General features: G+C 65.0%; 123 protein-coding genes, 2 tRNA genes, 3 pseudogenes and 1 riboswitch (2 of these 129 only partly in view). Of the genes and pseudogenes, 39 read left to right on the top strand and 89 right to left on the bottom strand.

Features of this window, described 5'->3' with window-relative positions; genetic code table 11:
- From coaBC to pyrR, 11 genes are all read right to left on the bottom strand, one after another.
- On the bottom strand, positions 1-609 hold the start of the coding sequence (gene coaBC / locus ABIB45_RS02750) for a bifunctional phosphopantothenoylcysteine decarboxylase/phosphopantothenate--cysteine ligase CoaBC (RefSeq protein WP_354214358.1). It extends 639 nt beyond the left edge of the window; 609 of the gene's 1248 nt are visible here — the first part of the coding sequence; its start codon is at positions 607-609; its stop codon lies beyond the left edge, outside the window.
- A 51-nt stretch (positions 610-660) separates the two neighbouring features.
- Positions 661-921 carry a DNA-directed RNA polymerase subunit omega gene (gene rpoZ / locus ABIB45_RS02745; RefSeq protein ID WP_003800778.1) on the bottom strand — a complete coding sequence of 87 codons (261 nt, stop codon included), beginning with the start codon at positions 919-921 and terminating at the stop codon, positions 661-663.
- Between the two features lie 36 nt (positions 922-957).
- Positions 958-1527 carry a guanylate kinase gene (gene gmk, locus ABIB45_RS02740; protein ID WP_354214357.1) on the bottom strand — a complete coding sequence of 190 codons (570 nt, stop codon included), beginning with the start codon at positions 1525-1527 and terminating at the stop codon, positions 958-960.
- Positions 1528-1572: 45 nt separating this feature from the next.
- A complete protein-coding gene (gene mihF, locus ABIB45_RS02735) occupies positions 1573-1890 on the bottom strand; it encodes an integration host factor, actinobacterial type (protein WP_354214356.1) in 318 nt (105 codons plus the stop codon).
- 143 nt (positions 1891-2033) lie between these two features.
- Positions 2034-2903, bottom strand: a complete 870-nt coding sequence (gene pyrF / locus ABIB45_RS02730; RefSeq protein ID WP_354214355.1) for an orotidine-5'-phosphate decarboxylase — start codon at positions 2901-2903, stop codon at positions 2034-2036.
- Positions 2896-6234, bottom strand: a complete 3339-nt coding sequence (gene carB / locus ABIB45_RS02725; protein ID WP_354214354.1) for a carbamoyl-phosphate synthase large subunit — start codon at positions 6232-6234, stop codon at positions 2896-2898. Before carB ends, pyrF begins: the two co-directional genes overlap by 8 nt.
- Positions 6234-7445, bottom strand: a complete 1212-nt coding sequence (gene carA / locus ABIB45_RS02720; RefSeq protein ID WP_354214432.1) for a glutamine-hydrolyzing carbamoyl-phosphate synthase small subunit — start codon at positions 7443-7445, stop codon at positions 6234-6236. Before carA ends, carB begins: the two co-directional genes overlap by 1 nt.
- A 52-nt stretch (positions 7446-7497) precedes the next feature.
- Positions 7498-8019 (bottom strand): PH-like domain-containing protein, encoded by a 522-nt coding sequence (locus ABIB45_RS02715; RefSeq protein WP_354214353.1) that lies wholly within the window; start codon positions 8017-8019, stop codon positions 7498-7500.
- A complete protein-coding gene (locus tag ABIB45_RS02710) occupies positions 8019-9371 on the bottom strand; it encodes a dihydroorotase (RefSeq protein ID WP_354214352.1) in 1353 nt (450 codons plus the stop codon). Before ABIB45_RS02710 ends, ABIB45_RS02715 begins: the two co-directional genes overlap by 1 nt.
- Positions 9371-10414, bottom strand: coding sequence for an aspartate carbamoyltransferase catalytic subunit (locus ABIB45_RS02705; RefSeq protein WP_354214351.1), 1044 nt, complete (start codon positions 10412-10414; stop codon positions 9371-9373). The genes ABIB45_RS02710 and ABIB45_RS02705 overlap by 1 nt, the downstream gene beginning before the upstream one ends.
- A complete protein-coding gene (gene pyrR / locus ABIB45_RS02700; protein WP_354214350.1) occupies positions 10411-10998 on the bottom strand; it encodes a bifunctional pyr operon transcriptional regulator/uracil phosphoribosyltransferase PyrR in 588 nt (195 codons plus the stop codon). Before pyrR ends, ABIB45_RS02705 begins: the two co-directional genes overlap by 4 nt.
- 99 nt (positions 10999-11097) lie before the next feature.
- Here pyrR and ABIB45_RS02695 point away from each other — a divergent pair, with 99 nt between their 5' ends.
- The gene (locus ABIB45_RS02695) at positions 11098-12375 is read left to right on the top strand and encodes a PrsW family intramembrane metalloprotease (RefSeq protein ID WP_354214349.1); all 1278 of its coding nucleotides are present in this window, start codon (positions 11098-11100) and stop codon (positions 12373-12375) included.
- Positions 12376-12473: 98 nt separating this feature from the next.
- On the opposite strand, the gene nusB is transcribed toward ABIB45_RS02695, so the two are convergent.
- The 14 genes from nusB to ABIB45_RS02625 all read right to left on the bottom strand — a co-directional run bounded on the left by nusB (position 12474) and on the right by ABIB45_RS02625 (position 25940).
- On the bottom strand, positions 12474-12884 hold the full coding sequence (gene nusB, locus ABIB45_RS02690; protein WP_164199586.1) for a transcription antitermination factor NusB: 411 nt from the start codon (positions 12882-12884) through the stop codon (positions 12474-12476).
- Positions 12884-13447, bottom strand: coding sequence for an elongation factor P (gene efp / locus ABIB45_RS02685; RefSeq protein WP_354214348.1), 564 nt, complete (start codon positions 13445-13447; stop codon positions 12884-12886). Before efp ends, nusB begins: the two co-directional genes overlap by 1 nt.
- 153 nt (positions 13448-13600) lie before the next feature.
- Entirely contained in the window at positions 13601-14119 is a 519-nt protein-coding gene (locus ABIB45_RS02680) for a tetratricopeptide repeat protein (RefSeq protein WP_354214347.1), read from the bottom strand.
- Positions 14119-15210 carry a 3-dehydroquinate synthase gene (aroB, locus tag ABIB45_RS02675; RefSeq protein ID WP_354214346.1) on the bottom strand — a complete coding sequence of 364 codons (1092 nt, stop codon included), beginning with the start codon at positions 15208-15210 and terminating at the stop codon, positions 14119-14121. Before aroB ends, ABIB45_RS02680 begins: the two co-directional genes overlap by 1 nt.
- Positions 15207-15716: a shikimate kinase gene (locus ABIB45_RS02670; RefSeq protein ID WP_354214431.1), complete on the bottom strand. Its 510-nt coding sequence runs from the start codon at positions 15714-15716 to the stop codon at positions 15207-15209. The genes aroB and ABIB45_RS02670 overlap by 4 nt, the downstream gene beginning before the upstream one ends.
- 59 nt (positions 15717-15775) lie before the next feature.
- Positions 15776-16975 carry a chorismate synthase gene (aroC, locus tag ABIB45_RS02665; protein ID WP_354214345.1) on the bottom strand — a complete coding sequence of 400 codons (1200 nt, stop codon included), beginning with the start codon at positions 16973-16975 and terminating at the stop codon, positions 15776-15778.
- A 26-nt stretch (positions 16976-17001) separates the two neighbouring features.
- Positions 17002-17862 (bottom strand): shikimate dehydrogenase, encoded by an 861-nt coding sequence (locus tag ABIB45_RS02660; protein WP_354214344.1) that lies wholly within the window; start codon positions 17860-17862, stop codon positions 17002-17004.
- Entirely contained in the window at positions 17859-19526 is a 1668-nt protein-coding gene (gene mltG, locus ABIB45_RS02655) for an endolytic transglycosylase MltG (RefSeq protein ID WP_354214343.1), read from the bottom strand. The genes ABIB45_RS02660 and mltG overlap by 4 nt, the downstream gene beginning before the upstream one ends.
- A complete protein-coding gene (gene ruvX, locus ABIB45_RS02650) occupies positions 19510-20121 on the bottom strand; it encodes a Holliday junction resolvase RuvX (protein ID WP_354214342.1) in 612 nt (203 codons plus the stop codon). The genes mltG and ruvX overlap by 17 nt, the downstream gene beginning before the upstream one ends.
- Before the next feature lie 6 nt (positions 20122-20127).
- Positions 20128-22806: an alanine--tRNA ligase gene (gene alaS / locus ABIB45_RS02645; protein WP_354214341.1), complete on the bottom strand. Its 2679-nt coding sequence runs from the start codon at positions 22804-22806 to the stop codon at positions 20128-20130.
- 119 nt (positions 22807-22925) lie between these two features.
- Positions 22926-23156, bottom strand: coding sequence for a DUF6167 family protein (locus tag ABIB45_RS02640; protein WP_354214340.1), 231 nt, complete (start codon positions 23154-23156; stop codon positions 22926-22928).
- A 19-nt stretch (positions 23157-23175) separates the two neighbouring features.
- Positions 23176-23550, bottom strand: coding sequence for a DUF948 domain-containing protein (locus tag ABIB45_RS02635; protein WP_164199570.1), 375 nt, complete (start codon positions 23548-23550; stop codon positions 23176-23178).
- A gap of 145 nt (positions 23551-23695) precedes the next feature.
- Positions 23696-24322: a 30S ribosomal protein S4 gene (rpsD, locus tag ABIB45_RS02630; RefSeq protein WP_190988295.1), complete on the bottom strand. Its 627-nt coding sequence runs from the start codon at positions 24320-24322 to the stop codon at positions 23696-23698.
- Positions 24323-24524: 202 nt separating this feature from the next.
- Positions 24525-25940: a replication-associated recombination protein A gene (locus tag ABIB45_RS02625; protein ID WP_354214339.1), complete on the bottom strand. Its 1416-nt coding sequence runs from the start codon at positions 25938-25940 to the stop codon at positions 24525-24527.
- A 57-nt stretch (positions 25941-25997) separates the two neighbouring features.
- Here ABIB45_RS02625 and ABIB45_RS02620 point away from each other — a divergent pair, with 57 nt between their 5' ends.
- Entirely contained in the window at positions 25998-26672 is a 675-nt protein-coding gene (locus tag ABIB45_RS02620) for an acVLRF1 family peptidyl-tRNA hydrolase (RefSeq protein WP_354214338.1), read from the top strand.
- 1 nt (position 26673) lies between these two features.
- Here the strand turns inward: ABIB45_RS02620 and ABIB45_RS02615 are convergent, their stop codons facing one another.
- From ABIB45_RS02615 to aspS, 3 genes are all read right to left on the bottom strand, one after another.
- Complete coding sequence (locus ABIB45_RS02615; protein ID WP_354214337.1) at positions 26674-27471, bottom strand: dioxygenase family protein; 798 nt, start codon at positions 27469-27471, stop codon at positions 26674-26676.
- A 54-nt stretch (positions 27472-27525) separates the two neighbouring features.
- The gene (locus tag ABIB45_RS02610) at positions 27526-28320 is read right to left on the bottom strand and encodes a GNAT family N-acetyltransferase (RefSeq protein ID WP_502909096.1); all 795 of its coding nucleotides are present in this window, start codon (positions 28318-28320) and stop codon (positions 27526-27528) included.
- A 77-nt stretch (positions 28321-28397) separates the two neighbouring features.
- On the bottom strand, positions 28398-30197 hold the full coding sequence (gene aspS, locus ABIB45_RS02605; RefSeq protein WP_354214336.1) for an aspartate--tRNA ligase: 1800 nt from the start codon (positions 30195-30197) through the stop codon (positions 28398-28400).
- 112 nt (positions 30198-30309) lie between these two features.
- On the opposite strand from aspS, the gene ABIB45_RS02600 reads away from it, so the two are divergent.
- Positions 30310-31584: an APC family permease gene (locus ABIB45_RS02600; RefSeq protein WP_354214335.1), complete on the top strand. Its 1275-nt coding sequence runs from the start codon at positions 30310-30312 to the stop codon at positions 31582-31584.
- A 117-nt stretch (positions 31585-31701) separates the two neighbouring features.
- Here the strand turns inward: ABIB45_RS02600 and hisS are convergent, their stop codons facing one another.
- Positions 31702-33072 carry a histidine--tRNA ligase gene (hisS, locus tag ABIB45_RS02595; protein WP_354214334.1) on the bottom strand — a complete coding sequence of 457 codons (1371 nt, stop codon included), beginning with the start codon at positions 33070-33072 and terminating at the stop codon, positions 31702-31704.
- A 232-nt stretch (positions 33073-33304) separates the two neighbouring features.
- Here hisS and ABIB45_RS02590 point away from each other — a divergent pair, with 232 nt between their 5' ends.
- From ABIB45_RS02590 to ABIB45_RS02580, 3 genes are all read left to right on the top strand, one after another.
- The gene (locus ABIB45_RS02590) at positions 33305-34111 is read left to right on the top strand and encodes a peptidylprolyl isomerase (RefSeq protein WP_354214333.1); all 807 of its coding nucleotides are present in this window, start codon (positions 33305-33307) and stop codon (positions 34109-34111) included.
- Between the two features lie 66 nt (positions 34112-34177).
- Entirely contained in the window at positions 34178-35809 is a 1632-nt protein-coding gene (locus tag ABIB45_RS02585) for a DUF349 domain-containing protein (RefSeq protein WP_354214332.1), read from the top strand.
- A 97-nt stretch (positions 35810-35906) separates the two neighbouring features.
- Positions 35907-36593: a type IV toxin-antitoxin system AbiEi family antitoxin gene (locus ABIB45_RS02580; protein WP_354214331.1), complete on the top strand. Its 687-nt coding sequence runs from the start codon at positions 35907-35909 to the stop codon at positions 36591-36593.
- Here the strand turns inward: ABIB45_RS02580 and ABIB45_RS02575 are convergent.
- From ABIB45_RS02575 to pdxT, 9 genes are all read right to left on the bottom strand, one after another.
- Positions 36474-38867 carry a RelA/SpoT family protein gene (locus ABIB45_RS02575; RefSeq protein WP_354214330.1) on the bottom strand — a complete coding sequence of 798 codons (2394 nt, stop codon included), beginning with the start codon at positions 38865-38867 and terminating at the stop codon, positions 36474-36476. The genes ABIB45_RS02580 and ABIB45_RS02575 overlap by 120 nt on opposite strands.
- Before the next feature lie 137 nt (positions 38868-39004).
- Positions 39005-40024: a protein translocase subunit SecF gene (gene secF / locus ABIB45_RS02570; RefSeq protein ID WP_354214329.1), complete on the bottom strand. Its 1020-nt coding sequence runs from the start codon at positions 40022-40024 to the stop codon at positions 39005-39007.
- Positions 40024-41781, bottom strand: coding sequence for a protein translocase subunit SecD (gene secD / locus ABIB45_RS02565; protein WP_354214328.1), 1758 nt, complete (start codon positions 41779-41781; stop codon positions 40024-40026). Before secD ends, secF begins: the two co-directional genes overlap by 1 nt.
- Before the next feature lie 115 nt (positions 41782-41896).
- A complete protein-coding gene (gene yajC, locus ABIB45_RS02560) occupies positions 41897-42292 on the bottom strand; it encodes a preprotein translocase subunit YajC (RefSeq protein WP_354214327.1) in 396 nt (131 codons plus the stop codon).
- Positions 42293-42474: 182 nt separating this feature from the next.
- On the bottom strand, positions 42475-43563 hold the full coding sequence (ruvB, locus tag ABIB45_RS02555; RefSeq protein WP_354214326.1) for a Holliday junction branch migration DNA helicase RuvB: 1089 nt from the start codon (positions 43561-43563) through the stop codon (positions 42475-42477).
- Positions 43556-44200: a Holliday junction branch migration protein RuvA gene (ruvA, locus tag ABIB45_RS02550; protein WP_354214325.1), complete on the bottom strand. Its 645-nt coding sequence runs from the start codon at positions 44198-44200 to the stop codon at positions 43556-43558. The genes ruvB and ruvA overlap by 8 nt, the downstream gene beginning before the upstream one ends.
- Before the next feature lie 91 nt (positions 44201-44291).
- A complete protein-coding gene (ruvC, locus tag ABIB45_RS02545) occupies positions 44292-44870 on the bottom strand; it encodes a crossover junction endodeoxyribonuclease RuvC (protein ID WP_354214324.1) in 579 nt (192 codons plus the stop codon).
- Between the two features lie 35 nt (positions 44871-44905).
- Positions 44906-45661: a YebC/PmpR family DNA-binding transcriptional regulator gene (locus tag ABIB45_RS02540; protein ID WP_354214323.1), complete on the bottom strand. Its 756-nt coding sequence runs from the start codon at positions 45659-45661 to the stop codon at positions 44906-44908.
- Between the two features lie 3 nt (positions 45662-45664).
- Positions 45665-46375, bottom strand: coding sequence for a pyridoxal 5'-phosphate synthase glutaminase subunit PdxT (gene pdxT / locus ABIB45_RS02535; protein ID WP_354214322.1), 711 nt, complete (start codon positions 46373-46375; stop codon positions 45665-45667).
- A gap of 92 nt (positions 46376-46467) precedes the next feature.
- Between pdxT and ABIB45_RS02530 the strand changes: the two genes are divergently transcribed.
- Both ABIB45_RS02530 and ABIB45_RS02525 read left to right on the top strand, forming a co-directional pair.
- Positions 46468-47760, top strand: a complete 1293-nt coding sequence (locus tag ABIB45_RS02530) for a Mur ligase family protein (RefSeq protein ID WP_354214321.1) — start codon at positions 46468-46470, stop codon at positions 47758-47760.
- A complete protein-coding gene (locus ABIB45_RS02525) occupies positions 47757-48512 on the top strand; it encodes a type 1 glutamine amidotransferase (protein WP_354214320.1) in 756 nt (251 codons plus the stop codon). Before ABIB45_RS02530 ends, ABIB45_RS02525 begins: the two co-directional genes overlap by 4 nt.
- Positions 48513-48584: 72 nt before the next feature.
- Here the strand turns inward: ABIB45_RS02525 and ABIB45_RS02520 are convergent, their stop codons facing one another.
- The 8 genes from ABIB45_RS02520 to ABIB45_RS02485 form a co-directional block, all read right to left on the bottom strand.
- Complete coding sequence (locus tag ABIB45_RS02520) at positions 48585-49046, bottom strand: CapA family protein (protein ID WP_354214319.1); 462 nt, start codon at positions 49044-49046, stop codon at positions 48585-48587.
- Positions 49047-49062: 16 nt separating this feature from the next.
- Positions 49063-49377, bottom strand: a complete 315-nt coding sequence (locus tag ABIB45_RS02515) for a CapA family protein (RefSeq protein WP_354214318.1) — start codon at positions 49375-49377, stop codon at positions 49063-49065.
- 301 nt (positions 49378-49678) lie between these two features.
- Positions 49679-50605 (bottom strand): pyridoxal 5'-phosphate synthase lyase subunit PdxS, encoded by a 927-nt coding sequence (gene pdxS / locus ABIB45_RS02510; RefSeq protein ID WP_354214317.1) that lies wholly within the window; start codon positions 50603-50605, stop codon positions 49679-49681.
- Positions 50606-50747: 142 nt separating this feature from the next.
- The gene (gene pgsA / locus ABIB45_RS02505) at positions 50748-51371 is read right to left on the bottom strand and encodes a phosphatidylinositol phosphate synthase (RefSeq protein WP_354214316.1); all 624 of its coding nucleotides are present in this window, start codon (positions 51369-51371) and stop codon (positions 50748-50750) included.
- Positions 51361-51948 (bottom strand): HIT family protein, encoded by a 588-nt coding sequence (locus ABIB45_RS02500; RefSeq protein WP_354214315.1) that lies wholly within the window; start codon positions 51946-51948, stop codon positions 51361-51363. Before ABIB45_RS02500 ends, pgsA begins: the two co-directional genes overlap by 11 nt.
- Before the next feature lie 20 nt (positions 51949-51968).
- Positions 51969-53978, bottom strand: coding sequence for a threonine--tRNA ligase (gene thrS / locus ABIB45_RS02495; protein ID WP_354214314.1), 2010 nt, complete (start codon positions 53976-53978; stop codon positions 51969-51971).
- Between the two features lie 157 nt (positions 53979-54135).
- On the bottom strand, positions 54136-57624 hold the full coding sequence (locus ABIB45_RS02490) for a DNA polymerase III subunit alpha (protein ID WP_354214313.1): 3489 nt from the start codon (positions 57622-57624) through the stop codon (positions 54136-54138).
- Positions 57621-57953: a DUF6504 family protein gene (locus ABIB45_RS02485; protein WP_354214312.1), complete on the bottom strand. Its 333-nt coding sequence runs from the start codon at positions 57951-57953 to the stop codon at positions 57621-57623. The genes ABIB45_RS02490 and ABIB45_RS02485 overlap by 4 nt, the downstream gene beginning before the upstream one ends.
- 164 nt (positions 57954-58117) lie before the next feature.
- Here ABIB45_RS02485 and ABIB45_RS02480 point away from each other — a divergent pair, with 164 nt between their 5' ends.
- Positions 58118-58507 carry a hypothetical protein gene (locus ABIB45_RS02480; RefSeq protein ID WP_354214311.1) on the top strand — a complete coding sequence of 130 codons (390 nt, stop codon included), beginning with the start codon at positions 58118-58120 and terminating at the stop codon, positions 58505-58507.
- A 2-nt stretch (positions 58508-58509) separates the two neighbouring features.
- Here ABIB45_RS02480 and ABIB45_RS02475 read toward each other — a convergent pair whose 3' ends face one another.
- Entirely contained in the window at positions 58510-58830 is a 321-nt protein-coding gene (locus ABIB45_RS02475; protein WP_354214310.1) for a chorismate mutase, read from the bottom strand.
- Positions 58831-58849: 19 nt separating this feature from the next.
- Here ABIB45_RS02475 and ABIB45_RS02470 point away from each other — a divergent pair, with 19 nt between their 5' ends.
- Positions 58850-59272 carry a VOC family protein gene (locus ABIB45_RS02470; RefSeq protein WP_354214309.1) on the top strand — a complete coding sequence of 141 codons (423 nt, stop codon included), beginning with the start codon at positions 58850-58852 and terminating at the stop codon, positions 59270-59272.
- A 28-nt stretch (positions 59273-59300) separates the two neighbouring features.
- On the opposite strand, the gene ABIB45_RS02465 is transcribed toward ABIB45_RS02470, so the two are convergent.
- Positions 59301-60050 carry an SOS response-associated peptidase gene (locus ABIB45_RS02465; protein ID WP_354214308.1) on the bottom strand — a complete coding sequence of 250 codons (750 nt, stop codon included), beginning with the start codon at positions 60048-60050 and terminating at the stop codon, positions 59301-59303.
- A 120-nt stretch (positions 60051-60170) separates the two neighbouring features.
- Here ABIB45_RS02465 and ABIB45_RS02460 point away from each other — a divergent pair, with 120 nt between their 5' ends.
- The 3 genes from ABIB45_RS02460 to ABIB45_RS02450 all read left to right on the top strand — a co-directional run bounded on the left by ABIB45_RS02460 (position 60171) and on the right by ABIB45_RS02450 (position 62278).
- Positions 60171-60428 (top strand): mycoredoxin, encoded by a 258-nt coding sequence (locus ABIB45_RS02460; protein ID WP_310163639.1) that lies wholly within the window; start codon positions 60171-60173, stop codon positions 60426-60428.
- Between the two features lie 84 nt (positions 60429-60512).
- Complete coding sequence (locus ABIB45_RS02455; RefSeq protein ID WP_354214307.1) at positions 60513-61598, top strand: S-(hydroxymethyl)mycothiol dehydrogenase; 1086 nt, start codon at positions 60513-60515, stop codon at positions 61596-61598.
- On the top strand, positions 61595-62278 hold the full coding sequence (locus tag ABIB45_RS02450; protein WP_354214306.1) for an MBL fold metallo-hydrolase: 684 nt from the start codon (positions 61595-61597) through the stop codon (positions 62276-62278). Before ABIB45_RS02455 ends, ABIB45_RS02450 begins: the two co-directional genes overlap by 4 nt.
- A gap of 20 nt (positions 62279-62298) precedes the next feature.
- Here the strand turns inward: ABIB45_RS02450 and ABIB45_RS02445 are convergent, their stop codons facing one another.
- A complete protein-coding gene (locus ABIB45_RS02445; RefSeq protein ID WP_354214429.1) occupies positions 62299-63057 on the bottom strand; it encodes a lipoate--protein ligase family protein in 759 nt (252 codons plus the stop codon).
- 16 nt (positions 63058-63073) lie between these two features.
- Here ABIB45_RS02445 and ABIB45_RS02440 point away from each other — a divergent pair, with 16 nt between their 5' ends.
- From ABIB45_RS02440 to ABIB45_RS02430, 3 genes are all read left to right on the top strand, one after another.
- Positions 63074-63463 carry a DUF2177 family protein gene (locus ABIB45_RS02440; protein WP_354214305.1) on the top strand — a complete coding sequence of 130 codons (390 nt, stop codon included), beginning with the start codon at positions 63074-63076 and terminating at the stop codon, positions 63461-63463.
- 119 nt (positions 63464-63582) lie between these two features.
- Positions 63583-64287 (top strand): endonuclease/exonuclease/phosphatase family protein, encoded by a 705-nt coding sequence (locus ABIB45_RS02435; RefSeq protein WP_354214428.1) that lies wholly within the window; start codon positions 63583-63585, stop codon positions 64285-64287.
- A 3-nt stretch (positions 64288-64290) separates the two neighbouring features.
- Positions 64291-64449, top strand: a complete 159-nt coding sequence (locus ABIB45_RS02430) for an STAS domain-containing protein (protein ID WP_354214304.1) — start codon at positions 64291-64293, stop codon at positions 64447-64449.
- 28 nt (positions 64450-64477) lie between these two features.
- Here the strand turns inward: ABIB45_RS02430 and ABIB45_RS02425 are convergent, their stop codons facing one another.
- Positions 64478-65281 carry a thioesterase family protein gene (locus ABIB45_RS02425; RefSeq protein ID WP_354214303.1) on the bottom strand — a complete coding sequence of 268 codons (804 nt, stop codon included), beginning with the start codon at positions 65279-65281 and terminating at the stop codon, positions 64478-64480.
- Positions 65282-65404: 123 nt separating this feature from the next.
- Here ABIB45_RS02425 and ABIB45_RS02420 point away from each other — a divergent pair.
- Positions 65405-65644 (top strand): annotated as a pseudogene (locus tag ABIB45_RS02420) (hypothetical protein); the annotation flags it as partial.
- 60 nt (positions 65645-65704) lie between these two features.
- Here the strand turns inward: ABIB45_RS02420 and ABIB45_RS02415 are convergent.
- The 6 genes from ABIB45_RS02415 to ABIB45_RS22545 form a co-directional block, all read right to left on the bottom strand.
- Positions 65705-66241, bottom strand: coding sequence for an NUDIX domain-containing protein (locus tag ABIB45_RS02415; RefSeq protein ID WP_354214302.1), 537 nt, complete (start codon positions 66239-66241; stop codon positions 65705-65707).
- Positions 66242-66295: 54 nt separating this feature from the next.
- Entirely contained in the window at positions 66296-66496 is a 201-nt protein-coding gene (locus ABIB45_RS02410; protein ID WP_354214301.1) for a DUF1918 domain-containing protein, read from the bottom strand.
- Between the two features lie 5 nt (positions 66497-66501).
- Positions 66502-66885 (bottom strand): DUF1810 family protein, encoded by a 384-nt coding sequence (locus ABIB45_RS02405; RefSeq protein WP_502909094.1) that lies wholly within the window; start codon positions 66883-66885, stop codon positions 66502-66504.
- Positions 66882-67424 (bottom strand): DNA alkylation repair protein, encoded by a 543-nt coding sequence (locus ABIB45_RS02400; protein ID WP_354214300.1) that lies wholly within the window; start codon positions 67422-67424, stop codon positions 66882-66884. Before ABIB45_RS02400 ends, ABIB45_RS02405 begins: the two co-directional genes overlap by 4 nt.
- On the bottom strand, positions 67425-67787 hold the full coding sequence (locus ABIB45_RS02395) for a TraR/DksA family transcriptional regulator (protein WP_354214299.1): 363 nt from the start codon (positions 67785-67787) through the stop codon (positions 67425-67427).
- A gap of 133 nt (positions 67788-67920) precedes the next feature.
- On the bottom strand, positions 67921-68154 hold the full coding sequence (locus tag ABIB45_RS22545; protein WP_502914515.1) for an aggregation-promoting factor C-terminal-like domain-containing protein: 234 nt from the start codon (positions 68152-68154) through the stop codon (positions 67921-67923).
- A 5-nt stretch (positions 68155-68159) separates the two neighbouring features.
- Between ABIB45_RS22545 and ABIB45_RS22540 the strand changes: the two genes are divergently transcribed.
- Positions 68160-68483: a hypothetical protein gene (locus tag ABIB45_RS22540; RefSeq protein WP_502914514.1), complete on the top strand. Its 324-nt coding sequence runs from the start codon at positions 68160-68162 to the stop codon at positions 68481-68483.
- 657 nt (positions 68484-69140) lie between these two features.
- A riboswitch (cyclic di-AMP (ydaO/yuaA leader) is annotated at positions 69141-69310 on the top strand.
- Positions 69311-69313: 3 nt separating this feature from the next.
- Positions 69314-70135: a C40 family peptidase gene (locus ABIB45_RS02385; protein ID WP_354214297.1), complete on the top strand. Its 822-nt coding sequence runs from the start codon at positions 69314-69316 to the stop codon at positions 70133-70135.
- Between the two features lie 66 nt (positions 70136-70201).
- Here the strand turns inward: ABIB45_RS02385 and ABIB45_RS02380 are convergent, their stop codons facing one another.
- Positions 70202-70303 carry a hypothetical protein gene (locus ABIB45_RS02380; RefSeq protein ID WP_354214296.1) on the bottom strand — a complete coding sequence of 34 codons (102 nt, stop codon included), beginning with the start codon at positions 70301-70303 and terminating at the stop codon, positions 70202-70204.
- A 16-nt stretch (positions 70304-70319) separates the two neighbouring features.
- On the opposite strand from ABIB45_RS02380, the gene ABIB45_RS02375 reads away from it, so the two are divergent.
- Entirely contained in the window at positions 70320-70490 is a 171-nt protein-coding gene (locus ABIB45_RS02375; protein WP_354214295.1) for a hypothetical protein, read from the top strand.
- Positions 70491-70727: 237 nt separating this feature from the next.
- On the opposite strand, the gene ABIB45_RS02370 is transcribed toward ABIB45_RS02375, so the two are convergent.
- Positions 70728-71057, bottom strand: a complete 330-nt coding sequence (locus ABIB45_RS02370) for a hypothetical protein (RefSeq protein ID WP_354214294.1) — start codon at positions 71055-71057, stop codon at positions 70728-70730.
- Here ABIB45_RS02370 and ABIB45_RS02365 point away from each other — a divergent pair.
- From ABIB45_RS02365 to ABIB45_RS02315, 11 genes are all read left to right on the top strand, one after another.
- Complete coding sequence (locus tag ABIB45_RS02365; RefSeq protein ID WP_354214293.1) at positions 71050-71238, top strand: polysaccharide deacetylase family protein; 189 nt, start codon at positions 71050-71052, stop codon at positions 71236-71238. The genes ABIB45_RS02370 and ABIB45_RS02365 overlap by 8 nt on opposite strands.
- 436 nt (positions 71239-71674) lie before the next feature.
- Complete coding sequence (locus ABIB45_RS02360) at positions 71675-72070, top strand: cupredoxin domain-containing protein (protein ID WP_354214292.1); 396 nt, start codon at positions 71675-71677, stop codon at positions 72068-72070.
- Positions 72067-72540 carry a hypothetical protein gene (locus ABIB45_RS02355; protein WP_354214291.1) on the top strand — a complete coding sequence of 158 codons (474 nt, stop codon included), beginning with the start codon at positions 72067-72069 and terminating at the stop codon, positions 72538-72540. Before ABIB45_RS02360 ends, ABIB45_RS02355 begins: the two co-directional genes overlap by 4 nt.
- Positions 72541-72737: 197 nt before the next feature.
- Positions 72738-73508 carry a hypothetical protein gene (locus ABIB45_RS02350; RefSeq protein WP_354214290.1) on the top strand — a complete coding sequence of 257 codons (771 nt, stop codon included), beginning with the start codon at positions 72738-72740 and terminating at the stop codon, positions 73506-73508.
- Positions 73509-73541: 33 nt separating this feature from the next.
- Entirely contained in the window at positions 73542-74258 is a 717-nt protein-coding gene (locus ABIB45_RS02345) for a sortase domain-containing protein (RefSeq protein WP_354214289.1), read from the top strand.
- A 68-nt stretch (positions 74259-74326) separates the two neighbouring features.
- Positions 74327-74974: a hypothetical protein gene (locus tag ABIB45_RS02340; protein WP_354214288.1), complete on the top strand. Its 648-nt coding sequence runs from the start codon at positions 74327-74329 to the stop codon at positions 74972-74974.
- A gap of 29 nt (positions 74975-75003) precedes the next feature.
- Entirely contained in the window at positions 75004-75489 is a 486-nt protein-coding gene (locus ABIB45_RS02335) for a cupredoxin domain-containing protein (protein WP_354214287.1), read from the top strand.
- Positions 75490-75675: 186 nt separating this feature from the next.
- Positions 75676-75885, top strand: a complete 210-nt coding sequence (locus ABIB45_RS02330; RefSeq protein WP_354214286.1) for an alpha/beta fold hydrolase — start codon at positions 75676-75678, stop codon at positions 75883-75885.
- Complete coding sequence (locus tag ABIB45_RS02325; RefSeq protein WP_354214427.1) at positions 75840-75977, top strand: hypothetical protein; 138 nt, start codon at positions 75840-75842, stop codon at positions 75975-75977. The genes ABIB45_RS02330 and ABIB45_RS02325 overlap by 46 nt, the downstream gene beginning before the upstream one ends.
- A 191-nt stretch (positions 75978-76168) precedes the next feature.
- Positions 76169-76357 carry an alpha/beta fold hydrolase gene (locus tag ABIB45_RS02320; RefSeq protein WP_354214285.1) on the top strand — a complete coding sequence of 63 codons (189 nt, stop codon included), beginning with the start codon at positions 76169-76171 and terminating at the stop codon, positions 76355-76357.
- A gap of 447 nt (positions 76358-76804) precedes the next feature.
- A complete protein-coding gene (locus tag ABIB45_RS02315; protein WP_354214284.1) occupies positions 76805-77089 on the top strand; it encodes a PDDEXK nuclease domain-containing protein in 285 nt (94 codons plus the stop codon).
- Positions 77090-77155: 66 nt separating this feature from the next.
- Here ABIB45_RS02315 and ABIB45_RS02310 read toward each other — a convergent pair whose 3' ends face one another.
- The gene (locus tag ABIB45_RS02310) at positions 77156-77566 is read right to left on the bottom strand and encodes a hypothetical protein (protein WP_354214283.1); all 411 of its coding nucleotides are present in this window, start codon (positions 77564-77566) and stop codon (positions 77156-77158) included.
- A 454-nt stretch (positions 77567-78020) separates the two neighbouring features.
- Between ABIB45_RS02310 and ABIB45_RS02305 the strand changes: the two are divergent.
- Both ABIB45_RS02305 and ABIB45_RS02300 read left to right on the top strand, forming a co-directional pair.
- Positions 78021-78398, top strand: a pseudogene (locus ABIB45_RS02305) (DNA/RNA non-specific endonuclease); the annotation flags it as partial.
- Positions 78399-78459: 61 nt separating this feature from the next.
- On the top strand, positions 78460-78918 hold the full coding sequence (locus ABIB45_RS02300) for a DNA/RNA non-specific endonuclease (protein WP_354214282.1): 459 nt from the start codon (positions 78460-78462) through the stop codon (positions 78916-78918).
- A 45-nt stretch (positions 78919-78963) separates the two neighbouring features.
- On the opposite strand, the gene ABIB45_RS02295 is transcribed toward ABIB45_RS02300, so the two are convergent.
- The gene (locus tag ABIB45_RS02295) at positions 78964-79401 is read right to left on the bottom strand and encodes a hypothetical protein (protein WP_354214281.1); all 438 of its coding nucleotides are present in this window, start codon (positions 79399-79401) and stop codon (positions 78964-78966) included.
- 466 nt (positions 79402-79867) lie between these two features.
- Between ABIB45_RS02295 and ABIB45_RS02290 the strand changes: the two genes are divergently transcribed.
- Positions 79868-81007: an alkaline phosphatase PhoX gene (locus tag ABIB45_RS02290; protein ID WP_354214280.1), complete on the top strand. Its 1140-nt coding sequence runs from the start codon at positions 79868-79870 to the stop codon at positions 81005-81007.
- Positions 81008-81108: 101 nt separating this feature from the next.
- The gene (locus ABIB45_RS02285) at positions 81109-82494 is read left to right on the top strand and encodes an HNH endonuclease (RefSeq protein WP_502909091.1); all 1386 of its coding nucleotides are present in this window, start codon (positions 81109-81111) and stop codon (positions 82492-82494) included.
- Between the two features lie 510 nt (positions 82495-83004).
- Here ABIB45_RS02285 and ABIB45_RS02280 read toward each other — a convergent pair.
- The 9 genes from ABIB45_RS02280 to ABIB45_RS02240 form a co-directional block, all read right to left on the bottom strand.
- A complete protein-coding gene (locus ABIB45_RS02280) occupies positions 83005-83244 on the bottom strand; it encodes a type II toxin-antitoxin system RelE family toxin (protein WP_354214425.1) in 240 nt (79 codons plus the stop codon).
- A complete protein-coding gene (locus ABIB45_RS02275) occupies positions 83172-83390 on the bottom strand; it encodes a hypothetical protein (RefSeq protein ID WP_354214438.1) in 219 nt (72 codons plus the stop codon). The genes ABIB45_RS02280 and ABIB45_RS02275 overlap by 73 nt, the downstream gene beginning before the upstream one ends.
- 220 nt (positions 83391-83610) lie before the next feature.
- A complete protein-coding gene (nrdF, locus tag ABIB45_RS02270; RefSeq protein WP_354214279.1) occupies positions 83611-84585 on the bottom strand; it encodes a class 1b ribonucleoside-diphosphate reductase subunit beta in 975 nt (324 codons plus the stop codon).
- Between the two features lie 91 nt (positions 84586-84676).
- Complete coding sequence (nrdE, locus tag ABIB45_RS02265; protein ID WP_354214424.1) at positions 84677-86797, bottom strand: class 1b ribonucleoside-diphosphate reductase subunit alpha; 2121 nt, start codon at positions 86795-86797, stop codon at positions 84677-84679.
- A gap of 65 nt (positions 86798-86862) precedes the next feature.
- Positions 86863-87336, bottom strand: coding sequence for a class Ib ribonucleoside-diphosphate reductase assembly flavoprotein NrdI (gene nrdI, locus ABIB45_RS02260; RefSeq protein ID WP_354214278.1), 474 nt, complete (start codon positions 87334-87336; stop codon positions 86863-86865).
- Positions 87337-87391: 55 nt separating this feature from the next.
- Positions 87392-87637 (bottom strand): glutaredoxin-like protein NrdH, encoded by a 246-nt coding sequence (gene nrdH / locus ABIB45_RS02255; protein ID WP_354214277.1) that lies wholly within the window; start codon positions 87635-87637, stop codon positions 87392-87394.
- A gap of 355 nt (positions 87638-87992) precedes the next feature.
- Positions 87993-89360, bottom strand: a complete 1368-nt coding sequence (locus ABIB45_RS02250; protein ID WP_354214276.1) for a class I SAM-dependent methyltransferase — start codon at positions 89358-89360, stop codon at positions 87993-87995.
- The gene (locus ABIB45_RS02245; RefSeq protein ID WP_354214275.1) at positions 89357-90088 is read right to left on the bottom strand and encodes a DUF1365 domain-containing protein; all 732 of its coding nucleotides are present in this window, start codon (positions 90086-90088) and stop codon (positions 89357-89359) included. Before ABIB45_RS02245 ends, ABIB45_RS02250 begins: the two co-directional genes overlap by 4 nt.
- Positions 90085-91464, bottom strand: coding sequence for an NAD(P)/FAD-dependent oxidoreductase (locus ABIB45_RS02240; protein ID WP_354214274.1), 1380 nt, complete (start codon positions 91462-91464; stop codon positions 90085-90087). Before ABIB45_RS02240 ends, ABIB45_RS02245 begins: the two co-directional genes overlap by 4 nt.
- A 180-nt stretch (positions 91465-91644) precedes the next feature.
- On the opposite strand from ABIB45_RS02240, the gene ABIB45_RS02235 reads away from it, so the two are divergent.
- Entirely contained in the window at positions 91645-92562 is a 918-nt protein-coding gene (locus ABIB45_RS02235) for a LysR family transcriptional regulator (protein WP_354214273.1), read from the top strand.
- Positions 92563-92607: 45 nt separating this feature from the next.
- Complete coding sequence (locus ABIB45_RS02230; protein WP_354214272.1) at positions 92608-93114, top strand: DUF2004 domain-containing protein; 507 nt, start codon at positions 92608-92610, stop codon at positions 93112-93114.
- A gap of 105 nt (positions 93115-93219) precedes the next feature.
- Here ABIB45_RS02230 and metE read toward each other — a convergent pair whose 3' ends face one another.
- From metE to ABIB45_RS02195, 7 genes are all read right to left on the bottom strand, one after another.
- The gene (metE, locus tag ABIB45_RS02225; RefSeq protein ID WP_354214271.1) at positions 93220-95559 is read right to left on the bottom strand and encodes a 5-methyltetrahydropteroyltriglutamate--homocysteine S-methyltransferase; all 2340 of its coding nucleotides are present in this window, start codon (positions 95557-95559) and stop codon (positions 93220-93222) included.
- Positions 95560-95614: 55 nt separating this feature from the next.
- On the bottom strand, positions 95615-96613 hold the full coding sequence (locus tag ABIB45_RS02220; RefSeq protein WP_354214270.1) for a methylenetetrahydrofolate reductase: 999 nt from the start codon (positions 96611-96613) through the stop codon (positions 95615-95617).
- A 371-nt stretch (positions 96614-96984) separates the two neighbouring features.
- On the bottom strand, positions 96985-97359 hold the full coding sequence (locus ABIB45_RS02215; protein WP_354214269.1) for a hypothetical protein: 375 nt from the start codon (positions 97357-97359) through the stop codon (positions 96985-96987).
- Positions 97356-98258: a VWA domain-containing protein gene (locus ABIB45_RS02210; protein ID WP_354214268.1), complete on the bottom strand. Its 903-nt coding sequence runs from the start codon at positions 98256-98258 to the stop codon at positions 97356-97358. Before ABIB45_RS02210 ends, ABIB45_RS02215 begins: the two co-directional genes overlap by 4 nt.
- Before the next feature lie 121 nt (positions 98259-98379).
- Positions 98380-98727: a vWA domain-containing protein gene (locus ABIB45_RS02205; protein WP_354214267.1), complete on the bottom strand. Its 348-nt coding sequence runs from the start codon at positions 98725-98727 to the stop codon at positions 98380-98382.
- Positions 98728-98877: 150 nt separating this feature from the next.
- Positions 98878-99237, bottom strand: a complete 360-nt coding sequence (locus tag ABIB45_RS02200) for a VWA domain-containing protein (RefSeq protein ID WP_354214266.1) — start codon at positions 99235-99237, stop codon at positions 98878-98880.
- An 84-nt stretch (positions 99238-99321) separates the two neighbouring features.
- Positions 99322-99465: a hypothetical protein gene (locus ABIB45_RS02195; RefSeq protein ID WP_354214265.1), complete on the bottom strand. Its 144-nt coding sequence runs from the start codon at positions 99463-99465 to the stop codon at positions 99322-99324.
- A gap of 154 nt (positions 99466-99619) precedes the next feature.
- Between ABIB45_RS02195 and ABIB45_RS02190 the strand changes: the two genes are divergently transcribed.
- Positions 99620-99817, top strand: a complete 198-nt coding sequence (locus ABIB45_RS02190) for a hypothetical protein (protein ID WP_354214264.1) — start codon at positions 99620-99622, stop codon at positions 99815-99817.
- Positions 99818-99826: 9 nt separating this feature from the next.
- Here ABIB45_RS02190 and ABIB45_RS02185 read toward each other — a convergent pair whose 3' ends face one another.
- From ABIB45_RS02185 to ABIB45_RS02160, 6 genes and pseudogenes are all read right to left on the bottom strand, one after another.
- Complete coding sequence (locus ABIB45_RS02185) at positions 99827-100711, bottom strand: carbohydrate ABC transporter permease (protein WP_354214263.1); 885 nt, start codon at positions 100709-100711, stop codon at positions 99827-99829.
- On the bottom strand, positions 100708-101625 hold the full coding sequence (locus ABIB45_RS02180; RefSeq protein WP_502909090.1) for a carbohydrate ABC transporter permease: 918 nt from the start codon (positions 101623-101625) through the stop codon (positions 100708-100710). The genes ABIB45_RS02185 and ABIB45_RS02180 overlap by 4 nt, the downstream gene beginning before the upstream one ends.
- Positions 101626-101628: 3 nt before the next feature.
- A complete protein-coding gene (locus tag ABIB45_RS02175; protein ID WP_354214262.1) occupies positions 101629-102981 on the bottom strand; it encodes an extracellular solute-binding protein in 1353 nt (450 codons plus the stop codon).
- 108 nt (positions 102982-103089) lie between these two features.
- Positions 103090-104292 (bottom strand): ROK family transcriptional regulator, encoded by a 1203-nt coding sequence (locus tag ABIB45_RS02170; protein ID WP_354214422.1) that lies wholly within the window; start codon positions 104290-104292, stop codon positions 103090-103092.
- 159 nt (positions 104293-104451) lie between these two features.
- Positions 104452-105735 (bottom strand): class I SAM-dependent methyltransferase, encoded by a 1284-nt coding sequence (locus ABIB45_RS02165; protein ID WP_354214261.1) that lies wholly within the window; start codon positions 105733-105735, stop codon positions 104452-104454.
- 41 nt (positions 105736-105776) lie between these two features.
- Positions 105777-106253: pseudogene (locus ABIB45_RS02160) on the bottom strand (pyridine nucleotide-disulfide oxidoreductase); the annotation flags it as partial.
- 152 nt (positions 106254-106405) lie between these two features.
- Here ABIB45_RS02160 and ABIB45_RS02155 point away from each other — a divergent pair.
- Positions 106406-107713: a class I SAM-dependent methyltransferase gene (locus ABIB45_RS02155; protein WP_354214260.1), complete on the top strand. Its 1308-nt coding sequence runs from the start codon at positions 106406-106408 to the stop codon at positions 107711-107713.
- An 86-nt stretch (positions 107714-107799) separates the two neighbouring features.
- Here the strand turns inward: ABIB45_RS02155 and ABIB45_RS02150 are convergent.
- From ABIB45_RS02150 to ABIB45_RS02120, 7 genes are all read right to left on the bottom strand, one after another.
- Positions 107800-107875, bottom strand: a tRNA-Ala gene (locus ABIB45_RS02150).
- Positions 107876-108072: 197 nt separating this feature from the next.
- Positions 108073-108145, bottom strand: a tRNA-Ala gene (locus ABIB45_RS02145).
- Between the two features lie 101 nt (positions 108146-108246).
- On the bottom strand, positions 108247-108648 hold the full coding sequence (gene rsfS / locus ABIB45_RS02140) for a ribosome silencing factor (RefSeq protein ID WP_354214259.1): 402 nt from the start codon (positions 108646-108648) through the stop codon (positions 108247-108249).
- Between the two features lie 48 nt (positions 108649-108696).
- A complete protein-coding gene (locus ABIB45_RS02135; protein ID WP_354214258.1) occupies positions 108697-110043 on the bottom strand; it encodes a hypothetical protein in 1347 nt (448 codons plus the stop codon).
- A 7-nt stretch (positions 110044-110050) separates the two neighbouring features.
- The gene (nadD, locus tag ABIB45_RS02130) at positions 110051-110725 is read right to left on the bottom strand and encodes a nicotinate-nucleotide adenylyltransferase (protein ID WP_502909102.1); all 675 of its coding nucleotides are present in this window, start codon (positions 110723-110725) and stop codon (positions 110051-110053) included.
- Position 110726: 1 nt separating this feature from the next.
- Positions 110727-110960, bottom strand: coding sequence for a hypothetical protein (locus ABIB45_RS02125; RefSeq protein ID WP_354214257.1), 234 nt, complete (start codon positions 110958-110960; stop codon positions 110727-110729).
- 79 nt (positions 110961-111039) lie between these two features.
- A protein-coding gene (locus tag ABIB45_RS02120; RefSeq protein ID WP_354214256.1) for a glutamate-5-semialdehyde dehydrogenase crosses the window boundary here: on the bottom strand, positions 111040-111709 show its final stretch. Its footprint extends 707 nt past the window's final position; only the last 670 of its 1377 coding nucleotides appear in the window; the start codon falls outside the window, past its right edge; its stop codon occupies positions 111040-111042.

The raw sequence follows: 111709 nt of genomic DNA, 5'->3' as shown, positions 1-111709 counted from the left end.
GCGCACGGGATCCAGGGGTTCCCTGGTGCCGCCGGCACTGATGGTAACGGTGCGGGCGGCCAGCGGAAGCTGGTAATCGGACTGGCCCTGGGCAAGGGCCATGGCGGCGTCGAAGATGGCTTCCGGCTCGGGCAGGCGGCCCGGGCCGGAGTCGGTGCCGGTGAGCCGGCCGCTGGCCGGCTCAAGTACGGCCACACCCCTGCTCCGCAGGGTCTCAACGTTGGCACGGGTAGCGGCATGCTGCCACATTTCGGTGTGCATGGCCGGTGCGAAAAGTACCGGTCCCCTGGCCATCAGCAGCGTGTTGGTGAGGAGGTCACTGGCCTGCCCGGTGGCAGCGCGGGCCAGCAGGTCCGCTGTCGCCGGTGCCACCACGATCAGGTCCGCCTCATGGCCGAGCCTGACGTGGTTGACCTGGTGGACGTCGTCGAAGACGCTGCTGCTCACCGGGTTGCCGGACAGTGCCTCCCACGTTGCGACACCAACAAAGCGGGTGGCCGCCTCGGTGGGAATCACCGTGACGTTGTGGCCGGCTTCAGTAAAAAGCCGGAGGAGCGATGCGACCTTGTAGGCCGCAATCCCTCCCCCGACTCCGAGGACTATGCGCACGTGACCTCCGTCAACAGGCAGTCTGTCTGGCAATATGCCCGGACGGCTGCGTTACTCTGCAGCTTCGATCGGCGTGGAAACGAGCTTGCCTTCGTTGATTTCGCGCAGGGCGATGGACAGCGACTTCTCGTTCAGCTTTGTGTCGACCAGGGGGCCGACGTATTCGAACAGGCCCTCATGCAACTGGGCGTAGTAAGCGTTGATCTGACGTGCACGCTTGGCACCGAAGATCACCAGGCCGTACTTGGAATCAGCTGCCTCAAGCAGCGAGTCGATCGGCGGGTTGATGATGCCTTCAAGGTTCGTGGACACGAATTCTCCAAATTCTAACGGGCCGACTGGTACCCGCTACTGGTGCGGGGTCAGCCCCATGAGTGAAACAAGCTCGTCCGCTGCCCGGCGAATGTCATCATTAATGACGGTATGGTCAAACTCCGGTTCAGCGGCAAGTTCCAGTTTAGCGGTTTCCAGGCGGCGCTGCTGCTCCTCGGCACTTTCCGTGCCGCGGCCCACCAGCCGGCGCACCATTTCATCCCAGCTGGGTGGTGCCAGGAAGACGAACTGGGCGTCCGGAACGGCCAGCTTGACTTGGCGGGCACCCTGCAGGTCAATCTCCAACAGCACGGACCTGCCATCCGTGATGGCCTGGTTCACGGTGCTCTTAAGCGTGCCGTACGTGTTCTGGCCGTGGACGACGGCCCACTCCAGGAGCTCGCCGGCCGCCACGAGTGATTCGAACTCGTCCTTGGACTTGAAAAAATAGTGGACCCCGTCCTGCTCACCGGGGCGCGGGGCGCGCGTGGTGGCCGATACGGAAAGCCAGACTTCGGGGTAGTTATCCCGGATGTAAGTGGACACGGTGCCTTTGCCAACAGCCGTCGGACCAGCGAGGACTGTCAGTCCCGGTTTCTTGCTCACGTATTCCTTTGCGGCGGGGTATGAATCGGCGAAGAGTTGTTCGCCCTACTTCTCGTCTATAAAATCTACCAGCGCCTGGCGCTGGTGAACGCCCAGACCCCGGACCCGCCGGGACGCCGCGATCCCCAACTGTTCCATGATGGCCGCGGCCCTGACTTTGCCGATGCCGGGCAGGGCCTCCAACAGCTCGGCCACCCGCATCCGCGCCAGGGCGTCGTCCCCGGCGGCCGAGCTGATAATATCTGCGGCCGAAGTCTCGCCTTTCTTCAGCCGTTCCTTCGCCGCGGCCCGGGCTGCCCGGGCGGCGGCAGCCTTGTGCAGGGCATCAGCGCGTTCCGACGCGGATAAGGGTCGCAGGCTCATGGAGGACACCCCCGGAGTTTTCAGATGCGTCCATGGCGGCCACCATTGGACTTGTCCTGAAACCTACCCTCTGGTGCGCTTTGAATCAATGGATGACGGCATTAACCGGCCGGGGACAAAGCGTGGGGCCGCCCAACCGCCGCCTATGCTTCGCGGAGCCCGTCCAGGGTCCGCTGGGCCGCGGCCTGGAGCGCCTGAATACCGGGACCGGCAGCCAGGATGTCCCGGCTCGATGTCCCCAGCACCTGCGGATAAGCTGCGCCGAACGTCCGGCGAAGGTCGGCCGGCGTCGCGCCCTGCGCGCCCAGCCCCGGAGCAAGGATGGGGCCACGAACGGACTCGAGGTCCAACTGCAGGTCAGTCAATGCTGAGCCCACCGTTGCTCCGATCACCAGTCCGACCGAGCCTAGCGGGCCCTCATACCGGCGGTTCTCAGCAGCGGCCGCTTCGGTGATCCGCCGCGCTACGGAGTCGCCGCCGCCGATGTGCTGGACAGAGGCTCCCTCCGGGTTTGAGGTCAGGGCGAGGACAAAAACACCACGTCCGTACTCCGCCGCCAAATCCAGGGCCGGGCGGAGAGACTCAAAGCCGAGGTAGGGGCTCAGGGTTACCGAATCGGCAGCCAGCGCTGAGCCGTCCCGAAGCCAGGCGTCCGCGTAAGCGGCCATAGTGGAGCCGATGTCGCCCCGCTTCGCATCCGCGATGGTGAGCACCTGGCCTTGGGCGGCCGCCAGCACTTCCTCCAGCACTGCCAGCCCGGCCGAGCCGTGGCGCTCGTAGAGCGCCACCTGGGGCTTCACCGCGGCAGCGAGCGAACCCACTGCCTCCAGGACGGTCAGCGAAAACCGCCTCAGCCCCGCGGCGTCGTCGTCAAGTCCCCAGCTCTTCAGCAGCGCGGGGTGCGGATCAATGCCCACACACAGCGGACCGCGGCCAGCCATGGCCGCCCCCAGCCGGGAGCCGAAGGACTCCCGGGCTGTGGGGCTTGACGGTGTGGGACCGGACTCAGGCATTCCGCGGTGCTTCACTCTGCGAGGCTGCTGCCTCCGCGGCCTGGGACGCCATCAGCGCAGCGGCGTGCTCCTGCAGGCTGGTCACTGACCATTCGTACGTGCGCATGGCTTCGATGGCCTGCACCGCGGCGTTGAACTCGGCCACCGTGGTGATGCAGGGGATGCCGATAGACGTGGCGGCGGCACGCAGGGCGTAGCCGTCACTGCGTGCTTCGCCGCCCGAGGGGGTGTTGAAGACCATGTCGATCTCGCCGGCAATGACGAGGTCCGCGATAGTTCCTTCACCTTCAGCACTGCTGCCTTCGGCGACCTTACGGACCGTGCTGGCCTGGATGCCGTTGCGGCGCAGGACATCGGCGGTGCCACCGGTGGAGACGATCTCAAAGCCGAGGTCGGACAGGCGCTTGACGGCCATGATGACCGCACGCTTATCCCGGTTGGCTACGGAGACGAAGATCTTGCCTTCAGTGGGCAGGGCGTTGTTGGCGGCTGCCTGGCTCTTGGCGAAGGCGGTGTCGAAGTGCTTGTCGATGCCCATGACTTCGCCCGTGGAACGCATCTCCGGGCCGAGCAGCGAGTCCACCACCTTGCCCTCCGGGGTACGGAAGCGGCTGAACGGCAGCACGGCTTCCTTGACCGAGACCGGGGCGTCGAGCGGCAGGGAGGAGCCGTCGCCGGTTTCCGGCAGCATCTTGTAGGCAGTGCGCAGCTGGTTGATGGTGACACCCGTGCCGATCAGGGCCGCGGCCTTGGCCATCTGCACGCCGGTGGCCTTGGAGACGAACGGAACGGTGCGGGAGGCACGCGGGTTCGCTTCCAGGACGTAGAGCACGTCCGAGGCCAGCGCGAACTGGATGTTGATCAAGCCGCGGACGCCCACACCCTCGGCGATGGCGCGGGTGGCCGTGCGGACCCGTTCAATCACGTTGTTGCCCAGGGTGATGGGAGGCAGGACACAGGCCGAGTCGCCGGAGTGGATTCCGGCCTCCTCGATGTGCTCCATGATGCCGCCGAGGTACATGTCCGTGCCGTCGAAGAGCGCGTCGACGTCAATTTCGACGGCGTCCTCCAGGAACCGGTCGATCAGCACGGGGTGGTCCGGCGTGATTTCGGTGGCGTTGGCAATATAGCGGGAGAGGTTGGGCTCGTCGTAGACGATTTCCATGCCGCGGCCGCCGAGCACGTAGGACGGGCGGACCAGGACGGGGTAGCCGATTTCGTCGGCGATCTTCTTGGCGTCCTCGAAGGACACCGCGGTGCCGTTCTTCGGGGCGATCAGCCCGGCGTTGTCCAGGACGCGGGAGAATTCGCCGCGGTGCTCGGCGAGGTCGATCGCTTCCGGGGATGTGCCCAGGATGGGCACGCCGGCGTCTGCCAGCTGCTGGGCCAGCTTGAGCGGGGTCTGGCCGCCGAGCTGGACAAACACGCCCATAACACCGCCGGTCCGCTCTTCAGCGGCGATCACCTCCAGGACGTCTTCGAGCGTCAGCGGCTCAAAGTACAACCGGGTGGAGACGTCGTAGTCGGTGGAGACGGTTTCCGGATTGCAGTTGACCATCACTGTCTCGTAGCCGGCCTTGCGCAGCGCCATGGAGGCGTGGACGCAGGAGTAGTCGAACTCGATGCCCTGCCCGATGCGGTTGGGGCCCGAGCCGAGGATCAGGATGGACGGCTTGGAGTGCAGGGCAACCTCGTCCTCCTCGTCATAGGACGAGTAGTGGTACGGGGTGTAGGCAGCGAACTCGGCAGCGCAGGTATCCACTGTCTTGTAGACCGGGCGGATCCCAAGGGCCTGGCGGACGCCGCGGACCACGGCTTCGGAGTTGTGCGTCAGGGCACCGATCTGCTCGTCGGAGAAGCCGTGGCGCTTGGCGCGCTGGAGCATCTCCACGGTCAGGGATCCGGCCTTGCGGATCTCGCGGGAGATTTCGTTAAGCAGTTGAAGCTGGTCCAGGTACCAGGGGTCGATCTTGGTGGCTTCGAAGAGCTGTTCCACGGTGGCGCCGCCGAGCAGGGCACGCTGTACCTGGTGGAGGCGCTCGGTGGTGGGCCGCTTGGACTTTTCGATGAGCTCCGGCACTTCCCATTCGGGAACGGAGCTGAAGTCCAGCTGCGAGCCCTTCTGCTCCAGGGACCGGAGTGCCTTCTGCAGGGCTTCGGTGAAGTTGCGGCCCATAGCCATCGCTTCGCCCACCGACTTCATGGTGGTGGTCAGTGTGTCGTCCGCTGCCGGGAACTTCTCAAAAGCGAAGCGCGGAACCTTGACCACCACGTAGTCCAGGGTGGGCTCGAAGGACGCAGGGGTCTTCTGCGTGATGTCGTTCGGGATCTCGTCCAGGGTGTAGCCCAGGGAAAGCTTCGTGGCGATCTTGGCGATGGCGAACCCGGTGGCCTTCGAGGCCAGCGCAGAGGAGCGGGAGACACGGGGGTTCATCTCGATGACCACAACACGGCCGGTGTCGGGCTCGATGGCGAACTGGATGTTGCAGCCGCCGGTGTCCACGCCCACTTCACGGATGACGGCGATGGAGATGTCACGCAGCCGCTGGTATTCGCGGTCGGTGAGGGTCAGCGCGGGAGCCACGGTGATGGAGTCGCCGGTGTGGACGCCTACGGGATCGAAGTTCTCGATGGAACAGACAACCACCACGTTGTCGTTCTTGTCCCGCATCATCTCAAGCTCGTACTCCTTCCAGCCGAGGATGCTCTCTTCGAGGAGCACCTCAGACGTGGGGCTGTACTGCAGGCCCTGGCCCACGATGCGGCGCAGGTCATTCTCGTTGTAGGCCAGGCCGGAGCCGAGGCCGCCCATGGTGAACGACGGGCGGACCACCATCGGGTAGCCCAGGTCCTCGGCGGCCGTGAGTGCCTCGTCCAGGGTGTGGATGATGTGGCTGCGGGCCGATTCGGCGCCGCAGCGTTCCACCACGCCCTTGAACTTTTCGCGGTCTTCGCCGAGCTCGATGGCTGCGATGTTGGCGCCGATGAGCTCCACGTTGTACTTTGCCAGCACGCCGTTCTTGTCCAGCGCGATGGCGGTGTTCAGCGCGGTCTGGCCACCGAGGGTGGGCAGGATGGCGTCCGGCCGCTCTTTGGCGATGATCTTCTCCACCACCTCGGGGGTGATGGGCTCGATGTAGGTGGCATCGGCGAACTCGGGGTCCGTCATGATGGTGGCGGGGTTGGAGTTCACCAGGATGACCCGCAGGCCTTCCTCCTTGAGGACGCGCAGTGCCTGGGTGCCGGAGTAGTCGAACTCAGCGGCCTGGCCGATGACGATCGGGCCGGAACCGATGACCAGGACGCTCTTAAGGTCAGTTCTCTTGGGCATTACTTCTTGTCCTCAGTCTTGGAATCGGTGGTGTTCTTTGCGCCATTTTTGGTGGCCGCCATCAGGTCGATGAAACGGTCGAACAGGTAGGCGGCATCGTGCGGGCCGGCGGCCGCTTCCGGGTGGTACTGGACCGAGAAGGCAGGGATGTCCAGGCACGCAAGGCCCTCCACTACGTCGTCGTTCAGGCTGATGTGGCTGACCTCAACGCGGCCGTAGCGCTCTTCGGGAGCCTGGGTGGCGCCGTCCAGCGGTGCGTCCACAGCGAAGCCGTGGTTCTGCGAGGTGATCTCCACCTTGCCGGTGCTTCGGTCCAGGACGGGCTGGTTGATGCCGCGGTGGCCGTAGCGGAGCTTGTAGGTGCCGAAGCCGAGCGCACGGCCCAGGATCTGGTTGCCGAAGCAGATACCGAAGTACGGCAATTTCTCATCCAGGACCGAGCGAAGCAGCTTGACCTGGGCGTCAGCGGTGGCAGGGTCGCCCGGGCCGTTGGACATAAAGAAGCCGTCCGGGTTGACGACCTTGACGTCCTCGAGGGTGGAGGTTGCCGGCAGGACATGGACGCGGACGCCGCGCTCGGCGAACCGGACCGGGGTCATGGCCTTGATGCCGAGGTCGATCGCGGCAATGCTGAACGCCGGCTCGCCGTCCCAGCCGTGGTCCTTGGGCTCCACGACGTATGCCTCGTCAACGCTCACTTCCTCAGCCAGGCGGGCGCCTTCCATCGGGGCGCTGGCCAGGACGGCGTCCACGAGTTCCTTATCCGAGGCCTTGGCGGCGTCACCGGAGAAGATCCCGGCGCGCATGGTCTTGTGTTCGCGCAGGTGCCGGGTGATGGCGCGGGTGTCCACGCCCTGGATCCCCACAATCCCCTGCTCGATGAGCTCCTCGTCCAGCGAGCGTTCGGAGCGCCAGTTGGAGGGGCGCCGGGCGGCGTCGCGGACAATGTAGCCGGCCACCCAGATGCGGCGGGACTCGGCGTCGTCGCTGTTCACGCCGGTGTTGCCGATGTGCGGCGCGGTCTGCACCACCAGCTGCCGCGCATACGACGGGTCGGTGATGGTTTCCTGGTAGCCCGTCATTCCGGTGGCGAACACTGCTTCGCCCAGGGCGGTGCCCTGCGCGCCGTAGCTGGTGCCGCGGAACATGCGGCCGTCCTCCAGGACTAGCACCGCCCCTGTGGGAGCCGCGGTGGAAACCTGGGTGGAAATGGCTGCTGGTGCCGCAGAGGCTGCTTGTGGTGTCGCTGTTTCTGTCACTGTCTTACTTTCCACTTTGGGGATCAGCCTGGCGGGCTGCGGCGATCAATTGCTGAAGGGAGTCATAGAGGGCTTCTTTATCGGCGGCCCTGCGGGTCCGGAAGCCGGTGTCCAGGGTGTGCTTCCCAAGGTCCCAGGTGATGACCAGGATGCCGTCCTTTTCCACAAATTTGCCGGCCATTCCGCTTTCCTGCCGTACGGTGGTCAGGCTTGCGGCCGGGATGTAAACGGGCGGGGCGCCGGAGCGGTCCAGGAGGACGCCATGGGAGTACACGCTGAGCACGGCGTTCGTCCGGATGCCGAGGCTGTGCACGGCGATCCGGTCAAGCCAGTCCCCGGCGGTGGTGGAGACAACGTACTGGCCCTCCGCGGTGGCGGCCGGCACACCCGGTTCCGCGGGCACGTCAGGCAAGGGCTCGACGTCGGACTGCCGCCTGAGGCGGTTCCGCCAGCCGGTCCCGATCATCACGAGCACGACGGCGATGATCGCCAGGGTGCTGACAAGTGCGATGGTCTGTGTATCCATCAGGGGGCCCCTGCCGCAGCCGCCGCCGATTCCCGGTACGGCGTGTTGAGCTTGCCGTCCAGGACGGTGGGGTGGCCCTTGTAGAAGGTGGCCACCACCTTGCCCGGAAGCTCCAGCCCGGCAAACGGTGAGTTGCGGCCCATGGTGGCCATCGTCGAGGGATCCACGGTCCAGCGGGCGGCCGGGTCCACCAGGATGATGTTGGCGGGCTCGCCGGCGTCCAGGGGGCGGCCCTGGTCGGACAGCCGGCCGATCTGTGCCGCGGCGGTGGACGTGACGCGGGCGAAGTCGGCCCACGTCATGAGCCCGGTCTCGATCATGGCGTGCTGGACTACGGACAGGGCGGTTTCCAGTCCGGTCATGCCCATCGCTGCCTGCGCCCACTCGCATTCCTTGTGTTCGCTGGGGTGCGGGGCGTGGTCGGTGCCCACCACGTCGATGGTGCCGTCGGCCAGTCCGGCCCGCAGTGCCTGCACATCGGCGTCGGTGCGCAGCGGCGGGTTCACTTTGTACACGGGGTTGTAGCTGCGGACCAGGTCATCGGTCAGCAGGAGGTGGTGCGGAGTGACCTCGGCAGTAACGTTGACGCCGCGTTGTTTGGCCCAGCGAATGATCTCGACGGAGCCCGCGGTGGAGACGTGGCAGACGTGCAGGCGGGAGTCAACGTGCTGCGCCAGGAGCACATCGCGGGCAATAATGCTCTCTTCGGCAACGGCCGGCCAGCCGGTGAGTCCCAGGACAGCGGAGACTGTGCCCTCGTTCATCTGTGCCCCGGCGGTGAGGCGGGGTTCCTGCGCGTGCTGGGCCACCACGCCGTCGAACGCCTTGACGTACTCCAGGGCGCGGCGCATCAGCACGGGGTCGTGGACGCAGTTGCCGTCGTCGGAGAATATCCGCACCTGGGCCCGGGAATCGGCCATGGCGCCGAGTTCGGCGAGCTGCTCCCCCGCGATGCCCACGGTGACGGCGCCGACAGGGCGGACGTCCACCCAGCCGGCGGCGCGGCCCAGGCTGTGGACCTGCTCCACCACTCCGGCTGTGTCCGCAACGGGGTTGCTGTTGGCCATCGCGTGGACGGCAGTGAAGCCGCCCAAGGCTGCGGCGCGCGTCCCCGTCTCAACGGTTTCAGCGTCTTCGCGGCCGGGTTCACGCAGGTGGGTGTGCACGTCCACCATGCCGGGCAGCGCCACCAGACCGGCGGCCTCGATGACGGCAGCTCCCGCAGCGTCGGCGTGGGTTAACGCACCGGTCCCCCGGGCGGCGATGATGCCGTCACGGATGAGCAGGTCCTCCGCTTCGCGGCCCAGGATGGCCGCACCGCGGATCAGGTACGTTCCGTTGTTGTCTGCCATCAGTTGCTCTCCTCAGTGGAACGGGCTGCCTTGGTGCGGGCTGCATTTGTGCTGGCTGTGCCAGCGGTGGCGGCTGTTTCGCGGGTGTCCCCGGAGAGCAGCAGATACAGGGCGGCCATGCGGACCGAAACACCGTTGCGCACCTGCGCGAGTACGGTGGAGCGGGGCGAATCGGCGGCGGCTGCAGAAATTTCCAGGCCCCGGTTCATGGGGCCGGGGTGCATGATAATGGTGTCCTTCAGCCCCAGGCTGTCCAGTGCCCTAAGCCGGTTGTCATCGAAGCCCCAGCGGCGGGAGTACTCGCGGGTGGACGGGAAGAACGAGGCATTCATCCGCTCACCCTGCACACGCAGCATCATCACGGCGTCCACCCCTTGCTGAAGGGTTTCGTCCATGTTGTAGCTGACCTTGCACGGCCACTGCCCGACGCCGATGGGCAGCAGGGTGGGCGGCGCCACGAGGGTAACCTCCGCGCCCAGAGTGCGGAGCAACCACACGTTGGAACGGGCAACGCGGGAATGCAGGACGTCCCCGGCGATCGCTACGCGCATGCCCTTGAGATCCGCACCGATGGACCCGTTGCCGGACAGCTTCGACCAGTGGCGGCGCATGGTGAAGGCGTCAAGGAGCGCCTGCGTGGGGTGTTCGTGGGTGCCGTCGCCGGCGTTGATCACGGCGGCGTCGATCCAGTCCGTCGCAGCGAGCCGGTGCGGTGCGCCGGAGGCCCAGTGCCGGATCACGACGGCGTCTGCTCCCATCGCTGACAGCGTCTGGGCGGTGTCCTTGAGCGATTCGCCCTTGGAGACGGAGGATCCCTTAGCGGCGAAGTTGATGACGTCGGCGGACAGCCGTTTGGCGGCCGCTTCGAAGGAGATCCGCGTCCGGGTGGAGTCCTCGAAAAAAAGGTTTACCACGGTGCGTCCGCGCAGGGCCGGGAGCTTCTTGACCTCGCGGTCCCCCACAGCCGCCATTTCTTCGGCGGTGTCGAGAATGCGGATGGCGTTGCTGAGGCTGAGGTCTTCAGTTGAGAGGAGGTGTTTCACGCGCCGCCCTCGATAACCACTTCGTTGACCGTGACGCCGTCGGCAGCGGTGTCGGTTTCCTCGAGCCGGACCCGGACCTTCTCGGCGGACGAGGTGGGAAGGTTCTTCCCCACGTGGTCGGCCCGGATGGGAAGTTCACGGTGGCCGCGGTCGATCAGCACGGCAAGCCTGACGACCCGGGGCCGGCCCAGGTCGATAATGGCGTCCAGGGCGGCCCGGATGGTGCGGCCGGAATACAGGACGTCATCGATGAGCACCACAACCTTGTTGTCGATTCCCGTGCGCGGGAGCTGGGTGGGGTACGGCGGCCTGGTGGGCTGGTGCGAAAGGTCGTCGCGGAACATGGTGACGTCCAGTTGACCGACTATCGCGGTCGCATCCACAGTGGGGTCCGCTGCTGCGATCTTGCGTGCCAAGCGAACTGCCAGCGGATAACCGCGGCGCGGGATGCCCAACAGGACCAGGTCCTTGGAGCCTTTGTTGGCCTCGAGGATCTCATGGGCGATACGAGTAAGGGCGCGGTCAATATCCGCCTGGTTGAGGACAACCCTGGCTGGAACCGGTGCGCTTGTGACGGTAGTCAACGCTCGTCTCCCCTTTCCCCGCCTCACAGGACGGAATTAAAAAAGGATCATGTGCGGTTCAAAATTACCACATCGGCACCTGGCATTAGGCTTTCCCCTATGTCCACCAACCCTTATCAGCAGGGCCCCGGCCAGCCCGGGGGGCCTGCCGGATCCCGGGATCCCTTCCCGGGCCAGGCCAACCCCAGCTGGATGGGCCGGATCGAGCCGGAGTACTACCGGCCCGCGCCCGGCACCTATGCGGCTCCGCTGCCCGCGTTGGGACCACCGCAGCCAACCATCCCGGGCCGGGACGGCGCAAGCGTGCGGTCCGCGGGCTTGCTGGCCCTGACGATAGGCGGCGCCACCCTCGCGTTCCTGAGCTTGCTGCTGGTGGTGCCGTTCCTGGTGGCAAGCACCGGAGTGGGCGGGTTCGCCGTGGGTTTTGTGGTCTCACTGATACCGCTCTCGGCTGTGCTGCTGACCGTCCACGCCATCGACCGGTGGGAGCCGGAACCAAGACGGCTCCTCTTCTTTGCCTTTACCTGGGGTGCGGCAGTCTCGGTGGCCGTCACGCTCCTGGTCCAACCGTTCTTCGCCCTGACCTTCCAGTTCAGTGACGTGGCTGACCTGCAGACCTACATGGCCACGGTCCAGGCACCGGTGGTGGAGGAGTTCGCCAAAGCGTTGGGCCTGCTGCTTCTCCTGCTGCTGGCGCGGAATCACTTTGACGGCCCGGTGGACGGTGTGGTGTTCGCGTTCACCATCGCGGGCGGCTTCGCTTTCACCGAAAACATCCTCTACTTTGGCCGGGCAATCGCCGGATCCGGGAGTCCGGCAACGGACTTGGCGCAAATCTTCCTGCTCCGCGGTGTGATGTCTCCGTTCGCGCACGCCATCTTCACGGGAACCACCGGCCTCATCATGGGTTTCGCAGCCCGGCGCTGGCACTCCGGGGCCTCGGTTCTGGCCTTTTTCATTGGCCTGATTCCGGCGATGCTACTGCATAACCGGTGGAACAGCATGGGCGCCGGCTTCCTGGCAGAGTACGTCCTGATCCAGGTGCCCATCTTTGTGCTGGCCGTCGTGGGAATCATTCTGCTCCGGGTGGCCGAGAACCGGCTGACCCGCCAACGGCTGTTGGAGTACTCGGCGGTCGGCTGGTTCAGCCCCGTCGAGGTGGAACTGCTGGCCACCCCGCGCGGCAGGCGGACTGCCTTGCGCTGGGCGGCCGGCTATCACCGGCGGCCGCAGATGAAAGCGTTCCTGAACGCCGCTACCCAGCTGGCCTTCATCAGGCAGCGGATCCTCAGCGGCCGGGACATCCGGCTCCACCAGACCGAGGAACAGCAGCAGCTGCAGCGGATCCTGGCGCTCCGGGCCGCCGTCGCGGGCTGACCTGCGGGAAACCCCACATGCAGAAAGGGACCAGCGTCCACCCTGGTGTGGTCACTGGTCCCTTCTGTTATGGACGGCCGCTCCTGCGGAAGCAGGTGTCAGGCGAGCAGCGAGGGCTTCAGCTGCTGCAGGCGTCCCAAAAGGCCGTTGATGAACGACGGCGACTCATCAGTTGAGAGCGTCTTGGCGAGTGCCACTGCCTCGCTCACGGCGACGCCATCGGGAACGTCGTCGTTGTAGAGCAGTTCCCACGTGCCGATCCGCAGGATGATCCGGTCCACCGAAGGCATGCGCTCCAGGGTCCAGCCCTGGGAATAGGTCTCCAGGAATTCGTCGATGGCGGTCTGCTGTGAAACGACGCCTTCCACGATTTCAAGGGTGTACGGGTTTATGATCTGATCGGTTTTTTCCCGCCGTGCCCTGAGCACATCAAAAGCCGAAACCGAGCGTTGCTCCGCTTCGAAAAGTACATCCAGCGCCCGGTTCCGGGCCTTGCCGCGTGCGCTCACTACTCGCTGACCCGGCCGAGGTAGCTGCCGTCGCGGGTGTCAACCTTGACCTTGGTGTTGTTCTCCACGAACAGCGGAACCTGGATTTCGTAGCCGGTTTCCAGGGTTGCCGGCTTGGTGCCGGCCGAGGAGCGGTCGCCCTGCAGGCCAGGTTCGGTGTAGGTGATCTCCAGGACAACGCTGGGCGGGAGTTCGATGTACAGCGGGTTGCCTTCGTGGATGGCGATGTTAACCATCTGGTTCTCAAGCATGAAGTTGGTGGCGTCGCCGACCGTTGCACCGGGGACGGTGATCTGGTCGTAGTCGGCGGTGTCCATAAACACGAAGTCCGCGCCGTCCTGGTACAAGTACTGGTAATCGCGGCGGTCAACCGTGGCGGTCTCGATTTTGAGGCCGGCGTTGAACGTCTTGTCCACAACCTTGCCGGACATCACGTTCCGCATTTTGGTCCGGACAAAGGCGCCACCCTTGCCGGGCTTGACGTGCTGGAATTCGATGATGTTCCAGAGCTGCCCTTCAAGCTTCAGGACCGTGCCGTTCTTGATGTCGTTAGTGGTTGCCACTGGTTTCCTCTGGTTTCTTAGTCTGGTCAGTTGTCAGACGTTCTATGCCGGCCAGGCATGCCGAACGGCCTGCCAGCGCGTATTTGTCAAAAATCCAAGAACTATTCTACCGGTAAAAACGGGACTGCTTGCGTTCGGTGGCGGATGAGCGCCTCAGCAGGCGAGGTCCAGGACGTCGCGGGCCCGCTGCAGAGCCACTGTGGACGAGTAAATCAGGGCGGCGTCGGCAGATCGGGCCACGCGCAGATCCAAGGCCCGGGCGAAGGCCTCCACCGCCGCGGAAATGTGGCCGGACGTGTACTGCACCTTCCCCATGTATTGCAGGACCAGGGCTTCACGGTCAGTTCCGTGGAATTCCGCGAGCAACTGCCTGAACAGCTCCAGTGCGCGGTCAGGACGGTGCGATACACGAAGCACCTCGGCCTCAAAAGCCCTCAGCCAGAAGGATTCGGGATCCTTGAACCGTGCTTCCGCGAGCAACTCGGCGGCCTCGGCGGCACGCCCTTCGACGATCAGCACAAAGATGGCGTCCGCGGGGTCGGTGGAATTTGCCAGCGCAGCCCGGCACGCGTCCTCATTGATAATCTCCGGCAGCAGGGAGACCGGATTGATCCGGATCCCGGGGAAGCCGCCCTCGGGCCAGTCGCTGGTGCCTGCCAGGTCACCCTGCATCAGGAGGCGATTTCCTGGTAAGCGGCAAAGAGCAGTGACGTGTCCGGAACATCGAGGATGCCCGGCTTGGCAATGCCGTCCAGGACCACAAACCGGAGCAGGTCCCCGCGGGACTTCTTGTCTCGACGCATGCCGTCCAGCAGCCCCTGCCAACGGTCCTTACGGTAGGTGACCGGGAGCCCCAGGGTCTCGAGGATGCTGCGGTGGCGGTCTGCGTCAGCGTCGCTGAGGCGGCCCACGCTGCGGGCAAGCTCAGCTGCGAACATCATGCCTACAGAAACGGCTGCACCGTGCCGCCAGGAGTAACGCTCCACCAGTTCAATGGCGTGGCCCAGGGTGTGGCCGTAGTTCAGGATCTCGCGCAGCCCGGATTCCTTGAGGTCTTCCGAGACCACCTTCGCTTTGACGGCGATGGCACGCTCAATGAGCTCCCGCAGGGCGTCGGAGCCGGGATCAGTGGCCGCTGCGGCATCCTTTTCCACGAGTTCCAGGATGGTTGGGTCAGCGATGAAGCCGCATTTGATGACTTCGGCCATGCCGGAAATGATCTCGTTGCGGGGCAAAGTGTTCAGGGTGTCCAGGTCCACCAGCACTCCGGCCGGCGGATGGAAGGATCCCACCAGGTTCTTGCCTTCTGCCGTGTTGATGCCGGTCTTTCCGCCCACGGAAGCGTCCACCATGCCCAGCAGGCTCGTGGGCATGTGAATGACCTTCACGCCGCGAAGCCACGTGGCCGCCACAAATCCAGCGAGGTCTGTGACGGCACCGCCGCCCACTGCCACGATGGCGTCAGAGCGGGTGAAGTCGTTTTGGCCCAGTACCTGCCAGCAGAATGCGGCGACCTGGATGTGTTTGCCCTCTTCGGCATCCGGGATTTCTGCAGTCAACGAAGTAAAACCGGCGGCGGCGAGCTCGTCACGGACGGTGTCGCCGGTGAGGCGCAGCGCACGGGGGTGGATGACCAGCACCCGCCGGACCCGCTCGCCCAGCAGGGCGGGAAGGTCACCCAACAGGCCGCGGCCAACGACGACGTCGTAATTCTGCCCCGCGGACGCACCGGTGACCTTGATGACTGTTGAATCGACGCTCAATTTTCAACTTCCTGTTTGGCGGCTGCGTATTCACGCAGCGCAACTTCAAGCCGGTGTCCCAGCTCGGTGATCGAGCCGTGGCGGACGTCAATGACCAGGTCGGCCAGCCGTTCGTAGACGGGTTTTCTGGTGGCAAAGAGGGTGGACCAACGGGCCATTGCATCGCCGGCCAGCAATGGCCTGCCCGAGTTCCGGGCGATGCGCGATGCGACGGTGTGCTCATCGCATTCGAGGTAGACCACGGTGCAGCGGCCCAGGATCTGCTGCGTTCCGGAGTCCAGCACGGCTCCCCCGCCAAGGGAGATGACCGTGGCAGAGTCTTTGGCGTGCTCTACAGCGCTGGCAACGGTCCGGGCCTCGATCTCCCGGAATGCATGCTCACCGCGGCCGGCAAAGATTGACGGGATGCTGCCGTGGGCCTCCACGATCAGTACGTCCGTGTCAAGGAACGGCACGTCCAGTAACTTCGCGAGTTCATGGCCGATGGCGGACTTTCCCACCGCCATTGGCCCGATCAGGGCGATGGGCCGGTTGCCCGGCACACCCCTCTTGTTGCCCCGGGGCACTAGTGGCCAATCGAGTCCAGGGATGCCGGAATATTGTCCAGGTAGCCCTTGATGTTGCGGGCGGTCTCCGCCACGGAGTCGCCGCCAAACTTTTCGGTGACGGCTTCGGCGAGGACCAGCGCTACCATCGCCTCCGCGACCACGCCGGCGGCCGGCACGGCACAGACGTCGGACCGCTGGTGGTGCGCCTTGGCCGGCTCCCCCGTGCTGACGTCCACAGTGCGCAGGGCACGCGGCACCGTCGCGATCGGCTTCATGGCAGCACGGACACGCAGGACATCGCCGATGCTCATGCCACCTTCGATACCACCTGCCCGGTTGCTGGTGCGGATGATCCTGCCGTCGGAATCCTTGACGATCTCGTCATGGGCAGCCGAACCGCGGCGGGCGGCCGTCAGGAACCCGTCGCCAACTTCCACGCCCTTGATCGCTTGAATGCCCATCAGGGCGGCGGCAAGCCGTGAGTCAAGCCGGCGGTCCCAATGGACGTAGCTGCCCAGCCCGGGAGGCAGTCCGTAGGCAAGGACCTCCACTACCCCGCCCAGCGTTTCGCCTTCCTTGTGCGCGGCGTCCACTTCAGCAACCATGGCGTCAGAGGTCTCACGGTCGAAGCAGCGTAACGGATCGGCGTCGAGCGCGATCACGTTGGCCGGGACAGGCAGCGGACGGCCTTCGGGAACGGTCACACTGGCGATGGAGACGGTGTGGCTGACCAGTTCGATGCCCAGCTGTTTGAGGAACTGGGACGCTACGGTGCCCATGGCGACGCGGGTTGCGGTTTCGCGCGCGCTGGCGCGTTCCAGGACCGGACGGGCTTCATCGAAGCCGTACTTCTGCATGCCGGTGAAATCTGCGTGGCCCGGGCGGGGACGGGTCAACGGTGCGTTGCGCGCCTGGTCGGCGAGGACCTCCGGATCCACGGGGTCGGCAGCCATGATCTGCTCCCATTTGGGCCACTCGGTATTGGCCACCTGGATGGCCACCGGTCCGCCCTGTGTGAGCCCGTGGCGGACGCCGCCCAAAATGGTGACCAGGTCCTGTTCGAATTTCATCCGGGCGCCCCGGCCGTAGCCCAGGCGGCGGCGTGCCAGCGAATCAGCGATCTGCCCGCTGGTGATTTCCACACCGGCGGGGACGCCCTCAATAATTCCCATCAGAGCCGGACCATGGGATTCACCGGCTGTCAACCAACGCAACATAATTTCCATCCTGCCACGTCTGGCCGTCAGAACGCCCGTCGGGGCAGGCCGACTGCGTCACACATCACATCTATGACAGCTGCATTAACGTCTTCACCGCGGCCCGTGAACAGGCGCACCTGTTCCACCGCCTGGTACAGCAGCATTTCCAGCCCCGGCACCACGGCACCGCCGCCGGCCTGCCACACGGCTGCGATGTTGCTGGGCCACGGATCGTAGGCCACGTCGAGCAGGACGCCGTGGGTCCGGGTTCCCATTGCGGCGATTTCGGCTGCCAGGCCGTCTGCCGCGCGCGGCGGGAGCGTGGAAATCACGACGTCGGCACTCGCCGCCGGGGTGGCGGCTTCTGTCATCGGCCGGACGTCGATGGCCAGGCCGACGCCTGCGGCGGCTGCCCGCGCTTCGGCAGCCCGGGACGTGTCGCGGACAAACACCTGTGCATGCGCAGTGCCCAAGTCCTTCAACGCGGCGATAGCGGCCGCCGCCGTTCCCCCTCCCCCCAGGACTACTGCGGAGGGACTGGCCGGGACGCCGGCGTTGCGCACGGCGTTAACGATTCCGGCGACGTCGGTGTTGTAGCCGATGCGCCGGACAGAAGGCCCGTCGTCTTCGAAGGCGACGGTGTTGACCACGCCCAAGGTGCGTGCCACACCTCGGACTTCGTCCACTTGGGTGACCATCCCGGTCTTCAGCGGCATGGTCACGGACAGTCCGCGCCACCCCACCTGGTTCCGGACACGCTGCATAAACGCGGGCAACGCCTCCTCCGTCAGATCCACTGCGGTGTAGCCGATGTCCACCCCCAGCTTGCGGTACGCCGCCAGGTGCAGGGCCGGCGACTTGGAGTGGCTGATCGGATGGCCCAGAACGGCAGCCCTCAGGCTCATGCGCAGCGGCCTGCGTTCGCCTTGCACCAGGTGTTGTACTGCTCGACGTACATGTTGTGCTCAGCGAGGGTCTTGGAAAACTTGGTCTCCTTGGTATCGAGGTTGGTAGTGACCCAGTAAAGATACTCGTTCGTCTTGGGCTTGGCCGCGGCATCGATGGCAGTCTTGCCGGGCGAACCGATGGGGCCCGGCGGCAGGCCCGGGTTGGCGTACGTGTTGTAGCGGTTCGACTTGTCCTTGCGCTCCTCGTCGGTGAAGTTGAAGCTCCTGGTACCGAGTCCATACGTCACCGCTGAGTCGACCTGGAGGAAACCGCCGGTCTGGTCGTTGGGCTTAAGCCGGTTGTAGATGGCCCCGGCAACATCGCCATACTCCGCCTGGCCGCCTTCAGCCTGCACGATGCTGGCAACAGTCACGGCCTCGTACTGTTTCGCGGGATCGGTGATGCCCTGCGACACGAGCTCGTCGGTGGTTGTCTTAACCAATTCGTGGAGGATGTCTTTCGCCGAGGTGCCGAGCGGGAACCGGTGCTCCCCCGGCGCCAGGTAACCCTCAAGGTTCTTTGCGTTGGCCGGCAGGCCAAACTCCTGCGGAGCGTTGCTGAATTGAATCAGCTGCTGCACCGTTATTCCGGATCCTTTGGAAATTTCCTGCAGTGATTCGCCGATCCTCAGGCCTGCGCTCAGGGCAAAGTAGATGACTTTGGTTTTGTCCTGGCCCAGCAGGACATTGACGGCGTCCGAGTTCTTCATCTCCATCCTGAAGGTGAAGTCCCCGGGTGACAGTGTTCCGCCCGAAGCCGTAAAGGTATGGAGGAATGTGTCCGCGTTGGCAACCACTTTTCCAGATTCCAATTTGGCGGCTACTGAGCGTGTACCTTCACCCGGCGCGACCGAAACCTGCACTTCGCCGCTGCCAGGGCCGGGATAGTCGCTCGCCTTGTCGGACCCCAGCAGGGGCTTCAGGAACTGCGCCCCTACGGCGATGGCGGCCACGAACACCACCAGGGTCAGGAACACTGCCAGGAGACGGCGCCTGCGCCGCACCTTCTTTGAAGGCTTTGCCACTACGGAAACCGCAGCTGCCCCGGCGAACAGGCCTGCATCAGGGTGGGCCTCATGGTGGTCGTCGAGGTGGTGCTCATGGTGATCTTGCTCTTCGTAGTGGTGGGCTTCGTAGTGCTCGTCACCGTAGTGCTGGTCTTCGCGGTGGACTTCGTCAGGATGGGCGTACCCGGCCGGGTGAGAGTCGTAGGCCTGAGCCCCGTCGGCGTGGAACTCCTGAACGGAGTCAGCGTGCTGCTCCCGAACGGTGTCCGGGTGATGGTCCCGGAGGGCATCAGCGTGGTGGTGCTCGGCGGCGTCCGGCGCCGCTTCCTGGATGGACGGCTGAGTGTCCGGCAGCGTGGGGACTACCGGCTGGCGTGCCTGGACAGGCTCCGGTGCAGGTTCGGCCGCCGCAGCAGGCTCGCGTTCCGGAGCCGCCGGGAAAACATGCTCCGTCCCCGAAACCGGCTGGTCCTGGCCGGTTTCGTACGCCTGTTCCGGAACCGCGTTGGTGTCTTCGGTGTGCTTCTCCAACGCGCGGAGCTCTTTGCGGGTCAGCGGCCTGGCACCAACATTGCTGGTGGCGCCTGAGGCGTCGTCGTTATTGGACGGGCTCACTGTAGCCTTCCGTGTTCTGGGGTCGAGACGTACCTTCGGCGGCGGAGTTGCCAGCCTGGGCTGACCCGCCTCGCCCGGAAGGCTGTGGACGGGGCGGCGCGCTCACGCGGCTCCCAACGTCCATTCCCCTGGCTTTTTGCATGTCGATGGCGTGCTGGAGAATACCTGCCGCTGCAACCTGATCCACCACTTTACGGTGGTTCCGGCTGCTCATGCCAGCTTCGTGCAGGTTACGGTGGGCCGTGACACTGCTGAGCCGTTCGTCAACGAGGTTGACGGAAACATCGAGGCCACGGCCGGCCAGTTCAGCCACCAGCAGCTCCGCGTACTCGGTGGCCATTCGGGCGGACGCGTGTTCCTCCCCCTTCATGGTGCGTGGCAGTCCAACAATGACCTGGACGGCGCCGATCTCCTGCGCGAGCGAGGCGATCACCCGCACGTCTGAGTTTTTCTTGGCGTTCCGGTCCAGCGTCTTGTACGGCGTGGCCAGGATGGCATCCCGGTCGCAAATGGCCACTCCCACGCGGACGGTGCCAACGTCTACCCCAAGCTTGATGCCTTGGGGGTAGCCGACGGCTGCAACGGAGTCTGTCATCTGGCCCTAGCGCCGGGAGATGGCGTCCACAACGGCGGCAAGCGCCGGTGCGACCTTGGTAGCGTCCGTGCCGCCACCCTGGGCGACGTCGTCTTTGCCACCGCCGCCGCCGCCGAGGATACCGGCCGCGAGCCGCACCAGGGCCCCGGCTTTCACGCCGGCTTCCCGGGCGGCCTCATTGGTGGCCACCAGGATCATGGGACGGTCGTTGCTGACACCGGCCACTGCCACGGTGGAGGCTTCTGATCCGAGCCGGTTTCGCAGGTCGAGGGCAAGGTTGCGGATGTCATCGGCGCCACCGATCTGGCCGGCATCGTGCGCGATGACCCGGATGCCGGCGGCGTCCCGGGCAGTGCCCACGAGGTTGGCTGCCGCCGCGGTGAGCTGTTCCTTGCGGAGGCGGTCCAGTTCCTTTTCCGTGGCCTTGAGCTTGTTCAGGGTGCTGGCGATCCTGTCGGCGAGCTGGCCCGACGGGACTTTGAGCATCTCCGTCAGCTCGGTCACCAGGGCGCGTTCGGCCGCGAGATGGCGGAAGGCGTCCATGCCCACGAAGGCTTCGACACGGCGGTTTCCTGAGCCGACCGACTGCTCGCCCAGCAGCGACAGGCTGCCGATCAACGACGTGTTGGAAACATGGGTGCCGCCGCACAGCTCACGGGACCAGGCGCCGTCGATCTCCACCACCCGTACTTCGCTGCCGTAATTTTCACCGAAGAGCGCCATGGCACCGAGTGCTTTAGCCTCGGCCAGGGCCATCACTTTCGTGTCCACCCGGAAGTTGTTGCGGATGGCCAGGTTGGACACCTCTTCGATTTCCGAGCGCGTGGCCGTGCTCAGCCCTTCGCCCCAGGCGAAGTCGAAGCGCAGGTAGCCGGCTTTGTTATAGGAACCACGCTGCGTGGCCTGAGGACCCAGGATCTGGTGCAGCGCGGCGTGGACGATGTGGGTGCCGGTGTGGGCCTGCTCGGCTGCATGGCGGCGTTCACGGTCGACGGCGGCACGCACCAGGGCGTCGGAGGAGATCTCGCCTTCGCGGACGATCGCCTTGTGCACGCTCAGGCCCTTGACGGGGCGCTGGACGTCGAGCACCTCGACGACGAAGCCGTCACCGGTGATGAGCCCGGTATCGGCAGACTGGCCGCCAGCCTCTGCGTAGAACGGCGTCTCGTTGAGGACAAGTTCGATTTCGTCACCGGTAGCGGCGTGGGCAACACGCTGGCCGCCGCTGAGGAGGCCACGGACGCGGGACTCGCCGTCGAGCTCTTCGTAGCCGATGAAGACGGTCTCGCCCTCACCCAGGATCTCCTGGTAGGCGGTGAGGTCGGCGTGGCCGCCCTTCTTGCCCTTCGCATCGGCCTGGGCACGCTGGCGCTGCTCGAGCATGAGGGCGCGGAAACCGGCCTCGTCCACCTTGAGCCCGGCTTCCTCAGCCATCTCCAGGGTGAGGTCGATCGGGAAGCCGTAGGTGTCGTGCAGGGCGAACGCGTCGGCGCCGGACAGCGGTGCGCCGGCGGCCTTGGATACCGTCACAGCATCCTCAAGGCGGGCAGTTCCCGAGGCGATGGTGCGCAGGAAGGCACGCTCTTCGGCGTAGGCGATCCGGCTGATGCGGTCGAAGTCCGTCTCGACGATAGGGTAAACGCCCTTCATGGCGTCGCGTGAGGCTGGCAGCAGGTCCGGCAGGCAGGCCTTTTCGACGCCGAGCAGGCGCATCGAGCGCACCGCACGCCTGATGAGGCGGCGCAGGACGTAGCCACGGCCTTCGTTCGAGGGCGTCACGCCGTCGGCGATCAGCATCAGGGCGGAACGGATATGGTCGGCTACAACCCGCATGCGGACATCGTCCGTGTGGTGGGGATCTTCCGCTGTTTCGGCGGAGGTGTACTCCCGGCCGGACAGCTCGGCTGCTTTGTCGATCACGGGGCGGACCTGGTCCGTCTCGTACATGTTCTCGACGCCCTGCAGGATCATGGCGAGTCGTTCCATGCCCAGCCCGGTGTCGATGTTCTTCTTCGGCAGTTCACCCACGATGTCGAAGTCGTCCTTGGAACGGACGTTGTCGATCTGGTACTGCATAAAGACGAGGTTCCAGATTTCGACGTAGCGGTTCTCGTCCGCGAGCGGCCCGCCTTCAACACCGTATCCGGGACCGCGGTCGTAGTAGATTTCCGAGCAGGGGCCGGCGGGACCTGGCTGGCCGGTGTGCCAGTAGTTATCAGCCTTGCCCATGCGCTGGATCCGCTGGGACGGGACGCCGGTGTTCTTCAGCCACAGGTCCCTGGCTTCGTCGTCTTCCTGGTAAACCGTGACCCACAGGAGCTCCGGCGGCAGGCCGTACCCGCCGTCGTCCACGCTCGTGGTGAGCAGTTCCCAGGCGTACTTAATGGCGTCTTCCTTGAAGTAGTCGCCAAAGGAGAAGTTGCCGCACATCTGGAAGAACGTGCCGTGGCGGGCGGTCTTGCCCACTTCCTCGATGTCACCGGTGCGGATGCACTTCTGAATGCTCGTGGCGCGGGAGTACGGGGCTTCTTCGCGGGCAGTCAGGTACGGAATGAACGGCACCATGCCGGCAACGGTGAACAGCAAGGAGGGGTCGCTGGAGACCAGCGAGGCGGAGGGAACCGCGGTGTGGCCTTTGCTGACAAAAAAGTCCACCCAGCGCTTTGTGATCTCCTGCGACTTCATGAGCTGATTACTTACCCTTCTTGGATCACGCGTTTCAGGTGCGTGACAGTTTGATTCAGACGGCAGTTCCGGCAAGCGGCAACTGCTGGTTTAATTCTCGCGCGTTTGTTCCCGTGCGTTTAGCGCCGGGCCACTTCCCGGGATTCGACCCCAAGAGCCGTGCGGAGGTCCGTTTCCCGCTCGTTCATCCCGGACCGCACGGCGTCCGCGAAGTCATAGAGGCTGTCGGCGAGCCGGCCCACAGCCCGGTTCAGGCCCTCGGGCCCCAGGTTCGATTGGGCTTCGGTGACCTTGCGGAAGGCGATGACACCGATCGCCACGCCGATTCCCATCCAGACAAGTCGTTTCATGTTCTGTTCTTCCGGTGGTTTAGCGGCTGCGGCGGCCGGCCGCGGGTTTCTTGCGGTTAGCGAGGGCCGTACGCACTCCGTAGCTGAACGCCGCCACCTTGATCAGCGGTGAACCCACCGTCGCGGCAACAAGGGAGGACAGCGCGGAGAGGTTCGCGGAGGCGTCAGAAACATTGGAGGCGATGCCATCCACTTTCTTCAGCTGCTGGTTGGTGGTGGTGACCGTGGCGGTGACCTCGTCCATCAGGGGCGTGGCACCGTCGCTGATGGATCGGATCGAAGTCCGAATCTCTTCCAGGACGCTGCCGAGCTTCAGGATCGGTACGGCGAGCAGCAGCACCAGGAGCGCAAACACCCCGGCTGCGATCAGGCCGGCAATATCGCCACCAGACATAGACATTCATCTCCTTGAAACTGACGTGGATCTTTTCCCACCGCGCACGCTGTCTTGATGCGTTCCGCAGATGTCCCCCAAGTACCTTACATACAAAGAAGCCCGTGGCGCTTGCCACGGGCTTCTTTGGATACGCTGCTGGGATTTAGCGTGCGTAGAATTCGACGACGAGCTGCTCTTCGCAGGTTACGGGAACCTCGGAGCGCTTCGGGCGGCGGACCAGGCGGGCCTGCAGGGCGTCAAGCTTGACGTCCAGGTAGGCCGGAACCTGGGGCAGGACGTCGCGGTGCGCGCCGGCTGCTGCAACCTGGAGCGGAACCATGGTTTCACTGCGGCTGTGGACGTGGACCAGCTGGCCCTCGCCGACGCGGAAGGACGGACGGTCAACGCGGATGCCGTCAACCATGATGTGGCGGTGTACAACCAGCTGGCGGGCCTGGGCGATGGTGCGGGCGAAGCCGGCACGCAGCACGAGGGCGTCAAGACGCATTTCGAGCAATTCGATCAGGTTTTCACCGGTCAGGCCCTTGGTGCGGCGTGCTTCTTCGAAGGCACGGGTCATCTGGGCTTCGCGGATGCCGTACTGGGCGCGCAGACGCTGCTTTTCGCGCAGACGTACGGCGTAGTCGGAGTCCTGCTTCTTGCGGGCACGGCCATGCTCGCCGGGGCCGTACGGGCGGCGCTCCATGTACTTGGCGGCCTTGGGGGTCAGAGCGATGCCGAGTGCACGCGAGAGGCGTGCTGTACGGCGAGCACGAGTGTTGTTAGCCACTTGTGTCCTTCCAATATCTGCGGTGTGTCAGTGTTACTGGCCTCCACGATGGAGAGCATCGGCCAACCGCTGCCTTTTGCTACTGGGCACGGGGCTACCCCAAACTGAACAGAGAAACTACTGAAGGTTGGGGAGATTGCGTCCGTGCCTTGCCAGACAACGCACCATCTTAGCAGGATTACCCTGCATTCCCACACTCGCGTCACTTGCCGCGGATGATCTTCCGCAGGCGTTCCAGGCGCACGGAAATATCCCGCTCGGCACCGTTCGCGGTGGGCTCGTAGTAATCCCGACCTACCAGATCGTCCGGCGGGTACTGCTGGCTAGCCACTGAATGCGGCGCATCGTGGGCGTATTTGTACCCCTTGCCATGGCCGAGCTGCTTCGAACCCGGGTAGTGCGCATCGCGCAAGTGCGCCGGAATTCCGTTGCCCAATCCGGCCCGGACATCCGCGACGGCCTTGTTGATGCCTATGTACGCAGCATTGGACTTCGGGGCCGTGGCGAGGTGCACCACAGCTTCGGCCAGCACGATCCGACCTTCGGGCATGCCGATCAGCTGCACAGCCTGGGCTGCGGCCACCGCCGTCTGCAGGGCGGTGGGGTCGGCCATGCCCACGTCCTCCGCGGCGGAAATGACAATCCGCCGGGCAATGAACCGCGGGTCCTCCCCCGCCTCCAGCATCCTGGCGAGGTAATGCAGGGCGGCGTCCACGTCGGAGCCGCGGACTGACTTGATGAAGGCGCTGGCCACGTCGTAGTGCTGGTCACCGGCCCGGTCATAGCGCACGGCGGCCACGTCCAGGGCACGTTCGGTGTGCATGAGCTCAACGGTGACCGGCAAGTCGGCATCAGCGTCATCGGCATCGCCGAATGCCACGCCCGCGGCCGCTTCCAACGCAGTCAGGGCACGCCGGGCGTCACCGCCGGACAGTCTGACGAGGTGGCGCAGCGCTTCGGTGCTGAGCTCCACTTTCCCGTTCAGGCCCCGCTCGTCCGCCACCGCACGTTGCAGTAGCCCCTCAATGTCGGCTTCCGTCAGCGGCTTCAGGGTCAGCAGCAGGGACCGGGAAAGCAGGGGCGAGACCACTGAAAAGGACGGATTTTCGGTAGTTGCCGCCACGAGCACCACCCAGCGGTTTTCCACGCCGGGCAGCAGCGCATCCTGCTGCGCCTTGTTGAACCGGTGGATCTCGTCCAGGAACAGGACTGTGGTGGTCTTATAGAGGTCCCGGGCCGTCAGGGCGTCATCCATCACACGCCGGACGTCTTTGACCCCGGCGGTGATCGCGGACAGTTCCACGAACTTCCGCCCTTTCCCCTTGGCGATCACATGCGCGAGCGTGGTTTTGCCGGTCCCGGGCGGTCCCCACAGGATCAGCGAGCTCGGGCCTGCGGGTCCCACGGCATCGGTGCCGGCGGCCAACTGCCGCAGTGGTGAGCCTTGCCCCAGCAGGTGCTGCTGACCTACCACGTCGTCGAGCGTTCGCGGCCGCATTCTGACTGCCAGCGGGCTGCGGGGCGGGGCATTCCGGCCCGCCCCGGAACCGCCGGCCGACGACGGTTCATCACTGCCGTCGTCGTCATTGCCGGGCCCTTGGCCGAAGAGATCATCCACATAGATAGGCTACTCATAGTTCAGCGCCACATATCCGCACGCTCACGAAAGGGCCCCATGACCGCACGCAGCACCGACGGCCCGGCCCGGGCGGGATCCGTCCGGACCGCCTTTGTGCCGGCCGCCCGGCTCGCGGGATGGGCGGAACGCTTTGGCGCCGCGCACGGCGGCTTCCGGCTCAATGATGACGACGACGGCGTGCGGCTTGTGGCGGCCGACGGCGCCGTGGCGCTGCTCCAGACGCCTTGGCCGGCGGACGGCAGGCCGGGGCGGGGTGCCGATCCGCTGGAACGCCTGGCGTCCCTGGCTGCCCAGCCGCGCCGGATCGGACTGCTCCTGATCAGGCGGGGCGGCTATGGCGCGGCCGTTGCCAGCGAGGGCGTGATCCTGGCTTCGAAAGTGGGCGCCAAGTACGTGCAGTCAAGGTCCGCCGCGGGCGGTCAGTCACAGCAGCGCTTTGCCCGCCGCCGCGCCAACCAGGCCGATGCGCTCGTGGAGTCGGCTGCGGATCATGCACGGCAGGTCTTCGCCAGCCAGGGCTTTGAGTACCTGGTGCCCGGCGGCGACAGAGCTCTGGCCGATCTCGCCCTGCAGCAGCCGGCGCTGAGCGGCTACGCGCAGTACCCACGGCTCGTGTACCTTGACGCACCGGACCCAAGGGCCGCGGTCCTGAAGAAGGCCGCAGCGGATGCCTGCGCGGTGCGGGTCCATGTCATGGACCCGCCGCTCTGAACTAGTTCAGGGTCCAGGACCGCTTGGAGAGCCCGAACCAAAAACCGTCAATGGCCGTTTTCGCCTTCAGGTCACCGGAACCGTAGGCAGCACCGAGCGCCACGTACAGTGGCGCCCAGTGTTCGCTACGCGGGTGCGCCTGCCGGGCGGCGGGAGCCTTGTTCAGGAAATCGAGGATGGCGTCAACGTCGCCGCGAGCCATTGCTTCTTCTGCCCAGTGGTCAAACTCGCTCGAGGCCGCCGGCGGCGTAACGTCCGGGCCGCCAGCCGGGTTGAACCAGCGCAGATTGTGCGTGGTGAATCCCGACCCAACGATCAGGGTGCCGCGTTCGCGCAGCGGTGCCAGGGACTCGCCGAGCTTGAACAATCCCTGCGGGTCCAGGGTTGGCATCGACATCTGCACCACCGGAACGTCTGCCTCCGGGAACATTTCCTTCAGCGGCACGTAAGCACCGTGATCCAGCCCGCGGCGCTCGTCCCGTTCGACGTGGTGGCCGTGAGTACCCACGAGCCTTTCCACTTCCGTGGCGAGCTCCGGCGCCTGCGGTGCGTTGTACTGGACGTCGTAGTACTTCTGCGGGAAGCCGCCGAAGTCGTAGACAAGCCCCGGATTCCTCCCGGTGGCGCTGAGCGTGACGGGAGCGTTTTCCCAGTGCGCGGACACCATCAGGATGTCCTTGGGCTTGCTGAAGGTGCCGGACCAGTCGTGCAGCTGACGGGTCCAGGTAGCGTCGTCGGCCAGCGGCGGCGCACCATGGCTGAGGAAGAGGACGGGAGGAAGGCCAAGTGTCTGCGTCATGGCACCAGCATAGCCGATTTTGATTGAAGCTTCAAGTATCAAATTTCCAGCCCGTCAGCAGCCGGTCAGATGCCGCTTCGGCCGGTCCTGGCGGTAGATGTAGCGGCCCACTTCCCGGAATCCTGACCGGGAGTAAAGCTGCTGCGCCCCGTGGTTCGAAGCAGTGACCAGCAGCCAGTAGCTCTCCAGAGACTGTTCCATACCGGCCGCAAGCAATGACTGCATGATGCGGATGGCGTAGCCGCGGCGCCGGACATCGGGACGGGTCGCCATGGAGTAGAGCCCGCCACACCGGATGTCCCCGCCGGCCGGAAGGGCAAGCCGCCCGACGGCGGCAGGGACGCGGTTTTCGTCCCGCACCAGGGCGTACAGGGACGGGCAGCCTTCGAGGATTCCGCGCGCGGTGTGGAGTGATTCCTCGCCGCCCCGCCCGTCCACGCTCCACCACAGCCGCAGCCATTCTGCCGATGGCTCTGCTGAAAGTTCGACGCCGGGATCCGCCGGCGGCTTCGCAGCACCGTCCGTGTCCCGCACCATGATCACTGTTTCGGACTGCCGGGTGAAGCCTTGTGCGTCGAGCAGGGCGTTCAGCGCGGCGCTGCGGGCATCGTCGAATACCTGGAAGATCACCGGTATCCGCCGGCGCCGGTACCACGCACGCGCTTCCCGGAGCAGGGATAGCTGCTCATGGGTGCTTCCGGCCGGCTCTGAGCGGGGCCAGATGGAGTTGGCCCGCTGGGTCACGCCGTTCGCGGCGCGGAACACCCAGCCACCCGCTTCCTCCCGATCGGGAGCAGGCCAGGCGGCATCCATCACGGATCCCAGGTCCGGCAGGGCAGGGTCGGTCACTTTACTCGATCCTTCGTTATGGACAGGAGGCTCCCCAGTTGTCCGGGGAGCCTCCTGTCCAAGATCAATCCCTCAGCCTAATTGGCGTCCTGTTCTGCCTTCTTGGGCTCTTCGGGTTTCGTCTGGGGCTTGAAGTCCACGCCGGCCTCCTTGCGCTGCTGCGCCGTGATCGGCGCCGGAGCCTGGGTCAGCGGGTCGTAGCCGTTGCCGGTCTTGGGGAAGGCGATGACGTCGCGGATGGACTCAACACCAGCCAGGAGCGCCACTACACGGTCCCAACCGAAGGCGATGCCGCCGTGCGGAGGGGCACCGAACTTAAACCCTTCGAGGAGGAACCCGAATTTGGTCTGGGCGTCTTCACGGTCCAGGCCCATCAGTTCGAACACGCGTTCCTGGACGTCGCGCTCGTGGATACGGATGGAGCCGCCGCCGATTTCGTTGCCGTTGCACACGATGTCGTAGGCATAGGACAGCGCCGATTCCGGGTCCTTGTCGAACGTGTCCATGAACTCCGGCTTGGGCGAAGTGAAGGCGTGGTGGACGGCTGTCCACTTGCCGGCGCCAACAGCCACATCGCCGGACGCCACTGCTGCGGCAGCCGGTTCGAACATCGGCGCGTCCACTACCCAGCAGAAGGCCCAGTCAGCGGGGTTGATCAGGCCTGTACGGTGTCCGATCTCCACGCGGGCCGCACCGAGCAGCGCTCGGGCTGCGGACTTCTCGCCGGCGGCGAAGAAAATGCAGTCCCCGGGCTTTGCGCCCACGGCGTCGGCCAGGCCCGCACGCTCGGTGTCGGTCAGGTTCTTGGCAACCGGACCTGCCAGTTCGCCGTCGTCTTTGAAGAGAACGTACGCCAAGCCCTTGTGGCCGCGCTGCTTGGCAAATTCCTGCCAGCCGTCCAAGGTACGGCGCGGCTGTGAAGCGCCACCGGGCATCACCACAGCACCAACGTAGGGAGCCTTGAAGACGCCGAAGTTGGTGTCCTTGAAGAACTCGGTGAGCTCGGTCAGCTCCACGCCAAAACGGAGGTCAGGCTTGTCCGAGCCGTACCGTGCCATCGCGTCCGCATAGGTGATGCGCTGGATGGGCGTGGGGATCTCGACGTCGATCAGCTTCCACAGGGCCTCGACGATGTTTTCACCCAAGGCAATGATGTCGTCCTGGTCCACGAAGCTGGCTTCGATATCCAGCTGGGTGAATTCCGGCTGGCGGTCGGCGCGGAAGTCCTCATCGCGGTAGCAGCGCGCGATCTGATAATACTTCTCAAAGCCACCTACCTGCAGGAGCTGCTTGAAAAGCTGCGGGGACTGCGGCAGCGCGTACCAGGAACCTGGGGCCAGGCGTGCCGGGACCACGAAGTCGCGGGCACCTTCCGGCGTCGAACGCGTCAGCGTGGGGGTCTCGATCTCGACGAAACCGTCCTGGTGAAGAAGCTCGCGGGCCACCCGGTTGGCTTCGGAGCGCAGCCGGAGGTTGCGGGCGGGGCCGGGGCGGCGCAGGTCGAGGTAGCGGTGCTTCAGGCGGGCTTCCTCGCCCACCTCAACGTGTTCATCGATCTGGAACGGCAGCGGATCAGAGGTATTGAGGATGACTACCTTGTCCGCCATGACCTCGATGGCGCCGGTGGCCAGGGCCGGGTTCTCGTTGCCCTCGGGGCGCTGGGATACCGTGCCGGTGACCTGGAGGACGTACTCGTTGCGCAGACCGTGGAAGACCTCTTCTTCACGGACCACAACCTGGGCCACGCCGGATGCATCACGGAGATCCACGAATGCAACACCACCGTGATCGCGTCGGCGGCCAACCCAGCCAGCCAGGGTTACGGTTTGTCCAATGTGCTCGGAGCGAAGGGATCCGAGGTCATGTGTGCGCAGCACAGCACACCTTTCTGAAAGAGACAGCAGGGAAAACGAAAGACTTAAAGATGCATAGGATCATTCCGGGAACAATCCCGTCTGAGTTTACCCGCTGGAAAGGCCCGCCTCCCCCATGAACCCGGACCGGCAACTTCAACGGAGGCTGGGCGTGTTTGATGCCACCTCCATCGGGCTCGGCTCCATGCTCGGCGCCGGCGTGTTTGTGGTCTTCGCACCGGCAGCTGGACTGGCCGGAAGGTTCCTGGTCCTGGCAGTTGTCCTCGCGGGCGCGGTGGCGTATTGCAATGCCGTCGCGTCCGCCGAATTGGCGGCGCGGTATCCGGCCAGCGGCGGAACCTACGTGTACGGCCGGAAGCGGCTGGGCGAATGGCCCGGATTCTTGGCCGGCTGGGGTTTTGTCAGCGGAAAAACGGCGTCCTGCGCCGCCATGGCCCTGACCTTCGGCCAGTACGTTGCGCCGGACTACGCCGTCTCCGTTGCCGTCGCTGCCGTGGTCGCCCTGACGGCGGTCAACCTGTTCGGCATCACGCGCACAGCGCTGCTCACCCGGATCCTGCTGTGCGTCGTCCTGGCCACCCTGGTCTTTGTGGCTGCCGCCGCCCTCCTCGGGCCGCATCCATCCGGCGCGGCTGCCGGGGCCACGGCCGCTGCTACAACACCAGGCGGCCTCGGCGGCGTGCTGCCCGCAGCCGGGCTGATGTTCTTCGCGTTTGCCGGCTACGCGCGCATCGCCACCCTGGGCGAGGAGGTCAGGGACCCTGCCAGGACCATTCCACGGGCCATTCTGGCTGCGTTGGGCGCCGCCTTTGTCATCTATTTGGGGCTGGCGCTGCTGCTGCAAAGCCACCTGCCGGACGGCCGGCTGGCGGCAAGTGCGGCTCCGCTGTTGGACGCCGTGCGCCATTCGCAGTTCGCGGCCGGTGCACCGCTGGTCCAGGCAGGCGCGGCGGCGGCATGCCTCGGAGCGCTGCTGGCGCTCATCACCGGCGTGGGCAGAACTGCGCTGGCCATGGCACGGGAGCGGGACCTGCCTGCACAGTTGGCCCGGGTGGGCGGCCGGCACACGGTGCCGTTCCTGGCCGAACTGGCGGTAGCCGCCGTCGTGATTTTGCTGCTTCTGACCACCGAAGTGATGACGGTGGTGGGGTTCTCCAGCTTCGGCGTGCTGATCTACTACGCCATCACCAACGCTGCTGCCTACACACTGGACGAGCATCCAGCGCATGCCCGCAAGTGGTTGAACGTGGCCGGCTTTGTCAGCTGCCTCCTGCTGGCGTTCACGCTGCCGCCCACCTCAGTACTGGGGATGGCCGCGGTCCTTGCCGTTGGCGTGGCCGGGCGTTTCCTGGTGCTGCGGCTGCGCGGCCAGCGGCGTCCTCAGGCCTAAGTCCCGCCATCGTGGGGCACTTTGGGGCCTCCAACCCGCAGAACCGCCTCAGCTTTCGGCGCGTCTGCGGCGAAGTGCCCCGTTATGGCCTGGCCCGCGCGGTCGGCTCCCCCAGTGTCAGGCCGTCAGGGCAGCTGCCGTGTTCACCTGCACGTGGAGGTCTTCCGACGGCGGCGCCCACTCGGCCGGATCGGCGTCCGTCTGGTCTCCGGACCGGATGTCCTTGACCTGGTGATTGCCGTCGTCGTCGGTGAACCAGACGAAGGGGATGCCGCGGCGGTCCGCGAACTTGATCTGCTTGCCGAACTTCTCGGCTTTGGCTGCCACTTCCGTGGCGATGCCCCGGCTGCGGAGCTGGGCCGCGACATCCTGCGCGGCACCCCAACTGTCATCGTTTGCCAGTGCAACCAGCACGGCGGTGGGCACGGACCGGGAAGCCTTGGCCAGGTCCTGGCTGAGGATGCGGGACACCAGCCTCGTGACGCCGATGGACAGCCCGACGCCGGGGAACTTGCGGTTACCCTTCGAAGCCAGGGCATCGTAACGGCCGCCCGAGCAGATGGAACCAAGCTGCTCGTGGCCCACCAGGACGGTCTCCACCACGGTGCCGGTGTAGTAATCCAAACCGCGGGCGATACTGAGATCGGCCACCACCTTGCCCGGCGCGCGCTGCACGGCTGCCTCAATCACCTGTTCCAGTTCGTCCAGGCCCTCCTCGAGCAGGTCGTTGGTGACGCCGAGGGCGCGGACCTGGGCCGCAAAAGAGGTGTCTTCGGTACGGATCCCGGCCAGCTTCAGCGCCAGCTGTGCCTGCTCCTCGGTTGCCCCGAGCTCCGACCTGAGCAGTTCCGCGACCTTGGCAGGGCCGATCTTTTCCAGCTTGTCGATGCTGCGAAGCACACCCGCGGTATCATCCAGCCCGATCCCCCGGTAGAAACCCTCGGCAAGCTTGCGGTTGTTGATGCGCAGGCGGAAATCCGGGATGGGAAGGGCACTCAGGGCCTCGGCAATGACCAGGGCAATCTCCACGTCATAGCGGAAGGGCAGCTCGCCGTCGCCCACCACATCGATGTCTGCCTGCGTGAACTCCCTGGCGCGGCCTTCCTGCGGGCGTTCGCCCCGCCAGACCTTCTGGATCTGGTAGCGCCGGAACGGGAACGCGAGGTAGCCGGCGTTCTCCACGACGTAGCGCGCGAACGGCACGGTCAAGTCGAAATGCAGCGCCAGGGCATCCGGATCGGACTTTCCGGCCTTGGCCGCATCGGATGAGTCGGCGTCGTCATCCTGGAGGCGGCTGAGGCCGTAAACCTCTTTATCGATCTCACCTTTGCGCAGCAACTGACCGACGGTTTCCACGGCCCGGGTCTCTATGGACGAGAAACCGTGCAGCTCAAAAACCTTCCGCAGGGTGTCAAGCACGTGCAGCTCCACCAGCCGCTCCTCGGGAAGCCACTCGGGGAATCCGGACAGGGAGGCGGTGCGTGCCATGGTGGATGTTCTCCTCTTGATGAAGGGCGCCTGGGACTTTGCCCGGCATTCCACCCGAAACGGGCCAGGAACGGCGGCTGTCCAGCAACTCATGCATAAACTATGTGCGGCAGTCAGTTTATGCGCCTTCCGCCTGCATCTCTAACACGCAGGCAGGGGCCGTCGAAGGCTGCCGGCAGATTGCGCCCGGGCCCTTGACAGTCCGGCCGCAGACCGACTTACAGGAGGACCCTTGGCGGCCAGTTCACGCAGCGCACGCGAAGCCAAACGGCGCATCCAGCAGATGGAGGCAAAGCGCGGGCTGCGGCGGGATCAGGAAGCACGCCGCAAACGGGACAATCTCATTGCCGCCGGCGCCGGAGCCGGCGCTGTGGTGCTCGCCGTCGTTCTTCAGCTCACGGCATTTTCCGGCAACCCCTCGGAAGACGAGTTCGCCGCGGCCGAGGCGGGACTGACCACGCCTTCATCGTCCCCCACGGCCTCGGCGCCGCCCAGCAACGCGGCCAACATTCCTTCACCCGACTCGGCTGCCGGACAAACCTTCACCGGAGACTTGGCCCTGAACCGGGGCGCGGTCGGCGTCGAACTCGATGGAACGAAGGCGCCCCAGGCAGCCGCAGTCTTCAAGTCCCTCAGCGACGAAGGCTACTTCACCAGCAAGACCTGCCACCGGCTGACCACCAGTGAAAGCTTCGGCGTCCTGCAGTGCGGATCTGCCGACGGCAAGGGCAGCGGAAATCCCGATTACACGTGGGGTCCGCTGGAAAACGTCCCGGCTGACAATCGTTACCCGGCTGGCACCATAGCGGTGGCGAGGACGGGCAACAACGCTTACGGGAACGGCACGCAGTTTTTTATTGTCTACAAAGACACGGTGATTCCCGCAGACAGCGCCGGCGGCTATACGGTGGTGGGCAAGGTGACGTCCGGCCTGGATATCGTGTCCGGAATCGCAGCCGCAGGAATCACTCCCGGCAGCAGCGACACGGACGGCGCGCCCGTTGAACCAGTCACGATAGACTCGTTTTCTCTGAAGTAGGAAGCCCGGCCTCACGGCCGCGGTGCAGTATGTGAGTATTTTCCTCCAAGCGAAAGACTTTTAGCGGTGACAGACAGTCAGAAATCCGACGAAATAGCAGCAGACCTGACCGAGGCAGCGGCCCCCGAGGCTGAGCCGGCAGTAGCTGACCAGGCAGTAGGCGACGAGGCAGTGGCCCAAGAGGCAGTGGCCGGCCCGGCGGCAGCGGACCCGGCCACCGCTGAGGAGACGGTGGCCGACAACGCAACAACTGAGGCGCCCGTGGCCGACGACGCAACGGGTAAAGGGCCTGTGGCTGATGCCGTCGAAGAGCCCGTGGCTTCGCAGCCGGCGGCCCCCACTCCTGCTCCACGTCCGGCACCGTCGCCGGCCGCCTTCGCAGCCCGGCCCAAGCCTGCCGCGGCTGCACCCGCCGCAACGCCGGCACCGATCGCGTCCGCAACGTCGTTGGCCGAAGCTTCCCGTTGGGGCCGTGTTGAAGGTGACGGCCACGTTTTCCTGACGATCGACGGCGAAGAGCACCCGGTGGGCCAGTACCCAGATGTCAGCAATGACGAGGCATTGGCGTATTTCGCGCGTAAGTACGACGACATTGTGGCGCAGGTTCTGCTCCTTGAGCAGCGCGTCAGTTCCAAGGCTCCCAGCACCGACATGCAGAAGACCGTCACCCACCTGCGCGAACAGCTGGCAGAGCGAAACATGGTGGGAGATCTCCGGTCGGCAGAAGCACGGCTGGAGGCCGTTTCCGCCCAAATCACGGAGCTGGAAAAGGCAGAGAAAGCAGAGCACGACGCCGTTCGGGCCGCCGAACTGGCAGCCCGCGAGGCAATCGTGTCTGAAGCCGAGGAAATTTCGGGCCAGGATCCTGCCCAGATCCAGTGGAAGACGTCCAGCGCGCGGATGAACGAGCTCTTTGAAAGCTGGAAGACGGCCCAGAAGAGCGGCGTCCGGCTTGGCCGCAGCAACGAGGACGCCTTGTGGAAGCGCTTCCGTGCCGCGCGTACTGTTTTTGACCGCCACCGCCGCGCTTACTTCTCCCAGCTGGACAGCACCAACTCGGCGGCAAAGTCGGCCAAGGAAAAGCTTATTGCCGAGGCCGAGGCGTTGTCTTCCTCCACCGACTGGGGCTTCGCCGCTGGCGAATACCGCCGGCTGATGGATGACTGGAAGGCCTCCCCGCGGGCAAGCCGAAAGGACGACGACGCCCTCTGGGCCCGTTTCCGCGCTGCCCAGGACGTATTTTTCACGTCCCGGCAGGCAGCGAATGAGGAGATCGACCAGGAATATGCGGCCAACCTCACGGTGAAGGAAGAACTCCTGGTGGAGGCCAACACCATCCTGCCGGTCAAGGACCTGGCCGCCGCCAAGAAGGCACTCCAGTCTGTCCGGGACCGCTGGGAAGAAGCCGGCAAGGTCCCCCGGGCCGACATGGGCCGGATCGAAGCCGGCCTCCGCAAGGTGGAGGACGCTGTCCGCCACGCCGAAGACGAGAAGTGGCAGCGCTCCAACCCCGAGACAAAGGCCCGCACCAACAGCGCACTGTCGCAGCTGGAATCAGCCATTTCCGGGCTTCAGGACGATCTCGAGAAGGCAGAGAAAGCCGGAGACGAGCGCAAGATCAAGGCAGCCAGGGAAGCCCTCGAGGCGAGGCAGGCGTGGCTCGACCAGCTCCAGCGCTCTGCCAGCGAGCTTGCTTAGGACTCACAAGCTGTCGGCTGCACAGGCCCGGTTCCGGTTATCCACATAACCGGAACCGGGCCTGTGCGCTTAAGGACCCGCACGGCAGGATGGGTGGATGGCCACCCCGTCACCGCCCCAACACGCTGACCTGTACTCGCCGGGTCAGCCGTTCACGTGGCCTGAACTGCAGACCCTGGCAGCGGACGGCGTCCTTGCACGGTTCCACCAGCACGGTTTCACGCTGCCCGATCTCCACGTTTCGTCCCAACTACGGGCCAGGGCTGCAGCCAACGCAGTCCCGGCAGCTGTCCGGCAGAGAGTGGTAGCCGGCAGGATGACGGCGGCCTGGATTTACGGCTGCGCCGACGAGCCGGACCGGCTGGCGTTGCTTGTTGATGCGAAACGGCGGATTTCGAGTCTCCGCAATACGCGGGGCTGCACACTCCATGAAGTCAGGCTTGGCCCGTTCGACGTCGTCAGCATGGGCGGGCTGATGGTCTCGAGTCCGCTCCGGACTGCCGTGGATATTGCCCTGCACGTAGACGCAAACCGGGCACTGCCTGCGCTGGCAGGACTGCTGGCACGTCCGGAGAAGGACGTACGGCTTCGCCTGCTGGTCCTGGCCATCGAAGCTACTCCCAGGGTCCCGCACAAACGTGCAGCCCTGGAAAAGCTTGCGCTGTTAGCTCCGGCGCTTGTTACCGGTAGTCCGGTAGACGTCGAACACACCGTCGATGCGCCGGACGGCGCTGAGGACGTGGCTGAGGTACTTGGGATCGCCCATCTCGAAGGCGAACCGTGAAATGGCTACCCGGTCGCTGGAGGTGTTCACGCTGGCAGCCAGGATGTTGACGTGGTTCTCGGACAGGACACGGGTCACGTCCGAGAGGAGGGATTTCCGGTCCAGCGCCTCAACCTGGATCTCCACCAAGAAGACGCTCGACTGGGTGGGGGCCCAGTCGACATCGACGATCCTGTCGGGCTGGTCCTTGAGGTCCGAGATGTTGGTGCAGTCCGTACGGTGGACTGAAACACCCGAGCCGCGGGTCACGAATCCGAGAATCGGGTCCGGTGGTACTGGAGTGCAGCAGCGGGCGAGCTTCACCCAGACATCGCCGACGCCCCGCACCACCACGCCGGAGTCCGAGAACTTGGTCTTGGTAACGTGGGTAGGGATGCTGACTTCAGTGATGTCGTCGTCGGTGCTTTCGTTGCCGCCCAGGCTTTCAACGAGCTTCTCCATGACCGACTGCGCTGAGGTGTGTCCGTCGCCCACACCGGCGTAGAGGCCTGAGATGTCCACGTATTTGAAGTCCGCGGCCACCGCGGCCAGGGCCTCGTGCGTCATGAGGCGCTGCAGTGGCAGGTTCTGCTTCCGCATGGCCCGTGTCAGGAGTTCCTTGCCACGGTCGATCGCCTCTTCGCGGCGTTCCTTGCTGAACCATTGACGGATCTTGTTCCGTGCGCGTGCGCTCTTAACGAAGTGCTGCCAGTCCTGGCTGGGTCCGGCGCCCTCGGCCTTGGACGTAAAGATCTCCACCCAGTCGCCGTGATTCAGTTCGCTGTTCAGCGGAACCAGCTTGCCGTTGACCCGGGCACCGATGGTGCGGTGCCCCACTTCGGTGTGGACAGCGTATGCAAAATCCACCGGGGTTGAACCGGCGGGAAGTGCCATGACCTCACCCTTGGGGGTGAAGACAAAGACTTCGCGGGCGTTGATCTCGAACCGCAGCGAATCCAGGAACTCCCCCGGATCAGAAGTTTCCTGCTGCCAGTCGACCAGGGACCTCAGCCACCCCATATCGCCGTCCCGGGGGCTGCCGGGGCCAACGGCCGTGCTGTTTGGCTGGTCCTTGTACTTCCAGTGCGCGGCCACACCATACTCGGCACGCCGATGCATTTCATGGGTGCGGATCTGGATCTCCACGGGCTTGCCGCCTGGGCCGATCACCGTGGTGTGCAGAGACTGGTACATGTTGAACTTGGGCATGGCAATGTAATCTTTGAAACGCCCCGGCAGGGGGTTCCAGCGGGAATGCATCGTGCCCAGCGCGGCATAGCAGTCCCGCACCGAATCGACCAGCACGCGGACCCCCATGAGGTCGTTGATGTCGTCGAAATCCTTATCCCGGACCACCATCTTCTGGTAGATCGAGTAGTAGTGTTTCGGCCGGCCGGTGATCGTGGCCTTGATCCGGGCGGCGCGGAGGTCCTCGGTAATCTGGTCACGGATGACGCCGAGGCTCTTCTCGCGCTCAGGTGTCCGGTCCCCGACCATGCGGACGATCTCTTCGTAGACCTTCGGATAGAGGGCAGCGAAGGACAGGTCCTCCAGTTCCCATTTGATGGTGTTCATGCCGAGGCGGTGCGCAAGGGGCGCAAAGATTTCCAGGGTTTCACGGGCTTTTCGGGACGATGACTCCGCGGACACAAACCGCCAGGTCCGGGCGTTGTGGAGCCTGTCGGCGAGCTTAATCATTAGGACCCGGATGTCCTTGGCCATGGCCACAACCATTTTGCGGACGGTCTCGGACTGGGCTGCTTCACCGAAGCTGACCTTATCCAGTTTGGTGACCCCATCCACCAGCATGGCAACTTCGGGACCGAATTCTTTTCTGAGGTCAGCCAGCGTGTACGGCGTGTCCTCAACCGTGTCGTGGAGCAGGGCCGCGGCCAGGGTGGTTCCGCTGAGACCCAGCTCCGCCAGGATGGTGGCCACGGCGACGGGGTGGGTGATGTAAGGATCACCGCTCTTGCGCTTCTGCCCGCGGTGGCTGTTCTCAGCAACGTCAAAGGCGCGCTGGATCAGGTCGAAGTCTTCTTTGGGGTTGTTCGCGCGGACGGTTCGCAGCAGCGGCTCAAGGATCGGGGAATAGGTGGTGGTGCCACGGCCGGTCAGGCGGGCCAGGCGTGAGCGTGTGCGTTCGCGACGGCCGGGAAATGTGGGGCGGGAGCCGGAATTGTCGACGGGTACCACCGGTCCGGGGCGTGCGGAAGCGGTCAGCCCGGTCTGAACTCCGTGGCCGGGAGTCCCGTCCCCGCCTGCCATTGGCTCCGATGCCGAACGTTCTTCCAATGAAGCACCCCTCACGACCTGTTTAATTACCCCAGTCTATTCCTCCGCCAGTTCACTTCCGTAACCGGCGCTTAAAAGCGTACGGGCCGGGTGGCGTGGATATTCCTACGCCACCCGGCCAGTTATGCTGTCTGCCGTCAGGCCCCTGCGGGTGCTGCCGGCACGTCCGTCCGGGCAGCGTTCTCGGCCCGGCGGTGCTCGACGCGTCTCGCCTGCTTCACCAGGTCGGGTTCGCTCTGGCGCAGCCAGGCGTACATGGGCGCCGCGACAAAGATCGTGGCCGCCGTTCCAATGAAAATGCCGACGAACAGGGCAAGGGACAAGTCGCGCAGCGTGCCGGCCCCGAGGAGGCCTGCTCCGATGAACAGGATGGCGCCCACCGGAAGGATGGCCACCACCATGGTGTTGATGGAACGGACCAGGGTCTGGTTCACCGCGAGGTTGACTTCCTCTGCGAATGTCCGGCGCGTGGAAGCATCCAGATCGGCGGTATTTTCGCGGATCTTATCGAAGACCACCACGGTGTCATACAGCGAATAACTGAGCACTGTCAGGAACCCGATGATAGCTGACGGCGTTACCTCAAAGTCGCTTAAGCCATACACGCCGGCGGTGATGAACATGGTCACGAGCATTGCGGTCAAGGCGGACACCGACATCTTCCAGGTCCGGAAGTACAGCGCCATCAGGACGGCAGCCAAGGCCACAAAGACGAGCAAACCCATCAGCGCCTGCTTGGTGACATCCGCACCCCAGGTGGGTCCGATGAACGTTGAGGTCACTTCGTTGTCAGTGACGCCATAGGCCGTGGCGAGGCCTTCCTTGATCTTGAGTGTCTCGTCGTCAGTCAGCTTGTCCGTCTGGATCCGCATCGTGGTACCGGCGACATTCGCAACGCGCGGCACGCTGCCTGGCACGACGTCCCGGACGACAGTTTCACCGAGGGCAGAGTCGGTGTCCTGCACGTTGGAGACGGTGAACTCGGAACCGCCCCGGAATTCAATCCCGAGGTTGAACCCGCCTTTGACAAGGGGGATCAGGATGGACAGCGCAACCGCCACAATGGCGATGAGGAACCATATTTTCTTGGCCCCCACGAAGTTGTAGGACCGCTTGCCCGTGTAGAGCTCGTTACCGAAAGTGGCAAAGCTGGACATTACTTGTTCTCCTTGGCTGCGCTCTTGGAGGAGCCCGTAAGTTGCTCCTGCTTTTCCGCGAGGCGGCGTTCCGCGATGGTCATGCGCCGTTCAGCTTCGGCGGCGGCGCCGGTGTTCTTGGCCCGTACAACGCCAGGCTTGGTTTCCGGCGTCCGCAGGCGGCCCGCACCGCGGTACAGCGGAACAGCGCCCAGGCGCTTGGGGTCAAGGCCGGAGAACCGGTGGCCTTCGCCGAAGAACTTGGTCCGCGCGAGGAGCTGCAGAGTCGGGTGGGTGAACATAAAGACCACGATGAGATCGGCGATGGCTGTCAGCCCCAGCGTAAAGGCGAACCCGCGGACGTTGCCGACGGCCACGAAGTAGAGCACGAGGGCGGCGAGCAGGTTGACGGCCTTGGAGGCCAGTACGGTCCGCTTCGCACGCTTCCAGCCATTCTCCACCGCTGAGACCAGGCCCCGGCCCTCGCGGAGTTCATCACGGATGCGTTCGAAGTAAACAATGAACGAGTCAGCTGTCTGGCCGATGGCCACAATCATGCCGGCCACGCCGGCCAGGGACAGCCGGTAGTTTTCCGTCCAGCCCAGGATGGCAATCGCCAGGTACGTCAGGGCACCTGCCACCACCAGGGAAGCAATGGTCACAAAGCCCAAGGCCCGGTACTGGAACAGGGAGTAAACCACCACGAGGAGCAACCCGATGATGCCCGCGAGGAGGCCCATGCGCAGCTGTTCGCCACCGAGGGTCGCGGAAATCTGCTGGTCACTCTGGATTTCGAAGCTGATGGGCAGCGCGCCAAAGCGGAGCTGGTCCGAGAGTGCCTTGGCTGTCTTCTCTGTGAAGCCACCGGTGATCTGCGGACGTCCATCGGTGATGATTGCCAGCGACCGTGGCGCGGAAATGACCTGGTCGTCGAGCACAATGGCGAACTGTGCCTTCGGATCGTTGCCGGTCTGGCCGCCGGCGGCCACATAGAACTGGTTCAGGCGTTCGGTGACCTCTTTGAACTTGGCCGTGCCTTCGCCGTCGAACTGGATGTTGACGGCCCAGTCGTTGGTGACGGCACCCTGGGCACCCCGCTGGAGCTGGAAGGAGGAGGTGACAATGTTGCCGCCCTTTACCTCCACAGGGCCGAGGATGTACTTGATGGCAGCTCTGGTATCAGTCGCCGGCTCGCAGGTAACCAAGGGCTTGGTGGGATCGGAAGCCGCAGGCTTGTCCGGCCCCGGATTTTTGCAGTCGAGGGTCTCAAACTGCCGGTACACCTCGGGGGTGATCCAGTTGATATCGCTGCCGTTGGCCGGTTCGGCCGTCGGCTTCGGAAGCTGGCCCTCGGGCGTCAGCGCTTCCGTGGGAACCGCTGCGCCGTCTCCGTTCAGCAGAACCGGGCGGAAGTTCATGTCCGCGGAAGCCTGGATCAGGTCGCGGGTTTCCTTCGTGGGGGTACCGGGAAGGCTGACCACCACGTTGCGCCCGGACTGCGTGCTGATCTCGGCTTCGGCAACGCCGGAGCCGTCAACACGCTGGCGGATGATTGCCACCGCCTGGTTGAGCTGCTCTTCGTTAATGTCCGAACCGCCCTCAACCTTGGGCGCCAGGATCATCTGGGTGCCGCCTTCGAGGTCAAGCGCCAGCTTGGGTGCCCAGCTGGCCTGGCCGGCAAGGGTGCCACCGGCCAATACAGCTGTCAGCACGGCAAGGATTACGCCGAGCCACACCAGTACCCGGAGGCCTGCGTTTTTAGGGCCAGTTCGTGCCATTGTCGATCTTTCTCTTATTTACGGAGGAACCGCCGATGCGAGCCTGATGCTCCCACCGGCGGCGGTCCGCAGCCGTAGAGGTATTGTGAATCCTGATGCCGAAGGCAGCGGGGGGCTAGCTGTCCTTTTTACCCTCGTCATTGAGGCGCTTCAGGGTCTCGTCCGGGGTTTCGGCGGTTGCAGCCGGAGTGCCCAGGTCCTGGCCCGTCAGTGAAGACGCGTAGTCGGGGACAACCGTAGGCTCGTCCTCAGCAACGACAGGAGCTTCCACGACCTTGGTGACTGCCTGGCGGTGAACTGTGGCGAGATTGCCCGGAGAGAGCTCCAGGACTACCTGGTTTTCGGCGTCATTCATGGAGACGATCCGGCCGAAGAGGCCAAAGCTGGTCATGACCTCAACACCGGGAGCGAACTGGGACTGCAGCGTAGCCTGCTGCGCCTTGGTCTTCTTGTTGCGGCGGAACATCATAAAGATAAAGATTCCAAGCATTGCGAACAAGACGATGTTCATGGGATCCACAGGGAAGTTTCCGTTCTGTACTGGCGTATCTGGTGTAGGGCAGCGTCCGCTTCGTTCCGCCATGCAGATATTCGTGCTGGCCGGCAACGGCCCCTCGGAGCCGACGGCGGGAACAAAGACCCGAACGTGCCGGGTGTCATACCCAGTCTAAAGGGAAAAGCTGACGGACGGGCCTATTGGCTGTTCGGCGCCCAGTCGGCCGCGGCTTCACTGCTGTCCGGGTCGGATTCAAAGAGATCCAGGGGCTCCTGCCCGAACACGCCGGCCGGTACTGCATAGCCAAGATGGGTCCAGGCCGGCGCCATGGCGATGCGGCCCCTCGGCGTCCGGCCCAGGAGGCCTTCCCGGACCAGAAATGGCTCGGCCACCGTTTCCACGGTCTCGGTTTCCTCCCCCACGGCAATCGCCAGGGTGGACAGCCCGACCGGACCGCCGCCGAATTTTGTGATCAGGGCTTCGAGGACAGCACGGTCGAGCCGGTCCAGGCCCCGTTTGTCCACTTCGTACATGTCCAGGGCGGCAGAGGCCGCGCGTGCGTCGATCTGTTCGATCCCGTGGACCAGCGCCCAGTCCCGGACCCGCCGGAGGAGGCGGTTGGCGATGCGCGGCGTGCCGCGGGAACGGCCGGCAATTTCACTGAAGCCGGCGGAGTTGACCTTGAGGTCCAGCAGGCCGGCGGAACGGCGGAGGACCAGTTCAAGTTCGGCCACGCTGTAGAACTCCAGGTGCCCGGTGAACCCGAACCTGTCCCGCAGCGGGCCGGGCAAGAGTCCGGCGCGGGTGGTGGCACCCACCAGGGTGAAGGGCGGAAGCTCCAGCGGAATGGCTGTGGCGCCGGCGCCCTTTCCCACCACAATGTCCACGCGGAAATCTTCCATGGCCATGTAAAGCATTTCCTCGGCAGGCCGGGACATGCGGTGGATTTCGTCCAGGAACAGGACCTCCCCTTCGGAGAGGGAGGACAGGATTGCGGCGAGGTCCCCGGCGTGCTGGATGGCCGGACCGCTGCTGATCCGCAGGGGCGAGTTCATTTCGGCGGCGACGATCATGGCCAAGGTGGTTTTCCCCAGCCCGGGCGGGCCGGAGAAAAGGACGTGGTCCGCGCTGCGGCCGCGCATCCGTGAGGCCTGCAGCACCAGGGAGAGCTGCTTGCGGACCCTGTGCTGGCCCACGAAGTCGTCCAGGTTCTTGGGCCTGAGCGCCGCTTCAATGACCCGCTCCTCGGGCTCCTCCCCTCCCGCTACAACGGAGGGCTCAGCCACGGCTGCCTACACGGTTACCGGCCCGTGCGCCGTCCTGGCCGAGCCAGCGGAGCGTGGTCCGCAGGATTTCGGCCACATTCCCGCGGAACGAAACCTCGGGATTGTCCGCGAGGGCCTTGTCGATGCTGGCCACAGCGTCCTTTTCAGACCAGCCAAGGCTGGTCATGGCAGCCACCACCTGCGGCTTCCAGGCTGCTTCTGCCGGCGTGGCCGGGCTGGCAGCACCGGCGGTGCCGTGGGGTACCAGCTTGCCGGCGAGTTCCAGCACAATCCGGCCTGCCACCTTGGGGCCTATGCCGGGCACCTTGGTGAACGTCTTGCTGTCGGCGGTGTGGGCCGCAACGCGGATGGCCTCAGGCTCGTGGACGGCGAGGACGGCGAGGGCAAGCCGCGGTCCCACGCCGCTCACGCTGAGCAGGACGTCGAAGACTTCCCGCTCGTCGTCGGAGGCAAAGCCGAACAGGGTCAGCGAGTCTTCGCGCACGATCAGTGAGGTGAAGAGTTTGCCCTCTTCGCCGGCGCGGAGGCTGCTGAGCGTCTGTGGTGTGGCATTGACGCTCATTCCAGCGCCGTTGAGGTCGATCACGGCCGTGGAGAGACCAATGTGCGCTACGGTTCCGCGAAGGAAACTGATCAAAGCCGGGCTCCTGGTGTACTGCCGGACTCTGTGGGGGTTGGACCGGCTATCCGAACATATCTACGAATACCCTAGCAAGTGCCGCGGACATTCAGCGTGCGCGGCGCGCCTTCGCCTCAGCATCGGCCCACGCCCGCTGGGCCGGGGTCAGCGACAGGCTGCCCGGGCCGGTGGTGGCCACGGCGGCCCCGCTGCCCGCCCGCCACGCATGCGTGATGGCCAGGGCCAACGCATCCGCGGCGTCGGCCGGTCGCGGTGGGGCGTCCAGCCGGAGAATCTTGGTGACGAGTTTTGTCACCGCGTCCTTATTGGAGGTGCCGCTGCCGGTCACGGCAGCTTTCACTTCCGACGGCGTGTGCAGCGCCACCGGGATTCCGCGGCGGGCAGCCGCGGCGATCACCACGCCGGAGGCCTGGGCCACGCCCATAACCGTGCTGACGTTCAGCTGGGAGAAGACGCGTTCGACGGCGAGCACCTGCGGTTCGTAACGGTCCAGCCACTCGTCAATGGCCAGGGCAATAACCAGCAGGCGCTGGTCCAGGGTTTCCGCCGGGGACGTGCCCACCACCCCGACGGCCACCATGGTGGCGCGCCTGTTCCGTTCGACATCCACCACGCCGATGCCGCAGCGGGTAAGTCCCGGGTCAACGCCGAGTACGCGCAGCGTCACGCTCCCCCACCCGCTCTAGGCCGCAAGGCGGAGGTTCACTCAGATTCCAGGGCGGCCTGGACTTCGTCGCTGAGGTCGGCGTTGCTGTAGACGTTCTGGACGTCATCGAGCTCTTCCAGCGCGTCAACAAGCTTCATGAACTTCTTGGCGGCTTCCAGGTCGAGGGGCACAACCATCGAGGGAACGAACTCGGCCTCGTCGGTGTCGTACTCGATCCCGGCCTCCTTGAGGGCGTCACGGACGGCCTGGAGGTCAGTCGGTTCCGAGTGGATTTCGAAGGTGTCGCCGTTGTCCTTGACTTCATCGGCGCCAGCCTCGAGAACAGCCATCAGGACGTCGTCCTCCGTCAGTTCCTTCTTTGGCAGGGACACCACGCCCTTGCGGCTGAAGAGGTAGCTGACCGAACCGGGATCGGCGATGGTGCCGGCGTTGCGGGAGATGGCCAGGCGGACTTCGGAGGCCGCCCGGTTCTTGTTGTCGGTGAGGCATTCGATCAGCAGTGCGGAGCCCTGCGGGCCACGGCATTCGTACATGATTTCGGTGTAGTCAACCACTTCACCGGTCAGGCCGGCGCCGCGCTTGATGGCGCGGTCAATGTTGTCGGCAGGAACCGAGGTCTTCTTGGCCTTGGTGACGGCCAGCTCCAGCCCGGGGTTTCCCTGGAGGTCCGGTCCGCCCATGCGGGCAGCAACTTCGATGTTCTTAATCAGCTTGGCGAACGATTTGGCACGGCGGCTATCAAGGATGGCCTTTTTGTGCTTGGTCGTTGCCCATTTGGAGTGGCCTGACATGCTTTACGCGTCTCCTCTGATCATCCGGATAAAAAGTTCATGTACGCGTTTCTCCCCAGTCACTTCCGGGTGGAAGGAGGTGGCCAGCAGGTGGCCGGAACGCACAGCAACAATTCTAGCCGTCCCGGGCAGGCTGGCCGCGTGCGACGCGTGGTCAGGGTCTGCCGGCTCCACCTGCGCGAGAACCTCCACGCCCTCGCCGACACGCTCCACCCACGGACCGCGGATGAACACCGCGTGAACCGGTGCCACCCCGGATTCCGTTGCGCTGAAGTCCAGGCTCTTGAAATCAAGGTCAGTTTCGAACGATTCGCGCTGCCGTCCGAAGGCGTTGCGCCGGACCGTAATGTCCAGCCCGCCGAAGGTCTGCTGCGGGTTGCCGGCAAGGTCGGTGGCCGGATCGGCGATCTCGTTGGCCAGGAGGATCATGCCGGCGCAGGAACCGAAGACCGGCAGTCCGTCGCGGATGCGGTCCGTCAAGGGTCTTGCCAGCTCAAAGGCCCGGGCAAGCTTGTCGATGGCCGTGGATTCGCCACCCGGAATGATGAGGCCGTCCAGGCCGTCCAGCTCCTTGGGCCTGCGGATTCCGACGCCGGCAGCACCGGATGCTTCCACGGCGCGCAGGTGTTCACGGAAGTCGCCCTGGAGCGCCAGGACGCCGATCCGCAGGCCTGCGCCCACGCGTGCGGAAGCGGCCGAATGGGGGTTTGTCATCCATTCAGCATAATGTGCCAGTCACCCTCAACCGTGCGGGTCTGCCAACGCGGGGCAGGGTTCCATGCCGTTGCTGGGATATATTACTGAGCATGCTTTACATCAGTGTTCCGCTCGGCAAGCTGGTCCGCCGGGTGTCCCGGCTCAGGGGTGGCGGGTCCGCCCTGCCCGGTTTGGTGGTCGAAAAAATCGACCCCGGCTTTATGCAGCGGACACTTGCCACACTGCCCCACGGCGTGGCTGTGGTAAGCGGAACCAACGGCAAGACCACCACCACGAAAATGGTGGTGGAACTCCTTGAAAGCCAGGGGCTGAAGGTGTTCACCAACCGCACCGGCAGCAACTTCACCCGTGGCGTGGCGGCCGCCTTGCTCGGCGAGGTGGACTGGCGCGGCCGGCTGAAGGCCGATGTCGCCGTCCTGGAACTGGACGAAGCCCACGCCGTGCATTTTGTGAACCGCGTCCCGCCCCGCTACAGCCTCCTGCTCAACGTCCTGCGGGACCAGCTGGACCGTTTCGGTGAAATCGACAAGACGGCCCAGCTCCTGGAGCACATCGCGGCCAAGACCACCGGAACGGTGGTGCTCAACCGGGAGGATCCCCGCGTGGCCCGCATCGCGGACACCCTCACCGGCCAGGACGTCCAGTACTTCGGCCTCGACGATTCGCTCCTCAGCACCTTTCCCAACGATGACGACCTGCGCGCTGCGCCCGGAAGCACTGCTCCCGCGACGCTCCCCGAAAAGCCTCCCGCCGACGTCGTACTCCGCAAGGTGGGGCCCGACACAGCGGTTTTTGAGTACGACGGCGTCACGGTCACCACGGCGATGAGGCTCCGCGGCGTCTACAACATCTTTAATGCCGCGGCGGCGCTGGTACTGGCCCGCAGCATCTGCGGCGGCGGGGCCGCGACGGCCAACCACGCCACGCTGCTCACCGCGCTGTCCCAGGTAAAACCGGCCTTCGGTCGCGGCGAAAGCCTCACAGTGGAAGGCCAGCCCCTCGACCTGGTGCTGGTCAAGAATCCCAGCGGCTTCAGGCTGGGGCTGAAGTCATTCCCGGCGGTCGGCTACGCCATTATGATCGCCATCAATGACAACTACGCCGACGGCCGGGACATGTCCTGGCTCTGGGACGTGGAATTCGATTCGCTCCGCGACGGCGGGGTGGACCAGCTGGCCGGATCCCGGGCTTACGACATGGCGCTGCGGCTGCAGTATGACGACGTCGGGATCGGTGCAGTCCAGACGGACATTGCGCCCGCGCTGGCGGCCTTCATCCGTGAGGGTGAGGGCAGGCCGAAGCGAATCTTCTGCACGTACACAGCCATGCTGGCCATCCGCCGAGAACTGTCCAAAATCACCGACGTGGAGGTCGTCTCATGATTTCGGGGGCAACTGGCTCAGAGCAATCGGCGTCCAAAGGCACCATCCGCGTCCTGCAGCTGTATCCGCGGGACATGAACATTTACGGTGACTGGGGCAACGCCCTGGTCCTGAAGCAGCGGATCAGTTGGCATGGCTACACGCCGGAGCTGCTTGAGTACAACGTCGGGGACGAATTTCCCGCCGATGCGGACCTGATCGTCGGCGGCGGCGGACAGGACAGCGGCCAGCTGGTCATCCAGGATGACCTGCACTCAAGGGCCGGCGTCCTGACCGGGCTGGCGGAGGACGGCGCGCCCATGCTGGTGATCTGTGGGCTCTATCAACTGTTCGGGCGCTTCTTTAAGACCCGCTTGGGTACGGTCATTCCAGGGATTGGCATCCTGGACGCGGAAACCCATGGTACGGACGAACGCCTGATCGGTAACGTCAAAGTGGCCTCCCCGGAGTTCGGCGAGGTCCTGGGCTATGAGAACCACAGCGGGCAGACCACCCTGGGCCCCGGCGTCCGGCCGCTCGGAACCGTAGCCAAGGGGACCGGCAACAACTCCAGCGACGGCCACGAGGGCGCGCGCTTCAAGAACGTGGTGGCCAGCTACCTGCACGGTTCGTTATTGCCCAAGAACCCCGCCATGGCCGACTTCCTCATTCGCACGGCCGCCGAACGGAAGTTCGGGACTTTCGTTCCGGGCACCCCGGACGACCACTACGCGTTGCTGGCCCGCGAACACGCCGCCCGGGTTCCGCGCTGACCGTTCCGCGCTGACCGTTCCGCGCTGACCGTTCCGCGCCGGTCATCACGGGCGGCCTGGCGCAGACGTGTTTCAGGGTTCCTTGGTGATCAGCATCTCATGCGCGCCGGCGGCCGCAGCTCCTTTCGACTCCACCACGGCGGCGGTCCGCTGCCTGGTCTCGGCATCGGCCTCGGGTGTTGCACAGACACCCTGTGGCGCATCCGATGCGACCGAACACCAGCGGTACGGACCCCGGACAATAACCGACGGAGCCCAGGCGAGGTCCGCCGCTGACCATTTGCCTGCCGCGTCCTGGCTGAACTGCGCCCGCACCAGCAGGCCCTCGTTGTTGACCACATACCGGGGCGACAATTCGGTCACCCCGTTGCCCAGCCCGTAGACGATCCACGTGCCCTTGTGGTTTTCGATCGGCAGCACCGAGTGGGTGTGATGACCGTAGATCATGCTGAATTGGCCGCTGTCCACGAGGGCGTGGGCCACTTCCTGCTGTTGGGCGTTCGCTTCACTGGCGTACTCGTCGCCGGCGTGCATGGCCGCCAGGACGATATCAGCGCCAAGGGCCCGGGCTTTGACAGATCTGCGGCGGGACGTTGAAGGACGGGTAGGCGGCGAACGGACCATCCGGACCCGCCACGGGCGTCTCCTGATGGCAGATTGCGAGATCACTGAGCTTGATGTACCTGCGCTGGCCCTCGAGGAGCGGGGTGAAGTCCAGCCCTTGATTGCCTGCCGCGGCGGCGTCATCACGGGCCTGCTGCCAGAGCTGGGTGTGGATCAGCATGTCGCCGGTCAGCAGCACTGACGTGCACAGAAGCGTGGGACACTCCGGACCGGCACCCGGGGTGGGAGTCGGCGTGGGCACCGCCGTCGGGCTTTCCTGATCCGTGCCGGAGCCGACGCCGGACACCGCACCCGCGCGACGGCGCGTTGTGTTCCGCGATCACGCCGCAGCCGGCCGCCACGGCGGCCAGGACACCTCCGGACACCGCAGCAGCGCAGCGGGCACCAAGGCCCCGACTTGTCCCCATAGACGTGATTCTAGGTTCGCCGGTCCAGGGATGCCGGCATTAAACAACGACGGCGGGTGGCCATCCCTGCTGAGGTGACCACCCGACGTCGGACTTCTGGTGCTGCTGCTGCCTGACTGCCGGCGCGCGGCGCTGTTACCAGCCGCGCTCTGAGAGACGGTGGGGCTGCGGGATTTCGTCCACGTTGATGCCCACCATGGCTTCGCCCAGGCCGCGGGAGGCCTTGGCGATGACGTCCGGGTCATCGAAGAACGTGGTGGCCTTGACGACGGCAGCTGCACGCTGGGCCGGGTTGCCGGACTTGAAGATGCCGGAGCCGACGAACACGCCGTCGGCGCCCAGCTGCATCATCATGGCAGCGTCGGCCGGGGTGGCGATGCCGCCCGCGGTGAACAGCACTACGGGGAGCTTGCCGGCGGCGGCAACTTCCTTGACCAGTTCGTACGGGGCCTGCAGTTCCTTGGCCGCGACGTAGAGCTCGTCCTCGGGCAGGGCGGCGAGCTTGGCGATCTCGGCCCGGATCTGGCGCATGTGGCCGGTGGCGTTGGAAACATCGCCGGTGCCGGCCTCGCCCTTGGACCGGATCATGGCCGCGCCCTCGTTGATGCGGCGCAGCGCCTCACCGAGGTTGGTGGCGCCACAGACGAAGGGAACCTTGAAGTTCCACTTGTCGATGTGGTGGACGTAGTCGGCCGGGGTCAGGACCTCGGACTCGTCGATGTAGTCCACGCCCAAAGACTGCAGGACCTGCGCCTCGACGAAGTGGCCGATCCGGGCCTTGGCCATGACGGGCACGGAAACAGCTTCGATGATTTTGTCGATCATGTCCGGATCGGACATGCGGGACACGCCGCCCTGGGCACGAATGTCAGCGGGAACGCGTTCCAGCGCCATCACGGCCACGGCACCGGCATCTTCGGCGATGCGGGCCTGTTCGACGTTGACGACGTCCATGATGACGCCGCCCTTGAGCATCTCAGCCATGCCGCGCTTGACGCGGTTGCTGCCCGTGACGCTGTTCGCGGACGAACCGGCTTCGCTGCTTACATCAGGTGTAGACACAAAAACCCCTATGGGTAGAGAGACGATCTTCGCCGGGCGTGAGGGCGGCACCAAGCCGAGCAGTACACGCACCGGGTTGCCGGATCCATTGACCGGGCAGTCACAATACTAGTCCCACCGCGCGCGGTGGACTTAATCACGCTTAATCAGCAGCCGCGGCCGCTGACAGCGCCTGGCGATGGACACCCCTAATCCGCTGGATCACCGTGACCAAGCTGGCAAGGGCCAGCAGCCCGAGCGTCACCAGGAGAACCACCGGTGGCAGGCCCAGGCCGGTGAATCCGGTGACCACCAGCACCGAAACCAGCCGTTCGGCGCGCTCGGCGATGCCCACGTTCGCCGTGAAGCCGAGCGATTCGGCCTTGGCCCGCGCATAGGAAACCACCATGCCCAGGACCAGGCAGAGCATCGCTGTGACGGCGATCGCGTAGTCCGCTCCCCCGGTGAAAAACCAGACGGCCAGGCCGGCAAACAGTGCTCCGTCGGCGATCCTGTCCAACGTGGAGTCCAGGAAGTTTCCCCATCCTCCGCCGGTATCGCGCATCCGGGCCATGATGCCGTCCAGCACGTCGGAGAAGATGAACGCCGTAATGAACAACGTGCCCCACCAGAGCTGCCCGAGGGGGTAGAAAACCAAGGCTCCCACCACAACGCCGGCGGTGCCGATGACCGTCACCGCGTCGGGCGAAACGCCAATTTTCAGGAGCCAGCGGGCAAGCGGAGTGAAGAGCGCGGTGAAAAACCCGCGCGCGTGCCTATTCAGCATCCGTCTCCCCGGGCCAGGCCTCGGCAACCAACTGGCGGACCTCGTCCAGGGTCTGCGTTATTGCCTTGGTCTGGGCGATGATCGGGAAGAAGTTCCCGTCGCCGCCCCACCGCGGAACGATGTGCTGGTGCAGGTGGGCTGCGATCCCGGCGCCGCCCACTACACCCTGGTTCATGCCCAGGTTGAAGCCGCCCGGGTTGGAAACCTTGCGCAGGACCTTCATCGCTGTCTGGCTGATCTCGGCAAACTCCGCGGTTTCCTCGATGGTGAGGTCCGTGTAGTCCGGGACGTGCCGGTAAGGGCACACCAGGAGGTGGCCCGGGTTGTAGGGAAACAGATTGAGGACCACGTAGCAGGTCTTCCCCCGGTGGACGATGAGGGCTTCCTCATCGGTCCGGCCGGGGCCCACGCAGAAGGGACAGTCGTTTTCGTTCTTGAACTGGTGTTGGCCGCCCTTGATATAGGCCATCCGGTGGGGAGTCCACAGGCGCTGGAATGCGTCCGGTACGCCCGCGAGATCAAAGTCATCGGTCACGCCGGCATCCCCTGGATAGCCTGCGCCTGTGTTCTCCTGCACCGTATTATGTTCCGTTTCCGCTAGCTGGTCCGGTTCCGGACGGCTTCCGTGATCCGCTTGACGGCCTCGGCAACGGGCACGCCGTTGTCCTGGCTGCCGTCACGGAACCGGAAGGACACCGCCCCGGCCTCCGCGTCGTCGCCACCGGCAATCAGGACAAACGGGATTTTGTCCTTGCTGGCGGTGCGGATCTTCTTGGGGAACCTGTCCGACGACGTATCCACCTCGGCGCGGATGCCCGCCGCCTTGAGCTGGCCAACGACGTCGAACATGTACTCGTTGAACGTTTCGGCCACCGGAATGCCCACCACCTGGACAGGGGAAAGCCACGCCGGGAAGGCGCCGGCGTAGTGCTCGGTGAGCACACCCATGAACCGTTCGATGGAACCGAAGAGCGCACGGTGGATCATCACGGGCCGCTGGCGGGTACCGTCGGCTGCCTGGAATTCCAGCTCAAAGCGTTCGGGGAGGTTGAAGTCGAGCTGGATGGTGGACATCTGCCAGGTCCGGCCGAGGGCGTCCTTCGCCTGGACCGAGATTTTCGGGCCGTAGAAGGCAGCCCCACCTGGATCCGCGACCAGTTCCAGGCCGGATTCCTCGGCCACTTCGGAAAGGGTGCGCGTGGCTTCTTCCCAGGCGGCGTCCTCGCCGACAAACTTCTCCGGATCCTTGGTGGAGAGCTCCAGGTAGAAGTCGTTCAGGCCGTAGTCCTTCAGCAGGTCGAGCACGAACGTCAGGGTCTTGGTGAGTTCGTCCTTCATCTGCTCGCGGGTGCAGTAGATGTGGGCGTCGTCCTGGGTCATGCCGCGGACCCGGGTCAGGCCGTGCACCACTCCGGACTTTTCGTAACGGTAGACGGCGCCGAATTCGAAGAGCCGCAGCGGCAATTCACGGTAGGACCGACCCCGCGAGCGGAAAATCAGGTTGTGCATGGGGCAGTTCATCGGCTTCAGGTAGTAGTCCTGGCCGGGCTTGCGGACGGTGCCGTCCTCGTTGAGCTCGGCGTCCACATGCATGGCCGGGAACATGCCCTCCTTGTACCAGTCCAGGTGTCCCGAGACCTCGTACAGGTGGCCCTTGGTGATGTGCGGGGTGTAGACGAACTCGTACCCGGCATCAACATGGCGCTGGCGGGAGTAGTCCTCCATCTCCTTGCGGATGATGCCGCCCCTGGGGTGGAACACCGGCAGGCCGGAGCCCAGCTCATCGGGGAAGGAGAAGAGATCAAGTTCGACGCCGAGCTTGCGGTGGTCGCGCCGTTCAGCTTCGGCGATGCGCTCCTGGTAGGCCTTCAGCGCGTCCTTGGTGGGCCACGCCGTGCCGTAGATGCGCTGCAGCTGCTGGTTCTTTTGGTTGCCCAGCCAATAGGCGGAGGATGACCGGGTCAGAGCAAACGCGTTGGAGATGAGCTTGGTGTTCGGCAGGTGCGGGCCGCGGCAGAGGTCGCACCAGACGGTGGTTCCCTCCTTGCGCTCCACATTGTCGTAGATGGTGATGTCGCCAGCGCCGACTTCGACGTTGACGCCTTCGCCGGCTTCCGCGGCTTCATTCTTTTTGCCGAGCAGTTCGAGCTTGTAGGGCTCGTTCTTCATGGCCTCGCGGGCTTCGTCCTCGGACACCACCCGGCGGACGAACTTCTGGTTCTGGTTAATGATCTTGAGCATCATCTTCTCGAGGGTCTTGAGGTCCTCGGGGGTGAACGGCTCGGCGACGTCGAAGTCGAAGTAGAAGCCGTCGGTGATGTACGGGCCGATGCCCAGCTTGGCGGCGGGGCGGAGCTGCTGTACTGCCTGGGCCATCACGTGGGCGGTGGAGTGCCGGAGCACGTTCAGGCCGTCCGGGGAATCGATGGTGACGCCCTCGATCCGGGCGCCCTCGGGCAGCTCCTGGTCCAGGTCCTTCAGCTCGCCGTTAACGCGGGCCACAACAACTTCGCGGCGCTCAAAGAAGAGTTCCGCACCGGTTGTCCCGGTAGTCACCTTGGTCTCTTCGCCATCGACGATGAGGGTGATCTGCTGGGCATCTGACACGGGTGTCTCCTATTCAAAGTTTTAGGCTTCATAGCTTGCGGCATACGGGGACCACAGCCAGCCATCGCCAATGCTATCGGTTCCGCCAGAGGCCCACCAACGGGACCCGCGGTGCGCTGCGGTGCGCTGCCACGCCGTAATCCTGCCCGGCCGCCCATCAGCCGCCCATTCCGGTGATGGCGAGGCTTCGGCTGATTCCGTCGAGGGGATGCGGCACATCGGTACCCGCCACCCGATCAGTCGGGAACGGCAGGGTATCCGCTTGGCTAAGGTCCCAGGCCATGCTGGCGCTCAGGCTGATCCCGCGTGGACCAGTCCGCCGTGTGGTGCCGCGGATGAGCAGCAGCCTGGTGCCGAACAGGAGCAGCCCCGCCTGTTCCTGTGCTTCATGGAAGAACACGGAGTCGATGCAGCCGGTGCCGTCATCGATGCTGATAAACACCACCCGGCGCCCGCCACGCATGGGCGGGGTCTGGGTGGCGATGCGCACCCCTGCCACCATAACCTCTGTACCGTTTCGCAGGCCCAGCAGTTTATCGGCAGTGACCACACCCAGCCTGTCCAGCATGGGCCGGTAGCTGTCCATCAGGTGCCCGCTGACGTCAATGGCCATCAGGTCAAGTTCAGCCCGGACGTTTTCAACCAGGGTTGGCGCGGGAAGCCCGGGTTTGACGTTGCGGAGCTCCACATCCCCCAGCGGCAGGGAGAGCTGGCCCTCAATGACTTCGATGCCCTTCCGCGCACTTCCCGCGGACTGCATCCTCTGCAGATGCTGGACAAGGTCTGCCCGGTTGGCACTCCCGCCTGACTGACGGTGCAGGGAATCAAAAGCACCCAATTGCGCAAGCCTCTTGATGCTTGGCTTGGTGAGCCTGGACCGTGCCCTGAGGTCGGCAAGGGAGTCGTAGGGCTGGCCGGCGGCTATCCGTTTGAGCTCGGCGCCGGAGAGGCCATAAATCCCGTTGAGGCTCAGCCTGATCCCCAGCTTCCCTGCGTCAGGTCCGTCCGTGACCCGTTCCACCCGGTACTCGGCGTGGCTGTGGTTGATATCCAGCGGCAGGATGGGAATGCCCAGCCGGCGGGCCTCGGCCACCAGCAGCCGCTTGGGGTACATACCGGGATCGTGCTCCCACAGCCCGGCCAGGAACGCCTCGGGATGGTGCGCCTTGAGCCAGGCCGACTGATAGGTGGGAACGGCAAAGGCAGCACCGTGCGCCTTGCAGAAACCAAAGCTGCCAAAGGCTTTCAGGGTTCCCCAGACCTTGTCCACCACTTCCGGGGAATACCCCTTGATCCGGGCCTCCCTGCGGAAGAACTCTTCCACCTTCAGTTCGGGGACCTCACTGCCAAGGGCGCGCCGGAACTCATCGGCCCGCGCCAGGCCGCAGCCGGTCATCACGTCGAAGGTTTTCAGGATCTGTTCATGGAAGACAGTGACACCATGGGTTTCCTGGAGCACTGGTTTCAGGTCAGGGTGCGGATAGACCTCAGGCGCGAAGCCGTGCCTGTGCTCCAGGAAGGGCCGCACCATGTCAGATTTCATGGGCCCTGGCCGGAACAGCGAAATGTCGATGATGAGGTCGTTGAACTCACGCGGGGCCATCTTGCCGATCAGCTCACGCTGGCCGGGTGACTCGATCTGGAAGCAGCCCAGGGTGTGGGTGCTGCGGATCAGTTCGAAGGTCGGTTCATCATCCAGTGGCACGGCATTGAGGTTGATGTGGCCGTTCTCGGCAATGTAGTCCGGGCCGGTGCCGTCAGAACCGGCCGGGTGGGCGCCGGCCGCCACCACTTCAGCTTTGGAAGGATGGATCCGGATGACTTCCCGGACAGCAAACGCCATGGCGCTTTGCATCCTTACCCCCAGGACATCCAGCTTGAGCATGCCCATGGGATCCATGTCATGTTTATCGAACTGGCTCATAGGCAACCCCAGCCCGCTGGGCTGGACCGGGGTCCGGTCAAGCAGTGTGGCATCGCCCAGGATCACCCCGCACGGGTGCATGGAAATATGCCGGGGCAGCCGGTCCAGCCGCTCCGTGAGGTCCACCAGCAGGTCCAGCTGCTGGTTTTCGGTGAGGCCCCGCTGCTCCACCCGCCCCGCAAACTCCCGCAGTTCAGGTTTCTCAACCAAAGCTTCCCGGAAATTTCGGGCCGAGAAACGCCACAGCTGCTTGGCGATCTCACCGACATCGTCATCATCCATACCCAGCGCCATACCTGCATCCCGGACCGCGCCGCGGGCCCGGTAACCGTTCTGCATGCTCATCAGCGTGACCCTCTCGGCACCAAACCGGTCAAAGATCCGCCGGTACACGTTGTGCCGCTCGGCGCTTTCAACGTCGATGTCGATGTCCGGCAGCGTTGCCCGGTCCTGGGACAGGAAGCGTTCGAAGATCAGGTCATGCTGAAGCGGATCCACTTGGCTGACATCAATCAGGTAGTTGACCAGGCTGGACGCCCCGGAACCACGGGCGGCTGCCCGTACCCCCATGTCCATGATCATGCGGGAAACCTCCGCCACCGTGAGGAAGTAGGAGGAGAATCCAAGGTTCCGGATGATTCCCAGCTCGTGCTCCAGCCGCGAGCGCATTTGCTTGTGGGCTGGGCCTGCTATTCCCGGAAACCGCCTGCCGATCCCGGCCTCACAGCGCTGCGCCAGTTCAACGTGTGGGTCCTGGCTGATACCGATGACTGACGCCTCCGGGACCACAGGCTGCTTCCATCCCATGTCAGCCACCGGATCCATCCGGCAGTAGTCGGCGAGCGCCTCAGTCTGCGCCATCAGCTGCTTAAGGTCAGCCGTGCCGTACCCCGCGGCGCGGATGATGTCCTTGCCGAGCTGCAGCATTTGTCCTGATGTTTTGAGCCAGGCCTGCCCGTTGGGCTGAAGGAGCGGTTCGGTAGCGAGTTCAGGCAGGGACTTCAGCGTGCGCGCCGAGTCGAGGACATCAGCCGTGGCGGCACCGTCTTCGGCACAGTAGCGGACAGCATTAGTGAGCACGGCCGGGACGCGGTGTTCTTCGGCGAGTTTGAGCATGCGCACTGCATGGGCGGTGCTCACAGGCGCACCGGGGGCGGTCAGCTGGGAAACGACTTCAGCCACCAGGGTCCCTGCGGGCATGGCTTCGAGCCAGCCCTTGAAAAGGGTACGGGGGCGGAGGTAGCGACGGCCGCCCATGGCCCGGCCGACGTCGGAAGCCGGGCCGATCAGGACTGTCAGGACCGGCTTCAGCGTTGTGGGGTCAAGCGTCCGTGAGGCGAGTTCGGCGCGGGTGACTGCCACAGGCACCGCTCCCCGGGCTTTGCCCGAGGTGCGGGCATGGGCGTCCGATACCAGCCTGCACAGGGCGCGGTAGCCCGCCCCGTTGTTGTGACCCCGCGCAAGCACCACCACCCGGCCAGCGAGCTGGGTGCGGTGATCGCCGTCGTCGTCGAAGACCGCAAGGTCCACCCCTACGATGGGGTCGATGCCGGCAGCCATGCAGGCTTTGAGGTGTTTGATGGTGCCGTAGAGCCCGTCCCGGTCCGTGCAGGCGAGCGCTGTTGCCCCGTCTGCGGCGGCAACCTGGGCCAGTTCGTCAGGCCAGGAGACTCCATAGTGCGCGCTGAAGGCGGTGGAAACGTGGAGGTGTGTGAAGCTCATGCTGTTTTGGGGTGGAGGGGGTGGAGTGCGTCATGGATGCGAAGCAGCCTCCAGCGGCCGCTGCCCAGATGCCTGCTGAGGTCAAGGGTCAGGGGCTCCCCTGCGCCATTATGTGGTTCAGCACGGACCTGGACCCGCCAGATCTCATGGTCCACCAGTCCCGGTCCGCTGCCCAGCGGCGCACGGCGTTCCTCGGCCCACCATTCCCGGCGTTCGTACCACCGCACAGGTTCAGCGCACACCGAGTAGTCCCGCCCGGCCCACTGGAGTTTCAGCGGCTGGCCGGCCGGGGTGCAGACGACGTCCACGGACTCGCTGAACATACCCATGGACGCCTCCCGGACTGACTGAACTGGCGCAAAATGCTGCTGCAAAATGCTGCCGAACAACAGGATATTCGAATACATGTTCGAACAATTCCAGTCTACGACGGCGCCCCGACAAAACCTAGACAGGGGTGGACGGACGCGTCAGCAGGTAGCAGGATTGTGCCATGAGCACCCATGACGCACTCCTCAAGCACGTAAGCATCAAGGCCCAGGAAGAAACCCTCGTGGCAACCTTCGATATCGACGGCAACATCCCCGGGGCAGGTGCGTACGTGGTGGGGCTCGTGGCGGCCAGCCCTGATTTCTCATCCCAAAGACGGCTGGGCATTGAGTTCATGAACGGGGAGGCAATCGCCTTCTACTCATTCAGCCACGATCAGAGCGCCGAAGAGAATTATGATCTTGGCGGCGTGACGCATTCCGGCAACACCATCACGGGGAACTTTCCCATCGCCGCCGTTCACGGCCTGGGCAAGGGACACGTCATGTCAGCCTTCAGCGAGGCTGACGGCCGGGAATTCCAGTCCGGCGTCGCCGTTGAGGAAGCGCTGTAGCGTCAGCTGTTTTCTTTGTGGACCTTCATCTCGAGTTCGATGAACCCCGAGATCATGGCCCGGTACGTGGATTCCACGATGTCCGGATCAATGTCCTTCTTTTCCGCAGCTCCCCGGACGTGCTCAATCACGCGTTCCACGCGACCGGGGGCGCGGACTTCAGCGTCGTCCCCCTTCAGGGCTCCGGCGATCCGGATCAGGCGTTCACGCCGGGCAATGAGCGAGACAATCTGGTCGTCAACTTCGTCGACCGCAATCCGAACCGCAGCGAGCTGTTCCTTGTCGGCCAAAGCATCCCTATCGTTTCCTTGAATTGTTGCCATCCTCTGACAGTATCGAAGCATGCAGCCCAGAGTCGACTTCATCTCATTAGGTGTCCGAAGTGTTGATGCCTCCCGCCATTTCTATGTGGAAGGCCTTGGCTGGCCTGTGCACCTCGAAATGCCAGGCGACGCAGTGTTCATCCAGGTCAACCACGGCTTGGTCCTTTCCCTGTGGGACGCAGGGCAGATGCACGCCGAAGCAGGGGTTGGCGCCCCTGGTCCGGTCCCGCGCATCACCCTCAGCCACAACCTGGCCAGCACCGATGAAGTGGACCGGGTCATGGCCGAAGCCCGGGCCGCGGGCGCGGAAATCGTTGCCGAGCCCGTCACCCAACCGTGGGGTGGGTACAGCGGTTATTTCGCCGATCCGGACGGCTTCCGCTGGGAGATTGCCTACAACCCAACCTGGGAAGTGGACGACGACGGCAAAGTCACCGTCTAGGGCATCGTCACCCCTTTGAACCACGCCCCTAGAACAGCGCCTCCACAGGCCGGATGAGTTCCGGGGAATTGTTACGCACGTTCCCCACCCCGGTGCCCACAGAATCCACGTGCCAGTCGGCGGCGACCTCCTTGACATGGGCGCGGACGAGGTCCACGAGGAAGGCGGCGTCATCGATCTGCGGGTCAAGCCACGACGCCATGGTTGCGCGGTCCATGGGCAGCGGCACCCGGTCGTGCAGGGCGGTGAGTTTGCCGAACACCGTGGACTCAGCACCCGGCGGCGGGGTGTCGGCAGTGAGGATGGAGGTGGAGAGCATCCAGCGGGCGGGATCGCCGTCGGCCTTGGCCGGGTCCTTCCACCACTCATACAGGCCGGCGAACACCAACCCGCTGCCTTCGCCCGCATGGACGTAGTAGGGCTGCTTGGCCTTCCCGGTCCCCTGCTTCCATTCGTAATACCCGTCAGCCGGCACAGCGCACCGCCGGGACTTGACGGCCTTGCGGAACGCCGGCTTCTCCAGCACGGTCTCGCTCCGGGCGTTGATCATCTTCGGGCCGATGCCCGGATCCCTGGCCCAGGAAGGGACCAGGCCCCATCGGGCAACATGCAACTGCCGGACCGTGCCATCCTCGATCAGCCGTTCCAGGACAATGGGAACGGGGTCCGTGGGCGCCACATTCCATGACGGCGGAAGGTCCACTTCCTCCTCCAGCTGGGCGTCAAAATCAGCCAGCAGGTCACCCACGGCCCGGGCCATCACATAGCGTCCACACATGGCACCAGCATGCCATCACCGGTATGCACTGTCATCCGCCGCCGCCGACCCGGGGAATAGTCCCAACCGGGTTACGGTTGAGGAGAATGAAACCCCCTTCAACAACTTCAGGAGCGCTCTGTGGACTTCACCCCCGAGAACGGCACCATCACCATGTTTTCCACCACCTGGTGCGGCTACTGCAACCGGCTGAAGAAGCAGCTGGACGCGCAGGGCATCGGCTACACGGAAATCAACATCGAAGAGGTGGACGGCACGGCCGAACTCGTGGAGCAGCTCAACGGCGGCAACCGCACCGTCCCCACCGTGCTCTTCCCGGACGGCACCGCCGCCACCAACCCTTCCGCCGCCGAAGTAAAGAGCCGCCTCGCAGCCTGAACACGGCGGCGTATGTGGTAGACAGAACGGGACCAACGTCCGTGTTGGTCCCGTTCTTGTCTATCTGCATTGAGGGAGCCTTCCGTGGTCCATAAAGTCAAAGGTGTCGTAGCCCGCTCCAAGGGCGCCCCGGTCACTCTGGAGACCATCCTGGTCCCGGAACCGGGTCCGGGCGAGGCCCTGGTGGACATCCTCACCAGCGGTGTCTGCCACACCGACCTGCACTACAAACTGGGCGGCATCAGCGATGACTTCCCGTTCCTCCTGGGCCACGAGGCCACAGGCGTGGTCAGTGCGGTGGGCCCCGACGTCACGGACGTTGCCCCCGGCGACCGCGTGGTCCTCAACTGGCGCGCCGTCTGCGGCAACTGCCGGGCCTGCAAGCGCGGCGAAGCCCAGTACTGCTTCAACACCCACAACGCCACCCAGAAAATGACCCTCGAGGACGGCACCGAACTCTCCGCCGCCCTGGGCATCGGCGCGTTCATCGAGAAGACACTTGTGGCCGCCGGCCAGTGCACCAAGGTGGATCCCGACGCCGATGCTGCCGCCATCGGCCTCCTCGGCTGCGGCGTGATGGCCGGTCTCGGGGCCGCCATCAACACCGGTGGCGTCAAGCGCGGCGATTCCGTGGCTGTCATCGGCTGCGGCGGTGTGGGCGTTGCCGCCATCGCCGGAGCCGCGCTCGCTGGTGCCACCACCATCATCGCCGTCGACATCGATGCCAAAAAGCTGGAGCGCGCTCTGGGACTGGGCGCCACACACACCGTGGACTCCTCGGCCTCGGACCCGGTGGAGAAAATCCGGGAACTCACCGGCGGCTTCGGCGCTGACGTGGTGATCGACGCCGTCGGCCGTCCCGAAACGTACAAGCAGGCGTTCTACGCGCGCGACCTCGCCGGCACCGTCGTTCTGGTGGGCGTCCCGACGCCGGACATGACCCTTGAGCTGCCCCTCCTGGATGTCTTCGGCCGCGGCGGATCGCTGAAGTCCTCCTGGTACGGCGACTGCCTGCCGTCCCGGGACTTCCCCATGCTGGTCAGCCTCTACCGGCAGGGCAAACTGGATCTCGATGCCTTTGTGACCGAGCGGATCACCATCGACCAGGTGGAGGAAGCCTTCGACAAGATGCACTCCGGCTCCGTGCTGCGATCGGTGGTGGAGCTGTGACCGCGGCTCCCGTGCCCGCTGCGGCGCCGGAATCCGGCGGTACTCTCCGGATCGAGCGCCTGGTCACCTCAGGGACGTTCTCGCTCGACGGCGGCACCTGGGACGTGGACAACAATGTCTGGCTCGTGGGCAACGACACCGAATGTGTGGTTATCGATCCTGCACACGACGCCAAGGCTGTTGCCGCGGCAGTGGCCGGCCGGAAACTCAAGGCGATCCTGCTGACGCACGGCCACGACGACCACATCCGTTCCGTGGGCGATTTCTGGGATCTTGTCCAGGCCCCCATCCATCTCCACGAGGCCGACTGGATGCTCTGGAAGAGTGTCTACCCGGACGTGGAACCTGACGTCCGCATCAGCCACGGTGATGTGATCGAGGTGGCAGGCGCCAGCCTGACGGCCCTGCACACTCCGGGGCACTCGCCGGGTTCGGTGTCCTTCCACCTGGCTGACGGGCCCGATGGCGAGGGCACAGTCTTCAGCGGCGACACCCTCTTCCAGGGCGGCCCCGGAGCAACGGGCAGGTCCTACAGCGACTTCCCCACCATCATCGAATCGATCAGGACCTGGCTCCTCCCGCTCCCTGCCGGCACGGTGGTCCGGACCGGGCACGGCGACACCACCACCATCAGAGCCGAAGCCCCGCACCTGGATGAGTGGATCGCCCGCGGCCACTAGGGCTGTCCAGCCGGAGCGGGCTACGCTTCCCTGCCGTACACGCTGCTGAAGCCGGCGTGCCGGAGGGTAGCGTGGCCCGCGTACGCGGCAACTACTGCATCATCTACCGCCTGGACAGTCAGCCCCGGCACAAGATCGTCCGCGGCGCCGGCAGTGGCGGGGTCCCAGTTTAGGCCAAGCGCTGCGTAACCCGCCGTCAGGACGCCGCGGATGGGGGCCGAGTTTTCCACCACAATCACTGAACTGAACAGCCAGCCGCCGCTCACCACGCGCTGCGCCGTGCCAACAAGCTTGATCCGGTGCGTCGGGTCAGCCCCGTGTGTACCGTGGACGCTGAACTCCCCCGGGCAGTACTCGCCTGGAATCTCCCCGACTGCGGCTTGCACGCCAACGTTCCGCAAGGCTTGTGCCAGCAGCTCCCCAAAGAAACTGAACCGGCTTTTGGAGCCGGCGATCGCATCAGCGTCAGGCATCACGTGGTCAACCACCAAAGTGCCCTCATGGTAGGCGGCGGCGCGGCCGCCGGCCTTCCGCACCAGGGGTTCGAAGCCGTGATCCCGGCAGGCCTGGGCCGCCGCCTCGAAACCCGGCAGGCGGGTGTCCCGCTGGCCGAATGCAACGGTCGGCGCAGGCCGGTACAACCTCAGGGTGGGACCGGTCCTGCCGGTCCTCACCTGGCTCAGCAGTTCGAGGCCGAATTCCAGGTCCCGGGCGGCGCCCAGCGAATGATCCTGCCGCACCACGGTGAGCGTCTGGAGTCCCGCCTCGGCGTCCTGCATGTTGCTAAGCTCCCTTATGGTCATATTGCAATTCCTTGTTGTCGCCGCTGCATTCGCGGTCATCGACGCCATCTGGCTCAAAACGATGAACCCGTTCTATCGCAGCCACATCGGTGACCTGCTCGCTGACAAGCCACACTTAGGTTACGCCGTCGCTTTCTATGTCATGTACATCGCAGGGATTCTCTTCTTCGCCCTGCGGCCGGCGCTTGATGGCGGCAGCTGGCTGACCGCCGTCGGCTACGGGGCCGCCCTGGGCGCCTTTGCGTACGCGACGTACGACCTCACCAACGCCGCCACGCTCAAGACGTGGCCACTGCAGCTCATTGTGGTGGACATTCTGTGGGGCGCCGCCCTGACCGGCCTGTCCACCCTTGCCGGCTGGCTGGTATTCCGCTCCACCTGACCCAACCGCCGCTGCCAAAAGAACTGACACTTACGGACTATTACGTACCGTCCCCTGCCGGGTGGCTAGACTCAGGAACTGCGTCCACCCGGCACTCCCTCAGGAGAGGCAATCCACTGATACGAGTCATTAGCTACAACCTACGCAAGCACAAGGCCAGCGGGGAGCTGGTCGCCCTGGCACAGGACTTCGGCGCCGATGTCCTGTGCCTGCAGGAATGCGACACCACTGACCTGCCGGACACGCTGGGTCAGCTGAAGCTGGCCGATTCGACCAAGGGAAACCGGCTGGGGCTGGCCATCTACTACCGGCCTGACCGGTTCACCCCGCACGGCACCCAAACATTTGCGCTCAAGAAGTCTTTGCACGACATGGTCCTGGCACCCGCCCATGAGCGTCTTATCGGTACCCGCGTGCGGGACAACGAAACCGATCACGAACTTGTTATAGCGTCATTCCATGCCGCGCCCCTGACCGCCACCAACTCGCTGCGGCGAAACCAGATCAACGCGGCCCACAAGGAACTGCTGGGCATGGGGACGGGCCTGATGACCCTGATGGTGGGTGACTTCAACTATCCGTTTTTCACGAAGAATCTCACCGAACACATGAAGAATTCCGGCTATGAGTTGTCGCTCAGTAACCGCCGGACCTACACGCGGTACAAGGTGTTCAAGGGCCACTTCGACTTTGCCACGTCCTTGGGCCTCAATATCGAGAACGTGGAAACGCTGCCCCGCGGAGCATCGGACCACCTGCCCATCCTGGTAACCGCCGAGTACGGCCAGACCTCCACCCCTGCGCAGGAGCCCCCGGCTTCCTGAGTTGTGGCGCGGGACTGCATCAGCCTGGTCTTCGCGGAGATGAAGGGACCCATCAAGGACCGCCTGATCCGGTACGGCGTGGGCACCCGGTTCGATGCCGACCACTTCTTCCCCACACTGGACAATGCGGTGCACAGCTGCAAAAGCGCCGCCGGCGTCTAATAGTCGCAAAGCCGGGCAGCCACAGCCGTCAGGTCTTGCGGAGGGTGAGGATCTGCTCTGCGCGGCCGAACGGCCCCCGAAGATCATGCAGGACGGTGGACGTGAGGCCGATCCCGTCACTGCCGAAAGAGACAGCGTTGTCCAGGCCCAGCCATTCGCCGCCAGGCCTGCGGTACATATGGATCTGCAGGTCCAGGTTCGGAAACGCATAGCTGCCCTCACCGGGGGTGACCCTGGCCGCGATCCCGTTGGCCGTGTCCACCAGGCCCATCAGGCGGGCGAAGTCACCGCTGTCAGCTTTGTCCGTCAGGGGGTGCTCTGTGCGGAGCCAGACCGTGCCCGCTCCGTGCCGATGCCCCTCGGCCACGCGCATCTCCAGGGAACGGATGTACCCGCCTGGCCAGATGGCCGCGCCGTCGAACGGTTTGCAGTCTTCTGGCGCCGGAATGGCGGCATCCTCGACTGCAGCCACCGCAGCTGTATCAGCGGTGATCAGCCGCCACGCCGTGGCACGGATGGCCACGCGGCCGTTGGCAACTAGCTCAGCCTGCAGCAACTCAATGCTCCGGCCGGGGCGGAGGGTGGAGGTTTCGATGGTGAACTCACCGCCTGGAATCAGGCCAAGGATCTCGTAGCTCAGGCGGGCCATCCGCATATCGGCGCGGGGTTCGTGCCGCTCCAGGCTGTCAGCCATCAGCCCTGCGGCAGGCGCCATGTGCTGTTCGTGCTCGTTCCAGGCGCCCTGGGCATGGATGGTGGAGCGAAAGCGGTCACCCCCCAGCGACTGATAGTAGAAAGGACCGTGGGCAAGTGCAGGTAGTTCCTTGGTCAACGTTGGCCCCTTCCGCCGGGTTATGGGTGAATGATCATTAACTCTAACTGGTGCCACGGAGCCGGGGTGACGAACGCAACAAAATGTTAGCGCCCGCGGAACGCTATCTCGGTAGACTCTGAAATTGGTCCTGTTAGCGCCCCTCGGGCGAGGTGTCCACGCACGCGCGTCATCAGTTATAACCTTCGGAAGCACAAAGCAAGCGGCGAACTCCTCGCGCCCGCACGGAATTTTGGCATCGACGCACTGTGCCTGCAGGAAGTCGACTCGGCCGACCTGCCCGAAACGCTCGGGCCGCTGCTGCTCGCGGACACCACCAAGGGCAACCGGCTGGGACTGGCCATCTACTACCGCAGCAGCCGCTAATCGGACCACCTGCCCATCCTCGGCAGCGCGGAGTTCGGCAAGGATTACTGGCTGCGCCTACTGACCAGGTCCGGCGTAAAGCTCCGGCAGGCGTGGCCACAGATCCGGCCAGGCTTTTGCGAAGCCGGGGTGCAGTTCCTTCCGGTCCACCTCGTCCAGCGCAACCCACTGAAGTTCGAGGCTTTCCGGATCGCTGATGACGGGATCGAACGGCGCCGTCACCAGGACCACAACGGTGGTGTACGTCCAGTACCCGACGTCCAGCACCGAGGTGAAAAGCACGCTCACACCGGCGGCGGGCACCGCCGCTTCCTCGTGCGCCTCGCGCAAGGCACCCGTGACCGTGTCCTCACCGTGGTGGAGGGCTCCGCCGGGGAGTCCCCAGGTGCCGCCGTTGTGGCTCCAGAGTGCTCGGTGCTGGAGGAGAACACCCTTGGCGGGGTCGTACGCCAGCACGCCGGCCGCACCGAACCTGCCCCAAAACTTGCCGCGGTCACCTTCCACCCATGCGTCACCTGGATCCCGCGGACCAGCCATGGCAGGGGGAACGTGGGAACCGGCCTCAGCGGACGTGGCAGTCAGGGAATGATCCATGCCCCAAGTCTGACAGGTGCGCGCCGATCCTCATGTCCTGCCCGACGTTCCGTTTCAGCCGCCGGGGCCTGCCGTCCCGCGATCGACGGCGAAATCGCCGCCGGGGTACATGACCGTTTCGTGTCCGTCGTCGAAGCGGACCAGGTACGGCGGGTGCCCTTCATGACCCCGGACTTCCAAAATCACCCCGTGCCGGTCTGAAGTTCCGACCGTCCTCCCCCGGACGATGATCCTGTCGCCTTGCGTTGCCTCCATGGCAATCACCTCCAGCCCCAGAGTACGACTGAACGCCACAAGGAAACAGTGGTCAGTGCCTGCCCTCGGCGAGCAGAGCGTCGGTGGCGGTATCCGGTTCGCCGCCAAAGAACCGTGCCGGTACCGTCTTGAAGACTGTCTCGCCGGGCGCAGCGCGCAGGAACAGCGTCATGGAGGTGGTGCGACAGGAAAGCCTGCGCTTCTGCCAGGGAGGTAATGGCGTACCTGACGGACGTGGGGCTGCTGCCGAGGCCGGCCAGCTGCGGAAAGATGAACCACATCCAATGGCTCGGCTTGTTGCCGAGCTGCAGCTCGGACAGTGCCTGTCCGTAGGTCCCGCCGCCGTCTTGGGCTGCAACAAAGCGTTCCAGGTTGTAGGTGTCCGTCATGTGTGTCTCCTCGGGTCTGTTATTTCTGCGGTCATGGCCGCAGCGTGGCGGATCCACTCGTCGGGGTCCTGGTGCCAGCGTGCGATCACCACGCCGGCGCGTTGGCGCTCGGTACCGTCCAGCCCGGCCAGGAGGCCGACCACCACGTCGGCAACCAGGGGGTCCACCAGCTCGGCAGTGCGCGCGGACCGGATAAAGCCCTCGAGCCGGGTCAGGTCGGAGTGGCGCAGGAGCGCCACCCGGGACTGCAGCAGCACCACTGCGGCGAGCCGGCGCTCATAGACCGGGCGCCGGCCAGGGCCCGGCCGGCCCCACAGCTGCGAGGCCAAAGCGGTCACGTCGTCGTGGCCAAGGTCCTTGAACTTCCTGCCGGCGTCCCGGATGGTGCCGCGCACAGCTCCCACGGATGCCCCGTACGAACTCAACGCCCTGCCAACGCGTGACTCCACTTCCTCGGCCCGGTACCACGTGCCTTCATTCTGCACGGTGGTATCGATGAACCCGGCGGCGTCCTGGACTGCTTGATTCACTGGCGTCACCTAAAGCCCCTGGCGCCCGGCCGCGGCGTGTTCAATGCAGTACGGAGTCCTCGGCCGGGCTTCCAGCCGGCCTTCGGCGATCTGCTGGCCACAGACAGCGCACGCCCCATATGTGCCGTCGGAGATTCTCTGCAGGGCAGCTTCCACCTGGGCCAGTCCGGCGCTGCTCTGATCCAGTAGCGCCGAGGCCTGGGACAGCTCGAAGGCAATGGTGGCGCCCTCAGGATCGTGTTCGTCGTCCGCGTTGGAGTCCTGGCGCGCGGCATTGGCTGAGGAGATATCCGCCCGGAGCGCCGGCAGCAATGCCAGTTTTCGGTCCCGTTCGTCCTCGAGCATGATCCGGAACCGGTCGAAATCAGCCATGGGAAAAGCCTAGCGCCCGTCCGGTCCGCGGTATTTGCCAAACCGGCGGGAGGCTCTGCCTGGCACCGGCCCCCGGTCAGGTTGAACACCTGTTGTTGTTACGTAACCGTTGTGGTCCGGTACCCACCGTGGTTCAGTACCAGTTCTTGATCACGGAATGGTTCCAGGCGGCGCACAGTGACCCGTAACGGTCTGCAATGTAAGCCATTCCCCATTTAACCTGGGTTCGGTAACTGGCGAGCCAGTCGCTGCCAGCGCTCGCGTACTTGCTGGCCGGCAGCGCCTGCGCGATGCCGTAAGCCCTGAGTACGGGTTGGTGGCCGTGGTCAGCCAGTTGGATTCCTTCGTCCAGAGCTGCGCCAGGCACTGGAATTGGTCCTGGGCCCAGCCGTTCGCGGCCAGCCGGGCCTGACCTTGCCGGAATTCACCTTCCACTGCCCCTGTTGTTCCCCTGAGCGAGGCGGGCTGGGCGGTGAGTTCGGTACTGTGCTCCTGTTGCTCTGCGACCTGCTGCGACATTGCCTGCTGCGCCGTCTGGGCCGTGGAGAGCTTGGTGCTAGCTTCGCCGGCGAGGCGTTCGCGCTCGGCTTTGGCGGCAGGCTCCTGCTGGGCGAGCGCTTCGGCGGCCTTGTCTGCCTCGGCCGATTTGTGGACCAGGGACGCCGTCTTGGCGCTGACGATCTGCACCACGTTTAGCCCGTGGATGTTGTTGGTCTGTAGTGCGTCGAGGGCCACAAAGAAACCGATGTTGGTGCCGCCGGTCTTGTACGACTGGGCTGCGAGGGCCCGACGTCCTTCTCGTGGCGGCCTGATTTCTCCTGTGCCCGGGCCAACGGGGCGGCCAGTGCATCAACCCGGGAACTGGCCGCCTGCAGGGAGGCCTCGGCCACAGCGTATTGTGCAGCGGAGGTTAGGGGGACGGCCACAGCCACTCCCTCCGGCGAGGCCGGGAAGCCGCATATTCTGAACAAACGGGGACATAGTTCGTGAGCTTACCGGGCAACGCACCCTTGCCCGTACTCCCGGCCAAGCATTGATATCCAGCAGAGATCCCCGTTGCCCCTCCCGTCGGTACGTCCTGCTCGTTCCAATGTCAGTCGCAGGCCGTGAACCAACTAATTTTGGGCAATCCGGGGCCCGTTTAGTGAGCCAACCGGGCATATACGGTTTATGTGCGCTGACCTGCGATGTTGTCGACGTTCCGGCATGGATCCGCCTGCAGATAAAGGTGTCTTTTGGCCGTACATTCCGTTACCGGAATGTGACATTGGGGAAAATCTGACGTTATGGTCGTTGAGTGCCCCGGTTCAAAGCCAGGACATTCCCGTCAGTATGCCGAGCCCTGCCACTGACCCGGGACCCCAGCGCAATTCAACTGGCAGGGACGGGGGAACCACGTTTCCACGGCTTCATCTGAAGCCTTGGGGTTAAGTCGATACGTCCCGTCCTGCACGGCGGCGTCCGGCCGGGTGTCTCCGACCCGAACCCGACAGCTCACCCCGCAGGCATGGGAGAGGCAATCAACCATGTCCAAGAAGTACACTGCCGCACGCCATCGTGCAGCCACCACCACCGCGTCCCGTGCCCTGGCGATCGGACGGCCGGCCCTTGTGGTCGCTGCTGCTTCCGGCCTGTTTTTCGGCTTCAGCGCTCCGGCCCAGGCCAGCGTCCACGAACCTGACAGCTCCGGCACGGCCAACGTTCAGAGTCAAACGAGTGCACCGGCAGCAGCCGTGGCTCCAGCCCCTGCACCGGCCCCGGCCAACGCCCACACAGTCGTCTCCGGCGACACCCTGGGCCAGATTTCCGCTACCTACGGCGTGGACCTCAACAACGTTCTGGCCGCGAACGGTCTGTCCCTGACTTCGGTCATCTACCCGGGTGACCAGATCCAGATCCCCGCCGCCGGGCAGGCAGCTCCGGCAGTGGCGCAGGCAGTAGCACTGGCTCCGGCAGCCAAAACCGCCGCCGCCCCGGCCGCTCCCGCCAACACCGGCATCAAGCCGGCGGCAACCTCGGCTCCGGTCCAGGCCCCATCCGGCTCGGCCGGCTCGGCAATCCTGGCGTCCGCGTACTCTCAGCTGGGAGTCCATCAGGACTGCACCGCCATGGTGGAAAAGGCGCTGCGCTCCGTCGGCAAGAGTGTGGGAGACCTGGCACCCGGCCAGTTCTTCCAGTACGGAAGCGTTGTTGGGACGCCAGCCCCTGGTGATCTGGTGATCACCGCCGGACACGTCGGCGTCTTTGCCGGCAACGGCCAGGTTGTCAGTGGCGGCGTGGACGGCTTCAAGACCGAGGTCCACTCCATCAGCTGGCTCCATGGCGCTTCCTTCGTCCGCGTAGCGTGACCCCAGGCCGTTGGACGGCGGCGGTCGGCACACAGCCGCCAGCCGCCGTCGGCCGCTGTTGCGTCCTCAGACGTGCTGCCCGAACCAGGACAGCGTGTCATTCCCCTCAGCCGTCGCCTGGGTCTCGTTATAGCGTTCCCCAGTGTCATTGTGGGAGGCATGGTCCACGCCGGGGTAGACGGTGATGCGTCACCGTGGTGGCGTCCAGGGCATCGCGGAGGGCCGGCACTACCTCTGCGGCCAGCTGCCGTTCCTGCACTCTGTACGGAGTGCCCTCACCGCCAAAAGCGTGCCCGCCAAGTACATAAAGTATGAAGTCTTCGGGCCGGATCCCTGGCTGGCCGACTTCCAGTAGGCCGACGAAAAGAAAAGGAGCCCGGCAGGTGCCGGGTTCCGTTCTTTTGTGTGCGTTGCCTGTGTCCGCCCTAGAACTGCTCGGCGGGAATGATAAACCCAAGGTCCAGCAGGCCGCGGCCGGACTGTTCCAGGATCGGGTCCATGGTCAGGGAGGCGTGGTTGAGCAGCACGTTGACATCACGTTGGATCCGCTGGAGCGGGTGCGCCAGGCGGTGAACGCTGCCGCCTGAGCCGGTCAGGATGAGGCGGACTGCTCCGCCGATGCCTGGCCGCTGAGGCCGAGGGAGAGCCGGTACTGCGCGCGCTCCTCATCAGTGAAGGCGACGGGCTGGCCCCCGAAGGAGGCGGCCGCCACGCGGACCGCTTCTTCCCAGTGCAGCCGTGCGGTGGCAACCTGGCCGTAGGCCTGGGTGAACCTGGCCTGGGCGAGCGGCGAATCAGCCTGGCGACGCTCCACAGTCTGTTTGACCTTGCGGACCAACATCAGGTTCCGGAACTCTTCCAGGGCATGCTCGGCGGCCCCCAGAGCAGCTGCCGGGGCAACCATGTTCAGGAAAGTGGCCATCGGGATGTGGATGCTCGGATCCGGGGCACGATGGATCCGCATCAACCCGTCCCGGGCACGGGACCTTGCCGCCAATCCGCTCTTTGAACTGGCCAACCACGGAACCCGCCATACATCTCTGAGCGTGACCGGCAAGACCGCGAACGGGATCCCCGGAACGCGCAGCAGCGCGGAGGTATAGGAGGAAATCACGTCCAACGACGCCCTGCTCACGGCAATCGCCGGGCAACGCCCGCGGTTCTTCCGTTCAGGCACGGGGTTCCTGGACGACGTCGCGGCCGATATTTCCTCGCCCGGGGCCTTATCCCCGCGCACGGAAACCACCCCGGATCCGGCACGGCAGCAGGTGTTTTGGCCGCGGTCACTGCCCTGCTAAAAAGGGATACTCCTTCACGACCTTGGGTGCTGACTCCCCGGACATCCGGAGCCGATAAGGCAACCCTTGGCATTTTTCGTAGGTTCGCGCAGGCACGCAAACAAGGGCGGCCTTAAACAAGAGGCAGTGCCCGGATGGGCAGTCCCTGGAGGCGGGGGTGACGAATGCTGTGTAGGGGTAGTTTCCTGATGGGCGCGCCGTCCGGCTGCGTGGAGGGCATCCCTTCGTGAAGGGGTTTGTCATGAAAACGATCAACCGTGTTTTGGCCGTTGCGGCGGTCCTGTCTCTGGCCGGCGTCACCGGGTGCGGCGCGCAGGGCGGGATGTCCACAGGCCCGTCAACGGCCACCACGGCTTCGTCTCCATCTGTGGGTGGTTCGGCAGCGGCTGGCCAGGCCATCATTACGATCAAGGACTTCGCCTATGAGGTTCCGGCGTCCGTAAAGCCCGGGGCGATGGTGACGGTGACCAACTCGGACAGCGCCCCGCATACACTGACGGCCAAGGAGAAAGGCGGCTTTGACATCGACGTCCCTGCCGGCGGCACAGTCATTTTTGAAGCTCCGCGTGAGGCCGGGACATACGGGATCATCTGCAGGTTCCATCCGCAGATGAGCGGGACGCTGGTCGTGAAGTGAATCGCGTACACGTCCCCGTAGCCGGTCATGGTCCCCTGCGGGTGGTCCGGATCTGCGTGGCAGCATCCCTGGGGGTCAGCGCCCTGATCCATGTTCAGCTTGCTCCCGGTTACCAGCAGGCCGCACCAGGGGGCATCGGCCAGGGCACGCTGTTTCTGCTCCAAGCGGGCGCCGCCATCTTGGCGGCAGTGTTTATCCTGCTGAAAAAGACACGTACCGCTTTCGCTGCTGCCGCGGCAGTGGCCTTGTCGTCCCTGGCCGCTGTCATCCTTTACCGCTACGTCCAGGTCCCCGCTATTGGGCCGCTGCCGGCAATGTACGAACCCGTCTGGTACGCCGCCAAGGTCATCACCGCCGTCGCCGAAGCCATCGCCGGTGGGCTGGCTCTGACAGGTTACGGGCTGCTGCTGCGTAAAACCCGCCGCGGACCGTGGATACAGCCCCGGGGCCAGCACCCTTCCGCGGCCTGACAGCCCGGGAACGGGCGTGAAGCGGACCGGAATCATCGGCTCGTCAATGCTTTGGCCGGGCAGGTACGGCATCACGCTCATATTTTTGTGGTTGGGGACACATCCCTACCCATCCTTGGTTTGGTCTGCTTCGAAGTGCTTGTGTCCCTTCTTTGGGGCGCCAACATCACACGCGCGTGTATGAGGAGATAATTCACATGAATAAGACACTCCGTTTTATGGCAGTACCTACTCTCGCTTTGGGCGCACTTGCCCTGTCCGGTTCCCCGGCGATGGCCGCAGACCAGTCCTATCAGTCGACGCTGGGTCAGATTAACGGCAGTGCAGGGTCGGGGACCATCACTGTTGATGTCAAAGGCAACCAGGCCCACGTCGTCCTGAACGTTTCGGGTATGCCCGCGACCTTCATGAACGCCCCCTACCCCCACGTCCAGCACATCCACGGCGGAGCCAAGGGCGCCTGCCCGGACGCTTCGGCCGACAAGGACGGCGATAAGGTCATCTCCACCACCGAAGGTGCCCCGTCATACGGCGGCATCGTCACCACCCTCTCGACCAGCGGCGACACCAGCCCGGCAGCAGGCCTTGACCTCAAGGTCGGCGGGCAGGGCGCCGCCTACACTGTTGACCGCACGTTCGAACTGAACGCCGAGACCAAAGCAGCCCTCGAAGCAGGCACCGCTGTAGTGGTCGTCCACGGACTTGATCCCGCAACGCTCAGCGCGGCGGGCCAGGCGGCCAAGTCAGACCTGGCACCGACCCTTCCGCTCGCCGCAACGTCCCCCGCCCTGTGCGGAACCTTGAAGGCCGGGCAGATGAAAATGCCTGCAGGCGGCGCTAACACCGGCATCCCCCAGGAAACCGGCACCGACACCGGCGCCCTCGCCCTCGGTGGCGGCCTGGCCCTCGTCGCACTCGCCGGCGGAGCCTACGCCGTGCGCCGCCGCAACACCGGATCAGCAGCCTGAACCTGAGCTGACTGGACTACCACTGTGCTAAACATGAAGCCCGTCCGCCGTGGAGGTCTCGGGGCCTCCACGGCCGCCGGGCTTCTGCTCGCCATGGCCCTGGCCGGCTGCGGCACCGGAACGCCCGACGCCGGCTCCCCGCCTTCTGCCTCCGCCGGGCCTTCCGCCTCAGTTACCGCACCTGCGGCGCCATCCGCAGCAGGCCCCACCGCCCAGCCTCCCCTGCCCGCAGCAATCCCGGCGGCCCCGGCGGCAGCTCCAGCGGCTGCCACCGAACAGCTTCCCCCGGTCCTGCCCGCATCCGCTCCGGTCACCCTGACCATCCCCTCCATCAGCGTCCGCACTGAGCTGCTGCACCTTGGCCTGCTTGAGAACGGCTCGCTCGAGGTCCCCCAGGACACCGGCAACGGCGCCCCCGCCGGCTGGTACAACGACTCCCCTACCCCGGGGGAACGCGGACCCTCGGTCATGCTCGGGCACGTCAACGCACTCGGCGGCCATAAAGGCGTCTTCGCAGACCTCCGCAAACTCACCCCCGGCGCCGACATCAACGTTGCCCGCGGCGACGGCAGCACCGCGACCTTCACCGTGGACCGTGGTGCCCTCTACGGCAAGGACAGCTTCCCAACCCTCGAGGTCTACGGAAACACCACCGGCTCCGAACTACGACTCATCACCTGCGACGGCTACGACCCCGCCACCGGGCTCTTCAACGACAACTACGTCATCTACGCCAAACTCAAAATCTGACGGTCAACCCTTCGCAGCCGACAAGCGGCCGCCCAACCCTCAATGGAAGCGGCCAGGACGGAACAGTCATGAAAAACCGCATCCCCTTGCTGGCGTCCCTGGCACTGGCGTCACTGCTGCTCTCCGGCTGCGCCGCGGCGGCGGGATCCCCGGCAGCGGTGACCGGGCCGACGTCGGACGCCTCCTCTACGTCCCCGTCTCCGTCGGGAGCCTCTCAGAGCAGCAATCACGGCGGTGCCCACCACGGCGGCGGGTCCTCCTCCCCGCGGGTGAGCGCGGACGGGCCCAGCGAAGCCTCGAAGATGGTCTGCGGGAACCAGCCGATGGACAGGCTCACCTCCATCCTGAAACTGGGGCAGGTCCCGCACACCGTCAACAGCTGGGCGGACAGCACCTTCACCTGCACTTACCACCTCACCGAGGGGGCGCTGAAAATTTCGGTTCAGGAGGCACCGGACCAGGGCACAGCGATGAAGTACTTTGACGCCATGCAGGCACTGGCCAAAGACGCCAAACCCATCGAAGGCCTTGCCAACCTGGGCTTCCCAGCCTACGAAACCAAGGACGGAACCGCGGTGTTCCAAAAGGACAGCTCCGTCCTGCGGGTGGACGCCACGGACCTCCCGGCCGCCATCGGGCCGGACGCCATAACCCGCAACGCGCTGGCCTACCAGCTGTCCACGACCATCCTCGCGTGCTGGGTCGAACACCACTAACAGCCCGTGCATCCACCAAAACGGCGCCCTTGAGCAGCATCTCTTCTACCCATCCGCCAGAACGCATCGAGAGGTTCCTCATTAATACGTCCATCAAAACTGCATGGGCTCTCGGGGCGGCATCAACGTTGCTTGCTCTCGCCGGTTGCGGGAACCCCGGAGCGTCAGGGCCCGACGCCGCAGCATCACCGGCCATCAGGAACCAGCCAACATCCGCCCCGTCGACGGCCCGGCCTGCCACACCGTCCGCCGGCCCCGCCACCAAGAGCGCCGCCGCTGAAATTCTGATCAAGGACTTCAAATACCAAGGCACGGACACCGTCAGCCCCGGAGCGGCAATCACCGTCACCAACGAGGACCTTGAAGCCCACACCATCACCGCGGACACCGGTGCCGCCTTCGACACCATCATCAAGGCCGGCACCGGCACCTTCACCGCACCTGCCCAACCCGGCACCTACCCCTACCACTGCACCTTCCACGGAAACATGCACGGAACCCTCACCGTGAAATAGCCCCCGCCCGCGTCACTGCCGCCCGCCAGAGACTTTGGTCAGCCCCGTTCGGCACGTTCCCGGGACGGTGGCGGTCACCGGTACTGCCCACCAAAACAGGGTCTGCCCCATCCAAAGGACTGCAGGCTCACGAACCACATAGGCTGGCTCGACAGGGCACAGGGAACAGTCAACGGAGGGTCAGTCATGACGGAGATTACCGCACATCACGGATTGTTCAAGGACACCAACCTGCACGTCGATGACACCGGAGGGCCCGGCCGGCCAGTGGTCCTGGTCCACGGCTGGCCCCTGTCCGGGAAGCGTTCCAGGCCCAGGTCCCTGCACTTCAGGACGCCGGTTACCGCGTCATCACCTATGACCGGTGCGGGTTCGGCCGCAGCGACAAGCCAATGAAAGTGTACAACTACGGCACCCTGACGGATGCAGACCGAGGACAACCCCGACGGTCCAATGACCCCGGACGCAGCCGCGAAGATGACCGTTAATCTGACGAAGGACGGAGATGAGTTCTATGACGGCTTTACCCGGACGTTCTTCTCCGTCAACGGCGAACTCAAAGTCAGCGAACAGCAACGCCAGGACGCTATAGCATTGTGTAAAGAAGGGGCACAAGAAGGCAGCACTTGCCTGCCTGGCAGATTTCGGTGGCACGGACTTCCGGACGGACCTGACCAAAGTGACCGTCCTGGCACTCGTCCTCCACGGAGACGGCGACGCCACTGTGCGCTTCGAAGGCTCCGGCCAGCGCACCAACGCGGCTCTGCCCGGCAGCGAACTGCACGTCATTACCGGCGCTCCGCACGGATGCAACGTCAACCACCCGGATGAATGGGACGAAACCCTCGTCCGCTTCCTGGCCAAATAGCAACAAGGACGCTGGGGTGGCGTTGTCACGCAGGTATGGTGTGCCGCCTTCCACAGAGTCAACGACCCCCTCCTCATCCTGCTGGGCGGGTTCCACGGCCGGCACTATGAAGAGACGGCCAAGCCTCACCGGCCGAGTACACAACGCTCCGCTTCGGTGGAGACTTTACCGCCCGTCCCCTACTACTGGCCAAGGTCATCGACATGTGAGGGATCCGGGGGGGTGAGCCGCCTGACGCTGACTCGGCCGAGTCAGGTTGAAACCCGCGGACCCGAGGACGCTTCAGTCCTTCTGCTCGCGGATCGCGTTGCTCAGCTCGTCGCGCTCGGCCAGGAACCGGTCATCGATCAGCCAATGCCCGTTCGAAGAGCATCGGCTTCGTCGTCGGGAGATCGCCTTCGGTGACAGTCATATGTTCGTTAAGGAACTGGCCTGTACCACTGAGGTTTGGCCCACCCCGACGACAAACCCACCATCGGACTTCTGCTGTGCAAGACCAAGAACAACGTTGTGGCCGAATACTCCTTGCCGGGATTCTCCAAACCCATTGGTGTGGCCAAATGGGAATCTGAGGTGGTCAAATCATTGCCCGCGGAATTCGCTTCCACCCTGCCGAGCACCAGCGAACTCGAGGCCGAGCTTTCAACCGGACCTGGTCGAGAGAAGCCGCCGGCCGTGCACAGGCAATGTGGGCACGTGGCTAGATTGTCAGAGGTGACGGGCGGACTCTGATGATGGACGGCAGTCAGGATCTCCTGACTCGGACGGCGGCGGTCGGACGGCGGCGTGCCAAGCGGCTCACTCCCGGGAGTAGGGAAAGAGCCCTCCGATGAGTCCTGCCAGGGCTGCCGGCAGGGCGACAAGCCCGGCGATCTGTGGAGTCAGAGACGGGGTCGTCATGATCATGGTCGCCAAGCCCACCAGCGCGGCCGGCGCGGCCACACAGATGGTCACCCACAGCCGGTTGCCCCGGACCTGCGACCAGACAGCTGCTGCCAGCGAGGCGGCAGACCCGGCGAGCATGAACAGCCGGCCCACGCGCAACCGCTCGATGAACTCCGGGCTGGGCACATAGACGAAGAACGCCATCCGTTCCAGGGCAGTGGCCGTCACGACGATGGAGACAAAGACCAAGGCCGCCCAAGGCAGTGATCTTTCCCTCCACCAAGGGCGGACGACGTAGCGTTCGTTGCCGTTTCGCGAACTCATCACAAGTTGAGCCTAGCGTCCCCTGTCCCTGTTAGTTGCGGCTGACGGTGCGGGCGGCCCAGGTGCAGTCGCGGACGCCGATGAAAGTCCAGCCCGCCCAGCGTCCCACACCCGTCCGGTACCCGCTTGCAGTGCCGGTCCATCCCGTCGGCGCGTCGTGTGTGAAGCCAGTGCGGCGGACGACGTCGTCGAAGACTCCCGGAAGAGGACCCCCGATTGCGGGGCTGCTTCAGCCCGGGCGGCATTGACTCCTGTCATGCCAATGCTCGCGGCCGCGGCGGCGTCAATGACGCGGAGGTGTCCCGGCCATGAATGGTCACCGCGACGGCCGCCACCCGTCGTGTCCTGGGAGCGTGGCTCCCCGTGCAGCGCATCACCGCGGACTGGCCACGCAGCTAAAGGTCTCTGAAAATTCATTCCGGCGTCATCTTCAGCTGCTAGTGTCCGGCCATGGATGATCTGTCGCTGGTACCGAGGTTTTGCTGCTGCACGTGATTTGTCGGGCCGTGCTGGGTTCGACGTCAATTTCCTAGGACGTCCGGTCCCTGTGCCAACCCTGGCAGGAGTCGAGACGGTCCTGTTGCCCTACACTCATTTCTCCGTTTTGATGCGGTTGGATAAACGCTTGGCGGCTGTCACGGCCCTGGGGATCGACGGGGAGAAGCTCATGGACCTGGACGGTCCGGCATCCAGTGGCAGCTGGACCCCAGGCTTACTTAAGACCAGCAGACCCGGTGAGCCGGTTTACGCCCGGAACGACATCGACCGCGGACACCTGGTGCGGCGTGCCTCAGCTGTCTGGGGTGCTACGCGCGATGAGGCAGCGCAGGCGAACAAGGACACTTTCCACTACACGAACGCGGCACCGCAGGCAGCGAAGTTCAACCAGGGGCATGGACCTGTGGCTGGGCATGGAGTCGTACCTGCTGAAGCATGCCGCAGACTACGGCCGCCGACTGATTGTGTTTACCGGGCCCATCTTCGGGGATACCGATCCGGTGTACCGGGGCGTGGACATTCCGCTGCTGTTCTTCAAAGTCGCAATATTCCTCCAGGACGGTGAGCTTGCCGCCACCGGCTACATCGTGGACCAGGCACCCCAGCTGGCCGATTTGCCTGACGTGCCCCGACCGGGCGCCGTTGATGAGGCTCCCCCGCTGGGTCCGTTCCGGACCTTCCAGGTGCCCATCCGGGACATTGCGGCTCTGACCGGACTGGACCTTGACCAACTCGTGGCCGCAGACCGGATGCCCATCGCATCAGAACTGCCCACCGCCCGGGTGGCCTCCACCTGGCGGAAGCTTCTCTCCCCCGAGGATCTGGATCTGGACTTCGACCTGAACGGTGGCTAGGAACGGCGGTGGGTCTTGGTGTGCGCGTTTGTGGACCGCGTGGCTTTAGGGCCCACGCATCCCGGCAGCCTGGCGGCGGTATTCCTTGACCTCGGCGATGGCTGCCTCCCAGATGCCGAAGGCAGCGGCGATATCCGCGCCGGTCCTGCTTCCGATCAGGTGCCCGGCCAGCCGTGGGCTGAGCGGTGGCATCCGGTGCCCGGGCAGAGCCGTTCCGGTGAGCGCGGAAGCGATCCGGTCAATGCTGGTCCAGTTCGCATCGGCAACGGACAGGGCCACTGCTATCACGGCCGGGTCAGTGGACGCCGGCTCGGGGTGCTCACCGGATGCCAAGCTGGCCGAACAGCCAGCCTGGTAGAGGGCCCAGATCCACTCCGCCGCATCCTGGACTGGGGTACCGGAATGGGTGGCCAGCACCGCTTCGGCTGCCGGGCCGGTCCAGCAGATCACCGCCCAACTGAAACGGTCAGGCTCATGCGTCATACCAAACGGGTTCCCCCGGCACACCTGGCTCGTGACATGGGACTGCACGGAGCACCCCATAGCGATGCAGCCCAGTGCATGTCCGGCGTTGTGAACGGCGGCTGTATACGGTTCTGGGCTCTGGTATGGCCCGGCGGGCAAGGACACGATCTCCCCCTCTACTGATGCCCGTCCGGGCATCAAGGCTGCTTCCGACACCTGCGGATTGGGCCACCGCCAACCGGGGAGGACCGCACGGCCGACGGGAACGAGCCACCAAGGGCAGACAAGAAGGGGGTCAGTGCTGCAGACCCAAGCGCAACCCCGTGCCATCGCTCCGCGGCTGCCGCCACCATTCTAGACCTAATAGGTAGTCCCAGAGAAGCAGCCGCTCGAGGACACTACGCTGCCGATGCCGGCACCCGGAACCGAACCAACCTCCCGTCATTTACATGTGGCCCGCTGTTCATCAGTGCGGGGCAGACTCGTGAGGTTCCGAAACCCCGAACCTCATGCGGAGCATTTCCATGTCCAATCCCCATTCCCGGTTGAGGTCGAGGGCCTCACCTACGATCCCGGCGCCCAGGGCGGCACGTCCACCCTCATTGTCGACGCCAATGGTATGCGCATGGGGCAGTACACCTCCGTCGCCGGCACCAACAACAACTGCGCCGGCGGCATCTCACCGGGGGGCACCTGGATCACCTGCGAGGAAACCGAAGCCCGCGCCGGCACCAACACCAAGGACCACGGTTACGTCTTGGAGGTGGACCCCGCCAGCCGCGAGGCCAACATCGGATTCTCGGCCATCGCGCTGAAATTCTTGGGCCGGTACTCCCACGAAGCTGTCGCCGTCGACCCCGTCACCACCCAGATCTACCTCACCGAGGACGCCGGCAACCCGAACGGCCTCTACCTGCGCTGGACCCCGCCGGCAGGCTTCGCCGCCGGCAACGGCAAGTTGCTGGCCCTCGCCCAGTCCGCCGGCGGCGACGTCGCGGGCAGGCTGCAGGCCATGAAGTGCTTCCTCGGTTCCACCCACGTCAAGGACCTTTCCGCCGCGACCAAGGTGGGAACACGCTTCAAGGTGGAATGGGTGGATGTCCCGGACCGCGACGCGCGCACCACCTCCGTGCGGAAGCAGTTCACAAACGATGAAATCACCCGCTCGCGCAAGCTTGAGGGCCAGTGGTGGGGCGACGGCGGCGCGTACTTCGTCTCGAGCTTCGCCCTCACCGCCGACGGGTCAGTCAACGAACACGACGGCCAGGTCTGGCACTACGACCCTGCCCCGGAGACCGTCACGCTGACCACCATTTTCGGCGTCAAGCCCAACCCGGACAAGGAGGGCGCATTCGACGGCCCCGACAACATCACCGTGGCACCTCAGGGCGGACTGATCCTGGCCGAGGACGGGAACGGCATCTCGCACCTGGTGGGCGTCACCGACCAGGGCATGTCCTACCCGCTGGCCCGGAACGAGTACAACGATTCCGAGTTCTGTGGCCCGGCATTCAGCAAGGACGGGAAGTGGCTCTTCGCCAACATCCAGTCACCCGGCTTCACTCTCGCCATCACGGGTCCGTGGCCACGCCCGTCGAACGCGTCCGCAACATCCACACGCTAGAAATCACCGACGCCGGCTGCGGCCCCGCCTGGCAGCGGGCCGCAGCCCAGTCCCAATTGGCACGAGACCGAAATGTCAGAGGTGGCTGGCAGAATCTGGTTATGGATGGGATTCAGGATTTCCTAACGCGGACGACGGCGGCAAGCGGCGCTGCTGCGCTCGGCGCCGGAGTGCAGGAACTGATTGCCGCCGTTAGTTGCATGCGGCCGGCTGCGGACAGGGCCGGACTGATCGAGCAGCTGCGGGGACTCGAGGACCTCAAGTCCGCGGTAGCTGGCGCCCAGGCCCGGGTTGCCGTGGCGTTCGACGGCGTTGAGCGCCGGGCTCAGGCCGCGTCTGGTACTCCCGCGACGGATCTGGGCCAGGGCGTTGCCGCCCAGATCGCCCTCGCCAGGCGCGAGTCCCCTGCCCGCGGCAGCAGGCTTTTGGGTCTGGCCAAGGCGTTGGTTACGGAAATGCCGCACACCCTGGCAGCCCTGGACACAGGCCAGCTGAACGAATGGCGCGCCACACTGCTGGTGAAAGAAACTGCGTGCCTGAGTGCTGCAGACCGTTGCGCCGTGGATGAAGAGCTGTCAGCAGATACCGGGACCTTCGCGGGCGCAGGGGACAAAGCACTCATCGCCGCTGCCCGGGCTGCGTCCTATCGCCGTGATCCACGCACCGTCACGCAGCGGGCCAGCCATGCGGCAACCGAGCGTCACGTCAGCCTGCGCCCGGCACCGGACACAATGACGTACCTGACCGCATTGCTTCCTGTCGCTGAGGGCGTAGCGGTCTACGCGGCGCTGAGCCGCCATGCCGATTCATTTCACGCGGACGGCGACACCCGTTCCCGTGCCCAGCTCATGGCCGATGCCCTTGTCGAACGGACCACGGGCGTTCCGGGCGGCATATCCGGAGTCGAGATACAGCTGATCATGACCGACCGCACGCTCTTCCAGGGCGACAGCGAACCCGCCAGGCTTGTCGGCTACGGCATCGTGCCGGCAGGCTGGGCACGAACCAAGGTCAATTCGGCCGAGCCTGGGCACGGCCAGGAGCTGAAGGCGTGGGTCCGCCGGCTCTACACGGCGCCGGGCACTGGCGAACTCGTAGCAATGGACTCCCGGGCCCGGCTCTTCCCGGCAGGACTGCGGCGCTTCATCCAGTCCCGTGATGACACCTGCCGGACGCCTTACTGCGACGCGCCCATCCGGCATTTCGACCACATCGTTCCGTGGCACCTTGACGGGACCACCAGCCTGGGCAACGGTGCCGGCCTGTGCGAAGCCTGCAACCACACCAAAGAGATACCGGGTTGGAAGGCAAGGCCCAGCCCCGGGCCAAGGCACCGCTTCATGCTCAGCACCCCCACCGGCCACAGCTACCACTCCACCTCACCGCCGCTGCCGGGAACGGGAGTCCCGGCAACAGTGCCTACACGGTCGCGGAGGACTTTACGGCGGCGATATCGGAGAATCCGCAGCGCGAACGATGGACCGTGAGCATGGCTGGTCGGTGCGCGATCGCTTGTGCATGAATGGTCGGACACGGACCGCTGCGCTCATCCTTACTGCAACGGAATGAACGAGGGTTCCAAGATCAGCTTGTCCGACACTTCGATAATTTAGGACTGGGCTGCCTTGTTGTGGCCGAATGAGAATCCGAAGTTGTCAGGTCTCTTCCCGAAGTATTCGTATCGACCCTGCCCAGCATCAGCGAAACTCGAAGCCGAACTGTCGCAGGCCGGGATGCGTGGGAACCCCGCTGGCTGTTAGGCGTCCGCCAGCAGGATCAGACCCAAGAACCCCGCACGCCGTTGCGTGCGGGGGCCCTGTGCAGTGCAACATTCCGAGGATGACCGTACGTCGCAGTTGACGGCGGCTTACTCCGCTCTGCGGATGCTGCCGTTCAGCCTCTTCTGAACTTGATCAGGGGCGGCACTGGAAACGGTCCAGTTCTTTCCGACGTTGAGAAACGGTTTAGGACTTTGGCCAACTAGCTGCAGTTGGGGCCTACTTCTGGTAAATGTCCCGCCTGTGCCCCAAGTTGACCCCCACAACCAAGAGAATGTCGTCCTGGACCCTATAGATGATCCGATAATCACCTTCACGGATTCGGTAACCCGGACGGCTGCTCAAGGCGATTGCCTTGGGCGGCCGTGGATCTTGACCCAAAAGCGCTATTGCGCCGTGAATTCGCTCCCGATCCTCCGGATGAAGCTTCCTGAGTGCCCGGACGGCTGCTGGTCGCAGCTCAATCCTGTAGTTGGTCGTGCCCAGCCGAGGTCCGCCTTCACTTGGGCCCAAGGAATGTTCTCGCCCTCTTCAGCCATTGCTGCGTCGAACGCAGCAATGTCCTCGACTTCTTCCAACGCGTCAAGCATCTGCTCGTAGCGCACTGGCGACACCAAGACCGGGTGGGAGAAGACGGCCTGTACGCCTACTTCACTGCGAGATAACCTGCCGAGTGAAGCCCGCCAGCGACCGCCTCTGCCCCACCCCTACCCGTACGCCGAATCCACGGGGGGGTCGCCATTATACAAGGGACTCCGCACAAAGCGTGCGGAGTCCCTTGTGTCCAGGTCCTCAAAGTATTGCCGGGCAGCCGGCAAAAATTAGCTAGAAGTCCCAGTCATCATCCTCAGTATTGACGGCCTTACCGATCACATACGACGAACCGGACCCCGAGAAGAAGTCGTGGTTCTCGTCCGCGTTGGGCGACAGCGCGGACAGGATCGCCGGGTTCACATCGGTGACGGACGCCGGGAACATGGCCTCGTAGCCCAGGTTCATCAGCGCCTTGTTGGCGTTGTAGTGCAGGAACTTCTTGACGTCCTCGGCCAGGCCGACGGAGTCGTAAAGGTCGTGCGTGTACTGGACTTCGTTTTCATACAGCTCGAAAAGCAGCTCGAACGTGTAGTCCTTGATCTCCTGCTTGCGCTCCTCGGACAGGCCCTCCAGGCCCTTCTGGAACTTGTACCCGATGTAGTAACCGTGCACGGCCTCATCACGGATGATCAGGCGGATCAGGTCAGCGGTGTTCGTCAGCTTGGCCCGTGAGGACCAGTACATGGGCAGGTAGAAACCGGAGTAGAACAGGAAGCTCTCCAGCAGGGTGGAGGCCACCTTGCGCTTCAGGGGATCATCGCCCTGGTAGTAGTCCATGACGATCTGGGCCTTCTTCTGAAGGTTCTGATTCTCGGTGGACCAGCGGAATGCCTCGTCGATCTCCTTGGTGGAGGCCAGCGTGGAGAAGATCGAGGAGTAGCTCTTGGCGTGCACGGACTCCATGAACGCGATGTTCGTGTAGACGGCTTCCTCGTGCGGCGTGATCGCATCCGGTATCAAGGAGACGGCGCCCACGGTGCCCTGGATGGTGTCCAGCAGAGTCAGGCCCGTGAACACACGCATGGTGAGCTGCTGCTCGTCCGGAGTCAGCGTCGCCCACGACTGCACGTCATTGGACAGCGGGATCTTCTCCGGCAACCAGAAGTTATTGACCAGTCGGTTCCAGACATCCACGTCCTTGTCGTCCTGGATGCGGTTCCAGTTGATGGCCTCGACGTGGCTGAGCAGCTTGACCTTTTCGGTCATGTCATCCCCTAAAAGTTGGGTTAGTTCTTGAGTTAAAGCGTACGACGACGGGCGGGCGCCCGCCGTCGTACCGGATCAATTTAGTTGAAGATTAAAGCATGCAGCTGACGCAGCCATCAACCTCAGTTCCCTCCAGCGCGAGCTGGCGGAGACGGATGTAGTAGATGGTCTTGATGCCCTTCTTCCAGGCGTAGATCTGGGCCTTGTTGATGTCGCGCGTGGTGGCGGTGTCCTTGAAGAACAGCGTCAGGGACAGGCCCTGGTCCACGTGCTGGGTGGCGGCAGCGTAGGTGTCGATGACCTTCTCGTAGCCGATTTCGTACGCGTCCTGGTAGTACTCCAGGTTGTCGTTGGTGAGGTACGGCGCCGGGTAGTACACGCGGCCCAGCTTGCCTTCCTTGCGGATCTCGATCTTGGACGCCACCGGGTGGATCGAGGAGGTGGAGTTGTTGATGTAGGAGATCGAGCCGGTCGGCGGGACAGCCTGCAGGTTCTGGTTGTAGATGCCGTGCTCCATGACGGAAGCCTTCAGCTCACGCCAGTCATCCTGGGTGGGGATGTGGATGTTCTTGAACAGTTCGGCAACCTTGGCCGTCTGCGGGACCCATTCCTGGTTGGTGTACTTGTCGAAAAACTCGCCGGAGGCGTACTTGGACTTCTCGAAGCCGCCGAAGGTCTGGCCGGTCTGGATGGCCAGCAGGTTGGAGGCGCGGACGGCGTGGAACACCACAGAGTAGAAGTAGATGTTGGTGAAGTCCAGGCCCTCTTCGGAACCGTAGTGAACCCGCTCGCGGGCCAGGTAGCCGTGCAGGTTCATCTGGCCGAGGCCGATTGCGTGGGACTGGTCGTTGCCGCGGGCGATCGAGGGCACCGAGGTGATGTTAGACATGTCCGAGACGGCCGAGAGGGACCGGATGGCCGTCTCGATGGTCAGGCCGAAGTCCGGCGAGTCCATGGCCTTCGCGATGTTCAGCGAGCCCAGGTTGCAGGAAATGTCCTTGCCGGTGGTCTCGTAGGACAGGTCATCGTTGTACGTGGTGGGCTGGGAGACCTGGAGGATCTCTGAGCACAGGTTGGACATGATGATCTTGCCGTCAATCGGGTTTTCCCGGTTCACGGTGTCCTCGAACATGATGTACGGGTAGCCTGATTCGAACTGGATCTCCGCGAGGGTCTGGAAGAATTCGCGCGCCTTGATCTTGGTCTTCTTGATCCGGGAGTCATCCACCATCTCGTAGTACTTCTCGGTGACCGAGACGTCGGAGAACGGCATGCCGTAGACGCGTTCGACGTCGTACGGCGAGAACAGGTACATGTCCTCGTCCTTCTTGGCCAGCTCGAAGGTGATGTCCGGGATGACAACGCCGAGGGAGAGGGTCTTGATGCGGATCTTCTCGTCCGCGTTCTCGCGCTTGGTGTCCAGGAAGCGGTAGATGTCCGGGTGGTGCGCGTGCAGGTACACAGCTCCCGCACCCTGGCGGGCACCGAGCTGGTTGGCGTAGGAGAAGCTGTCCTCGAGGAGCTTCATCACGGGGATGACGCCGGAGGACTGGTTCTCGATCTGCTTGATCGGGGCGCCGACCTCGCGGATGTTGGTCAGGGCGAAGGCGACGCCGCCGCCGCGCTTGGAGAGCTGCAGCGCGGAGTTGATGGAGCGGCCGATCGACTCCATGTTGTCTTCGATGCGGAGCAGGAAGCAGGAGACCAGCTCACCGCGCTGGCGCTTGCCGGCGTTCAGGAACGTGGGGGTGGCCGGCTGGAAGCGGCCTTCGATGATCTCGTCCATCATCTGGGTGGCGAGCTGCTCATCGCCGCGGGCCAGGTGCAGGGCCACCATGCAGACGCGGTCCTCGTAGCGCTCCAGAAAACGCTTGCCGTCGAAGGTCTTCAGCGTGTACGAGGTGTAGAACTTGAAGGCTCCGAGGAAGGTCTCGAAGCGGAACTTCTTCTTGTAGGCGCGCTTGTAGAGCTCGCGGATGAAGTTCATCGTGTACTGGTCGAGGGTTTCGCGCTCGTAGTACTCGTTCTTGACGAGGTAGTCGAGCTTTTCCTCGAGGTCGTGGAAAAACACGGTGTTGTTGTTCACGTGCTGCAGGAAGTACTGGTGCGCAGCCTCGCGGTCCGCTTCGAACTGGATCTCACCGTTCGGGCCGTAAAGGTTGAGCATGGCATTGAGCTCGTGATAACCCAGGCCCTTGTACGCGGCCGGCATCTCGGCCTTTTCGACGGCCGCACTCCGCTTTTCGTCAGCTGCGGCGCCCAGGCCTCCGGCCCTGGTTACTTCTGTGTCTGCGACAGTCGTGTCCAAAACGTGTCCAATCCATTGTTTACGCGGGCAACGTCTTCTGGCGTGCCCATAAGTTCAAATCTGTATAGCCGGGGTACGTGGCATTTCGCGGCGATGATGTCCGCGGCCATGCAGTAGTTGTCCCCAAAGTTTGTGTTGCCAGCACCGATAACCCCGCGGATCAGGTGCCTGTTCTGCGGGTTGTTCAGGAAGCGGATGACCTGCTTGGGCACCGAGCCCTCTCCCCCGGTGCCACCGTAAGTGGGCACCACCAGCACGAACGGCCGGGTGGCGACCAGCGGCGCGTCCTTTGCATGGAGCGGGATCCGTGCCAACTCCCGTCCCAGCTTCGCGGCGAAGCGGCTGGTGTTCTCGGAGGTCGAGGAAAAGTAGATGAGCTGGCTCTGCGTGGTGACAGGCAGTACCTGGGCCACTGGGGCCCCGGCCACTGCCAGTATTGCCACGGGAGTCACCTCATGTGTGGGATCGAAGATTGCCGAATGGCTAAGAGTGGTGGCCTCAGGCCACGGAGGAAACAGCAGCCAGTGCCAGTTCCTCGATCTTGTCCGGGCGGAAGCCTGACCAGTGGTCCTGGTCCGTGACCACAACAGGTGCCTGCATGTAGCCCAGCGCCTTCAGGCGCTCGAGCGCCTCGGCGTCCTGTGAAATGTCAACGCTCTGGTAAGCGATGCCCTTTTTGTCCAGCGCACGGTAGGTGGCGTTGCACTGCACACAAGCAGGTTTTGTGTAAACCGTAACGGTCATGGTTCCCTGTCCCCTCTATCGAAATCTTCGCTCGTCTTTGTCCCGCCCAAGCTGTACATCGATACTACATGTAGTGCAGACGGCTCTCCGGAACCCCAAGATGATGTATTACAAGTATGTCATTTTATGCACTTTTAATCCACAGGCAGGGGCCGCAAAATGTCCCGGATTCCAGCGATTTTTGCGGACGACATCCACACCCTGTGGAGTACTTAGCCACAATTATCGCCCCGCGTGTCGCCTGCTGGGCGGCGTGTCGCGCCTAGCGGCGAGGCACTACATCCAGTGCCGGGGAACACCAAATGGCCCCGACGAAACCTTCGGGACCCCCTGGCGACGTGATGAACCTAATCGGCTACAGCTGGGCCTCCCGGCGGTCCAGCACAATCTGCTGCACGTCCAGGTAGCCGGACTGGAAACCTGCCCGGGAGTAGCTCAGGTAGAACAGCCACATCCGCTGGAAGACGGCATCGAACCCCAGCTCACGAACCTCCTGCGAGCGCGCAACGAACCGCTCCTCCCACAGGCGCAGTGTGGCCGCATAGTGGTCGCCCATGCCCATCCGCTCCCGCACCCGGAGTGTGGTGTGCTGCTGTGTCACGCTCTCGATGGCCCGCACGGAGGGCAGGAATCCGCCCGGGAAGATGTACTTGTGCACCCAGGTGTAGGCGTTGCGCGTGGCCAGCATGCGCCCGTGCGGCATGGTGATGGCCTGGATGGCAACTTTCCCGCCGGGGGCCAGCACCCGGTCGATGGTCTGGAAATAGATGGGCCAGTACTCATAGCCAACCGCCTCGATCATCTCCACGGACACGACGGCGTCGAACTCGCCCTCCACCGCCCGGTAGTCCTGCAGTGCCACCGTGACCTGGTCCGCGTAGCCGGCGGCCGCGATCCGTTCCTGCGCCAGGTCCCGTTGTTCGCTGGACAGTGTCACGCTGTAGACCGTGGCACCGCGGGCGGCCGCCCGGAGTGCCAGTTCACCCCAGCCGGTGCCGATCTCCAGCAGCCTGGTCCCGGCTCCGACGCCGGCCTTGTCCAGCAGCCTGTCAATCTTCACCTGCTGCCCTTCCGCCAAAGCGTCCCAGGGGACCGAGTCCAGTGCTTCCTCACTCGGGGGGAACAGGGCCGCGGAGTAGCTCATGGTGGTGTCCAGGAAGTTCGAGAAGAGCTCGTTGGACAGATCGTAGTGGCGTGAGATGTTGCTGCGCGTGTTCTGCTCTTCGTTGCGTTCCCGCCTCGGGGTGCGGGGCAGGTACAGGGTCCGGAGCGTCTGCAGCGGCTTGGGGATCAGCGTGCCCACGGATCCCGCGAAGACTTCCAGTACGCCGGCAAGATCGGATGCTTCCCAATCCCCCGCCATGAACGATTCGCCCAGCCCGATCAGGCCGTTGTCCCCGATCCGCCGTTCGAACGCTTCCGGGCGGAGCATGTTCATGACCGGCGCCTCGGAGCCGCCGGTGCCCAGGACTGCACCGTCCGGATAGGCCACACGCATGGGCAGCCGTCGGACTGCTGCCCTGAACAGCAGGCCCGCCGCCTTTCCGGCAACAGCGGCCTTAGTGCCCGACGGCGCGTGCGCAACACCGGGCCAGACGTCCGGATCGATGGTGGCCGGCGACGCCGGTACCCCGGCAGCGCTGTTGCCTGCCAGCGGGTGCCGGGTGGACTTTGCGGCGGGAACCTGCGCAGCGGCCGTTCCGTTCTCGTCGGTCATTGTCATTGAACTGCCTCCTGTGAGGGGTGGTGTGGCCTTTTGACGACGGGCAGACGCCTTGCCCAGAGTTTAACGCCCTGAAAACGGATCAGCGCGGATGCCAGCAGCGGCGCGGCCGGAACCGCGACGGCCGCTGCCAGGATGTTCCTGACGGTGGCCGGACGCCTGTCCCCGTCCACAGTGGCGATGAAGGGGCGGTGCCCTTCCCGCTCCAGGACAATGGAAAGGGACAGCCGTTCCTCCGGGGGCGGCACCTTCATCCGGTACTGCCCGTCAACATCGTTGAAGGGTGAGACGTAAAAAGCTTTGGGAACACTGGCCCGGCCGGAGGCGTCCGTCTCCAGGAGGTAGCAGTGGCGTTCGCCGTAGGTGTTGTGGACCTCGGCGATAGCGCACTGCAGCTCGCCGGACATCCGGTAGCACCAGAAGAGGGTGAGCGGGTTGAACACGTAGCCCGCCACCCGGGCACTGGACAGCATCCGGATGGGTCCGCCGTCGGGCTCTAACCCCTGGGTCCGTAGGAACCGTTCCACGTTGCTGCGGAGGGATGCGGCGGGATCACCTAAATGGTCTGAGGAGCTGAAAACAGCCAGCGGCCGCAGTAACCGGGGCAGTTGCGGAAGCCGGTCCACGTCCACAAACCAGCTGTAACTCCGGTAGGTGAACGCATTCTTCAGCGGGGTCTGCCGCACATGGGAGACGGACGTGCGGTAGATGGCTGCCGTGGGGCTCATGTGTCCTCCGTGGCTGCCAGCAGCACGGGCTCCAGTGACCCCACCCCGGGCGTGTCCCAGGTGCGCCCCAGGCTCGCGGCGGCACGGACACCGGACAGCGCGCCGTCTTCGTGGAAGCCCCAGCCCAGGTACGCCCCGGCGTAGGCGATGCGGTCATCGCTCAGGGCGGCAATCTGTTGCTGCGCCCGCAGGGATTCCGGCGTGTATTGCGGGTGCTCGTACACCATGCGCGCCAGGACCTGGTCCTCGCCGATCAGGTCGGACTCTCCCAGGCTGACCAGGTACGGCCGGCCGTCCGCTGGCTGCAGGCGCTGGAGCCGGGTGAGGTCGTAACTGACCAGGACCTTGTCCGGCCGCGCATCGCAGTCGGGGAGCCGGTAGTTCCAGGACGCCCGGGCGTTGTCCGCTGCGGGCAGGACGGCGGGGTCCCGGTGGAAGACGGTGTGGTTGACCGAGTACGGCATCGCGCCGAGGGCTTCTATTTCGGCCGGCGTGGCATCTGCCAGGAAGGTGAGCGCCTGCGCCGGGTGCGTAGCGATGACTACTGCCTCGAAGTCTTCTACTCCCTGCCCGGTGTCCACTTCAACGCCGAGGGCGTGGCGCCGAATGGCGGTGACAGGGCTGTTGAGCCTGATATCCGGCAGCGTGGCGGCCAGCTTCTCCACATACTGCCGCGACCCGCCGGTGACGGTCCGCCACTGCGGCGAGCCTTTAACACCCAGCATGCCGTGGTGGTTCAGGAAGGTGAAAAGGTACCGCGCCGGATAGGACAGGGCCGTGGTGGGATCGCAGGACCAGACCGCGCTCACCACCGGTGTCATGAAATGGGAGCTGAAGTAGGCACTGAAACGCTCCCTGGCGAGGAATTCGCCGAGGGTCAGCTCGGCACCGTCAGAAGGACCGCCGTCGGACGCTTCCCCCGCCTCGATCAGCGCCCGCGCCCGGCGGTAGAAGCGCATGACCTCCACCAGCATCAGCAGGTAGCGGCCGCGCAGCAGGCTGGACGGCCGGGCGATGATCCCTTTCCCGCCGTCGCGGGCCCCGGCGAACTCCAGGCCGCACCCGTCACACCGGATGGACATGCTCATTTCGGAGTCCTGGGTTTCCACGCCCAGTTCGGCAAACAGCCGAAGCAGGGTGGGATAGGTCCGCTCGTTATGGACAATGAAGCCGGTGTCGATGCCGAACGTGGAGCCGTCCCGCTGCGGGACGCTGTGCGTGTGGGCGTGGCCGCCCAGCCTGCCGTCCGCCTCGAAGAGAGTGACACGGTCATGCCGGTTCAGCACGTAGGCGGCCGTCAGTCCGGCCACTCCGCTGCCCACGACGGCGATTCGCCGCCCTTCCGGCTTGGCGCCCAGGTTCCCTGCCAAAGACACTGTTCTGCTCCTCTACTCGGACTGCGTGATGCATTTGCTCGGTGCAAACTCTCTAGGGGCAGTTCGTCGCCGCTGGGCCTGCGGATGAGTGAGATTCCAGGAATCTTTGTGCCAGAATGAAGCGGACCTTTCAGACCCGCCGTACCGCAGGGCTCATGCGGCTCTGACCGAAGGACAGCCTTGGTAAATCCCGTACATCTGAAGACACTCCTTGAGGTTACCCGGCTGGGTTCATTCGCCGCCGCCGCGGCGCGCCTGGGGTACACGGCATCGGCGGTCTCCCAGCAGATGTCCGCCCTGGAACGCGAAGCCGGCGTCATCCTCTTCCAGCGCTCAGCCCGCAGCGTGGTCCCCACGGAGGCTGCCATCGTGATGACCCGGCACGCTGCGAAAGTGCTCACGGACATCGAAGCGCTGATGGCCGCCGCCGCCAAGACCCACAGCAGCACCAGCCAGGAACTGCGGCTCGGCATCTTCCCCAGCCTGGCCACCTACGTCCTGCCCCGGATCCTGAAGAATCCGGCGTGGAAGGACCTGGGCATCGATCTCCGGGTGTCCGTGGCCGAGCCCTCCCAGACCATCCAGGGCCTGCGCACCGGCGGGGGCCTGGATGTGGCGCTGGTCTTCCAGGTGGGCCAGTCCGGGCTCGCCTGGCCGCACACCATCAACCGTCAGTGGATCGGCGATGACAACTTCCGTGTGGTGCTTCCGTCGGGCTGGGGCTTCGGCCGGGACGCCAAGGTGGCGGCGGACCACCTGTCCGAACTCCCGTGGATCATGCACCACCCCGGGACCCCGGACGCCGTGGTGATCGAGCGGCTTTTTGCCAGCTGCAACCTGTATCCCCGGGTGGTGGCGCACAGCGACGATTTCCACGCCAGCCTGGAAATGGCTGCGGCCGGGCTGGGGGCTGCCCTTGTTCCGGAACTGGCTCTGCATAACCGTCCGGCGGGTGTGGTGGTGCTGGATGTTCCGGAGATCCGCCTGGCGCGGAACGTCTTCGCGCTGCTCATCAACGAGAAGAAGACCGCCCGGGTGCAGCTGTTTGTGGACCTGCTCGAGGAAACGCTGGCGGGTCTGGGGGCCGCAGGCAAATAGTCCCTAACGCTGGAATGCTCAGCGCTTGGGGACTATGTTGAAGGTATGAACAGGGTAGCGAGCCAGCACTTTGGAGAAATTGAGCTCAACCACGGCAGGGACCACAACGTCGCCGCCAAACACGAGCTCGGGGGCCAAACGCTGGAACTCGACCTGAATATCAACGCGCACGACCATTTCGACGAAGCAGCCATGCACAAAGTTGACTACCGGCTGCGATTCCTCCCCGAGCTAGTGGATGAGGTAAGGGAAATGATCGCCGAAGAGCTGGGCCAGGAAGGCACCAGCCCGCAGGAATACCTCAATTTCCATTGCAGCGCCCTTAAGACCGAGACTCTTCAGAGGATCTTCGGCGTGGAGGAGCGCAGCCAGCTCACCCCCGACGTGTTCCTCAAAGCCCTCAAGCTCGGCCACGTGGGCATCTACCCGGGCCAGCCCGAGCGCTACTTCGTCCTGGACTTCACCCTCGGCGCCCACTTCACGGACGAGGTACTGGTGGCCTCCGCCGACGAAGACGGCGTAGTGGACGACGAAATCCTCTGGGAATCCTGAGGTTTCGACAAGCTCAACCACCAGAACTTAACGCCCGACGGCGGCCGGCCACTTTAAGGTGACCGGCCGCCGTCGTCGACGTGGTTGAGCTTGTCGAAACCGTTGTTACTTAGCGGATGCCAGCAGGCCTGCACGGACCGTCTTGGTTGCCTTGACCAGGTTGCGCAGGGACTCTTCGGTCTCGGCGTAGCCGCGGGTCTTCAGGCCGCAGTCCGGGTTGACCCAAAGCTGGCGGGACGGGACGTGCTTCACGGCGGTGGCCAGCAGTTCGGTGACTTCGGCTTCGCCCGGAACACGCGGTGAGTGGATGTCGTAGACGCCCGGACCAACGCCGCGGCCAAAGCGGTGCGCCTCGAGGTCGTGGACAACCTCCATGCGGGAACGTGCCGCTTCGATGGAGGTGACGTCGGCGTCGAGGCCGTCGATCGCGTCGATGATCACGCCGAACTCCGAGTAGCAGAGGTGGGTGTGGATCTGGGTGGCGTCCGCTGCGCCGGCGGTGGCCAGGCGGAACGAGTCCACCGACCACTTCAGGTACGCGGCGTGGTCTGCCTTGCGCAGCGGCAGGAGTTCGCGGAGAGCAGGCTCGTCCACCTGGATGACCTTGATGCCGGCAGCTTCGAGGTCCGCGATTTCGTCGCGCAGGGCCAGGCCCACCTGGTTGGCGGTCTCGCCCAGCGGCTGATCGTCGCGGACGAAGGACCAGGCCAGGATGGTGACCGGACCGGTGAGCATGCCCTTCATGGGCTTGCTGGTCAGCGACTGAGCGTATTCGGCCCAGGCAACGGTGATGGGGGCGCTGCGCGTGACGTCGCCCCAGAGGATGGACGGGCGCGTGCAGCGTGAGCCATAGGACTGGACCCAGCCGTGGACCGTGACATCGAAGCCGTCGAGGTTCTCGGCGAAGTACTGCACCATGTCGTTGCGCTCGGGCTCGCCGTGCACCAGGACGTCGTAGCCGAGCTCTTCCTGCAGCTCCACCACGCGCTTGATCTCATCCTTCATGAGCTGCTCGTACTGCCCGTTGGTGAGATCGCCCTTGTTGTTGCGGGCGCGGGCCGAACGGATTTCCGAGGTCTGCGGGAAGGAGCCGATGGTGGTGGTGGGCAGCGGCGGCAGGTGCAGGGCCTCTTCCTGGGCAGCTTCACGCACTGCGTACGCCGAGCGGCTGAAGTCGGCGGCGGTCAGGGCCGCGCTGCGAGCCCGGACGTCGTCGCGGTGAACACCCTTGGCGGCTGCGCGGGCTGCGATGACGGCGGAGGCTTCGTCGATGGCGGCCTTGGCCGAGGACGGGTCGGCCAGGTAGGACGCGAGGGTCTTGACCTCAACAGCCTTCTGGTCGGCGAAGGCAAGCCAGCTCCGGAGCTCGTCGGAGAGCTGTCCTTCTTCGGCAACATCGTGCGGGACGTGCTGGGTGGAGGTGGAGGTGCTGACCGCCAGCTTGCCGGCCGCAGCCTTCAGTTCGTCCAGCTTGCCGGCGGAGACGGCGAGGTCGTTGCGCCAGATGTTGTGGCCGTCAACCACGCCGGCAACCAGGGTCTTGTTCCCCAGGGCGGCAAGGGCTGCGGCGGAGGGGACGGCGCCCTTGAAGGCGTCGATGTGCAGGGCATCGATGTTGGTGGCGGCCAGCGTACCGAGCTGACCGTCCAAAGCGCCGTACGGGGTGGAGACGAGGATCTGCGGGCGCTTGGCTACGCCGGAGAGCACCTTGTAGGCGCGGGCCACGGCGGCTTCGATTTCGGCGGCCGGGGTGTCCTGGTCAACAACCAGGGCAGGCTCGTCCAGCTGGATCCAGCTTGCGCCTGCGGCGGCGAGCTTTTCGAGCAGCTGCACGTAGACCGGCAGGACGTCCTCGAGACGGGACAGCGGCGCGAAGCCGGCCGGGGCGCCGTCGGAGGCCTTGGAAAGCAGGAGGTAGGTCACCGGGCCCACGATGTACGGGCGGGTCTCGATGCCGTTGGCGAGGGCGAACTCGAATTCCTCCACGATGCGGTTGGAGGCGAGGGTGAACTCGGTCTCCGGGCCGATCTCCGGCACCAGGTAGTGGTAGTTGGTGTCGAACCACTTGGTCATCTCCAGCGGCTGCTCTTCCGAGTTGCCCCGGGCCAGGGTGAAGTAACCGTCGATGTCCAGCTGTCCCTCAGCGTTGAGGAGCTTGCCGAAGCGGGCCGGCACGGCGCCGAGGTGCGCGGTGGCGTCCAGTACCTGGTCGTAGTAGGAGAATGTGCCCGGCACGGCTGCGGCTTCGGTGAGGCCGAGTTCCTGCAGTCGCTTGGCGATAGACAGCTGGATTTCCTTGGCGGCGGCGTCCAGTGCTGCGGCGTCGATCTTGCCGGCCCAGTAGGCCTCGACGGCTTTCTTCAGCTCGCGGCGGCGGCCGATGCGCGGGTAGCCCAGGAGCGAGGCGGCCGGGAAAGGAGTGGCGGGGGTGTTCTGTTCAGTCATGGGAAATTCCTTGCGGTGTTGGTGGAAGCTGCGAATGGTGTGTGGGGGCGGCGCGTCAGCTGGCCAGCTGGCGTGCGGTAGATGTGGAACGGGCTGCGGCGCTGGAACGGACAACGGCGCTGCGGCGGCCAACTGAACGGACGTGGCGCGGAAGTGCCAGTTTGTCCAGCACCTCCAGCGCGCTCACGTGTTCGTTGAACGTGTAGAGGTGGATGCCGGGTGCGCCGGCGTCGAGGGCCGCGTTGGCCAGGTCAACCGTTGCCCGGACGCCGATCCGGTGCCGTTCGGCGTCAGTATCGGCGGCGGCCAGGCGGGCCAGGAGTTCCGGTGCCGGCTGAACGCCTGCCAGTTCGCCGAGCCGGGTGACGCGGCGCAGGCTGGTCAGTGGCATCACGCCCGGGATGATGGGGATGGTGACCCCGGCGCGACGGGCCCGGCTGATGAGGTCCGCGTACTGCTCGGTGCGGAAGTAGACCTGGGTGATGGCGAAGTCGGCACCGGACCGTTGCTTGGCGAGCAGCACCTCGACGTCGTGCGCCTCACTGGGTGACTCCGGGTGCCTGGTGGGGTACGCGGCCACGCCCACAGCGATTTTGCCCGCGCACAGCAGCGCCGAGCGCCGCTGTTCCACTCGGCGGATGAGTTCGATCAGGTCCTGCGCATACCGCAGTGACCCGGCGACCGGCTTTGCGCCGTCCTGGGGCTGGTCGCCGCGGAGCGCCAGGATGCCACGTACCCCGGTGTCCAGCAGGTCCCCGATGATCTCTGCCAGTTCGTCCGGCGTGTTGCCCACGCAGGTCAGGTGCGCCAGCGGCCGGAGCGTGGTTTCCAGCAGGAGCCTGTTGATAAGTTCGACGGCGGTGTCCCGGTTTGAGCCGCTGGCACCGTACGTGACGGAGACATAGTCCGGCTCGGTGGTTTCCAGTTCCCGGATGGTGGTCCAGAGGGACTCTGCAGCGGCCGGCGAACGCGGCGGGAACAGTTCATAGGAGAGCGCCACGGGGGCGGTCTCGGACAGATTTTGATGTGTGTCGATAAGGCTTGGCGGTGACATTTGCGTCCTTGGCTTTGTGCCATTGACGGCTCCCGGTCAGCAGATGTGACCGTGGTGCCGCAATGAATTGAGTTTGGGAACACGGAAAAACTCCACAAGGACGCAGCCGCGACTGTTACGCCTGGAATGAAGTTGTCCGTGAGCAAATGTCAGGCCCACATGGGGGCACCCACACCCTCCAAACCGGAGGATCGCTGACACGTTACCTCGGTAACTTGTATAGAACTCTAGGATCCCGCACGAAACCGTTCAAGTCCACTGCCGAATTAAGACGCAGGTTTACGCCCTGTTTCGTCACGGGACTGAACATTGTTCGCTTTTTGGCCCCGGAGGCTCATACGAACTGTCTCAAGGGGGCATAATCGCGCCGTCTACCAGGGCCGGTCCGCGCCCGGCCCCAGGTCATCGTCGCGGAGGTATTCGTCCCGCTCCCGTCCGGAGTTCCGCTCGCTCTGGGCGTTCCGGGAGCTGTCCCTGAGCTCGTCGAGCCGGCTCTGCTGCCCGGTTCCGGCAGGCTGATCATCCTGCCCCGGCGTCGCAGCAGGGTCCGGCGCGGTGGTACCGGCGGCAGCTTCGTCCGCCTTTTGCGAGAGTCGCTCCGCGGCCTGTTCCAACTTGGCCCCTGCATCGGCCCCGGCACTGCCTTCGGCGCTGGAATCGGCAGTGGAATTGGCCATGGAGTCAGCGCTGGAATCGGCCCTGGCGCCGGCGCCGGCGTCAAACAGCTGTCCGGGGCTGTGCATCATGTCCGCGCCTCCTCTGCCTGGCGGGCTGTGCCCTCCTGTGCGACTGGGATTGCCTGTGCGTTTGGGATTGCTTGTGCCCGCGGGAGCCGCAGCCAGTGGCGCAGCAGCAGGAATGCCTCGCGCAGGCCCAGCAGGAACGCGCCGGAGGCGAAGATCCAGTAGAGCTCCGTCCGGCCGTCCAAGCCGGCACCCTCCGGCGCGCGCCGCAGCTCGCCCGGGTCCGCGGCCTGCATCATCGGCACAGCGTCTCCGGCGGAACGGTGGACGTAGGGAACCCCCAGCTGGCCGGCGATCCACCGCAGCCGGCCCTCATCGATAACTGAGCGCGCATCACCGCCGCTTCCGGACGTCCGGTCCTGGATGTACCCGGCCCCGCCGTCATTGCCGGAACACTGCCCGGTGTTTTCCTGCATGCGGCCACCTTCGGCCATGCCGTAGCCCAGCACCGCTCCCCCGTTAGCCAGGCCGCCGTCCACCTTGATTGCGTCCGGTGCCGCAGCACTTGTCTGTTCCCCGTCGCCGAGGTAATAGACCAGCCGCGGCCGTTCGGGGTGGCTGTCCCGCGCGGCGCGCAGCCGCTCGGCCAGCAGCTTTCGGGCGGCCGTAACGCTGCTTCCCTTCGAAAAAGTGGTCACCTGCGGCTGCAGCACGCCGACGGCGGTGTCCAGCGCCGTGGTGTCGGTGGTGCGGGGCATCCGGACAACGGCGTTGCTGTCGAAGGTCAGGAGCGAAAAGCGGGCGCCGGCCAGTTCGCCGGCGATGGCCATGATGTCCTGGCGCACTCCCTCGAGCCGGGGCGAGCGGTTGCCGAAGTCTTCTGCCACAATGCTGCTGCTCGTGTCCACCACAAAGAAGACATTGACGTCCGTAGTTGCTGCCTGAGCGCTGCCGCCCGCCACGCCCGGCCCTGTGCGAGGGCGCCCTGGGTGCCGGCCGGCTCCCCTGCGGCCGCACGTTCCCGAAACGCCAAAACCAGTCGCCACCCCAGAAGAAGCACAACGGCGGCGATGAGGAAGGCCATCAGCCACCATGGAAAGATCGGTTGCAGGGGAATGGCCGCAACCGCCAGGACGCGCCGGCGAGGACCAGTCCGGACAGGAGCGCAATTGCCAGGGGCAGGTCCGGCCGGTCTGAGACGACGGCGCGCGGGGCGCCCTGCATGGCGGCGGCTTCCGTTTCCTGCACCCGCCGCACGATGTCCGCTACGGCATCAGGGCTGTCCAATGCGTAGTAAGCGCCGCCGCTGGCTTCGGCGGCTGTACGCAGCCTGGCGCCGGGCTGGCCGGGCCCGGGCCCGTAGTCGAAGTCACCGGGATTGAGGGCGTAGACCCGGGTGCCGGCGTCCTGCGCCAGGGCGCCTGCCTGCAACAGGGTGAAGATGGGATCGCCGGAGAGGTAGTTGTCCGTGGCCAGGACAACGGACCGCGAGCGCTGGCCTGGCTCCGCGTTGGGGCTGGCGCCATTTTTCGAGTCGGCGCTGCCTGACCCGGACCCGTCCCTGCCGGGGAAGCCGTTGACTCAGGAGGCCAGTCCGTCGCCGATCAGGGATGATCCCCGGCCACTCCACGTACCGTCCAGGAAACCGGCGCTGCCAGGGTTTCCGTTGAAGGCATCGTCGGCCATTTGCAGCTGTTCCTGCACATACCCGTAGTCGTCGGTGAGCGGGAAGACCTGGACTGCACTGCTGTCGAAGATGGTGAGGCCTATCCGTTCCCCGTCGAATTCCTTCGCCAGGACGCCGAAGACTTCCACAACGGCCGCGTCTGCGCTGCTCATGGACCCCGAGGTGTCCAGGCACAGCATGATGTCCCGGTTCCGTTGCTCCGGCGTGATGGTGGTAACTTCCACCGTGCGGCCCGCCGCGGCCACCGCAGACACCAGCAGGGTCCCGGCCGCGATCGCCGCAACGGCGAGCCAGCGGCGGTGGCGCCGGAGTGCCGCCTGGTATTCGGGCAGCGCGGGTCAGCACGCTACCAGCAGGGATTCACGCAGCCGTGCCTGGCCCACCACTTTGGCATCGAAGCTGCGGGCAATGTTCGCCGCCACCTGCTGTGCACGGGCCAGTTCCGCCGGTTCGATTCGTGCGGGCGCACTGGTCTGAAGCAAAGGAATTCCCCCTGATGGCTGGTGCCTGGTGATTGCGGACTGATGGTGTTGCCGGCCGGCTCCACTCCGCCCGCCATCCTATCCAAGCCAGCGCCGGGGCGGCCCGCAATGGGGACCCCTCCCCAGGGCGGGTCCGCAGGTCTATTCTGTTGGAATGAGCCAGCTACCAGCCAGTTACCAGGAGTATCTCGCAGGAAAAAGCGAGAGTTTCATCAACACCGTGCGGCCTATCCTGATGCAGTCGGCGGCAGATCAGGCCCACGGTGTGCGGGTGCTCAATCTGCCTCACGGACATCAGGCACATCTGGACGATTCCATCCCGTTTGGGACGATCGTCGAAGACCTCGACTGAAGCCGGAAGTCAGCCCTTAACGGCACCGGAAAGGGCGAAGGAGCTGCCGGCGCCCCTGGCCACAATGACGTACAGAGCCAGGACCGGTACTGAGTACAGGATGGAAAAGGCCGCCAACTGGCCATAGGCCACGGCCCCGTGCTGACCGAAGAAGCTGAAGATCGAGACCGCTGCGGGCTGCCGTGCCTCGGACAGCAGCAGGACGAAAGGAACAAAGAAGTTCCCCCAGGCCTGGATGAACACGAAGATAAACACCACGCCCAGCCCCTGCCGCATCAAAGGCAGCACGATGGTCCGCAGCGCCGTTAGTCCGGAGGCGCCGTCCACCCAGGCCGCCTCCTCCAGTGACAACGGCACCGCGTCCATGAAGTTCTTCGTCATCCAGATGGCCATCGGCAACGTGGTGGTGGCCATAAAAAAGATGGTTGCGGCCATGGAGTCCAAGAGGTCAAGCTGCACAAACAGGCCGTACACCGGGACCATGATGGCCGTGATCGGCAGGCAGGTCCCGAACAGGATGGTGTACATAAACGGCCTGTTGAACCGCGACTGGTACCGGGAGAGCGGATAAGCAGCCAGCACCGCCGCGACCAGGTTCACGGCGGCGGTCCCGGCGGACAGGACCATGCTGTTCCACAGCGGCTGGAACAGCCGGCCGGGCGTCATGATCGCGGCAAAATTGTCCAGGGAGACCTGGCCGGGAAGCCTCGCCTCGTGACCTGCCGACGCATCAAGGGAGGCCAGCACCAGCCAGAGCAGCGGCAGGACGAAACAGGCGCCGATCAGGATCAGGGCTGCGTCTGCCGGCACCCGTGCACGCTGCTCTGCCCGGGAGACCGCACCGGACCGGGTCCGCCGCTGCGCCCAGGGGGACGCCCGCGCCGCCGTCGTCATCGCCGGGACTCGCGGAGGAGCCGCACGTAGGCCCCGCCGAAAACCAGGCCGATCAGGATCAGTACCGACGCCACAGCCGTGCCGTACCCGATGTCCCCGAACTTGAAGGCTTCCTGATAGGCCAGCACGGGCAGCGTGGTGCTGGCGTTGGCGGGGCCTCCTGCCGTCATGACCCAGATGAGAGTGAACACCGCCAGTGTCTGCAGGGTGGTGAGCATGAGGTTGGTGGCGATGCTGCTGCGGATCATGGGGATGGTGATGTAGGCGAGCCGCTGCCAGCCGCCGGCGCCGTCCATCAGCGCGGCCTCGCTGACCTCACCGGGAACATCATCCAGCGCTGCGCGGTACACCAGCATGGAGAACGCCGTACCGCGCCAGATGTTGGCGAGCATGATGGCGACCATCGGGAACGAATACAGCCAGTCAGGCTCGCCGAGTCCCAGAGCGCCGAGGATTTGGTTCAGGGTTCCGTCGCGGCTGAAATAGGCGTACGCGGCGAAGGCAGCCACGATCTCCGGCAACACCCAGGCCGCCACCACCGCGGTCCCGACGACGACGGCCACCGGCCGGCGGGCCCGCCGCATCAGGATGGCGAGGGCGAGTCCCAGCAGGTTCTGGCCCAGGATGGCGGAGCCCCCGACGAAGATGACTGTCAGGGCAAGGGACAGCGGCAGGGCGGGGTCGGTAAACAGGCGCTGGTAATTCCCAAACCCCACCCACCCCGGACTGCGGGCGTTTCGGCCGGTCAGGGCAGCATTGGTGAACGAGGCATGGAAGGCCCACAGCACTGGGCCGGCCAGGAACACGAGCAGAAGCAGAATCGCCGGGAGGACGGGGAGCAGCCGCGCCCGCCGCCGGAGCAGGGGACGCAGCCGGTTCAGCGGGCGCAGCGGCCGGGAAGTCGTTGTGGCCACCGGCTACTTCGCGACAGTTTTGGCGTCACCTACGATGCTCTTCACCGCCGTGTCATAGTCTGCAGCCGCCTGCCCTGGGGATTTCGCCCCGGTGATCACAGCTTCGGTGGCCTCCTGGATTGCCGCCGAGATCCGCGGGTAGTCGGCGGTGGCCGGACGGTAGTGCGTAACGGCCACGAGCGCGGACACGTCCTTCACAAACGGGTTGGCCGCCTGGTATCCGGAATCTGGGGCGACGTCCTTCCGCACGGCAATCTGGGAGCTTGCGACGTTGAAAGCCAGCGAGTTCTTCTGGTTCAGGGCTGTGGCCAGGAAATCAAACGCCACGTCCGGGTCCTTCGTTCCAGCCCCGACTGCCAGCGTCCACCCGCCGGACATGCTGACTCCACCGGGCGCCTGGCCGTTCTGTGTGGGGAACGCTGCCACACCCATGTCCTGCGCATATTCAGGCCATTCGTAGGCGCCGCCCTTTTGCCAGAAGGACGGAGTGTAGGACCCTTCCACGGTGGCACCCATTTTGCCCTGCGGGAGCCACTCCCCGAAGACCTTCTTCCACACATTCGCGTCGAGTGCCTCGGCCGGGGACACTGCAAGTTTCTCGTCGTAGAGCGTTTTGAGGAACGTCAGAGAGTCCGAGAATCCTGCCGAACCCAGCACCCACTTCTTGGCATCCGCGTCGTACAGTTTGGACCCTGTTCCATAGAGCAGTTCGTAGAAGCTCTGCATCACGGTGCCTTCACCGGAGGCCTTGCCGGCGTACATGTTGAACGGCACCACGGCGGGATCACTGGCCTTGATTTTCCGGGCGGTGTCCAGGATGTCCTGCCAGGTCCGCGGCTCCCACGGGACGTTGATGCCGGCAGCGGTGAGGACCTTTTTGTTGTACCAGATGGCCCGCGTGTCGGTGCCCAGCGGGACCGCGTATGTGCCGCCGTCGTCCCCCAGCCCTGCTGCCTTGGCGCCGTCGTCGAACGTGCCCCAGTCTGTCCACCCCTCAAGGTGGGTGTCCAGTTTCAGCAGATAGCCGGCGTCGACGTCGGAACGGACCTTGAAGGTGTCCTCGTAGAAAACGTCCGGGGCGGTGGACGGCGAACGGAGGGCCAGGGCAAGCTTGGTGCCGTAGTCGTCGTCGTTTGCTTGGATGGGTTCCAAGGCAACTGTGACGCCTTGGTTGGCGGCCTCAAACTCCTGCTTGGCCGCCTGGAAAAGGTCATCGAGCGCGCTGAAGGAATCGGTCTTCTGGTAGACCACCTTCAGCGTTTTGGTCTCGGCTTGGGGAGCGGCGGGTGAACAAGCTGACAGCACAAACGCTGCTGCAGCGAAGAAAGAGGCGATTTTAAAGGCCCGACGACGCATGGTGCTCCATTCGAATCAATGGCTGCCGTCCCTTGTGTCTGCGGGCCCCCAGCCGCGGCGATATCCATATGCTAGATGGGGCTCCTGATACATGCAAGGAGCCCCCCTTCAGACTTCCAGGAGAAGCCGCTGCGCGCGAGGCGCCAGGGTATGTTCCAGGACCAGGCAGGCAGCTCCAATGGCACCGACGTCCTCACCCACTCCCGTGCCCACAACCTCAATGGTATGGATCAGGCGGGCCGCACTGTTGGCGTCCACCAGCGCCGGGATCTTCTCCAGGTAACGGTCCGCGATCCGGCTCCAGTACGGGCCGCCGAACACCACCCTTTCCACATCCAATGTGTTGGTCACCACCGAGACCGCCCGGGCCACCAGCACGGCCGATTTGTCGATGATGGCCAGGGCCTTCGCGTCACCGGCGTCGGCGAGGTCACACAGCCGGGCAAAGCTCTGCTGCACCTCCGCTCCGCTGGTGTGCTTTCCGGAACCATTCAGAATGCCCGCAGCAACTGCCTCCGCCACCAGGACCTGCGGGATAGCCGAGGACTTCACGCAGCCCCGCAGGCCGCAGTCACAGGCCGGACCGTCCGGGTCCACCACGATGTGGCCGATCTCACCGGCGTTCCCTGATGTTCCCCGCACCACTTCATCGTTGAGCACGATGCCGCAGCCGATGCCGGTGCCCATGTACATAAAGACAAAGCTGCCCGCGCCGCTGGGGCCGCCGGCCCACGTTTCGGCGACGGCGGCGCTCGTGACGTCCTTATCCACGAGGACGGAGTAGCCGGTCGCCTTCGCCAGCGCGTCCCGGAGTTCCACCCGGTCCCACCCTGGCAGCAGCGGCGGGTCAACTACGGTGCCGTTGTCGAGGTCGATCGGCCCTGGGGCGGCCAGGCCCAGGCCAGCGATCCTGCTGGTGTCCACACCGGAGGCGGCGACCAACTGCCCGATCTCGCTGGCCATGGTGGCTATCACGGCGGCGGGATCCTTTCCGCCGGGGGTTTTGATCCGGGAATGCTGGACTACCGAACCCACCAGGTCCAGGACCACGAAGGTTGTCACGGCGGGGTCCAGATGCACGCCCACGGCATACATGCCGGCCGGGTTCAGCCGCAGCATGGTACGCGGCTTGCCAGGGCCTGTGCCTTCCTTGCCGGCTTCAACGATCAGGTGCTGGTCCAGCAGGCGGCGCGAGATGTTGGAGATGGTCTGCGGCGAGAGTCCCACGATCTGGGCCAGCTCAACGCGGCTCAGGCCACCCGCTGACCGGCGGATGGCATCGAGGATCACCGTGAGGTTGAAGTCCCCCATGCGCGGCAGGTTGGTACCGCGCCGTGGTGCCGAGGGCTGGCGAGTTTCTGGCACGGTCTCCCCTATGGTTTGCGGCCGCGTACTGATGATGTCTGAATGTTACGTTACCGCCTGATGCACGCCCAGAGCCGTAGGCAGGGCCGCGGCACTGCGGCATCCTTACGCCCGCCTGGTGCTGGCCGCGACCGTAAATTTCGGGTTACTGCCCTTGACCGTGGTGGGGCCCACCAGCCGCTCCAGGGCGGGGAGGTAGTGCAGGTGGCGGTTGAACACCGTCCACAGCTCGCCACCCGGTACCAGCACCCTGGCAGCCGCTTCGAACAGCTTGATCCCGGCGCCGGCATGCACACTGGCGCCCAGGTGGAACGGCGGGTTCAGCAGGACCAGGTCAGCACTGGCAGCAGGCAAGGTGCTCATGGCGTCATCCTGGAGGGCAGTGATCCTGTCCGCCAGGCCGTTGGCCTGTGCCGTGCCGAGAGCCGACGAGACTGCGGCGGCGGACCGGTCCGTGGCCGTGATGCGTGCCCCGGGGTTCTGGCGGGCGTACATGGCAGCGAGGATCCCGGTACCGCAGCCCAGGTCGATGGCATGCCCGGCCGCCGGCATCTCCGGCAGGAAAGTCAGCAGGAACCTGGTTCCGATGTCAAGCTTCGCGCCGGCGAAGACGGCGCCGTGTGCTGCAACGTCAAGGTCCAGTTCGGCAAGGTGCTCGACGCCGGGGAGCACGACGGCGGGCCGTTCGGCTGCGGCGCCTGCCACGGGATTGGCGTGCCCGTGCGCGCTGCTGGCTACCGCGCTGGTGGTTACCACCGTGGGCGTTACCTTCACAGCGGGCGTGGCCCCGCTGGCGACGATGAGCCGGGACTTCTGCCGCGCGAGCTGGGGCTGGACATTCTCGAAGTGGCGTTGTAGGACAGCGTTCATCCCCACAGACATGTGCTTGATCCGCCCGCCGGCAATGAGCACAACATCCGGGGCCGCATACCGGGCCACTGCGCCGGCGACTTCTTCGAGTTCCGCCAGGGTCCGGGGCAGCTGCAGCAACACAGTCTGTGCACCGGAGAGCAGGTCCTCCCCCAGCGGCAACTGCTCGAAGGGCGGCTCCCCCGGGCCGCTGCCGCTGCCGGTGCCCGGTCCGGCTCCGGCTGCAGGGCCAGCTCCTGCCAGCCCCAGGGCGCTTGCGTTGTTCCGCAGGGCCCTCTCTCCCGTGATGAGATCCTCGTGCACGCGGACCCGCCGGACTCCGAGGGTGCCCAGCGCGCCGAGCGTCAGGGCGCCATAGCGGTCGCCGATCACCGTCAGGCGGCCGTCCGGACCCACGCGGCCTGCCGCGGCTTCAAGCAGCAGCCTGTCTGTGGCATCCCAGGCCTGGAGGTTGGGGGCATCGACGTCCGGGTGCCGCTTGAGTATGCCGAAGATGTCCTCAAGGCTTTTCGCTGCCACGTGGTTCCTGCCGTCTCGTGATGTGGTGGTTGGTTGGGCGGTTACTGCTGGAGCCCGGGCAGCTTCAGAATGGCGGCCACCGCTGCCCGGCCCGCCCGGTTGGCACCGATGGTGGACGAGGACGGTCCGTAGCCCACCAGGTGCACGCGCGGCTCGGCTGCCACCTGGGTACCGTCCATGGCGATGCCGCCGCCAGGTCCGCGGAGGTGCAGCGGCGCGAGGTGCTCAAGCTCTGCGCGGAACCCGGTTGCCCACAGGATAACGTCCGCCCGGAGGTGGCTGCCATCGGTGAGCCGGACGCCGCCGGGCTCGATGGCGGTAAACATGGGGCGCCGGTCCAGCGCGCCCCGTTTTGCGGCCGCGCGCAGGGCTGGCGTCCAGAGGAGGCCGGTCACCGCCACGACGCTTTGCGGCGGCAGCCCCTGCCTGACACGTTCTTCCACCAGGGCCACGGCATCGTGCCCGGCCTGCGCGTCAAAGGTGGCATCGCGCCATTCCGGCTCGCGCCGGGTGAACCAGCAGCGCACCCATCTCATAGGTGTAGGCACTGGAACATTCAGGACACGGCGGCAGGGACTCATTCACTCCCCCATAATAATCCGGGGCGCTGCGCTGACAGGCGCGCGCCGCCGTCGTACTGTTGGGCCATAGCTGACGAAAGGCACGGACCATGGCAACGAACAACGGGGCAGCATCACTGTTGGCGAAATCGCTGGGCATCGTCCTCGGGGCGGCGGAGATACCGCTCCGGCTGCGGGCCTGGGACGGATCCGAAGCGGGGCCTCCGGACGCGCCGGTCCTGGAGTTCAGGTCGCGCCGGGCCCTGCGCCGGATCCTGTGGTCGCCCGGGCAGCTGGGGCTAAGCCGCGCCTACGTTGCCGGCGACATCGATGCACCCGGGGACATCTTCGCCGCCTTCACCGCGCTGAGCTCGGTAGGCAAGTTTTCCGAGCCCGGCCCGTTCCGGCCCCTCACGCCCCGCGAACTGGCCACGCTGGTCAGCACAGCCGTGCGGCTGGGAGCGGTGGGCCCCAACCCCGCGCCGCCTCCCGAGGAGGAAAAGGCCACCCGACAGGGCAGGCTCCACACCCGCCGGCGGGATGCCGCGGCGATCTCGCACCATTACGACGTCGGCAACGACTTTTACGCCCTCGTGCTGGGGGCGTCGATGGTGTACTCGTGCGCCGTCTGGGGTCAGGGCTCCTACGCCGACAGCAACGGGCTGCCGGCAGGACTGGATGGGGCGCAGAAGGCCAAGCTGGACCTGGTCTGCCGGAAGCTTGGCCTCAAGCCCGGGATGAGGGTGCTGGACGTGGGCTGCGGTTGGGGCAGCTTTGCTTTGCATGCCGCGCAACATTACGGCGTCACCGTGATGGGGGTGACCCTCTCTTCGGAGCAAGCGGTGCTGGCCCGTAAGCGCGCCGCCGATGCCGGCCTGACCGAAAACATCGATATCCGGGTGCAGGACTACCGGGACATCGCCGACGGACCCTTCGACGCGATCAGCTCCATCGGCATGTCCGAGCATGTTGGCCGTGAGCAGACACCCCACTATGTACAAGTACTGCATGGGCTGCTCCGTCCCGGCGGCCGGCTGCTCAACCACGCCATCTCCTGGAACGTTGGACCCACCAAGCCGGACCCCGACTCGTTCCTTCCGCGTTATGTCTTCCCGGACGGCGAGATGCTCAGCCTCGGCGAGATGGTCAGCGGATTGGAAGCCGGCGGATTCGAAGTGCTGGACGTGGAGGCGCTGCGCCAGCACTACGCACTGACCCTGCGGGCGTGGGTGCGCCGGCTGGAGGACAACTGGGACGAGGCAGTCCAGCTCACCAGCCTCGGGCGGGCGAGGGTGTGGCGGCTGTACATGGCATCAAGCGCCTTGGGGTTTGAAACCGGGCTCACGGGGGTTAACCAGATCCTGGTGCAGCGCGCGGGCGGGGACCAGCCACCGCTGCGCCGGACGGACTGGATCTGAACCGCTTGCCACCCGCAGCCGCAGTACCCGGCAAACGAAAAGAGCCACCCGGCGGGTGGCTCTTTTGGTTGGACTCCTGTCCGGTTTGGTGGAGCTGAGGGGACTCGAACCCCTGACCCCCTGCATGCCATGCAGGTGCGCTACCAGCTGCGCCACAGCCCCAAACCGTTGCTGCATGGCCGCTCGGGCCGCTCGAAGCAACTTCATTAGCTTAATAGAAATCCGCGCGCGGCGCCAATCGGGAGCACCGGCCCGGTAATCCTGTGTTGTTCGCGCATCCGGACCGTTCCGGTCTGGGAGGGTGTCCCTGGGCAACAAAAAAGTCCGCCGGAATCTCTCGATTCCGGCGGACTCTCCGGTGGAGCTGAGGGGACTCGAACCCCTGACCCCCTGCATGCCATGCAGGTGCGCTACCAGCTGCGCCACAGCCCCGGACCTTCGTTGCCCCCGCGTTCTCTTGAGCAACTCAAATATCTTAGACCAGCATTTCCGAAAATTCCAAATCCGGCATATTCGGGCTGGCTGGGACGGGTTTAGTCGGCTTCGGAACCGGCCGACGCCTTGGCCGATGTGTCCTCACCCAACTGCAGGTCGACGACGGGGCAGTCCTTCCACAGGCGCTCCAGGGCGTAGAACACGCGGTCTTCTTCGTGCTGGACATGGATCACGATATCCGAGTAGTCCAGGAGCACCCAGCGGCCGCCCGAGCGGCCCTCGCGGCGGACCGGACGGAGGTCCTGTTTGGACAGTTCTTCTTCAATGCCGTCCACGATGGCGTTGACCTGGCGTTCGCTGGGTGCGGACGCGATGAGGAAAACATCCGCCAGGGCGAGGCGTTCGCTGACGTCGAGCGCCACGATGTCGTGGGCAATCTTGTCCGCGGCGGCCTTTGCGGCGTGGCGGGCTATGGCGATGGATGAATCTGATGCAGTCACTGGACTCCTTGTAGTTTTCTAAAGCTTCGTTAGAGAGGGCGCAGCCGCTCAGCGGGACATGCCGCTGGCGATGAGGATGACGCCGGAAATAAGGGCCACGATCCCGAAGACCAGGACCAGGACCTGCATGAGCCTGAGCCGCTTTGCGCGGCCCAGGCCTGCTGTAGCCGCATCCAGCGGCTCCAGGCCATGGGCCGAGCTGGCCGGAACGCGGGGCAGGTCTTCGAAAAGGTCGTCTGCCTCCCCCACCGACGGGTTCGGCGCAACACGCGTTATGCGCTTCGGTTCAGTGGCGGCGCGGGCGGCGGCCTCGGCCCGGGCAATAACCCGGGAACGCCCTGACGGCGGTGCCGGCGCCGCAGCCGGGGGCCGTGACGCGGCCGACGGGCGGTGGCCCTTGCCCCCTTGCCGGACCTTGGATCCCGGCTGGGTCTGGACCGGTACATAAGACGTTGCCGGGGGTTTCATCACAGGACGGTCCACCCCGGGAAGCTGGACAAATTCAAGGGGCGTCACCATGGCGAGGTTGTCGGCCGTGGCGGGTCCTGACTGACCGGTCGATGACTGTGCGGCCGATGACTGTGCGGCCGATGACTGTGCGGAGGCGACGTTCGGCCGTGTACTTCGCGCCTGGGCGCCCTGCGGGGCCGGCGGCGCGGTCTGCTCGGCCAGCTTCTGCTTGGCCATTGCGCGGCGGTTGAGGATTGCGGCCCGCTCTGCCAGAGCGATCTGCTCCGCAAGGATGTCCGGATCCACCGCTTCCGGGTCAAGGGAGGCGATATGCTCCATTTTGGCGAGCTGGTTCTTGGCTTGCTCAACGATGAGGGTGCGGGCCACGAGCGCCTGCTCCACGCTCATGCCGTCCGGAACGCCCGCAGCCTGCGGACCCTTTCCAGATCTTGTGGGCTCACCCTTGACGACGGCAGGAGCGTCCTGTCTGGCCGGCAGCGGCTTACCCATTGGAGCCGGCAACGTTTTGCCAATCGGGGCGGGCAGCGGCTTACCCATTGGAGCCGGCAACGTTTTGCCCATCGGGGAGGGCAGCGGCATACCCATGGGGGCGGGAATGACGGGGTTGGCCGAGGTGACAGCCTGTTCCTTAAGCTGCTGGAGCCGCAGCTGCCTGCGGGTGGGAGAGCCGCCGGCCGACAGCTGCCCTTCCTTTTCCTCAAGGTCCTTGATGGTGCGCAGGGCTGCACGGTCCCGGGCCCGGATCTGGGAGGACCGCTGCGCCTGGGACTGTTCCGGGACGGAATCCACCGGGGCGTCGGCTGCGCGCCGCTGTTTTGAGGCAGGCGAAACCTGGCCCGGGCCTGTAGACCCGGTAGCCGGCGTCTCATCTCTGGCCTGCCGCAGTTGGCGGCGGCTGCGGACGGGGGGCTGTTCCTGACTCATTGAGAACTCATTCAGTACTGGCTGGCTCGTCTGTTTCGGTTATTTGGTCACGCTTGGACTGCGGCCCCTCGGCGTACAGTCCATATTTGGCGATGTACTGCACCACACCGTCCGGCACGAGGTACCACACAGGGTTGTTTCCGGCGACGCGGGTCCGGCAATCCGTGGAGGAGATGGCCATGGCGGGCACCTCCAGCAGGCTGACGTCTGTCCGGCCCATGCCGTCAAGCACGTGCCCGGGCCGGGTCACACCGACAAAATGTGCCAATGACCACAACTCATCGATGTCTTTCCAGGACAGAATCTGCGCCAGCGCATCCGCCCCGGTGATAAAGAACAGGTCCGCATCCGGGCGCTGTTCCCGGAGATCACGCAAAGTATCAATGGTATAGGTGGGACCGGGCCGTTCGATGTCCACCCTGCTTACAGTGAAGCGGGGGTTTGATGCTGTGGCGATGACCGTCATGAGATAACGGTGTTCGGCCTCGCTGACTTGCTTGTGCGTTTTCTGCCAGGGCTGTCCGGTGGGGACGAACACCACTTCGTCCAAACCGAACTTGGCGGCAACTTCACTGGCGGCCACCAAGTGGCCGTGGTGGATGGGGTCAAACGTCCCACCCATCACGCCAAGCCGCAGCCGCCCCCGCCCTTGCGCACCTTCACGGTGCAGAACACGCGAAATCTCAGTGGCCTTGGCGGTGGTCGTGCTTGTTGGGGTGCTGGCGGTGCGGATCGGCGTGCTCTTCGGTCGCGGAGTGCCGGTTGCCCAGGTTGCCGTAGGACAGCGTGACGAACATCAGGACCAGCAGCGTGGAGAAAATGACCACACCGAATACCCACGGTTCGGCCCACAACGGGGCAGGTGCGTGTTCTTCGACCTCTGCGGCAACGGTCATGGCGATCTGCTGGAGCAGCATTTTCTCCCCTAGGGTATTTTAAAAATTTGCGGCAGCGGATGTTCCGCCGTTCCGGACTTCTGTCTATGTTACCGCGTTGCTACCCGCGGACCTGGCCCTCGCCCTGCACGATCCATTTGGTGGTGGTGAGCTCAGTCAGGCCCATGGGGCCGCGGGCGTGGAGCTTCTGCGTGGAGATGCCCACTTCGGCGCCCAGGCCCAGCTCGCCGCCGTCGGTAAAGCGCGTGGACGCGTTGACAATCACGGCGGCCGAATCGATCTCGGCGATGAACCGCTCGGCGTTGGCGAGGTCGTTGGTGAGGATCGCTTCGGTGTGGCCGGTGGACCAGGTGCGGATGTGCTTGACGGCATCATCCAGGCTGTCCACCATGCCCACCGCGAGGTCCAGGTCCATGTATTCCGTTGCCCAGTCTGCGTCCGTTGCCGGCGTGGACTCGATTGCGGCAGGGAGCGCGGCACGGACCCGCTCATCCGCATGCAGGGTGACGCCGGCGGCGCGCAGCGCGGCGGCCACGGCGGGCAGGACGGTGGACCGTGAATGGACCAGCAGCGTCTCCACGGTGTTGCAGACACTGGGCCGCTGGGTCTTGGCGTTCAGGAGGATCTCCACCGCCATTTCCTCGCTGGCGGACTCGTCGATAAAGATGTGCACGTTACCTTCGCCGGTCTCAATCACCGGTACCGCGGCGTTCAAGACAACGGACTGGATCAGGTCCCGGCCACCCCTGGGAATCAGGACGTCAACGCGG

This window comes from Arthrobacter sp. UYCo732, from assembly GCF_040547265.1.
Classification (GTDB): Bacteria; Actinomycetota; Actinomycetes; order Actinomycetales; family Micrococcaceae; genus Arthrobacter.
The sequence above is the reverse complement of the archived record's forward strand: the minus strand, read 5'-3'. Positions and strand labels throughout refer to the sequence as shown.

Bases quoted from the DNA above. Each gene is read 5' to 3' on its own strand.
- ABIB45_RS02250 (WP_354214276.1), bottom strand. From the start codon at position 89,360: ATGACAATGACCGACGAGAACGGAACGGCCGCTGCGCAGGTTCCCGCC.
- metE (WP_354214271.1), bottom strand. From the start codon at position 95,559: ATGACTGAACAGAACACCCCCGCCACTCCTTTCCCGGCCGCCTCGCTC.
- ABIB45_RS02475 (WP_354214310.1), bottom strand. From the start codon at position 58,830: ATGGCAACAATTCAAGGAAACGATAGGGATGCTTTGGCCGACAAGGAA.
- ABIB45_RS02695 (WP_354214349.1), top strand. From the start codon at position 11,098: ATGTCCACCAACCCTTATCAGCAGGGCCCCGGCCAGCCCGGGGGGCCT.
- ABIB45_RS02215 (WP_354214269.1), bottom strand. From the start codon at position 97,359: ATGATGCACAGCCCCGGACAGCTGTTTGACGCCGGCGCCGGCGCCAGG.
- ABIB45_RS02190 (WP_354214264.1), top strand. From the start codon at position 99,620: ATGAGCCAGCTACCAGCCAGTTACCAGGAGTATCTCGCAGGAAAAAGC.
- ABIB45_RS02330 (WP_354214286.1), top strand. From the start codon at position 75,676: ATGACGGAGATTACCGCACATCACGGATTGTTCAAGGACACCAACCTG.
- ABIB45_RS02185 (WP_354214263.1), bottom strand. From the start codon at position 100,711: ATGACGACGGCGGCGCGGGCGTCCCCCTGGGCGCAGCGGCGGACCCGG.
- ABIB45_RS02670 (WP_354214431.1), bottom strand. From the start codon at position 15,716: ATGGCGGTGGGAAAGTCCGCCATCGGCCATGAACTCGCGAAGTTACTG.
- ABIB45_RS02300 (WP_354214282.1), top strand. From the start codon at position 78,460: ATGGACCTGTGGCTGGGCATGGAGTCGTACCTGCTGAAGCATGCCGCA.
- ABIB45_RS02710 (WP_354214352.1), bottom strand. From the start codon at position 9,371: ATGGCAGACAACAACGGAACGTACCTGATCCGCGGTGCGGCCATCCTG.
- ABIB45_RS02440 (WP_354214305.1), top strand. From the start codon at position 63,074: ATGGTCATATTGCAATTCCTTGTTGTCGCCGCTGCATTCGCGGTCATC.
- secD (WP_354214328.1), bottom strand. From the start codon at position 41,781: ATGGCACGAACTGGCCCTAAAAACGCAGGCCTCCGGGTACTGGTGTGG.
- ABIB45_RS02370 (WP_354214294.1), bottom strand. From the start codon at position 71,057: ATGGCCACTTTCCTGAACATGGTTGCCCCGGCAGCTGCTCTGGGGGCC.
- pdxT (WP_354214322.1), bottom strand. From the start codon at position 46,375: ATGACAAACCCCCATTCGGCCGCTTCCGCACGCGTGGGCGCAGGCCTG.
- ABIB45_RS02480 (WP_354214311.1), top strand. From the start codon at position 58,118: ATGAGCACCCATGACGCACTCCTCAAGCACGTAAGCATCAAGGCCCAG.
- ABIB45_RS02445 (WP_354214429.1), bottom strand. From the start codon at position 63,057: ATGCAGGACGCCGAGGCGGGACTCCAGACGCTCACCGTGGTGCGGCAG.
- ABIB45_RS02170 (WP_354214422.1), bottom strand. From the start codon at position 104,292: ATGGGGGACTTCAACCTCACGGTGATCCTCGATGCCATCCGCCGGTCA.
- ABIB45_RS02640 (WP_354214340.1), bottom strand. From the start codon at position 23,156: ATGAAACGACTTGTCTGGATGGGAATCGGCGTGGCGATCGGTGTCATC.
- ABIB45_RS02470 (WP_354214309.1), top strand. From the start codon at position 58,850: ATGCAGCCCAGAGTCGACTTCATCTCATTAGGTGTCCGAAGTGTTGAT.
- ABIB45_RS02485 (WP_354214312.1), bottom strand. From the start codon at position 57,953: ATGGGTATGTTCAGCGAGTCCGTGGACGTCGTCTGCACCCCGGCCGGC.
- nrdF (WP_354214279.1), bottom strand. From the start codon at position 84,585: ATGACCGAAAAGGTCAAGCTGCTCAGCCACGTCGAGGCCATCAACTGG.
- ABIB45_RS02410 (WP_354214301.1), bottom strand. From the start codon at position 66,496: ATGGAGGCAACGCAAGGCGACAGGATCATCGTCCGGGGGAGGACGGTC.
- ABIB45_RS02350 (WP_354214290.1), top strand. From the start codon at position 72,738: ATGAATAAGACACTCCGTTTTATGGCAGTACCTACTCTCGCTTTGGGC.
- ABIB45_RS02230 (WP_354214272.1), top strand. From the start codon at position 92,608: ATGAACAGGGTAGCGAGCCAGCACTTTGGAGAAATTGAGCTCAACCAC.
- ABIB45_RS02395 (WP_354214299.1), bottom strand. From the start codon at position 67,787: ATGGCTGATTTCGACCGGTTCCGGATCATGCTCGAGGACGAACGGGAC.
- ABIB45_RS02340 (WP_354214288.1), top strand. From the start codon at position 74,327: ATGAAAAACCGCATCCCCTTGCTGGCGTCCCTGGCACTGGCGTCACTG.
- secF (WP_354214329.1), bottom strand. From the start codon at position 40,024: ATGTCCAGCTTTGCCACTTTCGGTAACGAGCTCTACACGGGCAAGCGG.
- ABIB45_RS02615 (WP_354214337.1), bottom strand. From the start codon at position 27,471: ATGACGCAGACACTTGGCCTTCCTCCCGTCCTCTTCCTCAGCCATGGT.
- ABIB45_RS02375 (WP_354214295.1), top strand. From the start codon at position 70,320: ATGCGTCACCGTGGTGGCGTCCAGGGCATCGCGGAGGGCCGGCACTAC.
- ruvX (WP_354214342.1), bottom strand. From the start codon at position 20,121: ATGACAGACTCCGTTGCAGCCGTCGGCTACCCCCAAGGCATCAAGCTT.
- ABIB45_RS02295 (WP_354214281.1), bottom strand. From the start codon at position 79,401: ATGACGCATGAGCCTGACCGTTTCAGTTGGGCGGTGATCTGCTGGACC.
- hisS (WP_354214334.1), bottom strand. From the start codon at position 33,072: ATGGCACGCACCGCCTCCCTGTCCGGATTCCCCGAGTGGCTTCCCGAG.
- aroC (WP_354214345.1), bottom strand. From the start codon at position 16,975: ATGTTGCGTTGGTTGACAGCCGGTGAATCCCATGGTCCGGCTCTGATG.
- ABIB45_RS02310 (WP_354214283.1), bottom strand. From the start codon at position 77,566: ATGAGTTCGCGAAACGGCAACGAACGCTACGTCGTCCGCCCTTGGTGG.
- ABIB45_RS02600 (WP_354214335.1), top strand. From the start codon at position 30,310: ATGAACCCGGACCGGCAACTTCAACGGAGGCTGGGCGTGTTTGATGCC.
- ABIB45_RS02715 (WP_354214353.1), bottom strand. From the start codon at position 8,019: ATGGATACACAGACCATCGCACTTGTCAGCACCCTGGCGATCATCGCC.
- mihF (WP_354214356.1), bottom strand. From the start codon at position 1,890: ATGAGCCTGCGACCCTTATCCGCGTCGGAACGCGCTGATGCCCTGCAC.
- alaS (WP_354214341.1), bottom strand. From the start codon at position 22,806: ATGAAGTCGCAGGAGATCACAAAGCGCTGGGTGGACTTTTTTGTCAGC.
- ABIB45_RS02680 (WP_354214347.1), bottom strand. From the start codon at position 14,119: ATGCAGGGTGACCTGGCAGGCACCAGCGACTGGCCCGAGGGCGGCTTC.
- pyrF (WP_354214355.1), bottom strand. From the start codon at position 2,903: ATGCCTGAGTCCGGTCCCACACCGTCAAGCCCCACAGCCCGGGAGTCC.
- nrdH (WP_354214277.1), bottom strand. From the start codon at position 87,637: ATGACCGTTACGGTTTACACAAAACCTGCTTGTGTGCAGTGCAACGCC.
- ABIB45_RS02360 (WP_354214292.1), top strand. From the start codon at position 71,675: ATGAAAACGATCAACCGTGTTTTGGCCGTTGCGGCGGTCCTGTCTCTG.
- ABIB45_RS02125 (WP_354214257.1), bottom strand. From the start codon at position 110,960: ATGCTGCTCCAGCAGATCGCCATGACCGTTGCCGCAGAGGTCGAAGAA.
- nrdE (WP_354214424.1), bottom strand. From the start codon at position 86,797: ATGCCGGCCGCGTACAAGGGCCTGGGTTATCACGAGCTCAATGCCATG.
- ABIB45_RS02285 (WP_502909091.1), top strand. From the start codon at position 81,109: ATGGATGGGATTCAGGATTTCCTAACGCGGACGACGGCGGCAAGCGGC.
- ABIB45_RS02135 (WP_354214258.1), bottom strand. From the start codon at position 110,043: ATGAGTCAGGAACAGCCCCCCGTCCGCAGCCGCCGCCAACTGCGGCAG.
- ABIB45_RS02530 (WP_354214321.1), top strand. From the start codon at position 46,468: ATGCTTTACATCAGTGTTCCGCTCGGCAAGCTGGTCCGCCGGGTGTCC.
- ABIB45_RS02525 (WP_354214320.1), top strand. From the start codon at position 47,757: ATGATTTCGGGGGCAACTGGCTCAGAGCAATCGGCGTCCAAAGGCACC.
- yajC (WP_354214327.1), bottom strand. From the start codon at position 42,292: ATGAACATCGTCTTGTTCGCAATGCTTGGAATCTTTATCTTTATGATG.
- ABIB45_RS02385 (WP_354214297.1), top strand. From the start codon at position 69,314: ATGTCCAAGAAGTACACTGCCGCACGCCATCGTGCAGCCACCACCACC.
- ABIB45_RS02620 (WP_354214338.1), top strand. From the start codon at position 25,998: ATGACCGCACGCAGCACCGACGGCCCGGCCCGGGCGGGATCCGTCCGG.
- ABIB45_RS02405 (WP_502909094.1), bottom strand. From the start codon at position 66,885: ATGACGGACACCTACAACCTGGAACGCTTTGTTGCAGCCCAAGACGGC.
- ABIB45_RS02220 (WP_354214270.1), bottom strand. From the start codon at position 96,613: ATGTCACCGCCAAGCCTTATCGACACACATCAAAATCTGTCCGAGACC.
- carB (WP_354214354.1), bottom strand. From the start codon at position 6,234: ATGCCCAAGAGAACTGACCTTAAGAGCGTCCTGGTCATCGGTTCCGGC.
- ABIB45_RS02520 (WP_354214319.1), bottom strand. From the start codon at position 49,046: ATGCACGCCGGCGACGAGTACGCCAGTGAAGCGAACGCCCAACAGCAG.
- ABIB45_RS02245 (WP_354214275.1), bottom strand. From the start codon at position 90,088: ATGAGCCCCACGGCAGCCATCTACCGCACGTCCGTCTCCCATGTGCGG.
- ABIB45_RS02345 (WP_354214289.1), top strand. From the start codon at position 73,542: ATGAAGCCCGTCCGCCGTGGAGGTCTCGGGGCCTCCACGGCCGCCGGG.
- ABIB45_RS02580 (WP_354214331.1), top strand. From the start codon at position 35,907: ATGGCCACCCCGTCACCGCCCCAACACGCTGACCTGTACTCGCCGGGT.
- ABIB45_RS02465 (WP_354214308.1), bottom strand. From the start codon at position 60,050: ATGTGTGGACGCTATGTGATGGCCCGGGCCGTGGGTGACCTGCTGGCT.
- ABIB45_RS02415 (WP_354214302.1), bottom strand. From the start codon at position 66,241: ATGGATCATTCCCTGACTGCCACGTCCGCTGAGGCCGGTTCCCACGTT.
- ABIB45_RS02155 (WP_354214260.1), top strand. From the start codon at position 106,406: ATGGCAACGAACAACGGGGCAGCATCACTGTTGGCGAAATCGCTGGGC.
- ABIB45_RS02540 (WP_354214323.1), bottom strand. From the start codon at position 45,661: ATGTCAGGCCACTCCAAATGGGCAACGACCAAGCACAAAAAGGCCATC.
- ABIB45_RS02660 (WP_354214344.1), bottom strand. From the start codon at position 17,862: ATGAGCCTGAGGGCTGCCGTTCTGGGCCATCCGATCAGCCACTCCAAG.
- ABIB45_RS02175 (WP_354214262.1), bottom strand. From the start codon at position 102,981: ATGCGTCGTCGGGCCTTTAAAATCGCCTCTTTCTTCGCTGCAGCAGCG.
- ABIB45_RS02635 (WP_164199570.1), bottom strand. From the start codon at position 23,550: ATGTCTGGTGGCGATATTGCCGGCCTGATCGCAGCCGGGGTGTTTGCG.
- ABIB45_RS02490 (WP_354214313.1), bottom strand. From the start codon at position 57,624: ATGAGCTTCACACACCTCCACGTTTCCACCGCCTTCAGCGCGCACTAT.
- pgsA (WP_354214316.1), bottom strand. From the start codon at position 51,371: ATGCTGAATAGGCACGCGCGCGGGTTTTTCACCGCGCTCTTCACTCCG.